Source organism: Amycolatopsis sp. CFH S0740, from assembly GCF_004522315.1.
Lineage (GTDB): Bacteria > Actinomycetota > Actinomycetes > Mycobacteriales > Pseudonocardiaceae > Amycolatopsis > Amycolatopsis nivea.
Map to the genome: position 1 here is coordinate 57,371 of NZ_SDLS01000027.1, position 82,459 is coordinate 139,829.

Below are 82,459 nucleotides of genomic sequence, written 5' to 3' on the forward strand. Positions count from 1 at the left end.
CGGACATCCCGACGATGGACACGCTCAAGCGGATGATGACGCCCGCCGAGCTGGAAACGCTCTGGAAGAACCCGTCCGCGCCGCAGTACCACCGCTCCGAGTCGGAGACCTTCGCCGACCTGAAGATCTTCGGCGACGCGCTGGCCGGCCGCTACGGCAAGCCGACGAGCCTGGACGACTTCGTCCGCAAGGCGCAGCTGGCGCAGTACGAGAACGTCCGCGCGGAGTTCGAATCGCACTCCCGCAACTTCACCGACTCGAAGGACCCGTCGACCGGGCTCATCTACTGGATGCTCAACAGCGGCTGGACGTCGCTGCACTGGCAGCTGTTCGACGCCTACCTCGACCAGAACGGCTCTTACTTCGGGGCCAAGAAGGCGAACGAGCCGCTGCACATCCAGTACTCGTACGACACCAAGTCGGCTGAGGTGGTCAACTCCACCACGAAGAAGGCGTCCGGCCTGACCGCCAGCGTCGAACTGTTCAACACCGACGGCACGAAGAAGTTCTCGAAGACCAAGAAGAACTTCTCGGTCAACGGCGGCGGCGCGCACGCGAAGGCGCTCGACATCGGTTCGGTCAGCGGGCTTTCCTCGACCTACCTGGCGAAGCTGGTGCTCACCGATTCGGCGGGCAAGGAGGTCAGCCGGAACGTGTACTGGCTGTCCACCAAGGACGACAAGCTCAACTGGAGCAAGTCGGACTGGTACTACACGCCGACGTCGTCCTACGCGGACCTGTCCGGGCTGTCGAAGCTGGGCGCGGCGAAGGTGGCCACCGCGGCGACCTCCGCTCCGGGTCCGGACGGCACCACCGTCACCACGGTGAAGCTCACCAACACCTCGTCGGGCAAGACCCCGGCGTTCATGGTGGACACGCACCTGGTGGACAGCACGGGCACGCCGGTGCTCCCGGTGTCCTGGTCGGACAACCAGGTCAGCCTGTGGCCGGGCGAATCGGTGACGCTCACCGCCACCTACCGCACGGCCGACCTGCACGGTTCGGCTCCGTCGGTGCGGGTCGCGGGCTGGAACACCGGCACGCAGACCGTCCACGCGTAAGCGCTGTGGGGCTAGCGGGCCTGGCTCGCTAGCCCCACAGCCGCCGCTGTCCGGAATCCGGATCGGACACGGTCGTGCTCACGTCGTCGAACAATCGGGTCACGCGATCCTCGGGGGTGTAAGCAGCCCAGCCGGGATCGCCGGTCGCCACGAACCGGACCCACGTCCCGAACATCTCCTCCGCCATCGCCCGCAGCCGTTCCGGATCGGGGCGGGCGATGGCGAACAGGAAGCGCCAATTCGGGTTGCGGACGTCGTCGAACACGAACGGCAGGTCCACCCCGTGCGCCGCGCCGAGGCCCTTCCCGCGCGGCGCGATCCGCCAGTCCAGCCGGTACATCCACGCCGTGCCGCCCGCCGCGTGCTGGGTTTCGGCCAGCCGGATCGCCGGCAGCCACCAGTCCCCCGCCGTGCGGACGCGGTTCACCAGCTGGTCCTCCGGCCAGTCCGGCAGCAGCTCGCGGTACGCCTCGGTCATCCGCGCGATCACGTCCGGTTCGAGCATCGTCGATCCGGTGCCGAGCAGTTTCGCGCCGCCGGTTTGCAGCCAGGAGAACAGATCCTGCTCGTCGGCCGTGGTGCCGGTGAGGATCCGGACTTCCCGGGCCGCGCCGTCCGCGACCGCTTCGCCGGGCCGCTGCGGCAGGAGATCTCTGTCCACGACCACCCGGTACGTCACGAGCGTGCCGAGTTGAGCGGTGACCCGTTGCTGCGCGGTCAAAATCTCCGTGACCGGCAGCGTGCGCAGGTCGCCATCGCCCAGTTCGGCCAGCACCGTCTCGCCGACTGCTTCCGCCTCTGCCGGAGTGTGCACGACGGAACCGACCCCGGTGCCGCTCTGCACGATCGCCTGGCTGAACAGCCCTTTCGCGGCCGGAACCGCCAGCAAGGTCCCCACGGTGCGGCCGCCGTTGGACTGCCCGGCGAGGGTGACGCGCCGCGGGTCGCCGCCGAACGCGGCCACGTTGTCGCGGACCCATTCCAGCGCCAGCACTTGGTCGTGCAGCGAGAGATTCCCGTCGGAAACGCCAGGCAGCCGGAGCATGCCGAGCACCCCGAGCCGGTACGCGACGGTCACGACGACCACGCCGCGACGGGCGTACGCGGACGCGTCGAACTGGTGCGGCGCGCCCATCACCCCGCCCCCGCCGTGAATCCACACCAGCACCGGGTACGAACCGGATGCTTCAGGCGCGTAGACATTGACGTACAGGCAGTCCTCGTCGCCGACGAAGCGTTTCCCGGTCACGTCGGGCTGCGGGGCCTTGGCCGCGAATTCCGTCGCGTCGCGCACCCCGGTCCAGGACGCAGCCGGCACCGGCGGGCGGAACCGCAACTCCCCCACCGGCGGCTCCGCGAACGGCACCCCCAGGAACAGCCCGACTCCGTCCCGCACCTCGCCGCGGACGGCACCGGCCCGCGTCTCCACCGTCGTCACGAACCGCAGCCTAACGCTGGCCCCCGCGCGTGCTCCGGGACCGCAGGCGATGATTGTCCGGTGGAAATCGCAGCGGAATTGGTGGCGCTGGTCCTGACGGTTCTCCTGGTGACCGTCGTCGCGCGCCGGATGGACTGGTCGGCTCCGCTGTGCCTGGTCGCGGTCGGCGTCGGGGTGTCGTTCATCCCCGGGGTGCCGCAGTACGAACTGGACCCGGAGATCGTCCTCATCGGGCTGCTGCCGCCGCTGCTGTACTCCGCGTCGATCCAGACGTCGCTCGTCGCGTTCCGCAAGCTGCGCGGGCCGATCGCGCTGCTGTCGGTCGGGCTGGTGGTGTTCACCGCGTTCGGCGTCGGGCTGGTCGCCTGGCTGGTCGTGCCGGGATTGCCGCTGGCCGCCGGGATCGCGCTGGGCGCGGTCGTCGCGCCGCCGGACGCGGTGGCGGCGAGCGTGGTCGCCCGGCGGGTCGGGATGCCGCGCAAGCTCGTCCGGCTGCTGGAGGGCGAAAGCCTCTTCAACGACGCCGCCGCGCTCGTCGCGCTGCGGACCGCGATCGCGGCGATCGCCGGCGCGGTCAGCCTCTGGCAGGTCGGTCTCGACTTCCTCCTCGCCGCGGTCGGCGGGATCGTCGTCGGCTTCCTCGTCGGGCTGATCGTGACGTACGTGCGCGCGAAGCTGGAAGACACGATCACCGACACCGCGCTGTCGTTCGCGGTTCCCTTCGCGGCGTACCTGCTCGCCGAGGCGGTGCACGGATCCGGCGTGCTGGCGGTGGTCGTCACCGGGCTGATCCAGGGGCACCAGACGCCGCGGATCCAGTCCGGTCCGTCGCGGCTGGCCAGCAGGCTGAACTGGGAGACCGTCCAGTTCCTGCTGGAGAACATGGTCTTCCTGCTGATCGGCCTGCAGGTGCGGGGCATCCTGCACGAGGTCGGCAAGAGCGGGCTGTCGGTGTGGCAGCTCGCCGGGATCTGCGCCGCGGTGCTCGCCGCGACGATCCTCACGCGGATGCTCTGGATGGTCGGCATCGGCGTGGTGAAACGGCTCCTGAAAACCTTGGGCCTGGAACGCGGCAAGGTGTGGCCGTGGCGCTATTCGGCGGTGATCGCGTGGGCCGGGATGCGCGGCGTGGTCACGCTCGCCGCCGCGTTCGTGCTGCCCGCGGACACCCCGCAGCGCGCGGTGCTCGTGCTGGCCGCGTTCGTCGTGGTGGCCGGGACGCTCGCGGTGCAGGGCATGACGCTGCCGCCGCTGATCCGCCGCCTGCGGCTGCCTCGGCCGGACCCGGCGGAGGACGCGCTGCAGGAAGCCGCCGTGCTGCACGACATGACCCGCGCCGCGCTCGCGAAGCTGGAGGAACTGCGCCGCCCGGAGGACCCGCCCGAGGTGATCGAGCGGCTGCGCGACCGGTTGCAGGACCGGTCCGACTCCGCGTGGGAACAGCTCGGCAGGCAGAGCACGCTCGCGGAAACCCCCAGCGACGCCTACCGTCGGCTGCGCGTCCAGTTGCTCGAAGCCGAACGCGACGTGTTCCTGAAGGCACGGGACCTGGGCAGTGCCGACGACGCGGTGCTGCGCCGCGTGCTGGCTCACCTCGACATCGAAGAATCCATGCTCGACCGCGACGAGGAGGAACCCCCGGTGGCCGAACGCGAACTCAGCACGCCCGCCGCCACGGCCGGGTCCTGCAAGCACCTCAGCCACGCATGGCCGGACAAGGAGCCCAGCACCCGGGATTCCTGCGCCGAATGCGTCGAGGCCGGGATGACCTGGGTGCACCTGCGGATGTGCCTCAAGTGCGGGCACGTCGCGTGCTGCGACTCGTCGCCGGGCAAGCACGCCTCGCAGCACTTCCACGAAACCCTGCACCCGGTGATGCGCAGCTTCGAGCCGGGCGAGACGTGGCGGTGGTGCTTCGTGGACAAGCAACTCGGGTGAGCCGACCGGTTAGGGTCGGGGCATGAGCACGCCCGAACAGGAAGTCGAGTACCGCCAGCACCGCTTCAGCCCGCCCTCGGGCGCCACCGAGATTTTCCTGGTGCGCCACGGGGAATCGATGCCGCAACGGCTCAGCGAGCCGTTCGATCTCGTCGACGGGCAGGCCGACCCGGACCTCGCGCCGGAAGGCCGCGACCACGCCGCGCGCGTGGGCGAGCGGCTGGCGTCGGAACGCATCGAAGCGCTGTACGTGACCACGTTGCGGCGCACCGTGCAGACCGCCGCGCCGCTGGCGGAAAAGCTCGGCCTCACCCCGTCCGTCGAGCCGGACCTGCGCGAGATCAACCTCGGCGAATGGGAGAACGGGCTGTTCCGCAAGCACACCGCCGAGGGGCATCCGCTCGCGCGGAAGCTGTGGGAAGAACAGCGGTGGGACGTCCTGCCCGGCGCGGAATCCGACGAGGCGTTCGGCCTCCGGATCCGGGCCGCCATCACCCGCATCGCCGCGGCGCACCCGGACCAGCGGGTCGCGGTGTTCACCCACGGCGGCGTGATCGGCGAGGCGTTCGCGCAGGCGAGCCGCGCGCTGGAGCGGTTCGCGTTCCTGGGCGCGGACAACGGCTCGATCTCGCACCTCGTGGTGCACGGCGAGAACTGGCTGATCCGCGGCTTCAACGACCGGTCTCACTTGGCCGCCCCGCTCGGCTGAGCGCGCTCGTCGCGGCGGACGAACCCCGCCGCGACGAGCTGTACCGTCACCAGCACCGCGATCGCCTCCGCGGCCAGCAGCCCGATGAGCACCAGCACCTGCGTCGTCCCGGCTTGGAGCGGGCTCGCCCCGCCCAGCAGGACGCCGACGTACGCGCCCGGCAAGGTCACCAGGCCGACCGTCCGGGTCTGATCGAGCGCCGGGATCAACGCGTGCCCCGCCGACGGACGGCAGATCTCCAACGCGGCGTGCCGGGGCAGAAATCCCAGCGCCAGAGCGGCTTCGTACTCGCCGTGGCGTTGCTTGAGTTCGTCGAGCGCCCGGCGGGCCGCCTGCGAGGTCGCGGTCATCGAGCCGCCGATCACGATCCCCGCGACCGGCACGACGGCGATCGGCTTCGCCGGGACGACGCCGGACCCGAGCACGAGCGCCAGCACCGGAAGCACGCCGGACGCCAGCGAAAGCGCGACCCACCCGATCCGCCGCGGCACCCCGATCCGGCCGGCGGACGTCGCGGCGGCGATGGAGAACATCGCGAGGACGAACAGGCCGGTCAGCCAGCCCGACCGCAGGATCACCGTGATGACCAGCGAAACGAGCGCGAGCTGCCCGACGGCGCGGACAGCCGCGACGAGCACCGCCCTCCCCTGCCCGAGCTGCCCGAACCGGACGACCGCCGCGCCCGCGAGCGCCAGCACCACGAGCACGGCGATCAGCGCGGGCCCGAATCCGATCGCACCGTTCACGGAGGTGATCCTGCCGCAGAGCCGGGTTCGGGGCGGTGAAGCGGGCCGCTTTCGCTGGTTGACGCTGCGGGGCTTCCCGGGCAGGCGCGGCGGAGGTTCGTGAGGACAGCTTGGTGTGCTGGCGAGTGGACGGGCTCGCTATGCCACCTGCGCGGCCCGGCGAGCTTCAAGCCTCCCTGGTCACACGCTTCCGCGAGAACAACTCGGCGCGCTGCAGCCGGGCGGGATCCGTCCCGCCGATGCCAGCGCGGCCCCGGAGAGCTTCGCCCCGCCCCGATCAAGCGCTTCCGCGAGAGCAACTCGGCGTGCCGCAAGCGGGCGGGGTCCGCTCTGCCGATCCCCCGCGGCCTTCCAGCCCGAGTCAGGCGCTGCAGCTGAGCTGCCGCCCCTCCCCGGCCACCGATTTCTCCGCGACCACCTGCCCGTCCACCCGGATCCGGCACAGCAGCGCACCCGTGCTCTGCGCGACCAGGCTGCTGAACACCGGCTGCTCGGCGGGAGTCTTCCGCTGCACGGTCACCGACCAGGGCAGCCGCACCTCGGCCTGTTGTTCGAGGTCGCCGCCGGTCGCGACGTAGGTGAGGTTGTGCGCGACGTCCTCGCCGGCCAGTTCGTAGACGACCGTGCGGGTCACCTCGCGCACGATCGCGGGTTCGACGGTCACCGACGGCACCGACGCGGCCGGTGCGGGCCGGTCCGGGGTCGCTTTCGGCATGACGTACCACGCGACAGTGACCGCGACGGCGATGACGCCGACCACGACCACCGCGCTTCCGAGCGGCCGCAGCCTGCCCGATTCCCCCCGGGCCGCCGTGGGCCGGGTCGCGCCAGGAACACCCATGGAGAGGTCTTCTCTTCTCGAGCGCACTTCCCGCGAGTGCGACGTCTGGTTCTTCGCCAGACCGTTACACGGCGTTAGCCAACCCGAGAAAATCAGCTCCATTTCACCCTGATGGGGGTAGGGCACGTGCGCGTACGAGCACGATCACCACGCACGATGCCGATGACGCTCGCGCATCCCCCGGTTGACGCAGGGTGATCAGTCGACGAGCCCGGCGTCGGCCAGCATCCTCAGCACGCGCTGTCCGGCGGGCGGGCAGGCGGCGGCGTCCGCGGCGCGCAGCCAGGCGGCCTCGGCGATCTCCGCCGACGGCTCCGGTTCGCCGGCGTGGTCGGCGGTGTAGCAGGTCATCCGGACGCGGCGGCCGTCGGCGAATCCGTCCGCCTGCTCGTCGAGCAGCGCGAAGAAACGGAAGCTGAGCGGGTCGAGCGCGACGCCCAGTTCCTCGCGGATCTCCCGGCACAGCCCCTCGACGTCGCCCTCCCCCGGTTCGCGCTTGCCGCCGGGGAGATAGAACTTTTCCTTGCCGGTCGTGCGGACGGACAGCAGCCGCCGGTCCCGCACGTGGACCCAGGCCAGGGCATCGATCGGGGTCATGGGCGCCATTTTGTCGTACCCGCGAGGGATGATCGCGGGGTGTACTCGGAAAGCCCGCCGCCGCACTCGCTGCGCCGCCTCGTGCGGTGCCGCTGGGAGTCGGCCGAGCCCGGCCCGAAGCGGATCGTCCCGGACGGCTGCGTGGACCTGGTCGCCGGCGCCGGCCAGGTGTTCGTGGCCGGGCCGGACACGACTGCGTGGACGTCGGTGTTCCCGCCCGGCACGCGGCTGCGCGGCCTGCGCTTCCGGCCGGGAGCGGCGGCCGCGATGCTCGGCGTGGGCGCGGACGAACTGCGCGACAGCCGCGTCTCGCTGCCGGACCTGTGGAACCGCCGCGGCGCGGCTCTCGCGGACGAAATCCTCAGCGGCCGCGACCTCGCCGACGCGATGGCCGACATCGCGACGGAGCAGGCAGCTGCCGCGGATCCGGTGGTGGAACGGATGCTGGCGCACCTCGCCGCCGAGGCCGCCGGGATTCTGGGCCAAGGCGAAGGAGAAGCCCCCGCCGCGGGGCAATCGACGCACCCGGGCGTGCGACCGTCATCGAAAGCCGACCACTCCGCCTGGCCTCCGGCTCAACCGAGCCGAAGCGAACGGCAGGCACGTCGGCTTTTCACCCTCGCGGTCGGCTACGGACCGGCCACCTACCGGCGCATCCTGCGCCTCCAACGAGCCATCGCACTGGCACCGGCCACCGCGACCCTCGCCGACCTGGCCGTCGCAGCCGGGTACTCCGATCAGCCGCACCTCACCCGCGAATGCCGCGCCCTCACCGGCCTCACGCCGGGCGCTTACTTCGCCGGGCGACTCACTCCGCCGCCAAATCCTGTTGGCGCGCAAGGAAATGCGCCGTATCCACGGTAGCCGGATACAACGCCCGGTAATGCGCGTAAAACTCGTCGTACCGGTCCGCCCGAACCGGATCCGGCTCGATCACCTCGGCAACCGGGTTCCACGCCTCGATATCCGGCTCCAGCCCGATCGCCACCGCCGCCAGGTACGCGTCCCCGAAGCACGCGCCGACAGTTTCCGTCGGAAGATGCTGCGGCGTCCGGGTCACATCGCTGACGATCCCCGTCCACACCCGTCCCTGGGTGCCACCGCCGACCGCCACCAACCGGCGCGCGGGAGCGCCCATCGCGGAAAGGTTGTGCCGCACCCCGTATGCCGTCCCCTCCAACGCCGCGCGGTACAGCTCCGCCCGGCCGTGCGAAGTGGTCAGCCCGGCGATCAGCCCGCGCGCCAACGGATCCGGCACCGGAGTCCGCTCGCCCGCGAAGTACGGCAGCATCAGCAATCCGCGGCTGCCTGCCGGAACTCGACCGGCCGAAGCGACGAGCTCGGCGAAGTCGCCGTCGAAGAGTTCCCGCAGCCAGTCGGTGATCGCGCCGGACGTCGCCATCCCCGCCGCCAGCGAAAAGCTGCCCGGGAAAACCCCGCGCGTCGCCCACAGCCCGGACACCGGACGGGCCTCGGCGACGGCCTGGACGAGGAACATCGTGGTCCCGTACATGACCATCGTGTCGCCGGGGTCGCGCACGCCCGCGCTGGTCGCTTCGGCCCACGCGTCGATCGTGCCGCAGGTGACCGGCAATCCCGCCGGCAACCCGGTCTCGGCGGCCGCCGCCGCAGTGACCGTGCCGACGACCTCGGTCGGCCAGGCGAGCCGCGGCAGGTCGATCCCCGGCGCGACGAGCGCGGACCAGTCCTCCGCCCAGCCGCCCGCGCGCAGGTCGTACATCGGGTCGCACTGGCTGGCCGAATGGTGGTCGAGCACGTATTCGCCGGTCAGCCGCTGCACGAGGTACGAACTCGCCATCAGGAACTGCCGGGCCCGCGCGGCGACGTCGGATTCGTGCCGGTACAGCCACCGCCACTTCGGGCCGACCGCCTGGCTCGACAGGGCGCTCCCGCAGCGTTCCACAATGGACTCTTCGCCGAGTTCGGCGGTCAGCTCGGCGATTTCCGCGCCGGCCCGGGTGTCGACGCCGTAGAGAATCGCCGGGCGCAGCGGGCGGCCGTCGGCGTCCGCGGGCAGCAGTACCGGGCCGATGCCGCTCACCGCGAGCCCGGCGGGTTTCTCGCCGCCGGCCAGCAATTCGCGCACCAGCTCGGCGAACCCGGCCCACCACACGGTTTCGGCGTCGTGCTCGAACCAGCCGGGGCGCGGGCGGGAGGTGCTGTGCGGGCGGGCGGCGCGCGCCAGTACAGTGCCGTCCGCACCCACGAGGACGCCTTTCGAACTGGACGTGCCGATGTCGATGCCGAGCAACGGGCCCGGTTGCATCGCAGCACCCCCGGTAAGCGGACGGTAAACGATTACCGGGACGGTATTCTGCGGTCACCGGGGTGTCAAGGAAGCCAGGACGAGGAGGCTCGGTGGCCACGATCAGCGACGTCGCCGCCAGGGCAGGCGTCTCGACCGCCACGGTGTCGCGGACCCTGAACGGCAAGTCCACAGTGGACCCGGAGCTGGCCGCCCGGGTGCTCGAGGCCGCCGAGGAGCTCGGCTATCACCCGAACGGACTGGCGAGAAACCTGCGCCGCCAGGAAACCGCGGTGCTCGCGCTGATCATCTCCGACGTCGAGAACCCGTTCTTCACCTCGATCGCGCGCGGGGTCGAGGATCTCGCGCAGGTGTCCGGGTATTCCGTCGTGCTCTGCAATTCCGACGAGAACGAGGACAAGGAGCGCCGGTACCTCGACGTCGCGCTGCAGGAACGCGTCGCGGGCGTGCTGCTGTCCCCCACCGGGCCGACGACGAGCGTCACGCGGCTGCGCCGGCTCGGCATCCCGGTGGTCGCGGTCGACCGGCCGCTGCCCGGCACCGACGGCGACCAGGTGCTCGTCGACACCCGCCGCGCCGCCCGGCAGGCGGCCCGGCATCTCGTCGCGAACGGCTACCGGCGGGTGGCGTGCCTGACCGGGCCGTCCGGCGTGCGCACCGCCGACGACCGGCTGTCGGGCTACCTCGACGCGGTCGGCGAGGAGAACGCGGTCTTCCGGCGCGCCGAATACCGCGCGGAAGGCGCGCGCCACGCCGCCGGGGACCTGCTGGACCAGCCGGAGCCGCCGGACGCGCTGCTGGTCGCCAACAGCACGATGGCGATCGGGGTACTGGAGGCGCTCGCGGAGCGGCGCCTGCGGGCCGGGCGCGACATCGGCATCGTCTCGTTCGACGACGCCCCGTGGACCACGCTCATCGATCCGCCGCTCACGGTCGTGGCGCAGCCGGCGTACGAGATCGGCCGGGTCGCCGCGCAATTGCTGCTGGCCCGCATCGCCGACAGCACCCGCGAGCCGGTCACCACGACCCTGGACGCGCAGCTGATCGACCGGCAGAGCTCGCACCGCTGACCGCACTTCCGCGCAACGGCGGCACCCGGCGGGTCCTCGTGCGTGGCAATGCCGGTGAGAACCGGCCTTGCCCCTCACGAGAAGCCGCAGGAGTCCGGAGAACGGGACCGGCGTCCGAGGGCTGCGGACGATCCGGCGAGCCCGGGAAGACCCGCAGCAAGACGTCCGAGGCGAGAGCGCGATCCGGGGGAAACGACGTGCCTGGCGGCCGGGCGGAGGTCCGCCGAGCCGCCAGGCACGCCCCACCCCCTGTCCCCCCAGCGTCCGCCGCGGACGGCGGAGCACGGGCCGCACCCGAGGGCGGGAAACCGATTACTCGTTCGCAACGTAAATCGGCGGTCCGGGAGTGTCAAGCACTCGAAAGCCTGGACAAGCCACCCGGTGCGGGGCAGACTGGCCCGAACTCGCCTACCCATCGTGTTGACTTCTGTGCGATGCGTGTCGATCTTTGGTGAATTCACCCACAAAAAGGCGAGAAACCGCACGAACCCGCACACACGCGCTAGGCTGAGCGTATGTCGATAGCGCTGGAGAACGTTCTCGCAAGAGCCGGCCTCAAAGCCGACGCGAACGAGTTTCTCACGCTCGTGGAGGACGCGGCCCGAAGGCTGTCGCCGCCCAACCCCGACCCCTCGCACTACTTCTCCCCCGACCAGCGCGCCGCGCTGACCGACGCGGGGCTCGACCTGAGCCCGCGCGACGAGGGCGAACCGGACTTCCGCGCGCGCACCGTCGCCGCGCACGCCGTGCTCGCCGATTCCGCGCTTTCGGTCGGCCAGGCCGCCGAGATGCTGAACGTCGACGACAGCCGGATCCGGCACCGCCTCAAGGAAGGCAGGCTCACCGGCTGGAAGGACCAGGGCTGGCGGCTGCCCGCGTGGCAGTTCAACGGCGCGGGCGTGCTGCCCGGCCTCGAAACCGTGCTGCGCGCCGTCCCCGAGGACCAGCCGGCGCTGGTCGTCGCCGCGTTCATGAACACCCCGCAGTCCGACCTGGTGATCAGCGACCGGCCGGCCACGCCGCGGCAGTGGCTGCTCGCCGGCGGCGACCCCGAGCAGGTGGCCCGGCTCGTCGCCACGCTCGGCTCGCCGTTCTGACCCGCTGACCTTCCCCGCCTGCGCGCCGCCCGCCCACCGCGGCGCAGGCCCGCCCCCTGCCCCGACACAGGACGGACGACCTCCCCCGCATGGCCCGGCTCCCCTCGCCTCCGGCGCGGTCTGCTCTGGTCAAGGGGCTGGACCGCAGCCACGACGTGGTTTCGGTGCAGCCCGAGACCCGGCTGGTCCGCATCTTCACCGCGCACGGCAACCATCCGCAGCAGTGGAACACCTTCCGCTACACCGGCCCGCTCCCGCACGGCCGGTTCGACCAGCAGCAGCCCGGCCGCGGCGGCCGTCCGGTCACCGACCCGGGCAACGGCGTGCTGTACTTCGGCCTCACCGTGCGCACGAGCGTCGCCGAGGTGTTCCAGACGACCTCGACGGTCGACCGCACGACGCGCGGCCCGCGGCTGGTCGTGGTGCGCCCGACGCGCGTGCTGCGGCTGCTCGACCTCACCGGGCTGTGGCCCACCCGGGTCGGCGCGTCGCAGGAGATCTCCAGCGGCCCGAAAAAGATCACCCAGGCGTGGGCGCGGGCGATCCGCGGCGCGATGCCGGACCTCGACGGGCTCTGGTACCGCTCGTCGATGGACGCGGGCAAGCCCTCGCTGTGCCTGTGGGACCCGCCCGCGGGCGCGGCGCTGCCGATCGCCCCGGACGTCCTGCTTCCGCTGGACCATCCGGGGCTCGACGTGCCGCTCGGGCGGGTGTGCGAGGAGCTGAACTACACGCTGCTCAGCTGAGGTGCCGGGACCACCAGGCCAGCACCGCCTCGAACCGCTGCACCCGGTGCCGCGGCTTGCCCGAGCGGGTCAGCTCGTGCCCCTCGCCGGGGAACAGCAGGAACTCCGTCTCGACGCCGGCTTGGCGCAGCGCCACGAACTGCCGCTGCGCCTGCTCCAGCGGGCACCGCCAGTCCTGCTCGGAATGCACGACGGCGAACGGGATCCGCACGTCGGCGGCGTAGCTGAGCGGGCTGCGGCGCCGCTGCTCGTCGGGGTCCGCGCCGACGTAGCCCTCGGTGAAGTAGTAGCCGATGTCGGAGCTGCCCGCGAAGGAGTCCCACGCGTTCACCGCGCGCTCGCTCCACGCCGCGCGGAACCGGTCCGGGTGCTTCGCCGCGACCCAGCTCGTCATGAACCCGCCGTAGGAACCGCCCATGATCCCGGTCCGCGACGCGTCGAGGTCCGGCCGCTCCAGCGCCTTGTCGAGCAGGGCGAGCACGTCGTCGACGTCGACGGTGCCCATGTTGTGCACGACCGAAGTACCGTGCGACTGCCCGTATCCGGCCGATCCGCGCGGGTTGCCGAGCACGACCGCGAACCCGGCCGACGCGTACACCTGCGCCTCGTCGAACACCGTCCATTCCTGCTGGGCGAACGGCCCGCCGTGCACCACGCGCAGCACCGGGTGCGGGCCCTCGCCGTCGGGAAGAACGAGCCAGCCGTGCACCGGGTAGCCGTCCGGCGCGGTCGTTTCGAGCTCCACGACCTCGCAAAGACCCTTGTCCCGCAACGGCTTCGAGTAATCGGTGAGCACGCGCGGACCGTCCGAGCCGAGCACCACCAGCTCGCCCGCAGTGTCCAAATCGGCCACTACCGCGACAACCGTGTCGCCGTCCGCGGCGAATCCGTGGACCGCCGAATGCCCGGCGTGCAGCACGCGCAAGTCGTCGAGCTTCGCACCGTCGGCGTCCGTCTGGACCGCGCGCAGTTCCACCGCACCGCGGTTGCGCACCGCGACCAGGACCTCATCGCCGAGCGGAAGCGCCGGGCCGGAGCCGGGCTCGACGTCGACGGTCTCCACATCGGTCAGCCGCCGCGGTTTCCCGTCCGGCACGACTGCGTAGAGCCCGATGTTGGAAGCGACGACGACACCGTCCTCATGGGACGTGCCGAAGAAGTAGAGCGTGCCGTCCGACGCGTACACCGGCTGATCGGCGTACCCGGCGCAAGCGGCCAGCACCTCGGGGGCGCCACCGTCGACCGGGAACGCGACGAGGTCGTGCTCGCGCGTTTCCGTCCGGTCGAAGTCGTGCGGCACGGTCACGACCACCCGCTCGCCGTCCGGCGTCCAGACCGGCTGGTTCACGCTGTAGTCGCGCGGCGTCACCGCTTCCGGCTCGCCCTCTTCGAAGGTGTCGAGCACGTACAGCCGCTTGGGCCGGTCGCGCAGGAAGCCGACGTTGTCGATGCGGTAGTCGAGCCGCGTGATCAGCCGCGGCGCCTCGGCGGCGGGCTCCGGCGTGCGCTCGTCGGCGTCCTCGGTGCCGTAGCGGCCCGGCTCGGCTTCCCGCGCGGTGAACGCGAGCCAGCGCGAATCCGGGGCCCACACCGGCGCGTCCGCACCGAGGTGCAGCGACGTGAGCTTCCGCGATTCGCCGCCGTCGACGGGCATCACGTGCACCTGCGGACTGCCTTCCGCGCCCTTGCCGTCGCCGGCGCGCAGGAACGCGACCCACCGGCCGTCCGGCGAAATGGCCGGCGACGAATCGCGCGGACCTTGCGTCCACGGCGATTCGCCGCCGGACAGCGAGATCCGCCGGATCGCGCTGCGGTACTGATCGGTTTCCAGGTCGGGGCTGCTCACCGCGGCGAGCAGGAGATCACCGCGCAGCGCGGGACGGCCGGGGACGGCGAGGACTTCGATGTCGGCAGGACGCATGCCGACGACCGTACCCGATCCTTAGCAAGGCAAACGACCTATTTCGCCTCTACCGCCCGGCGTTCGTCGCGCTTGGCCTTCGCCAGGCTCAGCACCGTGGTGACGGTGAGGACCACGACGATCACGCCGAGGGACATCCAGTTGTTGATGTCCAGCCAGTCCGGCGCGAGGTGGTACTCGTGCAGCGCGTGGATCACGAGCTTGGCCCCGATGAAGGCGAGGATCACCGCGAGGCCGTAGCTGAGGTACACGAGCTTCGTGACCAGCCCGCCGAGCAGGAAGTACAGCTGCCGCAGGCCCATCAGCGCGAACGCGTTGGCGGTGAAGACCAGGAACGCCTCCTGGGTGATCCCGAAGATCGCCGGGATGGAGTCCACCGCGAACAGCAGGTCGGCCGAGCCGATCGCGACGATCACCAGGAGCATCGGGGTGATCTTCCGCTTGCCGTCTTCCTTCACCAGGTACTTGTGGCCGCGGTAGTCGTCGGTGACCGGGTAGAGCTTGCGCACCCAGCGGGTGAGCGCGTTCTCGTGGTACTCCTCCTCGTCGCCGTTGCCGCGCAGCATGCTGATCGCGGTCCAGACGAGCACCGCGCCGAAGACGAAGAACACCCACACGAACTGGTTGATCAGCGCCGCGCCGACCGCGATGAACACGCTCCGCATGCCCAGCGCGAGCAGGATCCCGACGAGCAGCACGCGGTGCTGGTGGATCGCGGGCACCTTGAACGAGGTCATGATGATCATGAAGATGAACAGGTTGTCCACGCTCAGCGAGTACTCGGTGATGTACCCGGTGAAGAACTGGACGCCGGGGTCGTGCCCGGCGAAGAACCAGATGCCCGCTCCGAACAGGACGGCGCAGGCGATGTAGAAGATCACCCAGCGAGCGGCCTCGCCGGTGGTCACCTCGTGCGGCTTGTGGTCGACGATCACCAGGTCGATGGCGATCAGCGCGAGCAGCCCGCCGACTGTCGCGAACCACAGCCACAGGGGGACAGTCATCTCTGAAACCTCCGGATAGTGCGCAGCAGCAACTAACCGGAGGTCTCTCCCGCCGGTGCGAAACCGGCCGACGGTGCCGGGGACCTCGGCGAATGACTCGCCGGGTGCACCGTGCTGACGACACCGCCGCGAAGGAATACTCCCCTCACAGCGCGTTCAGTCTGCCGGTTACGGGCTGCGAACGCCAGCGGAGGTTGCCCACGTCACCGTATTGATGGCGTGGGCTCCGCCGCCTCGTGCGGGATCGCCTTCAAGCCGATCCCGAGGTGGTGGTTCCCGTGCCGTGAAATCCGTGTGAGGCCGCGTCACCGTTCTCAGCAAAATCGTCATAACGTCGCGTCGTGCCCCGAATCCCGCTTCCCCGCACCCGCGGCTCCCGGCTCGCCGCCGTCGCCGCCGTGGTGCTGGTCGCCGCTGCCGCGGTGACTGTCTGGGCGACTCGCGACCGCGGTCCCGCGCCGGTCCGCACCCAGGACGCCTTCCTCTCGATGCCGGCCGCACCTGGTTCCCCCGACCAGGTGCGGATCGACACCACCACCTATTACCCCGAACACACGCCCGCGCCCGCCGTGCTGCTCGCGCACGGCTTCGGCGGCGACAAGTCCAGTGTGGACCCGCAGGCGCGCGAACTGGCGCAGCGCGGGTTCGTGGTGCTCACCTGGTCCGCGCGCGGATTCGGGCACAGCACCGGCAAAATCGGGCTCAACGACCCCGACGGCGAGGTCGCCGACGCGCGCAGGCTGGTCGACCGGCTGGCGGCGAGCCACGACGTGGCGACCGGCTCCGACGGCGCGCCCGAGATCGGCGTGACCGGGGCGTCGTACGGCGGTTCGCTGTCGTTGCTGCTCGCCGGGACCGACCACCGGGTGCGCGCGCTCGCGCCGGTGATCACCTACAACGACCTCGGCCAGGCCCTCGTTCCGAACGCCGCGGCGGCGACCGCTCCGTCGGCGAAGACCCCGGCGGCGGGCGCGTTCTCGCCGGACGGCGTCTTCAAGAAGAGCTGGGCGGGCATCTTCTTCTCCGCCGGTTCGGGCGCGGCCGCGGCGAGCACACCGTCCGCCGAAGCGCCGGAAGCGGGACAGAAGACCAACGACAACGGCAGCACCGCGGGCAACAGCGGCGGCACCGCGCCGCAAGCCGCCGCGCCACCGGCTGGTGCCCGAGCCGAGCGTCCGTCCGCGGATCCGTGCGGCCGGTTCACCGCGGCGGTGTGCAAGGCGTACGCGGAACTCGCGACCACCGGCAAGGCCAGCCCGGAGACGGTCGCGCTGCTGCACCGCGTCTCCCCCTCGTCGGTCACCGGCAAGATCACCGCGCCGACGCTGCTCGTCCAGGGTGAGAGCGACACGCTCTTCGGGCTCGACCAATCCGACGCCACCGCGCGGCAGATCACCGCGACGGGCGGATCGGTGCGCACGATCTGGTACACCGGCGGGCACGACGGCGGGGTCCCCGGACCGCAGCTGCGCGCGAAGATCGGCGACTTCCTGTGGTCGTCGCTCACCGGCCAGGGCGACCCCGGCCACGGATTCAGCTACGACGTCCAAGGCACGTTGCGCGCCAACGGAACCCCGTCGGTGCGCACGGTCAATGCCGCCGCGTACCCGGGCCTCAGCGGCGCGGGAACCGAGCGGAGGCAGGTTGCGCTCACCGGTCCGGCGCAGCCGATCGTCCGGCCCGCGGGCGCGAATCCGGCCGCGGTGAGCGGAATTCCGGGGCTCAACGGACTCGCGGCGGGCACCTCCCGGCTGGCTCCGCTGTTCAGCAGCGACCCGCCGGGCCAAGCCGCGCAGTTCGGCACCGCGCCGTTCGACAGCCAGGTGCTGCTGTCCGGTTCGAGCACGGTCCGGTTGCAGGTCGCGACCGACCCGGCGCATCCGCAGCCGGAGGCGGTGCTGTTCGCGAAGCTGTACGACGTCGGTCAGGACGGCACCCGCGTGCTGCCCGCGAACGCGGTCGCGCCGTTCCGGGTCACCGGGCTGCCCGCGGACGGCACGCCGGTCGACGTCACGGTGACGCTGCCGGGCGTCGTGCGGCCGATCGACTCGGGGCATTCGCTGCGGCTCGTGGTGGGCACGACGGACCAGGCGTACTCGGTGCCGGCGCAGCCGGGCGTGTTCCGGGTCGGGCTCGCGCCGGGCGCGGCGCTCGCCGTCCCGGTGGTGCCCGGCGCTTCGGTCGGCGCTCCCCTGCCGGTCGGGCAGCTGATCGGCATCGGCGCGACGCTGCTGGTCGCGATCGCGTTCGTCGCGGTCGCGGCGATCCGCCGCCGGCGGGCGCACGACGTCGACCCGGAGCTCGCGGACACGCCGCTGGTGATCAAGGGGCTGCGCAAGCAGTACGCGGGCGGGTTCACCGCGGTGGCGGACCTGTCGTTCCGCGTCGAACCGGGCCAGGTGCTCGGGCTGCTCGGGCCGAACGGCGCGGGCAAGACGACCACGCTGCGGATGCTGATGGGCCTGATCACGCCGACCGCGGGCGAGATCCGCGTGTTCGGCCACCGGATCGCGCCGGGCGCGCCGGTGCTGTCGCGGATCGGGTCGTTCGTCGAGGGCTCGGGATTCCTGCCGCATCTGTCCGGCAAGGCGAACCTGGAGCTGTACTGGGCGGCGACCGGGCGGCCTGCCGAGAAGGCGCATTTCACCGAGGCGCTGGAGATCGCCGGGCTCGGCGACGCGGTGCACCGGCGGGTGAAGACCTACAGCCAGGGCATGCGGCAGCGGCTCGCGATCGCGCAGGCGATGCTCGGGCTGCCGGAGCTGATGGTGCTCGACGAACCGACCAACGGGCTCGACCCGCCGCAGATCCACCAGATGCGCGAAGTCCTGCAGCGCTACGCCGCCACCGGGCGCACCGTCGTCGTCTCGAGCCACCTCCTGGCCGAGGTCGAGCAGACGTGTTCGCACGTCGTGGTCATGCACCGCGGGAGGCTCGTAGCCTCGGGCGAGGTCGGCGAGCTGGCGGCCTCGAGCGGCGAGGCCACGTTCCGGGTGGACGACTCGGCGGCGGCCGCGGCGACGCTCAAGAGCGTCGGCGGGGTGTCGGACATCGAGACCGAAGGCGATCTGGTGCACGCGAACCTCGACGGGATGCCGCGCGCCGACGCGGTCGCGGCGCTCGTGCGCGCCGGGGTCGCGGTCGAGCAGGCCGGGCCGCGCCGCCGGCTCGAAGACGCGTTCCTGCAGCTGGTGGGAGAGGATTCATGAGCGAGGGCAACGGTTCCGGCGGGGTGCACACCGACCCGGCCGCACTGCAGGAACTGAGCGACCTGGCCACCGCGGAACCGGCCGAGGTCGGCCCGGACGGCGCGGTCGCGGGCTACCGGGCCGACCGGACGCTGCGGCTCGGCGTGGAGCTGAAACGGCAGCTGCGCCGCAGGCGGACCCAGCTGGTGCTGGCGTTCGTCGCGGTGCTGCCGTTCATCCTCGTGGTGGCGTTCCAGATCGGGCAGGCGAATCCGAACCGCCGCACCGGCGGGTTCGTGGACCTCGCGACGGCGAGCGCGCCGAACTTCGTGGTGCTCGCGTTCTTCGTGTCCGGCACGTTCCTGCTGCCGATGATCGTCGCGTTGTTCTTCGGCGACACGATCGCGAGCGAATCGTCGTGGTCGAGCCTGAAGTACCTGCTGGCGATCCCGGTGCCGCGGCAGCGGCTGCTGCGGCAGAAGGCCGCGGTGTCCGGGCTGCTGTCCATCGCCGCGCTGGTGCTGCTGCCGGTGGTTTCGCTGCTGGTCGGCATCATCTGGTACGGCGCGGGCGACGCGATCAGCCCCACCGGCGACGCGGTCGGCTTCGGCGACAGCCTGCTGGCGCTGCTGATGTCCACTGTGTACATCGTGGTGCAGCTGGCCTGGGTCGCCGGGCTCGCGCTGCTGCTGAGCGTGTCGACGGAGGCCCCGCTGGGCGCGGTCGGCGGGACCGTGCTGGTGGCGATCCTGTCCCAGATCCTCGACCAGATCACCGCGTTGGAGGGTCTGCGGAACTATCTGCCGACGCATTATTCGTTCGCCTGGATCGACCTGATCTCCACCGACATCGACTGGACGAACCTGGCCAGCGGAGTGCTGTCGTCGGTCATCTACACGACGGTGTTCCTGCTGCTGGCGGGCCGCCGGTTCGCGCGGAAGGACGTCACCAGCTAGGCGGATGTCCGGTACGGTTCGGCGCGTGACGATCCACCTGGAACTCGACGCCGGCGTCGCACTCGTGACCCTCGAACACGGGCGCGGCAACACCCTCGACACCGCCACCTGCAAAGAACTGGTGATCAGACTCGAAGAGGCCGAAGCTGCCGGGGCGCGCGCGGTCGTGCTCACCGGTGCGGGCGACATGTTCTCCGCCGGAGTGGACCTGCTCGCGATCGACGAGGGCGGCGCGCGCTACGTCGGCGATTTCCTGCCCGCGCTGTCGGACGCGTTCCTGGCCGTGTTCGGCTTCCCGCGCCCGGTGGTGGCGGCGGTGAACGGCCACGCGATCGCGGGCGGCATGGTCCTGGCGGCGGCGTGCGACCACCGGATCGCCGCGGACGGCCCCGGCCGCATCGGCGTGACGGAGCTGCTGGTGGGCGTGCCGTTCCCGTTGTCGGCACTGGAAATCCTGCGCTGCACGTACGGCACGACGCCACTGCCGTCCCTGATCTACAGCGGCGCGACGGTCACCATGGCCGACGCGCTCCCCCGCGGCCTGGTCGACGAGATCGTGCCCGCCGACGAGGTGCTTACCCGGGCCCGCGAACTGGCTTCCCGGCTCGGCGAACTGCCCGCGGAGGCCTTCGCACACACGAAGCAGCAGCTGCGGCAGCCGTACCACCAGCGGATCGCGGAGAACCGCGTGTCCGACGACGCGCAGGTAGAGCGTTTGTGGCGGTCCGAACCGGCGCTCGCGGCGGTGAAGGCGTACGTGGAGAAGGTGCTGAAGCACTGACCCTTTCGGCCTTCGTTCGCCGATGCCGACCGCGGACAGGAGACTTTCTTGCCTCGGCTCTGCCCTCGAACCCATTGCTTCGGGCGCATGTTTCTGTGAAAGTCGATACGAGGGTCCGGGAACCGGGGGTGCCTCAGCTTGGAGCGCACCCCCGGCTGGGGGCCCGCCCGGCTGATCGCCGTCAGTTCTCCTCGAGCTTGACCAGCTCCAGGTCGGTCTGCGGGAAATCGTCGCCGATGCAGAGCAGCGGTTCCCCGGCAAGCTTGGCGGTGGCGTAGCTGTAGCAGTCGCCGAGATTCAGCTTTGCCGGATGGCGTCCCTTCCCGAACTGGCCGAAGGCGTCGGTGGCGATCTCGCTGTGTTCCTCGGTGAAAGGGACCACCGCGATGTGGTTCTCCTGCATGAACCTGGCCAGGGCCAGCCTTCCCCGGGAACCGAGCCGCGCCGTCAAGACGACGCTTACCTCCACCAAGGTCGGCGCGCCGATTCTCGGCGCGGTCGCCTCGGCGAGGCGTTCTTCGAGGCGCTCGTGGCCCGGCTCGCGCAGGAGAATCGCCACGATCGCGGAGCTGTCGACGATCACACGCCCTCCGGCCCGAATCCGAGAATGTCTTCTTCCTCCTCCTTGGAGAGCGGCTTTCCCAGCTCCTCGGGCGGGATGAGCGGCCAGATCTCCTCTTCGAGCATCCGGCGCAGCCGCTTCAGCCGCTGTTCGGCGTCCTCGTGTTTGCGCAGCTGGTCCCGGCGCAGCTGAAGAGACTCGCGGACCGCGCCGGTTTTGGTGGTGCCGGTCAGCTCGGCCACCTCCGCGGCCAGGCGCTCCGTTTCCGGATCCTTGATGTTCATCGCCATGGTGTAATGGTACCGGAAACGGTGTAATTACTTGATTCCGGCCGCGTCCATCCCCCGCAGTTCCTTCTTCAGGTCGGAGACCTCGTCGCGCAGCCGGGCGGCCAGTTCGAACTGCAGGTCGCGGGCGGCCTGCATCATCTGGTCGGTCATCTGCTGGATCAGGTCGGCCAGTTCGGCGCGCGGCATCGACCCCACGTTCTTGTCGGTGAGCATGCCCGAGCTGCGGACGCGGTCGCCCTGTTCCGGCTTCTTGCCGCGCGAGGCGTTGCGGCCCGAGCCGCCTACCGCGACCGCCTCGTCGGAGTCTTCCGCTTCGGTGTAGACGCGGTCGAGGATGTCGGCGATCTTCTTGCGCAGCGGCTGCGGGTCGAGGCCGCGTTCCTCGTTGTAGGCGACCTGCTTGGCGCGGCGGCGGTCGGTCTCGTCGATCGCGTACTTCATCGAGTCGGTGATCTTGTCCGCGTACATGTGGACCTCGCCGGACACGTTCCGCGCCGCGCGGCCGATGGTCTGGATCAGCGAGGTTCCGCTGCGCAGGAAGCCTTCCTTGTCCGCGTCGAGGATCGCGACCAGCGACACCTCGGGCAGGTCGAGGCCCTCGCGCAGCAGGTTGATGCCGACCAGGACGTCGTAGTCGCCCGCGCGCAGCTGGCGCAGCAGCTCGACCCGGCGCAGCGTGTCGACCTCCGAGTGCAGGTACCGGACGCGGATGCCCAGCTCCAGCAGGTAGTCCGTGAGGTCCTCGGCCATCTTCTTGGTGAGCGTGGTGACCAGGACGCGCTCGTCCTTGTCCGCGCGCTCGCGGATCTCGTGCACCAGGTCGTCGATCTGCCCCTCGGTGGGCTTCACGACCACCTTCGGGTCGACCAGGCCGGTGGGCCGGATGACCTGCTCGACGAACTCGCCGCCGGTCTGCCCCATCTCGTACGGGCCCGGCGTCGCCGACAGGTACACCGTCTGCCCGATCCGGTCGGAGAACTCCTCCCAGGTGAGCGGCCGGTTGTCGACCGCGCTGGGCAGCCGGAACCCGTAGTCGACGAGGTTGCGCTTGCGGCTCATGTCGCCCTCGTACATGCCGCCGATCTGCGGCACCGTCTGGTGCGATTCGTCGATGACCAGCAGGAAGTCTTCCGGGAAGTAGTCGATGAGCGTGGCGGGCGCGGAACCCGCGCCGCGGCCGTCGATGTGCCGCGAGTAGTTCTCGATGCCGGAGCAGAAGCCGACCTGGCGCATCATCTCGATGTCGTAGGCGGTGCGCATGCGCAGCCGCTGGGCCTCCAGCAGCTTGCCCTGCTTCTCCAGCTCGGCCAGCCGCTCCTCCAGTTCGGCCTCGATGCCGCGGATCGCCTTCTCCATCCGCTCCGGCCCGGCGACGTAGTGCGTGGCCGGGAAGATCCGGACCTCGTCGACCTCGCGCACGATGTCGCCGGTGAGCGGGTGCAGGTAGTACAGCTTGTCGATCTCGTCGCCGAAGAACTCGACGCGGATCGCCAGCTCCTCGTACGCCGGGATGATCTCCACCGTGTCGCCGCGGACGCGGAACGTGCCGCGCGCGAAGGCGATGTCGTTGCGCGAGTACTGCACGTCGACCAGCGCGCGCAGCAGCACGTCGCGCTCCACCGTGCCGCCGACCTCCAGCTTCGTGGACCGGTCGAGGTACGACTGCGGCGTGCCGAGGCCGTAGATGCAGGACACCGACGCGACCACGATGACGTCGCGGCGCGAGAGCAGGTTCATCGTGGCGGAGTGGCGCAGCCGCTCGACGTCGTCGTTGATCGACGAGTCCTTCTCGATGTACGTGTCCGTCTGCGCGATGTACGCCTCGGGCTGGTAGTAGTCGTAGTAGCTGACGAAGTATTCGACCGCGTTGTGCGGGAACAGCTCGCGCAGCTCGTTGGCCAGCTGCGCGGCCAGCGTCTTGTTCGGCGCCATCACCAGGGTGGGCCGCTGGACGCGTTCGATCAGCCACGCGGTGGTGGCCGATTTGCCGGTGCCGGTGGCGCCCAGCAGCACGACGTCTTTCTCGCCCGCCTTGATCCGGCGTTCGAGATCGTCGATGGCCGCGGGCTGGTCGCCCGCGGGCTGGTACTCGCTGACGACCTCGAACCGGCCGCCGGCGCGAGGCACCTCGGAGACGGGGCGGAAGTCGGACTGGGCGAGGACGGGGTGTTCGGTTGCGAAAGCCACGGGAACCAGGGTAGGCCGGGGCACCGACAATTTCCGCGACGGCCCCGCTGAGCTGGGGATCTGTCGTCCTCGCGGGCTCCCCGGACGGCGGTGCGGGGACCCCGCGGACGGCTCAGCAGCTGCAGCAGTCGCACCCGCCGCAGCAATCGCAGTCGCATCCGCCGCAATCGCAGCAGTCGCAGCTGCCGCTGTTCGGTTCGCCGCTCCAGGGGCCCGGGTACGGGTCGCGGCAGCAGAACTGGCAGGAGCAGCACATGTACGTCGCGATCGCGCAGCCCGCGAAGAAGTTCCGGCGTTTCGGCGGGACGGCGAACTTCGGCACCCAGCAGCCGCCGCCCTTGCCGTCCAGCGAATCCCCGCCTTCCGGCGGCTCGGGACCGTCCGGGCCACCGGGCCCACCTGGACCACCCGGGCCGCCAGGACCGCCCGGCCCACCAGGTCCGGGAGGACCGCCGGATCCGGGCATGCCCGCAGGTCCGTACCCAGGCACCGGAGCCCCGTAGCCGGGCGGCGGCCCGTACGCAGGCGTTCCCGGCGGCGGCCCGTACGCGGGCGTCCCCGGCGGCGGCCACGACGCGGGCATCCCCGGCTGCCCGGGCCCCGGTCCGTAAGGCGACTGCTGCGGCGTCGGCCCCGGCCCGATCCACCCGGGCGGCGGCTGCTGGCCGTGCAGGTGGTGATGCCCGAACGCCCGCCGCACCGCCTGCCGCAGCTCGTGCACCAGCAACGCGTGCACCAACGCCGAATCGGTGAACTCGGCCTCGCGCAACGCCAGCTCGACCCCGAGCACCGCGTCCGAGCACAGCCGGTGGGCCTCGTCCAGCGCGGTTCCCGTGGCCAGCAACGGATTCCAGGACCCGGACGCGGCATCCGCGGCCAGGTCCTCCACCGCGTCGAGCAGGTGGGCCACCCGGCCGAACAGCCGTCCGGCCTCGGCGAGAGGTGCGCGGTTGCCCGGGCGTCCGGCGATCACCGCGGTCTGCGCGAACGCCGCGGACGAAGCCAGCTCAGCCGGTTCGGTCGCCAGCAACGGCGAGTCCCCGGCGCGCATCGCGCGTTCCAGCTCGCCCTGGCGGCCGACCGCTTCGGTCAGGACCGCGGTGTCGAAGCCGATGTCCGCACCCGTCCGGCCGCCCTGCGCGGCCCAGCGTCGGGCGACGAGCCGTGCCGCACCGGCGACCGGACGCCGGGCGAAAGCGCCGTCCCGGTCGGCGACGTGGTCGTCCACCTTCGCCGAGGCCAGCACCAGCGACACCGCCGCGGCAAGCCGGGCTCCGTCGCCGACCGCGACCGACGCCGGGCGCATCGACCGCAGCGGGCACGGTCCCGCGGCCCGCCGGGGTCCGCTCGGCGTCTGCGCCTCGACCAGCGCCGACACGATCAGCGCGTCGTAGTTCGTCACGACGCGGGCGAACTGCCCGTGCTGGTCGCGCAGCGCGAGGCAGAGGCCGCACAGGTGCGCCATCCAGTCCGCGTGCAGCCGGCCGGCCAGCCGGTGCCGGCAGGGTCTGATGATCCCGAACAAGTGCGCGTACCCCCAGGAGAACCGAATGACCCGCGAACTTTAGCCCGCCGGCCGGACCCCTGACCCGGGTTCCGGCGATTCTCGCGAAGGGCGCGGGCAAGGCAGGATGGGCGGATGACCGATCTGCACCCGCCCAAGGTCGAGAGGTTCGACCCGGCCGCCCGCGTGAACATCGACAACAAGGGCATCCGCCGCGACGTGGACGAGTTCCGCGAGGAGCCGTTCGGCCTGTACCTGGCGCGCCCGGCGCCGGGGCGGGCGCAGTTCCACTACCTCGAGTCCTGGCTGCTGCCGGGACTCGGGCTGCGGATCACCGACTTCTGGTTCAGCCCCGGCCACGAACGCGACCAGGACTTCTACCTCGACGTCGTGCGCGTGCACCGCGACGGCCCGCGCTGGGTCGCGACCGACCTCTACCTCGACCTCGTGCTCAAGGACAAGATCTCGGTCCGGGTGATCGACACCGACGAACTGCTCGCCGCCGTCGCCGGGAACCTGCTCTCGCAGCAAGACGGCGAGTACGCGCTCGAAGTCGCCTACTCCGCCGTCGAGGGCCTCGCCGCGCACGGATACGACCTCGCCGCCTGGCTGTCCACAAAGGACATGACGCTCGGCTGGCGCAGGCATCCCTAACCGGGAACGGGGGATTCCCCTCCCCCGCCCGGCGGTCAGCCGGATTACCCGGGGCGGCTCGCCCGGCCACGATCAGCGGCATGGAACGAACCGCACACCAGGTGACGCTCGACCTCGTCCGCTCGCTGTACCGCGAACACACCGAAGCGTTGCGTGCCGCGAAGGACGCTCAGCGGGCGCACCGCAACGCGCATCCGGCGATGAAGACGCAACTGGACGACGTCGAGGCGGAGATCACCTACCTGCTCCTGCGGCACCTGCGCCCGGAGAAAGTCGTGGAGATCGGTTCGCTGCACGGGTGGTCGACGAGCTGGATCCTTCGCGCGCTCGCGGACAACGGCACCGGCAAGCTGACCACGATCGACCTCATCGGCAACGCCACCAAGACCGTCCCGCACGCACTGGCGAAGGGCCGCTGGGAGTTCCGCCAGGGCGACGCGCGCACCCTCGCCGGCGCGGTGCTGTCCGATGTGGACTATCTCTTCATCGACGCCGACCACGGCGCGCGCTTCGCGAGGTGGTACCTCTCCGACGTCTTCCCGAAGATCGACGCCGCGGTGAGCGTGCACGACGTGTTCCATCGCGCCACCCCGCTGCCGTTCACCGAAGGCACCGAAGTGGTGCGCTGGCTGGAAAAAACGCAGACCCCGTACTTCACCGCGGCACGCGCCCGCGCGAAACACGCGTACGCTTGCCTCGACGAACTCAGGCGCGAACTCGGCGTCGACAGCACCGTGCACACCGGGCGCGACAACCCGATGATCTACTTCCGCATCCACCGATCGGTGGATGCGCGGCGGACAGCCGGTGGACCGGAAGTCGCGCCGTTCCGCTGATCCGATCGGCCGCTCCGGCCGGGATTCTCGAAGGCAGCAACCGCTGCGATTCGAGAGGGGACTCCCAGGCAATGCCGGTCATCGAGGTGCGGAACCTCCATAAACGCTATCGCGAGAAGACCGCCGTGGAAGACGTTTCGTTCACCGTCGAACAGGGCGAGATCTTCGGGATCCTCGGCCCGAACGGCGCGGGCAAGACCACCACGGTGGAATGCGTCGAGGGCCTGCGCTCCCCCGACGGCGGCACCGTTTCGGTGCTCGGGCTCGACCCGCGGCGCGACGTCCGCGAACTGCGCCAGCGCCTCGGCGTCCAGTTGCAGGAAAGCCGGCTGCCCGACCGGTTGCGCGTCCGCGAGGTGCTCGACCTGTTCGCCGCGATGTACCGCACGCCGGCCGATCCGGCGCGGCTGATGGGGATGCTCGGGCTCACCGAACAGCGGAACACCTTCTACCGCAAGCTTTCCGGCGGCCAGCAGCAGCGCGTGTCGATCGCGCTCGCGCTGATCGGCAGCCCCGAGGTGGTGGTGCTCGACGAACTGACCACCGGTCTCGACCCGCAGGCCCGCCGCGACACCTGGGACCTCGTCGAAGCCGTCCGCGCGGAAGGCGTGACGGTCGTGCTCGTCACGCACTTCATGGAGGAGGCGGAACGGCTGTGCGACCGGATCGCGGTGATCGACGCCGGGCGCGTCGTCGCGACCGACACCCCGGCGGGGCTGGTCGGCCGGGTCGGCGGGGAGCAGCGCATCCGGTTCCGCCCGTCCGCGCCGGTGGACCCGCAGGCGCTGGCCGGGCTGCCGAGCGTGCGGAAGGTCGAGCGGAACGGCGCGCACCTCGTGGTGACCGGAGGCGACGGCGCGCTGCAGGCGGTGACGTCGTTCCTCGCCCGCACCGGCGTCGTCGCGGGGGATCTGCGGGTGGAGCAGGCCAGCCTCGACGACGCGTTCGTCGCGCTGACCGGCCGGAAACTGGACTGAGGGGGACCTGGAAATGCTCTCGAACCTGACTGTCGCCGAGGCGAAGATCTTCCTCCGCGACCCGGGCGCGCCCGCCGCGGTGCTCGGGATCCCGCTGGCGCTGCTGCTGGTGTTCGGGCTGATGCCGGGGTCGCGCGAGCCGAGCGCCCAGTACGGCGGCGAGTCGCCGCTGGCCACGGTGATCGCGCCGATGGCGGTGGCGCTCCTGCTCGGCATGCTCGCGGTGTACATGCTGCCGGCCGCGATGGCCTCGCACCGGGAGAAGGGGGTCCTGAAGCGGCTGGCCGCCAGCCCGATGCCGCCGTCGCGGCTGCTCGCCGCGCAACTGCTGGTGAACCTCGCCAGCGCCGTGGTCGCGATCGTGCTCGTCGTGGGGGTGGGCACGATCGCACTCGGCATGGCCCTGCCGAAGAATCCGGGCGGCTTCCTCGCGGTCACACTGCTCGGCGCGGTGTCGCTGTTCTCGATGGGCACGCTGCTCGCCGCGTTCGTCCCGAGCGCCCGCGCGGCGAACGGGATCGGCGCGGCGGTGTTCTTCCCGATGCTCGCGCTCGGCGGCGTCTGGGTGCCGAAGGAGCAACTGTCCCCGGTGCTGCAGCACATCGCTGACGTCCTGCCGCTCGGGGCGACGCTCGGCAGCCTCCGCGACACCGCCGCCGGACACGCACCGCACTTGCTGCCGATGGTGGCCCTCGCGGTGTTCGCCATCGCGTGCTCGACGCTCGCCGCCCGATTCTTCCGCTGGGAGTGAGCGCGATGACCACGACACAGGAAGAAGCCACGACAGCCCGCTCGGTCGCGCCGTTCGCCCGGATGCCGGTGTTCGGCATCGCCGCGCTGATGGCGGTGCCGATGGCGCTCACCGCGAACAACTACGGCTACTTCGGCGACGAGCTGTACTTCCTCGCCGCCGGACGGCATCTGGCCTGGGGTTACGTGGACCAGCCGCCGCTGCTGCCGCTGCTCGCCCGCGCGATGGACGCGATCGCGCCGGATTCGCTGTTCGTCCTGCGGCTCCCGGCGATGCTGGCGATGCTCGCCGGCGTCGTGTTCGCCGCGCTCATCGCCCGCGAACTCGGCGGGCGCGCCCGCGCGCAGGCGATCACCGCCGCGACCTTCGCCGCCTGCACCCAGTTCGTCGCCAGCGGCCACTACCTGGCGACCTCGACGCTCGACCCGTTCCTCTGGACCGTCCTGCTCTGGCTGCTCGTCCGCTGGATCCGCACCCGGCGCGACGGCCTGCTGCTGTGGGCCGGGATCGTCACCGCGTTCGCGTTGTACGTGAAGTTCCTGATCGGCGGCTTCTGGATCGTCGCCGGGATCGCGTTGCTGATCTGCGGCCCGCGCGACCTGCTGCGCCGCCCGCTGCTGTGGGCCGGGGCGGCGATCGCCGCGCTGGCGCTGGTGCCGACGCTCGTGTGGCAGGCCCAGCACGGCTGGCCGCAGCTGGGCATGGGCGCGGCGATCTCGCACGAGGTCGGCCAGTCCTGGGGTGGGCGGCTGACCTGGATCCCGCAGGTGCTGCTGCTCGCCGGCGTCCCGATCGGGCTCGTGCTGCTCGGCTACGGCCTGTGGCGGCTGCTGCGTTCGCCGCGGCTCCGCTCCTACCGCTTCCTCGCCTGGACGACGCTCGCGCTGGCCGTGGTGTTCATCGCGGTGAACGGCCGTTCGTACTACATCGCGGGCATGTTCGCGCCATGCTGGGCGGTCGCGGCGGTGGAGCTCGAGAACGGGCAGGCGGCGCGGTGGTGGCGCTGGATCCCGACGTGGCCGGTCTTCGTGCTTTCCGCGCTGCTGATGCTGCCCGCCGCGCTGCCGGTGTGGCCGCACTCCTGGGTCGAGAAGAACCCGTCGCTGCCGACGCCCGCCTTCTCCTTCGGTGAGGTCGGCTGGCCGGAAGCCGCGCAGTCGGTCGCCAAGGCGTTCCGCGGCGTGCCCGACCCGGCACACACCGCGATCGTCGGCGAGACCTACTGGACCGCGAGCGCGCTCGACCGCTACGGCCCCGACCTGGGCCTGCCCGAGCCGACCAGCCCGAACCGCGGGTACGCGACACTGGCCGTCCCGCCCGATTCGGCGCGCGACGTCCTGTTCGTCGGGGCCGATCCCCGGCCGTTGCTCGGGCGCTTCGCCCACCTCGAGCCGGCCGGCGCGGTCACGACCGGGAGCGCGAAGCCGAGTGTGCTCGACGGCACCCCGATGTGGCTGGCCACGGCGCGGCTGCGGCCGTGGGCGGAAATCTGGCCCGAGCTGGCGAACACCGGGACTTGACCGGCGGCACCCGCAGTGGGACGGCGGACGGCCTCGCCCGTAGGGTGCGGGCGAGGCCAGCCCCCGATTCGCCGACAGGGAGCAGGATGGATGCCGTGACCACGGCCACCGCACCGAGCACGCCCGGCCGCGCGCTCGCCGGGTTCGCCCGGCGGCCGGTCTTCCTGCTCGCCGCGGGGACCGCCGCCGTACTCCTCGCCACCGCCGGCCGCTACGGCTACTTCGGCGACGAGCTGTACTTCCTCGCCGCGGGCAAGCACCTCGCGTGGGGCTACGCGGACCAGCCGCCCGTGCTGCCGTTCCTCGCCTGGCTGGCGAACTCGGTCGCGCCGGGCTCGCTCGTCGTGTTCCGGATCCCGGCGATCCTGGCGACCGCCGCGGGCGTGGTGTTCACCGCGCTCATCGCCCGCGAAATGGGCGGCGAACGCAAGGCGCAGACCCGCGCCGCCGCGGCGTACGCGATCTGCGGGCAGTTCGTCGGCAGCGGCCACTACCTCGCGACGTCCACTGTGGACCCGCTGCTGTGGACGATCGTGCTGTGGCTGCTGGTGCGCTGGATCCGCACCCGCGACGACAACCTGCTGCTGTGGCTCGGCGTCGCGACGGCGGTCGGGCTGAACGTTAAGTTCCTGATCGGCGGGTTCTGGGCGGTCACCGCGATCACCGCGCTCGTGTTCGGGCCGCGGGACCTGTTGCGCCGCCCCAAACTGTGGGCCGGCGCGGCGATCGCCGCGGTCGCGTGCGTGCCGACCTTGCTGTGGCAAGCCGCGAACGGCTGGCCGCAGCTGGGCATGGGCGACGCGGTCTCGCGCGAGGTCGAGGAAGCGGGCGGCCGGGCGATGTTCGTGCCCGCGCTGCTCGCCGGAGCCGGTCTGGTCGTCGGCGCGCTGGGCGTGCTGTACGGGCTGGCTGTGCTGCTCGGCAGCGCCCGGCTGCGCGCGTACCGGTTCCTCGGCTGGACCGCGCTCGGCGTCTTCGCGATCTTCCTGATCGGCAACGGCCGGTTCTATTACGCCGCGGGCACTTTCGGCATCCTGTGGGCAGGCGCCGCGGTGCACCTGCAGGACCGGCGGCCCGCGTTGTGGTGGCGCTGGGTTCCGACGTGGCCGCTGTTCGTCCTCTCCGCGCTCTACAGCCTGCCCTACGCGCTCCCGGTGTGGCCCGAGCAGTGGCTGGTCGAGCATCCGACCGCGCCGCGCCCGGCGTACGCGATGGAGGAATACGGCTGGCCGGACCTGGCCGCGTCCGTCGCCAAGCAGTACCGCGCGCTGCCGCCGGAGGAACGGACCCGCACCGCGCTCGTCACCGGCGGGTACTGGCAAGCAGGCGCGCTCGGCCGCTACGGGCCCGAGCAGGGCTTGCCCGAGGCGTACAGCGCGAGCCGCGGATTCTGGTACTTCGGCCGCCCGAACGACAACGCCGACACGGTGCTGTTCGTCGGCCGCGAACCGGCGAAGCTGGCCGCGCACTTCCGGTCCGCGCGCGTCGTCGGCGAGGTCGACAACCGGCTCGGCGTCCCGAATTCCAGCCGGCACATGCCGATCTGGCTGCTCGAGGGCCGGATCGGTTCCTGGGCCGGGATCTGGCCGCAGCTGAAGGACCTCAAGGCGTGAGACTCGAAGACCTCCGGGGGGTCAAACTCGACTGGCGGGGCTCGCTGACGCCTCCGGCGGTGGGGTGGAAAGAAAGGACGCCGGTGCGGTGGCACCGGTGGTTCAGCCAGGCCGAGACCGTGCTCGCGTGGCTCCTGCTGGCGGTCTCCGTCCTGCTCACCGTGCTGGGCAGCGGCCGGACGAGCGACTACCGGACGGCCACCCTGCTGATCGCCGCCGGCGCCGCGGTCTGGCTGCTGCTGACGACCGTCGTGCTCAGCCCGAAGCTCCGCGATCACCCGGTGACCGCAGCCGTGGCGTTCGCCGGGGTCGTCACGTTCGGCGCGATCCTCGAAGCGCGCGAAACGTACTTCGTCATCTTCATGATCTACGCGTTCTTCGCCGCCATGCGGATGAAGCCGATGGTGCTGGCCGTGCTCGGCATCGGCGTCACGTCGCTGCTGATCAACACCATGACGCTCGGCGGGCCGATCCACGCGCTGTCGGACTCGCCGGGGATCTGGATCGCGCTGGTGACCGTGCAGACCGCGGCGATCAGCGGCGGCGGCGCGGTCTTCGCCGCCGTGGGCAGGCAGAACGCCGAACGCAAGCGGATGCTCGACCAGCTGGCGGCGGCCGAGGCGGAGAACCGCGGGCTGCAGCGGCAACTGCTCACGCAGGCGCGCGAAGCGGGCGTGCTCGACGAGCGGCAGCGGCTGAGCCAGGAAATCCACGACACGCTCGCGCAGGGATTCACCGGGATCATCACCCAGCTCGAAGCCGCCGCCCAAGCCCGCGGCGACACGGCCGAATGGGAACGCCACCTCGCCGCGGCCACCCAGCTCGCGCGGGAAAACCTCACCGCGGCCCGGCGTTCGGTCGCCGCGCTGCGCCCGGAACCGCTCGAAACCGCGACGCTGCCCGAAGCTCTCGCCGAGGTCGCGCGGCTGTGGAGCGAACGCACCGGCGTGCCCGCGGAATTCTCGACCACCGGGACCGCCGTCCCGCTGCATCCGGAGCTGGAAGCCAGCCTGCTGCGGATCACCCAGGAAGCACTGTCCAATGTGGCCAAACACGCGCGGGCCAGCCGAGCCGGGATCACCCTGTCGTACATGGGCGACGAGGTGACTCTCGACGCGCGCGACGACGGCGTCGGCTTCGATCCCGCGCACCCGCCTGCGCCGCCCTCGGCGGAAGGCGGGCACGGCCTGCCCGGCATGCGGCGGCGCGCCGAACGCCTCGCCGGCACCCTGCACGTCGAGTCCGAACCGGGCGGCGGCACCGCGATCTCGGCGCGCCTGCCCGCGATCCCGGCTGCGACACTGGATCCGACCGAGGGGGCCTCATGACCATCACGCTGCTCATCGCCGACGACCACCCGATCGTCCGGGACGGGCTGCGCGGCATCTTCACCGGCGAGCGCGGCTTCGAGGTGCTGGGCGAGGCTGCGCACGGAGCCGAGGCGGTCACGCTCGCCGAGGCCCTTCGGCCGGACGTCGTGCTGATGGATCTGCGGATGCCCGGAACCGACGGCGTCGCCGCGATCACCGAACTCGCCCGCCTCGGCAACCCGGCGCGCGTGCTCGTGCTGACCACGTACGACACGGATTCCGACGTGCTGCCCGCGATCGAAGCGGGCGCGACCGGCTATCTGCTGAAGGATTCGCCGCGCGAGGAACTGTTCCGCGCCGTCCGCGCCGCCGCCCGCGGCGAGGCAGTCCTCTCCCCCGCGGTCGCGAGCCGGATCATGGGCCAGATGCGCGCACCGGCCCAGGAACCGTTGTCGCAGCGGGAAATCGAGGTGCTGAACCTCGTCGCGCGCGGGTCGACGAACAAGGAAGCGGCGAAGAAGCTGTTCATCAGCGAGGCGACGGTGAAGACGCACCTGCTGCACGCGTACGCGAAGCTCGGCGTGAAGGACCGCGCGGCGGCGGTGGCAGTGGCTTTCGAGCGCGGGTTGATCGGCTCCTAGCCCCACAGGTCGCTGCTGCGGGACGCCACCTGGGCCACCGCCGCAGCCACGAACTCCTTGCCCGGCAACGGATCCAGCTTCCGGCCGTCCCGGAGCCGAGGCGCGATCAGCCCCTCCGCAGCCTCCCGCGGGCCGAGCACCGCCTGGTACGGCACCAGCCGCCGGTCCCGGATCCGGGCGCCCAGGCTCCCCCGGTCCGCCGGAACGACCTCGGCGCGCAATCCGGCGTCCATCGCCTCCTCCGCGACCGCTTCGGCCGCCGGAAGTTCCGCGTCGCCAACCGGAAGCACCGCCACTTGCACCGGTGCCAGCCACGGCGGGAACGCACCGCCGTGTTCCTCGATCAGTTGCGCCAGCACGCGTTCCAGGCTGCCGAGCACGGCGCGGTGCACCAGTACCGGCCGGTGCGCGCGGCCGTCCGGACCGACGTATTCGAGCCCGAACTGCTCCGGCTGGTGCAGGTCGACCTGCACAGTGGACAGGGTCGATTCGCGGCCGGAACTGTCGGCGATCTGGATGTCGATCTTCGGGCCGTAGAACGCGGCTTCGCCCGGACCGCGTTCGTACTCGATGCCGTCGAGCGCGTCGACGAGCACCTCGGCCGCCTGCTCCCACGCCTCGGCCGCACCGGCGTACTTGCCGCGGTTGTCCGGCAAGGAAAGGCGGTAGCGCGCGGGTTTCAAGCCAAGATCCCGGTACACGCGGCGAATCAGCGCGAGCGCACCCCGCACCTCCGCGCCGACCTGCTCGGGAAGGCAGAAAATGTGCGCGTCGTTCAACTGGATCGCCCGCACCCGGCTGAGCCCGCCGAGGACGCCGGACAGTTCGGCGCGGTACATCCCGCCGAGTTCGGCCAGCCGCAGCGGCAGTTCGCGGTGGCTGCGGGCGCGGGAACGGTAGATCAGCGCGTGGTGCGGGCACAGGCTCGGCCGCAGCACGACCTGCTCGCCGCCGAGATCCATCGGCGGGAACATGTCGTCGCGGTAATGCGCCCAGTGGCCGGAAAGCTCGTACAGCTCGCGTTTCCCCAGCACCGGCGACGCCACGTGCCGGTAGCCGGCCCGGCGTTCGATCTCGCGGACGTACTCCTCCAGCACGTGCCGCACGGCGGCGCCGTCGGGCAGCAGATACGGCAGTCCCGCCCCGATCAGCGGGTCGCTGCCGAACAGGCCGAGTTCGCGGCCGAGTTTGCGGTGGTCGGGCATGGCGGTCTCCTCACGGAAGGCGAGGCGAGCGCACGACGAAGCCCGGGGCGCTCGCCCCGGGCTCGAATGGCAGTGTTCAGCGCGCCGGGACGGGATCCGGCGTCGTCGTGGACTGGGCGCGCATCACGGCGCGAACGGTAACCCCGCACCCGGCGGGTCCGCATCCGGTTTTCCGGCTCAGGGCTTCCAGCCGCTTTGCCCGGCCCACTTCTCCGCGCGCACGAACGCCTCGTTGACCCAGCCCTGCTTCTCTTCCGCGTACTGCTCGACCGTGCCGTCCGCGGAGTGCTTGCGCGCCAGTTCTTCCTTCACCTGGGCATAGCTGTCGCGCTCGTCCGGGTGCGCGCGGATCCAGTCGCGGAACAGCAGCGCGAGTCGCCACGCCGGGGTTTCGGTGGACCGGACGTGCAGGTTGACCGGCCGCTTCGGGTCGGCGCTCTGGTGGAACCGCTTGAGCCACTTCCCGTCGCCGCCCTGCGGGTCGTCCCACCATTCGCCTTCGCGGCGCGGGAAACCGGCGTCGGCGAGCGCCTCGGCGAGCGCGTCCGCATCGTCCAAAGAGGACACGGTGAGCTGCAGGTCGAGGACGTCCTTGGCGGGCAGGCCCGGCACCGCGGTGGACCCGATGTGGTCCGCGCGCACCAGCCGCGAACCCGCGATCTGCCGCAGCCGCGCCAGCCGGCGTTCGGCCTGCAGCGGCCAGCTCGAGTCGTACGGCGAGATCACCGGCGAGGCGGGCGGACGCGGTTTGCGCAGCCGGAGGTTCGCCTCGAACGGCACCAGCCGGTCCGCCCACAACGCGTCCACTTCGGCGAGCACGACGTCCGGCGTGCCGCCGTTGTCGAGCCAGACGTCCGCGACGGCGCGCCGCTGTTCCTCCGCGGCCTGCGCCCGGATCCGCGCCCGCGCGTCGGCCTCGGGCATGCCGCGCACCTCGACCAGCCGGCGCACGCGCACCTCCACCGGCGCGTCGACCACCAGCACCAGGTGATACGCGGGCGCGAGGTCGTTCTCCACGAGCAGCGGCACGTCGTGCACCACCACCGCGTCGTCCGCGGCCGCGGCCATCAGCTCGCCGGTGCGCTGCCCGACCAGCGGGTGCACGATCGAGTTCAGCCGCCTGCGCGATTCGTCGTCCGCGAACGCGCGCGCGGCGAGCGCGGGACGGTCCAGCGAACCGTCCTCGGCGAGGATTTCCCCGCCGAACGCCTCGGCCAGCGCGGCAAGCCCGGGCGTGCCCGGCTCGACGACTTCGCGCGCGATGCGGTCGGAGTCGATGACGACGGCCCCGTGTTCAGCCAGCCGGTTCGCCACCGTCGACTTCCCAGCACCGATCCCGCCCGTCAGGCCCACTCGCAGCATGGCCACACCCTACTGTGCCGATTGTCGGCCATCCGACCACCGCCACGGCCGGACGACTTCGCCGCACCGAGGCGTCGCTCCGCTCGCGGCCGGATGCGCAATGAGCCCCGCCGTCACCCGCTCAGGCGACACCGGATGCCCTGCACGTGCAATCGCACACGTACCCGCACACCCTCCGCGCAAACGCAAGCACTTTTTCGGGCGTAGCCGAACTGATGTGGGTGACACGCCGCGTGCTTGCGCTGTTTTCGCGGGTCGAGTGCGTACCGTGCGCGGCGGAAGGGTCGCCCACACGGAGGAACAATGGCGGAGAAGCACGTCGGGAAGCACCGGCTCGGCACCCCGGGTCTGGTGCACTGCGTCTCCTATCGCCAGGTCTCGGACGCACTAGCGGAGTACCGGCGCACGTGGTTCAGCGCGCTGCTCGTGCCCGCGAAGCACAGCCTGGCCGGCCTCCGCCGCCGCGCCCGCGAAGCCGCGCTCGAACACGCTTGGGTCCCCTCGGTTTCGCTGGAACGCGCCTGACCCGCCGCTCTCCACGACAGGTCCGCGACGTACCCACAAAGGACGTCAACGTCGGCGCACTACGGCGAGTGCGTGAGGGGAACCCTGAGGGAATCTGATTCCCTCAGGGTGGCCCTCACGGACGGACCTCACTCAAGCCACCCGCGTCGGCCTGGGCGGACATGCCTCAGTGCGCCCGCAAGGCTTTGCGTGAGTCCCCGGCGTTGGTGCTGAAGGGTCAGACCGCGTGGGTTTCGATCGCGATCTCGTGGCCCAGCGTGCGGTGCACCGGGCATTTGTCCGCGATCTCCAGCAGCCGCGCGCGCTGGGCGTCGTCGAGGTCGCCTTCCAGGGAGATTTCCCGGGTGATCCGGCTGATCAGCCCGACCTCGGTCTCGCAGCGTTCGCAGTCGCGGGCGTGCACGCGGTCGTGCCGGAGCCGGACGGTCGTGCGGGTCAGCGGGATCCCCTTGCGGTCGGCGTACATTCGCAGCGTCATCGAGGTGCAGGTGCCGAGCGCGGACAGCAGCAGGTCGTACGGCGTGGGACCGGCGTCCGCGCCGCCCACGCTCTCCGGTTCGTCGGCGAGGAATTCGTGGCCCGCGGTCGTGACGCGCTGTGTGTAGCGGCCGCTCCCGGCATCGGTGACGACGACAATGCCGGGTTCCGGCTGGGTCATGGGGAGGGATTCCTTCTGCTCGGCACCGCCCGCCCGGTCCGGGCGGTCGCTTGTGGACGGTCCGGGAACGACGTTCCCAAGAAGCCGTGAATATCGTATCTTCTGCTTGCGAGAAGCGGACGCGCTTCCTGCGGAGCACGGGCAAAAGGGGGTGGGAGATGGCCACCCGGCATCTCTCGACACGGCCGGCGGAGCAGCACAACCGCGGCCGGTTCCTCGACGCGGCTTTGACCGTCCTCAGCGAACGAGGCGTCGCCGGATTGACCGTGCGCGCGGTGGCGGAACAGGCCGGGGCGTCCACGATCACGGTGTACACGCGCTTCGGCGGCCGCACCGGCCTGCTGGACGCCTTGTACGAACGGGCTTTCGACCTGCTGGGCGAGGAACTGCGCACCGTTCCGCAGGCCGACGGGATCGCCGAGCTGGTCGAGGTCGCCCTCGCCTACCGCAGGTTCGCACTGGAGAGCCCGGCCCGCTACGGCTTGATGTTCGAGCGCTCGGTGCACGACTACGACCCCGACCCGGCGTTGCGGTCGGGAGTGCTGCGCACGAGTTTCGCCGAGTTCGTGGCGAAAATCGACCGGGTCTGCCCGCCGGACGTCGTCGCGCAGGAATGCGGTTACCTGCTCTGGACCTCGATGCACGGGCTGGTGAGCGTCGAGCTGACGATCCGCTCGCAAAGCCCGCTCGACGACTGGTTCCTCAGCTCGGACGAATCCGCGCACGAAACCATCTACCGCCGGGGAGTCCACGCGACGATCGACGGGCTCGGGCTGCGCAACTGACCCGCACCCGGTGCGTCGAGCCGAGGAGAACGGCTCGGTCCGATGTCCGCGACCCGGGGTTCGAGCGGTGCGCTACAACTTCGGCCCATGCCGCGACGAGGTTTTCTCGGTAGCCCGGTGTGCGGCGGGTTCGCGGCAGCGATGCTTGTCAGGGGCACTGCGGGGCACCGGCCGACGTGGCGCGCCGGACGGTTCCTCTCCCGCCGAGCTCCGTGAAGGGCTCCTTGAGGGAAACAGATTCCCTCAAGGAGCCCTTCACGGACCTTGCCGCCGCGCGGCCGCCCGCTGCCGGAAGAACGAAACTCCGCGGATGTGGTGCGCGCAGCTGCCCTCAGTCGATGAGCGCGGTGGGGCTGGTGCGGATGTCGTGAGGGGAACCCTCATTCCCTCAGGCCCCACAGACGTCGGCTAGTGCGGAGAAGCAACGCCCGTCCATGCCGCGCCTCGCGGCCGCGCTACTGAGAAACCCCGCTCGGGAATGCCGCACACGAGTTTCGCCGAGTTCGGCGCGAGAACCGATGCCCGCCCGACATCATCGCGCAGCACTGCGACCAGCCACCCCGATCGCACCGCCGACCAGCGGGAAAAGACCGGAAAAACAGTTCGGCCCCGGTCCGCCAGGGACCGGGGCCGAACTTGTCAGAGACTCAGCGAGTCAGTCGCTCACGCGCCGCCCGACAGCTTCTCGCGCAGGGCCGCGAGCTGCTCGTCGCTGGCGAGCGTGCCGCCGCTCTTCGCCTCGACCGGGGCGGACGAGGTGTAGCTCTGGTCGCCGCCCTCGATGCCGGTGGCAGCGTCGGCAGCGGCTTCGGCGTCGGCCTCGGCGGCCTTCTTGACCTGGGCCATGTGCGCCTCGTAGCGCGTGTGGGCCTCGGCGTACTGCCGCTCCCACTCCTCGCGCTGCTTGTCGAAGCCTTCCTGCCACTCCTGCGTGTCCGGGTCGAAGCCTTCGGGGTAGATGTAGTTGCCCTCGGCGTCGTACTCGGCGGCCATGCCGTACTGGGTGGGGTCGAACTCGGTCTCCGGCGTGACGCCCTCGTTCGCCTGCTTCAGCGACAGCGAGATGCGGCGGCGCTCGAGGTCGATGTCGATGACCTTGACCATGACGTCGCCGTTGACCTGGACGACCTGCTCCGGGATCTCCACGTGGCGCTCGGCCAGCTCGGAGATGTGCACCAGGCCCTCGATGCCCTCTTCGACGCGCACGAACGCACCGAACGGAACCAGCTTGGTGACCTTGCCCGGCACGATCTGGCCGATCGCGTGGGTGCGGGCGAACTGGCGCCACGGGTCTTCCTGGGTCGCCTTCAGCGACAGCGAGACGCGCTCGCGGTCCATGTCGACGTCCAGGACCTCGACCGTGACCTCCTGGCCGACCTCGACGACCTCGGACGGGTGGTCGATGTGCTTCCAGGACAGCTCGGAGACGTGCACCAGGCCGTCGACGCCGCCCAGGTCCACGAAGGCGCCGAAGTTGACGATGGAGGACACGACGCCCTTGCGGACCTGGCCCTTGGCGAGCGCGTTGAGGAACTCGCTGCGCACCTCGGACTGGGTCTGCTCGAGGTAGGCGCGGCGGGACAGGACCACGTTGTTGCGGTTCTTGTCCAGCTCGATGATCTTCGCCTCGAGCTCGCGGCCCACGTAGGGCTGCAGGTCGCGCACCCGGCGCATCTCGACCAGCGACGCGGGCAGGAAGCCGCGCAGGCCGATGTCCAGGATGAGGCCGCCCTTGACGACCTCGATGACGGTGCCCTTGACGGGCTCGTCCTTCTCCTTGAGCTCCTCGATCGTGCCCCAGGCGCGCTCGTACTGCGCGCGCTTCTTGGACAGGATCAGACGGCCTTCCTTGTCCTCCTTCTGGAGAACGAGGGCTTCGACCTCATCGCCGACGGCGACAACCTCGGCCGGGTCGACATCGTGCTTGATGGACAGCTCGCGCGAGGGGATGACGCCCTCGGTCTTGTACCCGATGTCGAGCAGGACCTCGTCGCGGTCGACCTTGACGATGGTGCCCTCGACGATGTCCCCATCGTTGAAGTACTTGATCGTCTTGTCGATAGCTGCGAGGAAGTCTTCCTCCGACCCGATGTCGTTGATGGCGACCTGCGGGGCCCCGGTCGGGGCGGTCGGGGCGGTGGCGGTGTCGGTGGTCATTAGGCGGGTTGCTCCGGTGGATGGGTGTCGTAGGTGGATGTGAAGTTGGCTACCGGCAGTGCACGCGGCGGGCTCGCAACCGGCATGCGACGACCCTGCTCAAACGTCCGGCGACCAAACGTTCCACCAGTGAACGACCGCGGCATGACCCGCTGACGATGCGCGGCCCCGGTGGGTAGTCACCCAGGCAGCGCGAACCCCACTGCGCTAACACGTATCGTACGCGGGCCTGTCCGGGGGACACAATCAGGGTCGCCCTCGGCTCCCGGTACCTTCCTCGCAACGTTTCCGCCGGTCCGGGCATTCCCCGCGCCCAGCCGGCCGCACCCGGGAGAGGAGACCGGCATGCCCGAGCCCGCCGCGGTCCCGGCGGACCGCCACGCGAGCGCCGAGGAACGGCTCGGCACGGTCGGCGTCGCCCATCGCGAAGTCGCCGGGAACGAGGCGGAAGCGGCGAATCTGGCCTGGTGGGACGCGGATGCCGACGACTACCAGGCGACCCACGGCGGATTCCTCGGCGACGCCGATTTCGTCTGGTGCCCGGAGGGCGTGCGCGAGGAAGACGCGCGGCTGCTCGGCGACGTGCGCGGCAAGCGGGTGCTCGAAGTCGGCTGCGGACAGGCCGCGTGCTCGCGCTGGCTCGCCGCCGCCGGGGCCGAGCCGGTCGCCACCGACCTGTCCGGCGGCATGCTCCGGCACGCCCGCGAAGGGAACGCCCGCACCGGCGCGGCGGTCCCCCTCGTGCAGGCGAACGCCGAGCGGCTTCCGTTCGCCGCGGCGAGTTTCGACATCGCGTGCTCGGCGTTCGGCGCGCTCCCCTTCGTGCCGTCGCTGGAGACCGTGTTCGGCGAAGTGCGCCGGGTGCTGCGCCCCGGCGCGCCGTGGGTGTTCTCGGTGACCCACCCGATGCGGTGGATCTTCCCGGACGATCCCGGGCCGCAGGGGCTCACCGCGACCCAGCCGTACTTCGACCGCACGCCGTACGTCGAGGTGGACGACGACGGCACGGCGACGTACGTCGAATACCACCGCACGCTCGGCGACTACGTGCGCGCGCTCGCCGCGTCGGGCTTCGCGCTGGAGGACCTCGTCGAACCGGAATGGCCGGCGGGCCACACGCGCACCTGGGGCCAGTGGAGCCCGCTGCGCGGCAGGCTGTTCCCCGGCACCGCGATCTTCCGCACGCGCCGCGACTGACCGGCTACGCTGCGGCAGTGAGCTCCGCAGGCCGATTCGCCGAACTCGACCCGCTCCTGCCGCCGCCCGTCCCGCTCGCGGGCGGCGAGCGGCTGCGCGCGGTGACGGCGTCCGGCACGCAGGTTTCCGCGATGCTCCAGCGCTACCGGCACGGTCCGGGCGACGCTCCCCTGCTCTGGTCGGCGGCCGAGGTGTGGCAGCTGTTCCCGGATCCGGAAACCGCGGGCACCGAAGCGTTCGACGCGCTGCTCGGCGCGCTCCGCTCCCAAGTGGACACTGAAGCGCCGGGCGCCGATTCGGCGTGCGTGGTCAACTGGCCGAGCCGCGACGCCGAAGCCATCCGGGCTTTTCTCGATCACGGGCTGGTTCCGTTGGCCGCATTGGCGGTTCGCCCCGCCGTCGCGCCGGAAGAAACCGCCGCGGACGCGTCGATCCGCCTCGCCGGACCCGACGACTATCCGGCGGCGCTGGCGCTGTGCACCGCGACCTTCGACTACACCGGCCTTGTCGCGCACCGGAAACGCGAGCAGACCGCGGAGCTGCTCGGCCCGGCGCTGCGCCGCGCGCTCGGCGAGAAGGCGACCTGGCTCGCCGAGGCCGACGGCGAAGTGGCGGCGCTCGCGCAATGCGACTGGGTGGAATCCGCGCCCGGGAACGAGGCCGCCGAGCTGCTGCCGACCGGGTGCTGGGGGTACGTGAACAACGTCGTCACCGCCCCGGGCAGCCGCGGCCGCGGGATCGGCCGCGCGCTGATGGCCCGCGCGCACCGCGAGCTGCTGAACCAGGGCGCGACCGGCACCTACCTCTATTACAACCCGACCAATCCCCTGTCGTCGGTGTTCTGGCACCGGCAGGGCTACCGGCCGCTGTGGACGTCCTGGGAGGCACACCCAGCGTGGGCCTTGCGCTGAGCCCGCCGCTCTTTGGTGTGACGTCCGGCGAGCCGCCTTGCCGACCTCGCCAGGTCAGGTCTAACTTTTGAACTGACTAGTCAGTTCAAAATCCGTGGAGTGTGTCCTGTGCAGGTCCGTGCCGACCGGGTGTCCCTGAAGGGTCCCCACGGCCCCTTGTTGCCGCCTACCTCGCTCACCGTCGAGGAGGGCTGCCTCACCGTCGTGCACGGCGAACCGGGCGTCGGCATCACCGCGCTGGCGCTCGCGCTGGCCGGGCGGTTGAAGCCGACCACCGGGACCGTGACCGCCGAACCCGAGGGCGACCTGCGGCGGCTCGTGGCCGTCGTGGACTCGCCGGGGGTCAGCGAGCCGGACGAGGCCTTGTCGCTGCGCATCGTCGCCGGCGAAGAACTGGCGCTCGCACACCGTCCTTCCAGCAAGGATGCTGTCACAGCTTGGCTCTCCCAGCACGACGCGGCTCCGTACGCCGACAGCCGGTTCGAGAATCTCGAGCCCGCGCTGCGCATCCGGCTGCTCGCCGCGCTGGCCGCCGAACGCGACGGCGTGCGCGTGCTCGTCCTCGACGCGCCCGACCGGCACACCAGCAACGTCGAGACCTGGGCCGCGGTCGCGAGGGAGCACGCCGCCCGCGGGTTCGCTGTGGCGGTGCTGGCCGCGACGACGCCCGAGTCGGCGCTCCCCTGCCCGCCCGCCAAGGTCGGCGAGGTCGAGCAGCCGGACCCGGTCCGGCTGTACGCCCCGCCGGAACCCGCCGAGGCCGAGCAGACCCGGCAGCTCCCGGACACCGCCGAACTGACCGCCGAAACCGAGAACTCCGAGGGAGACCGGGCATGACCACCCCCCACAAGCGGGCCGGCGGACTGAACGCGTTCCGGATCGCGCGCAACGAGCTGCGCAGGCTGTCCACCGGGACCCTGCCGAAGCTCGCCATGTTCGCGCTCGTGATGGTGCCGCTGCTGTACGCGTCGTTCTACCTCTACGCGAACTACGACCCGTACGGCCGCCTCGACAAGCTGCCGGCCGCGGTGTTCACCGAGGACGCCGGCGCGAAGGACTCCGGCGGGGCCGAGCGCAACGTCGGCCGCGAGGTGACCGACGAACTGGTGAAGTCCGGCACCTTCCAGTGGCACCAAGTGTCCGAAAAGGACGCCCGGGACGGCGTGCGCGACGACAAGTACTCGTTCGCCATCGGCATCCCGCACGACTTCTCGAAGGCGCTGCTGTCGTCCGGCAATTTCGAGCCGGAGCAGGCGACCATCACGCTCACCACCAACGACGCCAACAACTACCTGTCCGGCACCATCGCGAAACAGGTGGCCGACCAGGTCCGCAAGACGATCGCGGAGAAGGTGGGCAGCGAGGCGGCGGACAAGTTCCTCGTCGGCTTCTCCACCATCTACGGCAAGATCTCCGAAGCGACCGACGGGGCCAAGCAGCTGGCCGACGGCGCGGCGAAACTCCAGACCGGGCAACATCAACTGTCCGACGGCGCGGGCCAGCTCGCCACCGGGTCGAGCAGTCTCGCGACCGGGCTGGGCACGCTCAAATCGAGCACCGCGCAGCTGCCGAGCCAGACGCAGAAGCTCGCCGACGGGGCGGGCCAGGTGGCCGACGGCAACCAGAAGGTGGCGAACGCGGGCTCGCTGGCCGCGTCCGCCTCGTCCGACGTGATGGGCCGGATCGACAGCTACCGCAGCCAGCTGGCCGCGAAGCTGCAGGAATCCGGGATGTCGGAGGATCTCAAGAACTCGATCCTGGCCGACTACGACAAGCTGCGCACGGACGCGAACCAGGCGAACGGGAAGATCCAGTCCGCCAACGGCGACCTGCAGAAGCTCTCCAGCGGCGCCCGGCAGGTGTCCGACGGGGCGCACCAGCTCGCGTCGGCCTCGCCGCAGCTGGCCAACGGGATCGCGCAGGCGTCCGACGGCGCGAACCAGCTGCGCGACGGCGCGGCGAAGCTCAACGACGGCGAGAAGACCGCCGTCACCGGCACCGACCAGCTCGCCGACGGTTCGGCGAAGCTGCGCGACGGGCTCGCCGCCGGGCTGAAGCAGATCCCGAACCCGGACGACCCGACCCGGACCGCCACTGCGAACACGATCGCCGACCCGGTCGCGGTCACGTCGAACGGCGTCGCGTCCGCGGGCACCTACGGCGCCGGGCTCGCGCCGTTCTTCATCTCGCTGGCCACCTGGATCGGCGCGTTCGTGCTGTTCCTGCTGATCCGCCCGCTGTCGACGCGCGCACTCACCGCCGGCGCGTCGCCGCTGCGCGTGGCGCTCGGCGGCTGGCTGTCCTCGGCCGTGCTGGGGCTGGGGCAGGTGATCGTGCTGTTCGCCGCGGTGACCTGGCTGGTCGGCATCCACGTGGCGCATCCGCTGGGCGCGATCGGCTTCGCCTGTCTGGTTTCACTGGCCTTCACGTCGATCGTGCACGCGTTGAACGCGCTCTTCGGCGCGGTCGGCAAGTTCCTCGGGCTCGTGCTGCTGGTGCTGCAGCTGGTGAGCGCGGGCGGCACGTTCCCGTGGCAGACCATTCCGGACGCGCTCTATCCGCTGCACATAGTGCTGCCCATGGGCTATGCCATCGACGGGTTCCGGCACTTGCTGTATTCCGGCGCGTCGCTGCAGATCCTCGGTGACGTAGGGGTGCTGGTCGCGTACCTCGTCGGCGGGATCCTGCTGTCCACTCTCGCCGCGCGCAAACACCGGGTGTGGTCGGTCTCGGCGCTCAAGCCCGAGCTGAGCCTGTGAGGGAAACGACCAAACGGAAGCTCTTCGAGGCCACCTTGCGGCTGTCGGCCAGTCGAGGGCTGGTCGGGCTGACTGTGGACGACATCGCGGCGGAGGCCGGGGTCGCCAAGGGGACCGTTTACTACAACTTCGGGTCCAAGGACGGGCTCGTCGACTCGCTGCTCCGGTTCGGCGTGGATCTGCTCGCCGGGCGGTTGCGGGCTGCCGGGTCGGACGACGATCCGTTGGCGGTGATCGAGGCTCAGGTGGATACGACGCTGGAGTTCATCGCGGAGTATCCGGGGTTTTCGCAGATCGTGGTCAGCGAGTTGTGGCATACGCCGGGGCGGTGGCACGACACGTTGGCGTTGCTGCGGGAAGAGTTGATCGCTGTCGTGAAGGCGCAGCTGGAGCGGTTGGACGCGGCTGGGCGGTTGCCGGAGGGGCTGGACATCGCTACGGCCGCGGCCGGGTTGTTCGGGACGATGCTCGTGGTGGCGTTGGATTGGCAGGTTTTTCATCCGGCGCGGGATCGGGCGGATGTGCTGGGGTCGGTGATGTTGCTGATTCGCGGGGTCAAGAGGTGAAGCTCGGGGGGTGGCCTTTCCTGGGCGACGTGGTGGGGCCCGGCGTTCGGTGCCGGGCCCCTGGGGGTTAGTGGCAGTTGGCGCAGCAGCCGCAGCCCTTGCCGGTGCAGGCGGAGCAGCATCCGTGCCGCAGGACGGTCTGGAACAGGCGTTTGATCATTGCTCGGTCCTTCCGGGTTGGTTCTTCCTGCGTGGGTCACGCTAAGTGGGGTCGTGGTTACTGGGGTACCGCTGACTGGGCTTGGGGGCGGGTGAATCCTCCCTCGGGGTGTCTCGGCTCGTCGCCTGGCGGCGACATTGCGCTCTGGCGTGCGTGGGGCACCCCGAAGCTTGATTGTGCTGACGGTCTGAGGGTGCTTGTCAAGGCGGGAAAGATGCCTTGACAAGCACCCTCAGACCGCAGGAGAGCTTCGTATCGGGGTGCGGGGGTGGTGTGGGTGCACCGATTGCTGGGTGCATCGGTGGCGGTTTCGTTCGTGGCGGGGCTAGCGCCCCAATGTGGCATTGGGTGCATGCGACGCACCCAATGTGGCGTTCGTTGCGTCTGACGCACCCAATGCCGCATTGGGGCGCATCGCGGGCGGGTGGGGCGCTGGCGGGTGGGGCGTGAAGGGCTCCTTGAGGGAATCCACGTCCGTGAAGGAGCCCTTCACGGACCGGCGAACGGTCGTGAGGGCCACCCTGGGGGAATCAGAGTCAATGAGGGTTCCCCTCACGGCTTCACTGTCCACAGGGGACGTTGAGCCAGTCTGCGTTCGGGATCCTTTTTCTCGTGTCTTCTAGGCGGGTTAGCAAAGGTTCCAGTTGGGTGGGGTCTGCGGTGTATTCGAGGATTGCTCGGTAGAAGGCGCCGGTCATGGTTTTGGGCATTAGGTCGGAGGCGTCGAAGCAGACGGGTTTTCCTGAGGTGAGGGTGTCGGCGACCTTGCGGCGCACTGGGTCGCGGTAGACGTTCTTCGCGACGGCGGTTCCTGCGGAGAAGGCGGTCGCGTTGGGGTTGTCTGCCCAGATTTGCTGGGCTTCCGGCGAGACCAGGAACTCCAGGAACTGGCGGGCTTGCGGGGTGTCGGCGAACATCGCGGCCAGATCTGCCGAAACCTCCGACGCGCCGGAGCCGGGGAACGGGAAGAAGTCGTAGTCGGTTCCCGGTTGCGGGCGGGGGCCGGCCGGGGTGTGCAGGTGCATGGTTTGGTAGCTGCCCATCGCGAACGAACCCTGGTGTTCCATTCGGCAGCCTGGCGGGTCGGCGAAGAGGGGGCGGGCTGCGTCTCGGAAGTCGGTGAGCAGGGCGGAGGGGGCGCCGCCTTGGATGCCGCCGGGGTGTACTGCCAGGGTGCCCCAGTCTTGGAACGCTTTGCGTACTGGGTCTGAGGTCCACGGGAGAGTTCCGGCGGACCATTGGCGGTAGATCTCCGGGCCTGCGGAGTGCAGCAGGATGTCTTCGATCCAGTCGGTGCCGGGCCAGCCGGAGGTGGGAGGGGCGGCTAAGCCTAGGCACCAAGGGGTGTTCTGGCTGTTCGCCAGGGTTACCAGCTGCGGCCAGGTGGTGGGTTTCGGGCCCGGCAGGGTTGCTGGGCGGTACCAGATCGCGCTTTTGAGGTCGGCCTTCACCGCGACGGAGTAGAGCTTTCCGGTGCCGAGGCGTTGCAGGTTGACCCATTGCCTGCCGTAGAAGGATTCGGCTTGGGGTTCCAGGAAGTCGAGGGGTTTGATTTCCTGGCGGCGGGCGTAGTCGGCCAAGAGGCCGGGGCTGGACAGGACTGCGATGTCGGGGGCGGCGCCTTGCTGGACGTCGGCGGCCAGGACCTGCTCTACCGCGCGCGTGCCTTGATAGTGGACTTCGATGCCGGTCTTCGCTTCGAAGCGTTGCTTGACCTGGTTGAACGCGGCTTCCTCGCCTTCGGTCCAGACGCCGATCACCTGCAGCGTGTTGCTGCCTGCGGCGACTCCGCACGCCGACGAAGCCGTTACCAGCGCGGCGGCGGCCAGCAGGAGCAAGTTCTTCCACAGTGGACGGTTCATGGGCGGTACCGGTATTCGTCGATCCTTCGGTACAAGCCGACGACGGTCAGGGCTCCGGCGAGGATCAGGGCGGCCGGGACCAGCACTGGCAAGCCGCCGGATTCGGTGGCTGCGGTTCCGGCGGACGTCACGGCGCGGGCGGCGGACGTGATGGCGTTCTGCGCTGGAGCGGTGGTCGAGGCGGAGAGGGTTTGGCGGCGGAAATCGTCCACAGTGGACCCGCAGCCGGGTGGGCCGCAGCGTTGGTACAGGAGGGCGGCTAAGCGGGCGTGGCCGTCGGCGTCGGCGGCTTCGATGCTTTTCTCTCGGACGGCGACTGCTTCGTCCACGCTGCTGCGCACGGTATCGAGGCGTCCGGCGAGGGCGGCGGCCAGCAGCAGACCCGCGACGACGCCCAGTCCTAGGGCGGTCGCGCCCAGCAGGGGCAGGTTCAAGCGGCGGCGGAAGCGTTGGCGGAGGAAGACCTGCGTCGACACCAGCAGGGCGAGCAGGACGAGCGGCGGCAGGAGCCAGAGGATCAGCGGGCCCGCGCTCATCCTCGTGCCGGAGATCTGGGTGTCCAGGGCGGCGCGTTCGTCTTTTTGCAGTTTGCCCAGCAGGTCGAGGACGTTGTCGGGGCCGTGCAGCAGCAGCGAGGCATACCAGAGGTCGGCCAGCCCGACCAGTTCCCCGCCGGGTTGCCGGAAGTGCGCGTCCGCTTGGCCCATGGCGCCGGAGTACGACGCGACCAGGCCTTCGACGGTTTGCAGGGTTCCGGTGCCAGGCTCGCCTGCCTGGTTGAACTCCGCGACGCGCGCGAGGCTTTGGCTCGCCGACGCCATCCGGTTTTCGTACTCCTGTCCTGGACCGGCCAGTTTCGCTTCGCCGGAAGCGAAACTGGCGATGGCGGCGGCGTCGGCGGACACGAGGGCGTCCCGCGCGGCCGCGACCTCGAGGATCGCCCGGCTGGTCGCGGACGAGATCTGGTCGGCTGTCCGGACCACGCCGCTCACCGCGAGGTACGACGTGACCAGCGCGAGCACGGTCCCGGCCAGCAGCACTGCCCGGATCCGCACGAGCGCTTGTCGTGTCCGCAGCGTCACGCGGCACCTCCGTCGAACCGTTCGCCGCACTCCTCGCAGAATCGCGCGTCGCACGGGTTCGGGTTTCCGCACTGCAGGCAGATCGCCGGTTCGGCGTCCGGAACGGGCACGGCGCGGGTGTCGCGAGGTTCGCCGCCGACGTTCGAGACCGTGGAGACCAGCAGGTTGAGCAGTTCGCTGCGGGTGACCTCGGGGCGCAGGCGCACGTCGTCGCCGTCCGTTTCGACTACCCGGGCGAGCCGGCGCAGCACCTCCGTGTTGCCGGTCCGCGTGGCGATTTCGACGGCCTGGCCCCATTCCCGCGCCGCTCTGGCGTGGTCGCCCGCGGCGTAGGCCTCGTCGGCGTTGACCAGTGCCTCGCTCAACTCGGCGTGCATGGTGTAGCGGCGCACCTTCGGGTCGACCAGTGTCGGTGCGACCGGGTCGCGGGTCCAGTGCGCCAGAACGGGCACCGCCGAATCCGGTGAGCCGTCGACCTCGACCCAGGCGAGCATCCGGTCGGAGCCGTATTCCGGTGGAGCGTCTGCCGAAACCTCGACCGCGAGCTGGAATTCCCGGGTCTCGCCGGCGCTCCAGGAGCCGAGGGAGAGGACCGTTTTCCGGTCGCCGTCGGGGACGCAGCGCGAGGTCAGGTCGTATTCGCTCGGCCAGACCTGTTTCACGAACCGGAGCGTGGTCTGCTCGGTGACGCCGATCCGCAGCCGCGCCGACGGGATGACCTTGGCGAGCGCCGCGGCCATCAGTGCGCGGAAGTCGTCGACCAGGTCTTCGTCGCGCACCACCGAGTCGACGGAACCGCGCAGCACCCGGCCGATCTCGACCAGCTCGGCGCGTTGCCAGCCGTCGCCGATTCCCCTTGCGTCACAGACGAATTGGCCTTCACAGGCGTCCAGCTCGCGACGCAGTGCCTCCGGAGATTGCGACTGGTTGTTCCCATCGGTCAACAGGATCGCGTGGCGCACTGCATCCGGCACCGAAGCGAACAGGTGCCTTGCGCACTCCAGCCAGGTGCCCATCGCGGTGCCGCCGACCGCGACGAACCGCTCCACTGCGGCGACTGCGGCTGCCCGCGTTTCGTTCGACGCGACCGCGAGACCGAACTCCGCCGGATACGCCAGGTCGGCGCGCTCGGTGCCGCGGACGACGGCGAAAGCGACGCCGTCCGGGAGGGCCCAGATCGCCGCGGCTGCGGCCCGGCGCGCGGCGGCGATCTTCGTGGGCGGGTAGCGCATCGAGGTCGAGCAGTCGACCAGAAGCACTTCCGCGCCCGGCGGACGAAAAGCGGCGTCGCCGTCGGCGCGCGCGGAAACGGTGACCACGGCCTGCATCGCGGTGTCGCCTTCGCCGAGGTAGCGGTTCTGATGGACCTCGACGTCCCAACCCTTGCTCATCCCTCGCCCCTTCGCCGCCTACACCCAGGTCGTCGGCCTCGTCTCGTTCGCGCGGTCGACCAAAGCGTCGTGGTACTCCGCCGAACCCGCCCGGCGCGCGATCCGCCGGTACGACTGCTCCACCAGCAGCCGAAGCCCGTGCTCGTCGAGCCGTTCGCCGAGCACCGGGCCCGGCGGCATCCCGCGCATCCCGGCCAGGTAGCACCGCAGCGCGCTCTCGCGGACCTCTGCGGTGAGCCGATCCGCGGTGTCGCGGTCCACTTCCAGCGCGGACAGCCGGTCGATCGCCTCGGCCAGGTCCTCGATGTCGGGCAGGGCGTCGCCCACCGGCAGGATGCCCGCGCGCACGCGGATTCCGGCGATCCGGGCCGCCTCGTCGTGCCGCGAGTACTCCGGGACCTGGTCCAGCAGTTCCACCGCGGCCGTGCGCTCGTCCAGCTGCAGATGCCCGCGAGCCAGCCCGAAAACGGCGTTGACCTGCAGATGGTCGCGCACCCACAGCGCGTCGTAGTAGCGCGCCGCCTTCTTCGGGCCGCCGCAGTGCTCCGCGCACAGGCCGAGCGCGAGCTTCGGCGTCTCCTCCCCCGGGATGTCGCGGTGGACGCGCTCGAACCAGGTCTGCGCGGTCTCCACGGCACCGGCGGCGAGCGCGACCAGCCCGCGATGCCAGGCGATCCGCCAGTCGTGCTTCGCCCGGGCACCGAGCAGTTTCTCGGCCGCGTCCACTCGTCGCGAGGCTTGCTCCGTGCCGGTTGAGTCCATTTCGGACAGTTCGATCCAGGCCCGGCAGCGGCGCAGCTCGACCTCGACCGTCGAGTCCGCGCGTTCGAGTTTCTTCAGCAGCCGAGCGGGATCCGGTGCGCGAACGGTGCGCAGGAAGGTGACCGCCGGATCGTGCGGATCCTCGTGCGGCACCGGCAATCCGAGCGCGATGTCGAGCGGTGCGGGCAGCGCGCCGAGCGGGCCCGCGGTGCGCCAGGCGCGACGCACCCACTCCCCGACCGGCCGCGGCTGGCCGAGCCCGGCGTCCAGCAGTACCGCCGCCTCGGTGAACAGGGTGGAGATCGACGGGCGGGATTGGCGGTCGCGCAGCGAAAGGATCTCGTGCAGGACGCCGTCGAGTTGCACGAGCATTTCGCCGGTGGTGGCGAACCGGTGCTCGTACGGCCCGGTCGCGCGGTCGAGCACCTGGGTGAAGGATTCGACGCCGAGCGCGATCCGTTTGTCGGCCGGACGCGGCCAGCCGTCGCTGCAGCGGAACAGGTCGCGCAGCGTCGCGCCGACGGTGTGGATGTCCGAGCGCACGGTGAGGCCGTGCTCGTCCAGTTCGGTCGCGCCGATCTGGAACCGCGGGTTGCCGACGATCGGGCTGGTCTGGTCGCCGATCTTGCGGATCGCGCCGAAATCGATCAGCTTGACCCGCTTCTCGCCGTGGATCACGTTCTGCGGGCTCAGATCGCAGTACAGCAGCCCCTGTTCGTGCAGGTAGCCGAGCGCGGTGAGGATCTCCCGGCCGTACGCCACGACGTGTTCGACCAGGAGTTTGCCCTCGGGCCCGTCGAGCATCGCGCGGCCGCGCCGCATCACCTCCGCGAGCGGGAGGCCGTCGACGAACTCCATGACGATGTAGCGCGCGTCCGGCCCGCCGTGCGGATCGGGATGCGTGGCGACGTCGTGGATCCGGACGATGTTCGGGTGGTCGAGCGAGGTCAGCACCTGGCTCTCGGTCTCGGCGATCCGCACCGCGGCTTCGTCGCCGGTGTTGAGCAGGCCTTTCAGCGCGACGTACTGCTTCAGCCGCAGGTCGGTGCCGAGGTAGACGTACCCGAGGCCGCCGCGGGCGATACAGCCGTGCACCTGGTAGCGGCCGTCGACCACGTCGTCCGGAAACAGCTTGGGAGAGAAGGAAAACGGCGTGCCGCACTGTGAACAGAAGCCTTCGGTGCGCGCGGGACGGCCACCCGCCGAGCGGCCGACCGGCGCGCCGCAACCGCGTTTGCCGCAGTACCGTTCGTCCTCGGCGACGTGCGGATCGGCGAGGACGCGCCCGGCGATGTCCGGCAGGACGACCACGGGGAGCGGGATGTAGTCGTCGCCGGTGCCGTGCCCGGCGGTCTGCTGCTCCCGAGTGACGACGGTGTCGGCGATCCGGCTCGCGCCCGGAGCGGGGATGACGAGCGTCGCGTCGGCTTTCGGCGGCGGCTTCTTCGGCTCGGATCCCGGCGCCCAGCCGCATTTCGCGCAGAACCCGGCGCGGCTGATCGTGCCGGAGCAGTCCGGGCGGGCGCAGGCGGTCATCGATTCCCCTTGCGCACCGCGGCACCGAACGCCTCAACGGCCGCCGCGGCCTCCTCCGGATCGCACGCGCCCTCGTACAGCAGATGCCAAGCGTTGGCGTACAACGAATCCAGCAGCGGATCCTCGACCCGGCCGGCTGCGCGGGCACGCTCTCCGTAACCGTCGAGACGAAACCTCAACTCGGTACGGCGGTCATGTGCCGCGTCCAGCCGATCGCGTGCGCTTTTCGCCGCGGCCAGATCGGCGGCCACCACCCCGGCGACCTCCTCGACGTGTCGTTCCGCCCACGCGACCTCACCGAGATCGGCGGCTTCCTGCAACCGGCTCACCGCGCCACGCCGGCGACGCACTCGCGGCGGCGGAATGTCGCTCACCGCGAACCGCGGGGCCAATTCGGAGAGGTGTTCCTCGATCGCGGCGAGTTCGTCGATCTGCTTGTCCAGCGCGGAAATCCGGCGCGCCAACCCGTCCGGGCGCGCTCCGTTCCGGCGCGACCGCAACTCCGTCAGCCCCGGCGACGACTCGCGGCGGAACCCGAGCGCGAGCCGGATCCCCAGCCCCGCGGCGCGGTCCGCGAGCGGCGCGAGCACCTCGCCGATCAGCTGTTCCGGCTCGGCCGCGTCGTCGATCGCGTTCACCACCACCGTGCGGCCGACGCCCGAATGCGTCACCCCGTTGTCCAGCGTGAGGTCAAGCCGCTCGGCGAGCCGCTGCCGCACCTGAGCCGAGGTCTTGCCCGCCGCGTCCACCGCGAGGTCGACGCTTCCCGCCGGCGGCAAGGTTTCCTTGGCCAGGGTGTCGCGCAGTGCGTTCGCCGCCGCCGAACGCTCCCGGTCGGCAAGCACCACCGCGAGATCCAGCGCGGCAGCCTTCGCGGACCCGGCCTCGCCGGTCACGACGATCCACACGCCACGCCCCTCGCCGAACCAGCCCACGACCTCGCGCGCGAACTGCGGGTCGTAGGCGACCCGGTCGAGTTCGCGGCCGAAGGTCTGGTCGACGGCCGGGCTCCCCCGCCCCCACCGGTCCGCGCCGAGGTAGCCGAGAATCGTCTCGACCGGGATCATCCACGCGACCCGCTCGCCCTCGGCCTGGTAGCGGGACACGACCATGCCGACCACGCGGCCGGTCTCCTCGTCGAGCACGGCGGTGCCGCTGAACCCGCCGGTGATCGGCTGGTCGTCGTTCTTCCGGCCCAGCTGCACCCATTCGCATCCGGGCCCGCCCTCGCCGGCGAGCTCGCCGAACGTCCACAGCCCCTCGTCCGCGCCTTCCGGGAACCCGTAGGCGCGCACGGCTTGCCCGTCGGACAACGGCATCCGGTACAACGGCGCGCCTTTGGCTCCCGGCACCCGCTCGGCCAGCCGCAGCACGGCGATGTCGCCGCGCTCGTCCGGCCCCGGCGGCACCCACGCCCCCGGCACGACGCGGCCGGAACCGACCGGGGTGCCGGGCAGCCCGACGAAATCGACCAGGACGTCCGCGTCCGGCCCGCCCGCCCGCTCGACGACGTGCGCGCAGGTGAGCACATGGTCCTCGTCGAGCATGGTGCCTGCCCCGCGGATCCCGCCGGTGCGGTCGCGCAGGCGAACCCGCCAGCGTCGACGCTCGGCCTGGTACCCCACGAGGGGACCCTACGCCGCGCGATCGGCGGCCCGGGCGGCGTTCGCGGAAAGTGGCCCACGCTGGAGCAGCAAGCTCACCCGTTCAGCGGCGTGCAGACACTTCTCGTGGGTGACACCGGTTTCGGGGAGTCGCATCGTGTTGGCGGGCAGTCAGATCGTCGCGACGGTGGTGGCGATCTTGCTTGGGTTGGCATGCAAGGGTTTCGGGCCTTCCGAGCCGGGTTCGACGCGGGTTGGCCGAGGCGAACGGCGGATCTGCGGAGGCTGCTGATTCGGGTTTGCTCGGCTGGGTTCGCTACCGATTCCGTTGCCCGTGCGGGCTTGCTCGGTTGGGTTCGCTACCGATTCCGTTGCCCGCGCCGGTGTTCGCCTTCGGCGCAGAGCTGTCGCCGGTGCCGCCGATTCGCGCGCTTGCCCGGAGGTGCCGCCGATTGCCTTGCCCACGGCGAAGATCCGGGAATCCCCGCCCGTGCTCGTCCGAACGGGCGAGCCGCCGATTTCTTCTGTCCACGCCGACGAACCGCGACCGCCGACCGGACTCCCTCGCCCGCACAGCCGACTCGTGCCTGCCCGCTCGGACTCGCCGAGTCCGTTCCAGCCTCGCTGTGCCTGAGTGCCCGGGGCCAGTCGCCGACCGGCCCCGGGCGTGCCTCAGCTCAGTGCGCGGCCTCGTTCCACGAGCGTCCGTATCCGACCGAAACCTCCAGCGGCACGGTGAGTTCCGCGGCCGAGCCCATGCCCTCGCGGACCAGTTTCTCGACGTCCGCACGCTCGCCGTCGGCGATTTCCAGGACCAGTTCGTCGTGGACCTGGAGCAGCACGCGGCTGCGCGAGCCCGCTTCGGCGAGGGCGCGGTGCACGTTCAGCATCGCCACCTTGATGATGTCGGCCGCGCTGCCCTGGATCGGGGCGTTGAGCGCCATCCGCTCGGCCATTTCGCGGCGCTGCCGGTTGTCGCTGTTCAGGTCCGGCAGGTAGCGGCGGCGGCCGAAGATCGTCTCGGTGTACCCGCGCTTCGCGGCCTCCCCGACGACCGACTGCAGGTAGTCGCGCACCCCGCCGAACCGCGAGAAGTACGCCTCCATCTGCTCTTTCGCGTCTTCCGTCGAGATCTTCAGCTGCTGCGACAGGCCGTACGCCGACAGGCCGTACGCCAATCCGTACGACATCGCCTTGACGCGGTAGCGCTGTTCCGCCGTGATTTCCGCGGCGGGCACGGAAAACGCGCGCGACGCGACGAACGTGTGCAGGTCCTCGCCGCTGTTGAAGGCTTCGATGAGGCCCTCGTCCTTCGACAGGTGCGCCATGATCCGCATTTCGATCTGGCTGTAGTCCGCGGTCATCAGCTCGACGTAGCCGTCGCCGACCACGAACGCGTCGCGGATGCGCCTGCCTTCCTCGGTGCGCACCGGGATGTTCTGCAGGTTCGGCTCGATCGACGACAGCCGTCCGGTGGCCGCGATCGTCTGCTGCAGCGTGGTGTGGATGCGCCCGTCGTCGGCGACCGATTTGATCAGGCCCTCGACCGTGGTGCGCAGCCGCGTCGCGTCGCGGTGTTCCAGCATGTGCTGCAGGAACGGGTGCTCGGTCTTCTCGAACAGCGACTGCAGCGCGTCCGCGTCGGTGGTGTAGCCGGTCTTGGTGCGCTTGGTCTTCGGCATGCCCAGCTCGTCGAACAGCACCACCTGCAGCTGCTTCGGCGAACCGAGGTTGATCTGCTTGCCGATCACCTCGTACGCGGATTCCGCGGCCTGCGTGACCCGGCTGAGGTAGTGCGCCTCCAGCTCGGTGAGCTGGTCGACGTCGACCGCGATGCCCGCCGCTTCCAGTTCGGTGATCACTTCCAGCAGCGGGAGTTCCAGCTCGGCCAGCAGCCTCGCGCCGCCGAGCTCCTCCAGTTCGGTGGTGAGCGCGCCGGCCAGCTCGAAGACCGCGCGGGCCTTCACCAGCTCGGCGGAGATTTCCTTCTGCTCCAGCTCGTCCGCGCCGCCGTCGAGCAGCGACAGCTGGCCGTCGCCGTCCCCCGCTTCCGAGCGCAGCTCGCGGTGCAGGTAGCGCAGGGCCAGGTCGTCGAGCCCGAACGTGCGCTGCCCCGGCCGCGCGAGGTACGCGGCGAGCGCGGTGTCCATGCTGAGCCCGCCGAACGTCCAGCCGCGGGAGCGCACCGCGTGCAGCGGCACCTTCAGGTCGTGGCCGATCTTGCGGATCTTCGGGTCCGCCAGCCACGCCGACAGCGCCCGGTCGTCCGCCTCGTCCATCGCCGTGACGTCGACGTACGCACCCTCGCCGTCAGCCGTGGCGAAGGCGACCGCCTTGAGGTCGGAACGAACCGACGAACCCGTGGTGCGGAACGACAGCGCGACCGGCTCGGCCGCTCCGGCGTGCGCTTCGAGCCACGCGCCGAGCGCACCCGGCGCGAGCGCGGAGCCGGACACCTCGAAGCCTTCCTCGGCCTCCGGTTCGGCGCTGCTCAGCGTCTCGAACAGCCGGTCGCGCAGGACGCGGAACTCCAGCTCGTCGAAGAGCCGGTGCACTGCCTCGCGGTCCCACGGGCGCAGCTCCAGCTGGTCCGGCACGGACTCCAGCGGCACGTCGCGGACCAGCTCGGTGAGCTGCCGGTTGAGCTGGACCGAGGACAGGTGCTCGCGCAGCGCGTTGCCGACCTTGCCCTTGACCTCGTCGACCCGGTCGATCAGGTCGGCCAGGCTGCCGAACTGCCGGATCCACTTGGCCGCGGTCTTCTCCCCGACCCCGGGGATGCCGGGCAGGTTGTCCGACGGGTCGCCGCGCAGCGCAGCGAAGTCCGGGTACTGGGTCGGCGTGAGGCCGTATTTCTCTTCCACCGCGTCCGGCGTGAACCGCACGAGGTCTGAGACGCCCCGCTTCGGGTACAAAACCGTCACCCGATCGGTGACGAGCTGCAACGCGTCGCGATCGCCGGTGCAGATGAGGACGTCGTAGTCCTCGCCCGCCTGCGTGGTGAGCGTGGCGATGACGTCGTCGGCCTCGTAGTTCTCCTTCGTGAGCGAAGGGATGCCGAGCACGTCGAGCACCTCTTTGACCAGGTCGACCTGGCCGCGGAACTCGTCCGGCGTGGCGCTGCGGTTGGCCTTGTAGCCGGCGTACGTCTCCGACCGGAAGGTCTTGCGCGAGAGGTCGAAGGCGACCGCGAGGTGGGTCGGCTTCTCGTCGCGCAGCAGGTTGATGAGCATCGAGGTGAAGCCGAAGACCGCGTTGGTGACCTGCCCGGTCTTCGTGCGGAAATTCTCCGCGGGCAGGGCGAAGAAGGCGCGGTAGGCCATCGAATGGCCGTCGATCAGCAGCAGCCGGGGTCGTTCCTGCGCACCGGCGGCGCCTGTGGTCTTGGCAACGGTTCGGTTCTCACTCGGGCTCACGGGGGCGAGTCTAGGGTGAGGGTCTGACACTCTTGCGTGTCGCATAGGTTGAGGAGCAGAGAGTGACCGAGCAGACGGCGGAAATCACGCCGGGCCAGTTCGCGGGCATGGACCCCGCGGCCGCGGACCAGCAGCTGAACGACAAGATCGGGCTGAAGCTCGTGGAGCTGACCCCCGAGCGGGTCGTCGGCACGATCCCCGTCGAAGGCAACCTCCAGCCCTACGGCCTCCTGCACGGCGGCGCGAACGCCACCGTCGCCGAAGCCCTGGGCTCGGTGCTGGCCGCACTGAACGCAGGCCCGGAACGCGCCGCGATGGGCCTTGAGCTGTCCTGCACCCACCACCGCGCAGTCCGCTCCGGCACCGTCACCGGAGTCGCGACCCCCCTGCACGTCGGACGGGGCACCATCACGTCGGAAATCGTGCTCACCGACGACGAAGGCCGCCGCACCTGCACCGCCAGGCTCACCTGCGTGGTCCGGGACCGCCCGCCAGGCGCCTAATCCCACGGACAGGTGTCGTGAGGGGAACCCCGAGGAACTCTGATTCCCTCAGGGTTCCCCTCACGACCGTCCGCGCCAGGAGCGACACACCCGCGCCCGCTGCTGAGAAAGCCCCAATGCCACATTGGGTGCATCCCACGCACCCAATGCGGCATTCGTTGCGTCACATGCACCCAATGCCACATTGGGGCGCTAGCCCCACCACCCACCAACCCGCAGCCAGCGCACCCGCCGAACCAGGCAGCCACACCTCCCCCACCCCCGATACGACGCCCAAAACACGGCGCGGGGGTGCTTGTCAAGGCATCTTTCCCGCCTTGACAAGCACCCCCGCGCCGTAGTCACACTGAAAATTCGGGGTGCCCACGCAACAAAGGGCANGAAAATTCGGGGTGCCCACGCAACAAAGGGCAATGTCGCCGCCAGGCGACGAGCCGATCACCCCACCCCGAGATAAGCCTCCTTGATACTGGTGTCAGCCAACAACTCCTGCCCAGTACCAGTCTTGGTAATCTGCCCAGTCTCCAGCACATAAGCCCGATGCGCCCGAGACAACGCCTGCTGCGCATTCTGCTCAACCAGCAGCACCGTAGTCCCCTGCCGATTGATCTCCGTAATAATCCGGAAAATCTGCTGAATGAACTGCGGCGCCAACCCCATAGAAGGCTCGTCCAGCAACAACAACCGAGGCTTAGCCATCAACGCCCGCCCAATAGCAAGCATCTGCTGCTCACCCCCGGACATAGTCCCGCCGACCTGAGTCTTCCGCTCAGCCAACCGCGGAAACAACTCGAAAACCCGGTCGAAATCAGGCTGCAGATTCTTCCGGTCCTTGCGCGCATAAGCGCCCATGTCCAGATTCTCCAGCACCGTCATGCCAGGGAAAATCCCCCGCCCCTCCGGCGCCTGAGAAATCCCGCGAACCACACGCAAATCCCCGCGCAGCCGCGAAATATCCTCGCCGTCGAACCGAATAGCACCGCCGGAGATCGGCCGGATACCGGAAATCGCCCGCATCGTAGTGGACTTGCCGGCACCGTTGGCCCCGATGAGGGTGACGATCTCGCCCTCGTTGACCGTGATGGACAGCCCGGACACGGCCTGGATCCGTCCGTAGTGGACGGAAACCTCGGTTAGCTCAAGCAACGTCATCGTCGGGAACTCCCAGGTAAGCGGCGATCACGGCGGGGTTCTCCCGGATTTCGGAAGGCAGCCCGTCGGCGATCTTCTTGCCGAACTCCAGCACCACGATCCGGTCGGTGACGCCCATGACGAGCTTCATGTCGTGTTCGATCAGCAGGACGGTGTAGCCGTCGTCGCGGATCGTCCGGATCAGCCCCATGAGCTCTTCCTTCTCCGCCGGGTTGAACCCGGCGGCAGGCTCGTCGAGGCACAGCAGCTTCGGCTCGGTGGCGAGCGCCCGCGCGATCTCCAGCCGGCGCTGATAGCCGTACGGCAGGTTCTTCGCCCGGTCCGCGGCGCGGTCGGCGATGCCGACGAATTCCAGCAGCGCCATGGCCTTCTCGATCGCCTGCTTCTCCTCGCGGTGGTGCCGCGGGACTCGCAGGAGGGCGCCGAGCAGGCTCGTCTTGTGCCGGGCGTCGGTGCCGACGACCACGTTCTCCAGCGCGGTCATCTCGGAGAACAACCGGATGTTCTGGAACGTCCGCGCGATGCCGAGCTGGGTGATCCCGTGCCGCGACGTCTTGCCGAGCGGCTGGTCCTCGAGCAGCACCTGCCCCGAGGACGGCCGGTAGACGCCGGTCATCGCGTTGAAGCAGGTGGTCTTGCCCGCGCCGTTCGGCCCGATCAGGCCCAGGATCTCGCCGCGCCGGATCTCGAAGGACACCGAGTCCAGCGCCACCAGCCCGCCGAAGCGGACGGTGACGTCGTCGACCTTGAGCAGCGTCTGCCCGTAGCCGGCCTGGATCTCCCGGTCCGGCGCGACGACCTCGGCGACCTCGGCCTCGTGCTCGGCGAGCTCGTCGGCGGTCATGTTCGCGACCTCGGCCACGAGGCCGCCCTCGGCCGGGACCTCGGGCCCGGTTCCGTTGCCAGGGACCGTCATGCCTTCTCCCCCGGGTTGTCGGTGACCAGCGAACCGTCGCTGCTGACCTGTTCGCCCTTGCCGAGCAGCCGCTGGTACGCCTGCCTGCCGTAGGCGAGCAGCCGCTGCCGCGCGCCGAGCAGGCCCTGCGGGCGAAAGATCATCAGGACGATCAGCGCCAGCCCGAAGATCAGGTACTTGTACTCCGCGATCTGCTGGAACCGCAGCGGCACGTACGCCACCACGATCGCGCCCAGCAGCACGCCGACCTTGTTGCCCGCGCCGCCGAGAATGACCGCGGCCAGGAACAGCATCGACGTGACCACGTCGAACTTCTGGTTGTTCACGAAGCCCAACTGCCCCGCGTACAGCGCGCCGGAGAGGCCGCCGACCGCCGCGCCGCCGACGAACGCCCAGATCTTGAACTTGAACGTCGGCACGCCCATGATCTCGGCCGCGTCCTCGTCGTCGCGGATCGCGACCCACGCACGGCCGACGCGGCTGCGCTCCAGGTTCCCGACCACGAACAGGATCACGATGATGATCGTGACGCAGAGCCAGTACCACGGGATGCCGTCGGTGTTGTTGAAGAGCGGGTTGCCGTCCGCCTTCACGCCCGGCGGGTGCCCGACGCCCTGGAAGCCGCGGTTGCCGCGCAGCGGGTCGATGTTGTCGGCCAGCAGCCGCACGATCTCGCCGAAGCCCAGCGTGACGATCGCCAGGTAGTCGCCGCGCAACCGCAGCGTCGGCGTCCCCAGGATCACCCCGAAGATCATCGTGACCACCATCGCGATCGGCAGCACGACGAGGAACGGCAGCTTCGCGAGCGACGAGTCCGGGCTCGTGAAGAGCGCCATCACGTAGGCGCCGATCGCGAAGAACCCGACGTAGCCGAGGTCGAGCAGACCCGCTTGGCCGACCACGATGTTGAGCCCGATGGCGACCAGCGCGTAGCGGGCCACCTCGAACATCGCGATCGGGAAGTCGTACCCGGGCTGGGTGGTGATCAGCGGCGGGTTCAGCACCGGCAGCAGGTAGACCAGCGCCACCAGCGGAATGAGCACCCCCCACTGCTGGACCCGGGACAGCCTGTTCCACCAGTCCGAGAGCGGACGGCGGCGCGCCTTCGCCGGAGCGGCGGGCGGCGTCGTAGTCGTCGTCATACCCGTGCCTTTCCGAGCGATTCGCCGAGAATGCCGGTCGGGCGGAACATGAGGATCAGCACCAGCAGGGCGAACGCGACGACGTCGCGCCAGGCGCCGCCGAACAGCGACTGCCCGTAGTTCTCAACGACCCCGAGCAGCAGGCCGCCCAGCAGCGCGCCGCGCAGGTTGCCGATGCCGCCGAGCACCGCGGCGGTGAACGCCTTGATGCCGAGGATGAAGCCGCCCTGGTACGAGGCGCCCTGCGGGATCTTCATCATGTAGAACAGCGCCGCCGCGCCGGCCAGCAGGCCGCCGATGAGGAACGTCAGGGTGATGACGCGTTCCTTGTTGACGCCCATCAGCGTCGCGGTGTCCGGGTCCTGCGCGACCGCGCGGATGCCGCGGCCGAACTTGGTGCGGTTGACGAACATGTCCGTGCCGACCATCAGCAGGATCGACGCCACCACGGTGATGATGGTGACGATCGTGACGCTGCCGCCGAAGATCGTGAACACCTCGTCGTTGCGCAGCAGCCGGATGCTGTTCTCCGGGTTGCCGCCGCGCCAGATGAACAGGATCTGCTGCAGCACGAAGGAAGCGCCGATCGCGGTGATCAGGAAGACCAGCCGGGGGGCCTTGCGTTTGCGCAGCGGCCGGTAGGCCACGCGTTCCAGCACGACCGCGGTGCCGCCGGACACCGCCATCGACGCGATGAGCGCGAGCAGCAGGAAGCCGATCAGCTCGAAGATCGGCAGATCCGGGGTCGCGCCGGGACGGAAACCCAAGCCGTAGAAGGTGAACCACGTCGCGAAGGCGCCGTAGATGAACACCTCGGAGTGGGCGAAGTTGATGAGTTTGAGCACGCCGTAGACGAGGGTGTAGCCCAGCGCTACGAGCGCGTAGATGCTGCCGTAGGAAAGACCGTCGATCGTGTTGTCCCAGAACTGGTTCAGGAACGAATTCACGTCGAAGGTGATCCAGCTTCCGCCGCCCTGCGCGAGGACGAGCGAACTGAGGTCAGGGGTCATCGACACACTAGTTCTCCATGTGGGTCCGGGGTGCGGGCCCGGCGGGATCTCGCCGCCTGGCCCGCACCCCGGTACTGGAACCGAAAGCGGTGAGCTACTTGATCTCGGTGTTGCGGACGATCTTCCCGTTCTCCACCTTGTAGGTCCACACGGTGGTCGCGGCGAGCTCGCCGTGGTCGTCCCACTTGAAGTGCTTCGTGATGCCCTGGCCGTCGTAGGTCTTCACGAAGTCCAGCAGGCCGGCGCGGTCCTTCTTGCCCGCGTCGATGCCCTTCAGCAGGATCGTCGCGACGTCGTAGGCCTCGGGCGAGTAGGTGCCCGGGTCGACGCCGGTCGCCGCCTTGTAGGCGTCGGTGAACTTGGTGAACTGGTCGGCGGGCACGCAGGGGCAGGTGAAGTACGCGTTGGCCGCGGCGTCGCCGGCGCCCTTCACGAACAGGTCGTCCTTCACGCCGTCCGGGCCGACGAACTTGGCCTTGACGCCCGCGTCGTTCAGCTGCTGCGCGAACGGAGCGGCTTCCTGGTAGTAGCCCGAGTAGAAGATCGCGTCCGGCTTCTCGTTCTTGATCTTGTTGACCACGGCGGAGAAGTCGGTCTGCTTCGTCTTGACCTTGTCCTGGCAGCTCGCCTTGTCGCCGAGCGCCTTGACGGTCGAGGCGGCGAGACCGGTGCCGTACTCGGAGTCGTCCTCGATCACGCAGACCTTGTTGGCCTTGAGCTCGCCGGTGATGAACTTCGCGGCGGCCGGGCCCTGCGCGTTGTCGTTGCCCAGTGCGCGGAAGAAGGTCTTCCAGCCGTTCTGGGCGAGCGACGGGTTGGTCGCGGACGGGGTCACGGCGACGAGGCCCGCGGAGTTGAAGATGTTGCCCGCGGCCTTCGACTCGCCCGAGAACGGGAGGCCGATGACGCCGATGATGCCCGGGGTGTTGACGATCTGGGTCACGATGCCCGGCGCCTTGTCCGGGGTGCCCTCGGTGTCGAACTCCGCGAGCTTGACCTGGCAGCCCGGGTTCGCCTTGTTGTGCTGGTCGACCGCCAGCTTCGCGCCCTTGAGGATGTTCTGGCCCAGGGCCGCGTTCGCGCCGTTGATCGTGCCGGCGTAGGCGATCGAGGTCGGCGCGCACTGCGCCTTGCCGTCTCCCGCCGGGTCCGCCGCGTTCGCCGCCGCCGACGGGGCCGCGGCCTGCGGCGCGCCGCTGTCGCCACCCGAGTCACCGCCGGTCCGCGCCGAGCAGGCGCCAAGGGAGATGACTCCCGCCGCGGCCAGCACGATGACCTTAGTGAGTCGTGCTCTCTGCACTCGTTCCTCCAAATGCCACCCGCCACGCTCCTGCGGAACGGCGGGTCCCTGCGTGGGACTTCGACTGGGCGCTGAACGTAGCCGCCGGGTGAGGTGTTGCACAGAGTCACAGCGAGTCTTGTATCCACATCGTGACGGTCGTCACGAGAATTAACGGACGATTTACACTCGATCGTCTGATTGCAACGACCGAGTGAATGACTCTTCGTGTCCGAGCACCCCTCGAACGGACCTAGACCTGGCGTCCGATCGATGGAGGCAGTGTAGGAACATCCCCTCTGTCACCGTGACCGACACCACGATCCCCCGGCCTCCAAGGTAGCAACCTTGCCCTTTCGCGCAGGGCAGATCAACCCGCACGGGTGGGTCGCGAACCGGTGCCGCAGAAGGGTTTTCGCTGGTCGGCACCCAGGTTTCGGCGCGACACCGCGGGCCGGGACGGATGCGGCGAACCGGACGGCAGTCCCGCTGGGCGGGAGCGCGCTCCGGGGCCGGTCGGTGACTCTCCGGAACGGTTTGCGGCGTTTCCGAAGTGCCGGGCCACGAAAAAGCGGGCGCGACCCCCTGGTCACGCCCGCTTCCCCGGGTGCTTGCCGGTTGCTCAGCCGATGCTTTCCACGACCGCCTCGGCGACGGCCTTCATCGTGGTGCGCCGGTCCATCGCGGTGCGCTGGATCCAGCGGAACGCGTCGGGTTCGGTGAGCCCCTGGCGGCTCATCAGCAGGCCCTTCGCCCGGTCGATGACCTTGCGGGTCTCGAGCCGGTCGGTGAGCCCGGCGACCTCGGCCTCGAGGGCCTGCAGCTCGGAGAACCGGCTGACGGCCAGCTCGATCGCGGGCACGAGGTCGCGTTTGGCGAACGGTTTCACCAGGTACGCCATGGTGCCCGCGTCGCGGGCCCGTTCGACGAGGTCGCGCTGGCTGAACGCGGTGAGAATGACGACCGGCGCGATCCGGTCGCCGGTGATCCGCGCGGCCGCCTCGATGCCGTCGAGCTTCGGCATCTTGACGTCGAGGATCACGAGGTCCGGCTTGAGATCGGTGGCCAGCGCGATGGCCTCCTCGCCGTCGCCGGCCTCGCCGACCACCTCGTAGCCCTCTTCGCGCAGCATCTCCACCAGGTCGAGCCGGATGAGCGCCTCGTCTTCCGCGACGAGCACCCGTCGCTGCGGCACGCCGGCGGCGGCGCCGTTCGACTCGGCAGCCTGTTCGGTCACCGGTGTCCTCCTGAAGGCTCGGCGGGACGTCTTCGACACGCGGTCACCCGCGAGAGCCCAGCGTACCGGGACCGATCCAGATCCCACGATGGCGTTCACCACGAAGTGGCGGGCGACACCCAGCCCCGGCCCCAAGTCGATCACCGCCGATCCCCGTCGATCACCGGACCCGATCACCGGACCCGGTCGCCGGAGGGGAGGACGGGTCCCGTAAAGTTTCCGGCACTGCGCCCCCGTAGCCCAACTGGCAGAGGCAACGGATTCAAAACCCGTCCAGTGTGAGTTCGAATCTCACCGGGGGCACCGTCGAAAACCCACCGGATGCGGCCAAGCCGGTCTTGTTTCTCTTCGCCTCGGTTATCTTCTCCGCCATCGGATTCCCTCGGTAACACGCACCCCGCCCTGTGCGACTGCTCCAGAACAGTCCGAACGACTGGAGCACGACATGACCACTACCCGCCTCGTCGCCGGTGCCGGTGCATTGGTGTTCGCCCTCGCGGCCACCGCGACCATCACGTACTTCGCCACGCGACCCTCGAGCATGTCGCTCGGGATCCCGTCGTCGTTGACCGCGCCGCCAGCGAAGACGTTCGTGCTGACCGGTGTCCTCACCATCGAAAGCGACCTGTCCGGCGTGCGGACGGACGGCACCGGAACGACGGACAGCGCCTGCCAAGGAACCGGCGGGTACTCCGACCTCACACCAGGCACAGCCGTCAAAGTGTCCGACGGCGCCGGCCACGTCATCGCAACCGGCTCGATCACCAGCGGAACCGCGCAAACCAGCTACCTCTACGGCCAAAATGTTGTCACTGGATGCCAACTCGGATTCACCGTCAACGACGTCCCCGACGGACTCCCCTCCTACGTGCTCACCATCTCCCACCGCGGAGACCAATTCCTCCCTGCCGACCGGGCACACGCACCGATCACGCTCACCATCGGCGGCTGAACAGGCACCTCGACCAGATGCGGGGCAGGTGACTGCAGCAGCCTGGATAACAACGGCTCCGCTGCTCAGAGTCGCTCGGCGGCACGACTCCCGCGGCGGCGCAAGCGGTTGCCGTCCAGGGTGGTTCGGCGGCCCAGCTGGCGGGGCGTCAGGGTTCGTGGGCGGTTCCGCACTGTCCATTGTGGTCGTTGACGGGTCGAGGCAAGTCCGAGGCTTCCGGCAGCGGCTTGTCGGAGGTGTCAAGCGTTCGATCAGCCTTGTATGTCCGGAAAGCCGGGAATAACCTTCCAAGATGAAACGCTGGGGGACGAAACGTAAGCGCGGACCGCGGCCCTGGGCCGACCTGGACGAGTGGGAATTGCGGGAAGCCGTCGACGGTCCGGATCCGCATGACGCGGCCCATGCCATGACCGTCCTTGGTTACCGCTGTGAGGGCAGGGGCGAGTTGGCTGATGCCGAACAGTGGTACCGGCGGGCGCTGGCCACCGAGGATTCGGTCCATGCTCCGATGGCGATGTTGCGGCTCGGCGGGATCCGTGAGCGGCAAGGTCGTCAGGACGAGGCTGCGCACTGGTTTCGGTTAGCTGTCGCGAGCGGTGAACCCGAGGTGGGGCCTGGTGCCGCGCTGCGACTCGGTCTCGTTCTGGAGGGTCGCGGCGAAGACGAGGAAGCTGCGGAGTGGCTTCGCCGGGCCCTCGAGTCCGGCCAGCCGGGGACGGTCCCCGAAGCGTTGTTCTGGCTGGGGTCGCTGGCCCACAAGAACCACGACCTTGACACCGCCGAGCACTGGTTGCGGCAGGCCGCGGACTCCGCCGCCCCGTCCGCAGTGAGCCGAGCGATGCACGAACTCGGCCGCATCGCCGACGAACGCGGCGAGCAGGGGGAAGCCACGCGCTGGCATCTCCAGGTGGTCGAGCACGGCGAGTTCGCGGCTCCGGACAGCATGCTCTGGCTGGCCGCCGACCAGCTGAAGCGAGGCGAACGCACCGAGGCGGTCGTATGGCTCCGCCGGGCGGCTGCAACCGACAATCCCCGAGTCGCCAAGGCTGCGCGGGCACTTCTGGAGAAGTTCTCAGACCTCCTCGGCGAATGAGACACGTCCGTCTCGATCAGGCGGCGCGGCAGAGATCTCGCGCAGCGCGAACTTAGTGTCCACTATGGACAGTGGTTACGCGTCCACGGAGATCGCGGCTCCGGGGCAGACGGTGGCGGCTTCGCGGACGGTCGCGTGCAGTTCTTCGCCGGGGTGTTCGTCGAGCAGGAGCACGATGCCGTCGTCCTCGCGTTGGTCGAACACTTCCGGCGCGAGCAGCACGCAGGTGCCCGCGCCGCAGCACTTCGCTTCGTCCACGGTGACCTTCATCGGCGTTTCTTCCTTTCGTTCGGCGACGCGGTGACCGGTGCCTGCCACAGGCCGATCAGCGCGTCGATCAGGCCGGTGGCGGCGTCGTTCCAGTCGGATCGCGGGGTGGCGGTCTTCTCGGCGAGGGCGCGTTCGCGTTCGGCGGTCAGGTGGACCAAGAGAGTCCGGGTCATGTCGCTGCGTTCGGCGGCCGCTTCGGGCGGGAGGTCGGGCAGTCGTTGTTGCAGGCCCTCGACGATGCGCGCCAGCGACGGGGAGGACAGGGACTCCTCCACGACGATCGGGCGCAGCGTCGGATCTGCCATGGCCTGTTCGGCGAACCGGGCGTACCAGGTCGGGCTGCCCAGTGCGGCCAGATGCTCGGCCAGCGGACGCACCAGGCAGTCGAGCCAGTCCCGCAGGTCGGCGCTGTCGCCGATCTCGGCCAGCCGACGCTGCCGACGTTCCTCGATCGCGGCGGAGTGTTTGCGCGCGATCGCCCGGACCAGATCGGTCTTGGTGCCGAAGTGGTAGCCGACTGCGGTGTTGTTGCCCTGTCCGGCTGCTTCGCTGACCTGGCGGTTGGACACCGCGAGAATCCCGTGCTCGGCGAACAGTCGCTCGGCAGCGGTCAGGATCAGCTCCCGGGTCGCGTGCGCCCGAACCGGCGCGTCCCGGTCGGCGGCGTTGTTCCTCATGACTGTCACCATCGCACGGGCAGTTCCCGCAACCCGCCCACGGCCAGGCCCTCGATCCGGCGGAGTTCGGCCGCCGGGACGTCGAGTTCGAGCGACGGCAGCATTCGCAGCAGTACTTCGAGGGCTACCTGGAGTTCGGTGCGCGCGAGCGGCTGTCCCAGGCAGGCGTGCGCTCCGGCGCCGAACGCCAGGTGCGGGTTCGGGCCGCGGTGCAGGTCCATGACGGCGGCATCGGCGAAGGCGGTCTCGTCGCGGTTGGCCGCGGCCATGCTGCACATCGCGGTGGTACCGCTGGGAAGCACGGTTCCGGCGACTTCGAAATCCTCGGTGAGATACCGCGACATACCCACGCCCGCGTTCGCGTCCAGCCGCAGCGTTTCCTCGACCGCGGTGCGCACTAGCGACGGATCGGCGAGCAGTTCCTCCCACCGCGTGCGGTCGGACAGCAGCATCGCGACCATCTTCGCGATCATGTTCGCCGTCGTCTCGTGTCCCGCGATCAACAATCCAATGCCGGTCGCAGTGAGCAGTGCGTCCGACCAGTGCTGCCCGTCCGCGTCGGTGTCGGTGATCAGCGCGCTGAGCAGATCCTCCCCCGGCTCTGCGCGTTTCGCCGCGATGTGCGCGCCCATGTACCGGCCGAAATCCGCTTGCGCGGCGTCGAATTCCTCCTGGGTGTAGCGGGTCATGCTGAGCATGACGTCCGACCAGTGCGCGAACCGGTCGCGGTCGGCGTCCGGGACGCCGAGCATGTCGCAGATGACCCACACCGGCAGCGGAAACGCCAGCCCCGCCTTCAGATCCGCCGGACCGCCCTTCGCGACCATCTCCCCGATCAGCTGCTCCGCCATCGCCGCGATCCCCGGCCGCAACGCGTTCATCCGCTTCGCCGTGAACCACTTCCCGATCATCCGCCGCCAGTTCAGATGTTCCGGACCGTGCTGCGGGATCACCGTCGCCATCTCGCTGTTGAACACCCCGCCGCTTTCGGTGTCCGCGACCCGCGCCGCGTCGTCGGCCGGGGTCGGACGGGTGAACCGCCGGTCCGAGAGCACGGTTTTCACATCGGCGTACCGGGTGATCAGCACCGCCTCGTCCCCGCTCGCCAACGCGACCCGCGCGACCGGGCATCCCGCGCGCAGCTCCGCCCACTCAGCCGGAGGCTCCAACGCCCCCGGCTGCTCGAAGGGAAACCGCGGCAACTGCTCCACGTCGCTTTCGGGCATCGCAACCTCCTGCTCGCAACCGGCAACCGGCACGATCATGGCGAACCCGAGTTGTTAAGTCAATCAGCTGACTTAATCGGGGCCGCGGCAGGTCGCGACCCCCTACTCAGAACCAGTTCTTGACGTGCTCGAACCACTCGGGCTGCGCGGTGGCCAGGACCACCAGCAAGACCCCGACGGCGATCGCGATGAACACCAGCGAGAACAGGAATCCCACCAGCCCGCGGGCCAGTCCGCCCGAACCGCGCCGGCGGTTGAGCTGGGCGTGGTAGGCGGCGTTGCGGGCGAAGGTGGTGCTGTTCTGCTGCACCTGCCGCTGGTAGTTCTGCTGGGCGTTCCGTCCGGCGGGCGTGGTCATGGTGGCTCCCCTTCGTCGATGTCGGCGTCGCGGTCCGCGGCGGCCTGCGACCAAGGTGTCAGCGGCGCGCCCCGTGCGAATCCGTGCTGATACTGAAATCCGGTACGGAAACCCGGGTCAGGAGCGCTGGGCGGACCAGGCGGCGATCTGGGTGCGGTTGGCCAGGCCCAGTTTGCCCAGGATGTGCTGGACGTGGCTTTCCGCCGTGCGCTCGGAAATGTGCATCAGCGCGGCGATCTGCTTGTTCGTCAGCCCTTGCGCGACCTGCGCCGCGACCTCGGCTTCGCGCGGCGTCAGCCCGGCGGGTGCGTCGCCGCGGAGGGTCGCCGCCAGTTCGTCGGCACGGCGTCGCAGCGGTGCCATCCCGAGCCGTGCGGCCGACACCGTCGCGGTCGCACACAGCGCGGCGGCTTCCTCGACGTCGCCCGGACGACGGCGGCGCGCCAGCACCTGGGCCAGCTCGAACCGGGCGAGGGCGGCGTGCGGCGCTATGCCGGCCGTGTCGTTGGCGGTGATCCCGAGCCGGATCTCGCGGACGACCTCGTCCAGTCGCCCGCAAGTCGCCTCCGCGATTCCCAAGTAGGTCCGTACGGAGCCGACGTTCGTCACGGTCCCGGCGCCTCCGGTGACGAACAGGTCGGCGGCGGGCCGCAGGCGGGCGGCCAGGTCTGCCGCGACCTCCGGCTCGCCGAACATCGCCGCCAGTTCGGCCCTCGTCGCGAGCGACGGGAGCAGTGCGGGCTGCGGAAAAGCGTCGGGGCCGGCGGAGCGGCGCACGATGCGCCGGGCACGCTCGAAATCGCCCCGCTGCGCCAAATAAAGCGCGTAGACCGGCGAGGCGAACGCGGGCGTGTAGCGGTCGAACAGCTCGAACTCCTCGGCGGTGAGCAGGTCGCCGCGGCCGACGAGACCGTCGATCATGAGCAGCACGAACAGCGAAACGCCGCGCACCGAGTCGTGCGTGCGGCCTTCGATCAGCCGCACGCACTTCCGGACCGTCTCGACGGCGTCGTCGAACCGGCCCCGGGCGACCTCGACGGCGGCCACCGCGCGCAGGTACTGCCATTGGGCAAGCGGCCTCCGCAACCGGTCGGTCAGCAGCCGCATCGGCCCCAGCGCCGCCTCCGCGTCGTCGACCCGGCCGAGCATCATGTACCCGTCGAACCGCCAGAGCCAGCCCCACAGCGTGGTCTCGTCGTCCTGTTCGGACTGGCCGAGCGCGTGCATGCGCTCGGCCAGCTCGAGCCGTTCGTGCACGCCGTCCGGGCCCGAGCGCGCCATCTGCCGGGACCGCAGCGCCGAGCGGAGCACCTGGGTGTCGCCGAGCCGTTCCGCCATCGCGAGCGCCTCGCCGGACACGCGTTCCGGGTCGACGCCGCCGACGAATCCGGCCTCGCCCGCCAGCAACGCGAGAAGCCGGGCGCGCATCGGGCTGTCCTCGTCGGGCAGCTGGGCCAGTGCCTCGGCGGCCAGCCGGTCGCCGCGGAAGCCGCCCCACGGATCGGAAAGCCCTTCCATGGCAAGGGAAACCGACCCGAGCGCGTACGGGTCGCCCGCTTCGCGCGCGGCGTCCGCCGCCCGCGCGAGGATCGCTCCGGCGGGCTGGATGTCGCCGTTGCGGGTCAACGCGGTGGCCTGCCGCAGCAACAACCGTCCCCGGTCGCCGGGCGACAGCGGCGCGCCGGCGTCCAGCGCCTGCTGGTAAAGATCGGCGGCCTGCTCCCAGGCGAGGCGGTCCAGCGCCAGGTCGCCCGCGCGCTCCGCCCACGCGACGGCCTCGCCCGGCTCCCCCACCGGCAACGACGCCAGCCAGTGGTGCGCGATTTCCGCGGCCCGTTCGGCGGCGTCGGGACGAGCGGCCAGCCAAGTCGCCATCCGAGCGTGCGCGCCAGCGCTGGTCGCCGTCGGCAGGTCGGCTCGCGCGGCCTCCCGGATCAGGTCGTGGCGAAAACGCCAGCCGTCGCCGCGGACGAGCAGGCCCGCGGCACCTGCCTCGTCGAGCGCGCCGAGCACGGCCTCGACCGGACGGTCGGTCACCGCGGCCAGTTCCGGCGCCGCCGGCTCGCTGCCCAGCGCGGCGGCGATGGCGATCAGCTCTCGGCAGCAGCCGGTGAGCCGGGCCAGCCGCGCGCGGACGGTGTCGAGCACGCCGTCGGGGAGCGTGTCGCTTTCGAGCAGCGGGGCCAGTTCGTTGACGAAGAACGGATTGCCTCCGGTGCGGCGGCTGACGACGGCGGCCACGTCCGGGCGCACTGCCTCGCCGGTCGCGAGTTCGAGCTGGCGCTGGACATCCGCAGGCGGGAGGCCGACCAGGCGGACGCGGGACTGTCCGGCTTCGTGAGCCAGCGCCGCCAGCGCCGAGATCAACGCCTCGCGGCCGCCGGTCTCGGTGTCGCGGTAGGTGGCCACGAGCAGCAGCCTCGACCGCGACATCCCGCGCGCGGCGTGCACCAGCAATGCCAGCGACGCCGCGTCGGCCCACTGCAGGTCGTCGAGCACCACAAGCAGCCCGTCCGGCTCGGCGGCGTCGCGCAACTGGCCGGCGACAGCCTCGAACGCCTCGAAGCGAGCAGTCGCCGAGTCGGCCGACGGGTCGCCTTCGGCGAGCGCGGCGGGCAGTGTGCCGCCCAAATCGCGCACGAGCTGCCGGAAGATCCAGTACGGCGGGCTGCCTTCGTCGTCGCTGGCCCGGCCCCAGGCGACCCGGACGCCCAGCGCCGCGGCCCGCGCGGCGGTCTCCTGGGCCAGGCGGGTCTTGCCGATCCCGGGCTCGCCGGTGATCAGGACGAGCTGGCCGCGCCCGGACCGCGCCTCGTCGAACCGGGCGGCGAGCAGTTCGGCCTCGCGGGCCCTCCCGACGAACTCGCCTGTCATGCCCAGAACCATAAGGTTCGCCCTGCTGGTCCGCCTAGGCGTGGGAAAGCACTTTCCCGCCCCGGGCGTACACGGCGACGACCCGCCGCAGCGCCGCCGGATCGGCCAGCGGGTCGCCGTCGACGGCAAGGAGGTCCGCGTCGAATCCCGGCGCGACGCGGCCCTTGCGATGCCCGAGCCCGCACACCCCGGCCGCCACGGACGTCATCACGCGCAGCGTTTCGGCCGGGCCGAGCCCGATGCCGCGCAGCATCACCGGCGCGGTCGCGAGGACACCGTGCGGCTTGACCGGCGCGATGCCCGCGTCGGTGCCGGCGACGAACGGCGCGCCCAGCTCGTGCAGCCGCCGCAGGTTGCGCGTCAGGGCGGGCAGCCGGCTCGCGATCTCCGGCGGCGGCGCGATGCCGGGCACCGGCTCCATGCCGACCGTCGCCCCGACGACGACGCGCCGCGCGGCGATGCCGGCCATCAGGTCCTCGCGCACGTCGACGCCGGCCGCGGACCAGAACGTCACGTGCTCCATGCCGTCGACCCCGGCGGCCAGCGCGTCCGCGATCGCCGGGGTTCCGTGCGCGTGCGCGGTGACCGGCAGGCCGTGGCGGTGCGCCTCGTCGACCGCCGCGCGCAGCACCTCGACGTCGAACTGGGCGCACTCCTGGCGCGTGCCGGGGGTCATCGTGCCGCCGCTGGCCATGATCTTGACGACGTCCACCCCGTGCTCGACGTGCTCGCGCACGGCCTTGCGGACGCCGAACTCGGTCGGCTCGGCGACCCCGCCGAGGAAGTGGCAGTGCCCGGACGGCGTGGTGATCGGCGGTCCGGCGGCGACAATCGTCGGCAGATCCGGCCGGCCGCGCAGCCGCAGGGACAGGTAGTTGCGGTCGCCAAGGTCGCGAACGGTCGTCACGCCCGCCCGCAGCGAGGCCCGGCCCGCCTCCGCCATCGCGGCCAGCGCCTCGTCGTCGGAGCGGGCCGCGAGCGCGCCCACGGCGTCGGCGCTGGCATCGAACGCCAAGTGGACATGGGTGTCGATCAGCCCGGGCAGCAACGTCGCCCCGCCGAGATCGACGACGGGCACTCCCGCGGGCGGCGCCGCACCGGCCTCGACCGAGCGGATCACCGGCCCGTCCAGCACCACGAGCGGGTCGGCGAGCAACCGGGATCCGGTGCCGTCGAAAAGCCACGCGGCGCGTATCGCGGTGAGCTCGCGCCGCTCGGTGACAATCAATCGGGTCATGCGGACGACAGTCGCGGGTCGGCCGCGCGGGCGCGTCCGCAGTAGTACGGAAATCCGCTACGCAATTGAACGCCGTGACTCACGCCGGAAACAGCAGACTCGCCAGCAAAACGTGCACCGCAGTACCGCCGACGATGCTCAGCACCGCGTTGCGGCGCCACAGATGCAGGGCGATCGTCACCGCCAGCGCGATGGTCGGGGCGAGGGCGCTCGGGGACGTCCATGCCACGTCGCGCAGGCAGTAGATCAGCAGGATCACCATGACGCCCGCTGGCATGCGGGTGCTCAGGTACTGCACGGTCCGGCTGGCGCGCAGCGGGGCCAGGACGGCGAACGGGAGCGCGCGCAGGCCCCACGTGACCGCGGCGGATACCGCGACCGCGGCGAGGAGGTAGGCGGGGTCAGGCATTGCTCACGCTCCGTTCGGCGACGAGGCCGCGGACGATCAGGCCTCCGACGAACAGCACGAACGCCGCCAGCAGCATCTGCCCGGGGAAGACCACGCGGGCGACGACCGCGCTCAGTGCGGCGAGGACGGGGGTCGGGAGGTCGCCCTTGCGGTCGCGGACGGCGTCCAGCGCGAGGACGACGAACAAGGCGGTCATGGCGAAGTCCAGGCCGACGACGCCGCTCGGGATCAGCGCGCCGAGCAGGCCGCCTGCGGTGGCTCCGCCGACCCAGAACAGGTGCAGGAACAGTTGCAGCCACAGGATTCGCGCGCCGTTCCATTCGCGGGCGGCGTCCGTTGTGGACAGTGCGTAGGCCTCGTCGGTGAGGGCGAACGTGCTGTACGCGCGCGCTCCGCGGCCGCGTACGCGGTGCAGCGGGAAGGACAGCGCGTAGAAGACGTGCCGGACGTTGACCAGGAACGCCGAGAGCCCGATCGACGCCAGCGGAGCCGCCGTCGCGGCCAGGCCGATGAGCAGGAACTCGAACGAGCCCGCGTAGATGAACGTGGTGAAGACGGTCGCCCACCACCAGGCGAGGCCCGAATGCGTAAGGAACGCGCCGAACGCGAGTCCGAGCGGGACCAGGCCGATCCCGACGGACCCGCAGTCCTTCAGCGCGGCCAGCGCGGGCGAGCGATCACGAACAGCCAGGTCGGAGACGGTTTCCACGCTTGGAACACTACGTCAGCCCGCAGCTAATTTGGTGTCCGATCATGGCGCTAGAATGGGTCGGTGAGCAATGTAGTTAGGCTGGATGCGCTGGATCGGGATATTTTGTTTCACCTGCGTCAGGACGGCAGGCTGACCAACGTCGAACTCGCCAAACGCGTCGGGCTCACTCCTCCCCCTTGCCTGCGCCGGGTCAAGCGCCTCGAAGACGCGGGGGTGATCGCCGGCTACCGCGCGGTGATCGACCCGGCCACCGTCGGCCGCGGGCTGGAAACGCTCATCGACCTCGAGGTCTACGCGACCGACCGGGCGACGATCGAGGCGCTCGAGGACACCATCGCCTCCTACGAGGAGGTCATCGAGTTCCGCCGCCTCTTCGGCCGCCCCGACTACTTCATCCGCGTCGCGGTCGCCGACCACGCCGCGTACGAGGAGTTTCAGACCCGGAAGCTTTCCGGCCTGCCGGGCGTCCTGCGGGTCACGTCGCACCTGACGATGAAGAAGATCAAGGGCGACGCCTGAGTCCGGTGGCACGATCTCCGCGGTGCCGTCCGGCGTTGAACCGGTGAGGCGCGACGGCACGAACCGGATGCCCACTCGGAGCGGGGCCCGCGGCAGGGCCCCGTTTGCTGTGTCAGGGGCCGGAAATCCCTCCCTCTGAGACAGGTGAGTGATTCGAGGTGGGCACCATGGACGAAAACCTGGCCTGGCAGATCGCGCTGGCACTGCTCCGGGTCGCGATCTCGTGGGTGGCGCAGCAGACGAGGCCGATGCCGGCGATTCCCCGGCTCGGGCGTCGCGCTGCGCCGAGAAAGACCCGCTGAATTCCCCGGTGCCGGGTCGGGCGTCGATGCCCGACCCGGTGCTCGGTTCTTCCAGGAGTTCCGCGTCAGTCCATCCGCAAAACGACTTTGCCGAGCTTGCCCGGCGAACCCAGCCGGGCATAAGCGTCACGCGCCTGCTCCAGGGGATAAACACTGTCCACCGGCACCGTGAGCCGCCCCGCCGCGAGTGCGCCCAGGAGTCCTTCCCGCATCCGGCTCGCGAGGACCGCCTTCTCGACCGTGCTGCGGGCGCGGATCGTCGACCCGAGCACCCGGCCGCGAGCGCGCATCAGATCGAACAGGCGCAGGGACGCCTCCTCGCCCGCGCCGACTCCGATGACCAGGATCCGGCCGTACGGCTTGAGCCACCGCACGCGGCGCAGGCAATCCTTGCCACCAACCAGTTCCACGACGATGTCGTACGGGCCGTGTTCCTCTTCTTGCTCCGGCGTCACCACCGTCGCGTCGGGAGCCAAGGCCTGGACAGCGGCGTGCGTCTCCGGGCGGCGCACGCTCGCGACGACATCAGCCCCGGCGAGGGCTGCGACCTGGAGCATTGCGGTGCCGACTCCGCCGGCCGCGCCGGTGATCAGGACTCGGTCGCCGGGGCGGACGTCGGCCTGGTCGACCAGGCCGTCCCAGGCGGTGCTGAACGCTTCGGGGAAACCGGCCGCGTGGACGTCGTCGACCGAGTCCGGGATCGGCAGCAGCAGGCTCGCCGGGACCGCGATGCGTTCGGCGTGGGCACCGCCGCCCACTACGGCCATGACGCGGTCTCCGGCGGACCAGACGGCCGTGGCCGATTTTTCGACCACCCCGGCGATTTCGAGTCCGGGGATGTCCTCCGGCCAGCCCGGCGGGGCGGGGTAGGCGCCTCGGGCCTGCTGCAGGTCCGCCGCGTTCAAACCGGCCGCGCGGATCCGGACCACGACCTGGTCGCCGTCCGCGGCCGGATCGGGCGCCTCGCCGAGTTCGAACTCGCCGTTCCTGATTTTCACCGCGCGCATGCGTGTTCCCCTCGCCCGAATAGCTCCCGCCACTGCGGGAAATCACGCCACGACGTTAGCGCTCCGGCTTCCCGGCACGGCCGAGCGAGCCAGCGCCTGTCCCAGCCACTCGTTGATCACCCGCGTCGATTCGTGCCCCGGCTGGTCGGTCAGCGGGACCGGCCGGTGTTCGGGCCAGCTCGCGGCCAGCGTTGCCGGATCGGGTATCGGGCCCAGTGCGGTCAGCAGGGCGGGCAGGGTCGGGTGGAAGCGGGCCGGGCGGCCGGCTGATCGGAGGGACCAGCCGGCCGGTCCGGCGGTGACGCGGACGCCGGGGCGCAGCGTCGACAGCCGAGCCGCGACAACGGTGCGGGCGTAGCTTCCCGACAGCACGCCGGTGAGCCAGTCCGTTCTGACGGTTCCGCAGCTGCCGCACATCAGGGCATCACGTCGCCGCTGTTCGGGCCGAGTACCTGGCCGACATACAGGTTGCCGCCGGGGTTGGAGGCGAGCAGGACGGCGGTCGGCGCGATTTCCTCGACCCTGCCGAACCGGCCGAGCGGCAGTTCCGCGGCTTTCGCCGAGCGCCAGTTGTCGCTGATGCCCGCCAGCAGCGGCGTTTCCACCGGGCCGGGAGCGATGGCGTTGACCAGCACGCCTCGGCTCGCTGCTTCCAGGGCGATCGACTTGGTCATCGCGATCACCCCGGCCTTCGCGGCGGCGTAGTGCGCGAGACCGACGCCACCCTTGATGCCCAGCTGCGAAGCGACGTTGATGATCCGGCCGTCGCCGCGTTCGAGCATCGGGCCCAGCACTGCACGGTTGAGCAGGAAAACACTGGTCAGGTCGATGTCGATGGTCTGCTGCCAGGTCTCGAGCGGCATCGTGTCGGCGGGAGCCTCGGTCAGCAACCCGTGCGAGGTCACCAGGACGTCGATCCGGCCGAGCAGACGGGTCGCCTCGGCGACGCCGTCCGCGACCGCTTGTTCGTCGGACGCGTCCATGACCACGGCACCGGTCGCGCCGAGTTCCGCCGCGCGTTCGGTGACCTGCGGCTGGACGTCGGCCAGCACGACGGTCGCTCCGCCGGCGACGAAGTGCTCGGCGATCGCGCGGCCGATGCCGCTCGCCGCGCCGGTGACCAGCGCGGTCCGGCCGGCGAGCGGACTGGGGTCGATCATGGGCGGAATCCTTCCGGTTTCTGTGGTGCGCAAGCGATCACGGGCTCAATCCCGCATCGCGACGGTGAGCGCGCCGTCGACCGTGATCGCCTGGCCGCTGACATACGAAGCCGACTCCGAGCTGAGGAACTCGATGACGCTGGCGATCTCCTCCGGCTTGCCGACCCGGCCCCACGGGATCGTGGCACCGGCCCGGCGAAGTCCTTCGGGGCCAAGGGAATTGGCCGCGTCCAGCGACTGCGGCGTCTCGATCAGGCCCGGGACGATCGCGTTCGCCCGGATTCCGCGCGGGCCGAACTCGACCGCGAGGCTGCGGATCAACCCGAGCACGCCTGCCTTCGCGGTGGCGTAGTGCGCGTGCTCCGCCCAGCCGTACACCCCGCCGGCGATCGACGAAATGGCCACGATCGAACCGCCCTCGCGCAGGTGCGGTGCCGCCGCCCGGGCCAGCCGCATCACGCCGTGCAGGTCGACTTGCAGGACTTCGTCCCACTGGTCGTCCGTCATCGTGTCGAAGGCGGCGCGGCGCAGGATTCCCGCGTTGGCGATCACGTGGTCGACCCGGCCGAAGGCGTCCAGGGCCGCGGCCACGAAGGCTTGCGCCGACGCGGTCTGGCTGACGTCGAGTTCGACGATCAGTCCGGTGCCACCCGCCTGCTCGACCCCGGCCAGCGTTTCCTCCGGATCGTGCGGGTCGCCGGGGAAACTGCCGATCACGACCCGGTCGCCGCGCGCTGCCAGGCGGATCGCGGCGGCCCGGCCGATGCCCGACGCCGCGCCGCTGATGACCGAAACCGCCGTCATGCCGCTTCCGCTTTCGTTCCGGCCGGGCGCACCGCGGCCCCGGCGTCGGGAGTCACTGTCTTGGTGCCCAGCATGATCAGGCCGGACGCGAACGTCCCGAGCGCGCCGACCAGCAAGGCGGCCGTGGAGAACGACATCGCGTCCGCGACCAGTCCGGTCAGGATCAGGCCGCCGACGATCGCGCCGGGCTGGCTCATCGCGCCGATGAACGTGCTTCCGGTCGCGCGGCAGTCGGTGTCGTAGCACTCGGCCTGGAAGAACATGATCGCGGCGTACGGGCCGAGCAGGAAGAACAGCCCCAGCATGTACGTGACCAGCACGTAGGCCGGGTTCTCCGGGCCGACCAGCATCGCGGCGAAGAAAACGCCCGCCAGCAGCCAGCCGGTCACGATCACCTTCTTGCGGCCGAACCGGTCGCCCAGCCAGCCGTGCGTGAGGTAGCCGAGCGCGCCGACCAGGTTCGACACCACGACCAGCACCAGCGCGTTGCCCGCCGAGATGTGCTTGCCGGATTCCAGCACCGTCGTGCCGAGCACCGAGAAGGTCTGGATGCCGAACCAGTTCACCAGCCAGGCCAGCGACAGCATGATCGTGTTCCGCAGGTGCTTGCCGGAGAAGATCCTCTTGAACGGAGCCGCGTGCTGCTCCTCGAGCCCGACCCGCGCGGCGAAGGCCGACGCCTCGTCGCCGCGGCCCTCCTTGCGCAGCCGCCGCAGGGTCTGCTGGGCGATGAACTGCGGGCTTTCCTTCAGCCGCAGGCACAACAGCGCCACCACGAACGCCGGGATCGTCGCCAGCAGGAACGCGATGCGCCAGCTGCCGGGTCCGAAGACCGCGGTGATCAGGCCGACGAACGCGGCCGCCAGCAGCGCGCCCAGCGGCCAGCCGGTCTGCACGATCGAATAGACGAAACCCTGATGGCGCTTGATCTTCCGGTCCTCGGTCAGCGCGTAGAGCTCGTTGAGGTAGGTCGCGTTCACCGACTGCTCGGCGAGCCCGAGGCCGCTGATCCCGCGGACGCCGACCAGGCTCGCGGCGCCCGCGGTCGCGGCCGTCGCGGCCGAGGACAACGCGGTGCCGCCGACCGAGATGATCATGCCCTTGCGCCTGCCGAGCCGGTCGACCAGCGGGCCGACCGCCAGCACCACGACGAAGGTGCCGACACTGACCAAAGTGGACACCAGCAGCGCGAAACTCGCGTCCCAGTGGAAACTGTCGGAGATCCGGGGCAGCAGCGTGCCGAACATGATGAAGTCGTAGACCGCGACGGCCCAGGCGAAAAAGGCGATCTTGGTCGCCCGTCTGGTCTCCTTGACCGAGACGGCGGGCAGCCCGCTCCCGGGTGCTGGGGTGGTCATCTGGACGCTCCTGTCGTGAGCCGGGTCAGGCGGTGCGCGGGAAACGCGCCTGGAAGTCCTGGGCGATCTGGTCGAAGGTCGCCCAGCGGACGCCCTCGTGCCCGTTGATGTGCTCGATCAGCCGCTCCAGCATCAGCAGCACCTGCGGGCGGCCGGACACGTCCGGGTGCACGGTGAAGGTGAAGACCGCGTAGTCGAGTTCGCGGTAGACCCAGTCGAACTGGTCGCGCCAGATCTCTTCGAGGTGGCGGGGGTTGACGAACCCGTGGCTGTTCGGGCTGGACTTGACGAACATCATCGGCGGCAGGTCGTCGAGGTACCAGCTGGCCGGGATCTCGACCAGGTCGGTCTCGGCGCCGCGGACCAGCGGCTTCATCCAGGTCGAGGCCGGCTTGTCGTAGTCGATCTTGCTCCAGGAGTCGCCGACCCGGACGTAGTACGGCGTGAAGTCGCGGTGCATCAGCGAGTGGTCGTAGCGGATCTTGCGCTCCACCAGCAGTTCGTTGGTGACCGGCGAGAACTCCCACCACGGCGCGACGTACCCGGTCGGCCGCGTGCCGGTGCGCGCCTGGATCAGCTCCAGGCAGTAGTCGAGGATCTCCGATTCCTGCGCGCGGGTCATCGCGATCGGGTTCTCGTGGCTGTAGCCGTGCAGGCCGATCTCGTGGCCCGCCGCGACCACCTGCTCGAACTGCTCGGGGAAGGTTTCGATCGAGTGGCCGGGCCAGAACCAGGTCGCCGGGAGGCCGTAGCGGGCGAGCAGCTGGTTCAGCCGCGGCACGCCGACCTCGCCGGCGAAGATGCCGCGCGAGATGTCGCCCGGCGAGTCCTCGCCGCCGTACGACCCGAGCCAGCCCCCGACGGCGTCCACGTCGATGCCGAAGGCGACGAAAATTTCCTTGGCCATGCTCAGATTCCTTTCTCACGGTTCGCGCGGCGCCGCAGCCGGTCGGCGGCGGCGTCGGCGGGAAAACGGGACAGCAGCAGCGCGAGCAGGATCCGCGTCTGCGTGAACGGGAGGGCGGTCGCCGGGACCGCGCCGGCGGCGATCGCGTCGACCGCGCCGCCGCTGCCGTAGATGGCGGCGCCCGGTCCGAACGGGACCCGGCTCGACAGCGCCACGACGGTCCCGGCGTCGACGGCCGCGCGCAGCGAGCGCAGGTAGCCGCGGTTGAGGTTCCCGGAACCGGTCCCGGCCAGCACGATCCCGGGCGTCCGCTGCTCGACGAGGTGGTCGAGCAGTTCCGGGGTCGCGCCAGGCGAGAGGGTCAGCGTTTCGACGCGGAGCGAGCCGAATCCGGGGCCGGGCAACGGAAGCGGCGCGGACCGGACCGGCCGGGCGGTGATCAGCGGGCCGTCGTCGAGCACCTGCCCGATCGGTCCGCCGGACTGCGCGGCGAACGGCTGCGGCAGCAGGGTGTGCGCCTTTCGCAGGCCCCGCGCGGCGAAAAGCGCGCCGGCGAACGAGACCAGCACGCCGAGCCCGCGGGCCTCGGGCGCGGCCGCGACGGCGATCGCCTGCCGCAGGTTGCGGGGCCCGTCGGAGCCGTCGCGGTCGGGCGCGATCTGCGCGCCGGTGAGCACCACCGGCCGGTCGTCGTCGTGGACCAGGTCCAGCAGGAACGCCGTCTCCTCGATCGTGTCGGTGCCGTGGGTGAGGACGATGCCGTCCACCTCGGGGCGGGTCAGCTGGGCGCGCACCGCTTCGGCGATCGAGGCCAGGTCTTCCAGGGTCAGGTTGAACGAGTTCTCCCGCAGCACGTCGACCGGTTCGACCTTGACCGAGGGGTCTTGCCCGGCCGCCGCGAGCAGCGCGCCGGCTCCGTCGGCGGCGACCGAGGCCCCGCCGGGACCCGTGCGGGAGGCGATGGTGCCCCCGGTGGCCAGGACCACGATGTGCGTCATGGGCGTTGAGTGTGAGCTACACAAACGTTTGAGTCAATCGTTTGTGTCAATCGTTTGTGGCGAGGTGCGCGCGGGCCGGGCATACTGAAGCCCGACGACAGGAGGCAGATGCCCGCGACCGTGCGGCCCTTCACCCAGCGGATGATCGCCGAGGACGTGGGCGTCAGCGTGACGACGGTGTCCCGGGTGCTCAATCCGGCGGAAGAGCATCCGGAGCGCTGGGCGTCGCCGGAGAAGGTCGCGGCGATCCTCGACTCGGCCGAGCGCAACGGCTACCGCCGCAATCCGCACGCCGCGAGCCTGCGCACCGCCCGGTCGAACGTGATCGGCGTGCTGGTCCCCCGGCTGCAGGACTTCGTGCTGGCGACGATCTACGAGGGCATCGACGAGGCCGCGACCGAGGCCGGGATCTCGACCTACGTCACGAACTCGCTCGACAACCCGGAACTGCAGCGCCAGCGCACCCAGCAGATGCTGGACCGCCGGGTGGACGGGCTGATCTTCGGCGACGCGCACTCCGACGACACGTTCCTCGACGGCCTCGCCGAAACCGGCGTCCCGTTCGTGCTGACCTCGCGCAGGCTGGGCAGGCACGTCTCGATCACCTGCGACGACCCGGCGGGCGGGCGGCTGATCGCCGACCATCTGCTGGAGACCGGCCGGCGGGACGTCGCGATCGTCGCCGGGCTCCCGTTCGCGTCGACCGCGCAGGAACGGACCCAGGGGCTGGTCGACCGCTTCGCCGAGGCCGGGATCGAAATCCCCGCGCACCGCATCGTCTACAACGGATTCGACGCGGCGGCCGGACGCGAGGCCGCCGATCAGCTGCTGGCGCGCAAGCCCTATCCGGACGCGATCTTCGCGACCAACGACTTCGCCGCGATCGGCGCGATGGGTTCCTTGCGGGACAAGGGACTCCAGATCCCCGAGGATGTCGCGCTGGTCGGCTACAACGACACTCCCCTCGCCGCGTCGATCTCCATCCCGCTCACGACGATCCGGTCGCCGATGCACGAGATGGGACGCCGGGCGCTGGCGACGCTGCTGCGCAAGCTGGCCGGGCAAGAGGTGGAATCGGAGCGGCTGCAGCCGGAGCTGATCGTGCGGGCGTCGACGGTCGGCTGAGTTCCGCAGAAGTCCGTGAGGGGAACCCTGACGGAATCTGATTCTGAACTGGCCCCCGAAAGTTGGACT

At 70.5% G+C, this 82,459-nt stretch carries 73 protein-coding genes and 1 tRNA gene (1 of these 74 only partly in view); 32 read left to right on the forward strand and 42 right to left on the reverse strand.

Going from position 1 to position 82,459, the window contains the following annotated elements; all coding sequences use genetic code 11:
* Positions 1 to 1,061 carry the 3' portion of an exo-beta-D-glucosaminidase gene (locus tag EIZ45_RS34475; RefSeq protein ID WP_134668026.1) on the forward strand. Its footprint begins 1,579 nt before the window's first position, so 1,061 of the gene's 2,640 nt are visible here — the last part of the coding sequence; the start codon falls outside the window, past its left edge; its stop codon occupies positions 1,059 to 1,061.
* Between the two features lie 28 nt (positions 1,062 to 1,089).
* Here the strand turns inward: EIZ45_RS34475 and EIZ45_RS34480 are convergent, their stop codons facing one another.
* Positions 1,090 to 2,499 carry a carboxylesterase/lipase family protein gene (locus tag EIZ45_RS34480; protein ID WP_134667983.1) on the reverse strand — a complete coding sequence of 470 codons (1,410 nt, stop codon included), beginning with the start codon at positions 2,497 to 2,499 and terminating at the stop codon, positions 1,090 to 1,092.
* Positions 2,500 to 2,559: 60 nt separating this feature from the next.
* Here EIZ45_RS34480 and EIZ45_RS34485 point away from each other — a divergent pair, with 60 nt between their 5' ends.
* Together EIZ45_RS34485 and EIZ45_RS34490 are read left to right on the forward strand one after the other, a co-directional pair.
* On the forward strand, positions 2,560 to 4,437 hold the full coding sequence (locus EIZ45_RS34485; RefSeq protein ID WP_240690872.1) for a Na+/H+ antiporter: 1,878 nt from the start codon (positions 2,560 to 2,562) through the stop codon (positions 4,435 to 4,437).
* A 22-nt stretch (positions 4,438 to 4,459) separates the two neighbouring features.
* Positions 4,460 to 5,146, forward strand: a complete 687-nt coding sequence (locus EIZ45_RS34490) for a histidine phosphatase family protein (RefSeq protein WP_134667984.1) — start codon at positions 4,460 to 4,462, stop codon at positions 5,144 to 5,146.
* Here EIZ45_RS34490 and EIZ45_RS34495 read toward each other — a convergent pair.
* The 3 genes from EIZ45_RS34495 to EIZ45_RS34505 form a co-directional block, all read right to left on the reverse strand.
* Entirely contained in the window at positions 5,122 to 5,892 is a 771-nt protein-coding gene (locus EIZ45_RS34495) for an ABC transporter permease (RefSeq protein ID WP_037818132.1), read from the reverse strand. The genes EIZ45_RS34490 and EIZ45_RS34495 overlap by 25 nt on opposite strands.
* A 361-nt stretch (positions 5,893 to 6,253) precedes the next feature.
* Positions 6,254 to 6,733 (reverse strand): MmpS family transport accessory protein, encoded by a 480-nt coding sequence (locus tag EIZ45_RS34500; RefSeq protein WP_167756639.1) that lies wholly within the window; start codon positions 6,731 to 6,733, stop codon positions 6,254 to 6,256.
* A gap of 198 nt (positions 6,734 to 6,931) precedes the next feature.
* Positions 6,932 to 7,330 (reverse strand): NUDIX domain-containing protein, encoded by a 399-nt coding sequence (locus EIZ45_RS34505; RefSeq protein WP_037818130.1) that lies wholly within the window; start codon positions 7,328 to 7,330, stop codon positions 6,932 to 6,934.
* Between the two features lie 39 nt (positions 7,331 to 7,369).
* Here EIZ45_RS34505 and EIZ45_RS34510 point away from each other — a divergent pair, with 39 nt between their 5' ends.
* A complete protein-coding gene (locus tag EIZ45_RS34510; protein ID WP_134667986.1) occupies positions 7,370 to 8,194 on the forward strand; it encodes a helix-turn-helix domain-containing protein in 825 nt (274 codons plus the stop codon).
* Here EIZ45_RS34510 and EIZ45_RS34515 read toward each other — a convergent pair.
* Positions 8,139 to 9,617: an FGGY-family carbohydrate kinase gene (locus tag EIZ45_RS34515; RefSeq protein WP_134667987.1), complete on the reverse strand. Its 1,479-nt coding sequence runs from the start codon at positions 9,615 to 9,617 to the stop codon at positions 8,139 to 8,141. The genes EIZ45_RS34510 and EIZ45_RS34515 overlap by 56 nt on opposite strands.
* 92 nt (positions 9,618 to 9,709) lie before the next feature.
* Here EIZ45_RS34515 and EIZ45_RS34520 point away from each other — a divergent pair, with 92 nt between their 5' ends.
* From EIZ45_RS34520 to EIZ45_RS34530, 3 genes are all read left to right on the forward strand, one after another.
* Positions 9,710 to 10,687, forward strand: a complete 978-nt coding sequence (locus EIZ45_RS34520; protein WP_134667988.1) for a LacI family DNA-binding transcriptional regulator — start codon at positions 9,710 to 9,712, stop codon at positions 10,685 to 10,687.
* 515 nt (positions 10,688 to 11,202) lie between these two features.
* On the forward strand, positions 11,203 to 11,784 hold the full coding sequence (locus tag EIZ45_RS34525) for a hypothetical protein (protein ID WP_037818127.1): 582 nt from the start codon (positions 11,203 to 11,205) through the stop codon (positions 11,782 to 11,784).
* Between the two features lie 89 nt (positions 11,785 to 11,873).
* Positions 11,874 to 12,530, forward strand: a complete 657-nt coding sequence (locus EIZ45_RS34530) for an RES family NAD+ phosphorylase (protein WP_037818125.1) — start codon at positions 11,874 to 11,876, stop codon at positions 12,528 to 12,530.
* On the opposite strand, the gene EIZ45_RS34535 is transcribed toward EIZ45_RS34530, so the two are convergent.
* Both EIZ45_RS34535 and EIZ45_RS34540 read right to left on the reverse strand, forming a co-directional pair.
* Positions 12,523 to 14,451, reverse strand: coding sequence for a S9 family peptidase (locus EIZ45_RS34535; protein ID WP_134667989.1), 1,929 nt, complete (start codon positions 14,449 to 14,451; stop codon positions 12,523 to 12,525). The genes EIZ45_RS34530 and EIZ45_RS34535 overlap by 8 nt on opposite strands.
* Before the next feature lie 38 nt (positions 14,452 to 14,489).
* Positions 14,490 to 15,455, reverse strand: a complete 966-nt coding sequence (locus tag EIZ45_RS34540) for a TerC family protein (RefSeq protein ID WP_037818122.1) — start codon at positions 15,453 to 15,455, stop codon at positions 14,490 to 14,492.
* Positions 15,456 to 15,796: 341 nt separating this feature from the next.
* Here EIZ45_RS34540 and EIZ45_RS34545 point away from each other — a divergent pair, with 341 nt between their 5' ends.
* From EIZ45_RS34545 to EIZ45_RS34555, 3 genes are read left to right on the forward strand one after another with little or no spacing between them, the layout of a single operon-like run.
* The gene (locus EIZ45_RS34545; protein WP_134667990.1) at positions 15,797 to 18,664 is read left to right on the forward strand and encodes an alpha/beta fold hydrolase; all 2,868 of its coding nucleotides are present in this window, start codon (positions 15,797 to 15,799) and stop codon (positions 18,662 to 18,664) included.
* Positions 18,661 to 19,599 carry an ABC transporter permease gene (locus EIZ45_RS34550; protein ID WP_037818120.1) on the forward strand — a complete coding sequence of 313 codons (939 nt, stop codon included), beginning with the start codon at positions 18,661 to 18,663 and terminating at the stop codon, positions 19,597 to 19,599. Before EIZ45_RS34545 ends, EIZ45_RS34550 begins: the two co-directional genes overlap by 4 nt.
* Before the next feature lie 25 nt (positions 19,600 to 19,624).
* The gene (locus tag EIZ45_RS34555; protein ID WP_370318223.1) at positions 19,625 to 20,380 is read left to right on the forward strand and encodes an enoyl-CoA hydratase/isomerase family protein; all 756 of its coding nucleotides are present in this window, start codon (positions 19,625 to 19,627) and stop codon (positions 20,378 to 20,380) included.
* 181 nt (positions 20,381 to 20,561) lie between these two features.
* Here the strand turns inward: EIZ45_RS34555 and EIZ45_RS34560 are convergent, their stop codons facing one another.
* The 4 genes from EIZ45_RS34560 to EIZ45_RS34575 form a co-directional block, all read right to left on the reverse strand.
* The gene (locus tag EIZ45_RS34560; protein WP_134667992.1) at positions 20,562 to 20,963 is read right to left on the reverse strand and encodes a type II toxin-antitoxin system VapC family toxin; all 402 of its coding nucleotides are present in this window, start codon (positions 20,961 to 20,963) and stop codon (positions 20,562 to 20,564) included.
* Positions 20,960 to 21,232 (reverse strand): type II toxin-antitoxin system VapB family antitoxin, encoded by a 273-nt coding sequence (locus EIZ45_RS34565; protein ID WP_037818117.1) that lies wholly within the window; start codon positions 21,230 to 21,232, stop codon positions 20,960 to 20,962. The genes EIZ45_RS34560 and EIZ45_RS34565 overlap by 4 nt, the downstream gene beginning before the upstream one ends.
* Before the next feature lie 27 nt (positions 21,233 to 21,259).
* The gene (gene uvrB / locus EIZ45_RS34570; RefSeq protein WP_037818116.1) at positions 21,260 to 23,419 is read right to left on the reverse strand and encodes an excinuclease ABC subunit UvrB; all 2,160 of its coding nucleotides are present in this window, start codon (positions 23,417 to 23,419) and stop codon (positions 21,260 to 21,262) included.
* 112 nt (positions 23,420 to 23,531) lie between these two features.
* The gene (locus tag EIZ45_RS34575) at positions 23,532 to 24,944 is read right to left on the reverse strand and encodes a DUF5685 family protein (RefSeq protein ID WP_134667993.1); all 1,413 of its coding nucleotides are present in this window, start codon (positions 24,942 to 24,944) and stop codon (positions 23,532 to 23,534) included.
* A gap of 114 nt (positions 24,945 to 25,058) precedes the next feature.
* On the opposite strand from EIZ45_RS34575, the gene EIZ45_RS34580 reads away from it, so the two are divergent.
* From EIZ45_RS34580 to EIZ45_RS34615, 8 genes are all read left to right on the forward strand, one after another.
* On the forward strand, positions 25,059 to 25,577 hold the full coding sequence (locus EIZ45_RS34580) for a DUF402 domain-containing protein (RefSeq protein ID WP_134667994.1): 519 nt from the start codon (positions 25,059 to 25,061) through the stop codon (positions 25,575 to 25,577).
* 80 nt (positions 25,578 to 25,657) lie between these two features.
* Positions 25,658 to 26,413, forward strand: coding sequence for a class I SAM-dependent methyltransferase (locus EIZ45_RS34585; RefSeq protein WP_134667995.1), 756 nt, complete (start codon positions 25,658 to 25,660; stop codon positions 26,411 to 26,413).
* A 71-nt stretch (positions 26,414 to 26,484) separates the two neighbouring features.
* The gene (locus EIZ45_RS34590; RefSeq protein ID WP_037818111.1) at positions 26,485 to 27,390 is read left to right on the forward strand and encodes an ABC transporter ATP-binding protein; all 906 of its coding nucleotides are present in this window, start codon (positions 26,485 to 26,487) and stop codon (positions 27,388 to 27,390) included.
* Between the two features lie 13 nt (positions 27,391 to 27,403).
* Positions 27,404 to 28,141, forward strand: coding sequence for an ABC transporter permease (locus EIZ45_RS34595; protein ID WP_134667996.1), 738 nt, complete (start codon positions 27,404 to 27,406; stop codon positions 28,139 to 28,141).
* A 5-nt stretch (positions 28,142 to 28,146) separates the two neighbouring features.
* Positions 28,147 to 29,661, forward strand: coding sequence for a glycosyltransferase family 39 protein (locus EIZ45_RS34600; RefSeq protein WP_167756640.1), 1,515 nt, complete (start codon positions 28,147 to 28,149; stop codon positions 29,659 to 29,661).
* Positions 29,662 to 29,756: 95 nt separating this feature from the next.
* Positions 29,757 to 31,274 (forward strand): ArnT family glycosyltransferase, encoded by a 1,518-nt coding sequence (locus EIZ45_RS34605; RefSeq protein WP_370318224.1) that lies wholly within the window; start codon positions 29,757 to 29,759, stop codon positions 31,272 to 31,274.
* Between the two features lie 83 nt (positions 31,275 to 31,357).
* Positions 31,358 to 32,602, forward strand: a complete 1,245-nt coding sequence (locus tag EIZ45_RS34610; RefSeq protein WP_037818107.1) for a sensor histidine kinase — start codon at positions 31,358 to 31,360, stop codon at positions 32,600 to 32,602.
* Positions 32,599 to 33,225 carry a response regulator transcription factor gene (locus EIZ45_RS34615; protein ID WP_037818105.1) on the forward strand — a complete coding sequence of 209 codons (627 nt, stop codon included), beginning with the start codon at positions 32,599 to 32,601 and terminating at the stop codon, positions 33,223 to 33,225. The genes EIZ45_RS34610 and EIZ45_RS34615 overlap by 4 nt, the downstream gene beginning before the upstream one ends.
* Here EIZ45_RS34615 and thrS read toward each other — a convergent pair.
* The gene (gene thrS, locus EIZ45_RS34620; RefSeq protein WP_134667999.1) at positions 33,222 to 34,430 is read right to left on the reverse strand and encodes a threonine--tRNA ligase; all 1,209 of its coding nucleotides are present in this window, start codon (positions 34,428 to 34,430) and stop codon (positions 33,222 to 33,224) included. The two genes, EIZ45_RS34615 and thrS, sit on opposite strands and share 4 nt — an antisense overlap.
* A 177-nt stretch (positions 34,431 to 34,607) precedes the next feature.
* Complete coding sequence (gene coaE, locus EIZ45_RS34625) at positions 34,608 to 35,792, reverse strand: dephospho-CoA kinase (RefSeq protein ID WP_037818103.1); 1,185 nt, start codon at positions 35,790 to 35,792, stop codon at positions 34,608 to 34,610.
* Positions 35,793 to 36,095: 303 nt separating this feature from the next.
* On the opposite strand from coaE, the gene EIZ45_RS34630 reads away from it, so the two are divergent.
* Positions 36,096 to 36,317: a hypothetical protein gene (locus EIZ45_RS34630; RefSeq protein WP_037369167.1), complete on the forward strand. Its 222-nt coding sequence runs from the start codon at positions 36,096 to 36,098 to the stop codon at positions 36,315 to 36,317.
* A gap of 217 nt (positions 36,318 to 36,534) precedes the next feature.
* On the opposite strand, the gene EIZ45_RS34635 is transcribed toward EIZ45_RS34630, so the two are convergent.
* Entirely contained in the window at positions 36,535 to 36,975 is a 441-nt protein-coding gene (locus tag EIZ45_RS34635) for an OsmC family protein (protein ID WP_043828561.1), read from the reverse strand.
* Positions 36,976 to 37,133: 158 nt separating this feature from the next.
* Here EIZ45_RS34635 and EIZ45_RS34640 point away from each other — a divergent pair, with 158 nt between their 5' ends.
* Complete coding sequence (locus EIZ45_RS34640) at positions 37,134 to 37,760, forward strand: TetR/AcrR family transcriptional regulator (RefSeq protein ID WP_134668000.1); 627 nt, start codon at positions 37,134 to 37,136, stop codon at positions 37,758 to 37,760.
* Between the two features lie 663 nt (positions 37,761 to 38,423).
* On the opposite strand, the gene rpsA is transcribed toward EIZ45_RS34640, so the two are convergent.
* Positions 38,424 to 39,917: a 30S ribosomal protein S1 gene (gene rpsA / locus EIZ45_RS34645; RefSeq protein WP_037818097.1), complete on the reverse strand. Its 1,494-nt coding sequence runs from the start codon at positions 39,915 to 39,917 to the stop codon at positions 38,424 to 38,426.
* A gap of 345 nt (positions 39,918 to 40,262) precedes the next feature.
* Between rpsA and EIZ45_RS34650 the strand changes: the two genes are divergently transcribed.
* The 5 genes from EIZ45_RS34650 (at position 40,263) to EIZ45_RS34670 (ending at position 45,350) form a co-directional block, all read left to right on the forward strand.
* Positions 40,263 to 41,114, forward strand: a complete 852-nt coding sequence (locus EIZ45_RS34650) for a class I SAM-dependent methyltransferase (RefSeq protein WP_134668001.1) — start codon at positions 40,263 to 40,265, stop codon at positions 41,112 to 41,114.
* Positions 41,051 to 42,025: a GNAT family N-acetyltransferase gene (locus EIZ45_RS34655; protein WP_370318225.1), complete on the forward strand. Its 975-nt coding sequence runs from the start codon at positions 41,051 to 41,053 to the stop codon at positions 42,023 to 42,025. The genes EIZ45_RS34650 and EIZ45_RS34655 overlap by 64 nt, the downstream gene beginning before the upstream one ends.
* Before the next feature lie 108 nt (positions 42,026 to 42,133).
* Positions 42,134 to 42,862: an ABC transporter ATP-binding protein gene (locus tag EIZ45_RS34660; protein ID WP_037818095.1), complete on the forward strand. Its 729-nt coding sequence runs from the start codon at positions 42,134 to 42,136 to the stop codon at positions 42,860 to 42,862.
* 26 nt (positions 42,863 to 42,888) lie between these two features.
* Positions 42,889 to 44,784, forward strand: a complete 1,896-nt coding sequence (locus EIZ45_RS34665) for a YhgE/Pip domain-containing protein (protein ID WP_134668029.1) — start codon at positions 42,889 to 42,891, stop codon at positions 44,782 to 44,784.
* On the forward strand, positions 44,781 to 45,350 hold the full coding sequence (locus EIZ45_RS34670; protein ID WP_037818094.1) for a TetR/AcrR family transcriptional regulator: 570 nt from the start codon (positions 44,781 to 44,783) through the stop codon (positions 45,348 to 45,350). Before EIZ45_RS34665 ends, EIZ45_RS34670 begins: the two co-directional genes overlap by 4 nt.
* A 720-nt stretch (positions 45,351 to 46,070) precedes the next feature.
* On the opposite strand, the gene EIZ45_RS34675 is transcribed toward EIZ45_RS34670, so the two are convergent.
* The 6 genes from EIZ45_RS34675 to polA all read right to left on the reverse strand — a co-directional run bounded on the left by EIZ45_RS34675 (position 46,071) and on the right by polA (position 57,163).
* Positions 46,071 to 47,372 carry an ABC transporter substrate-binding protein gene (locus EIZ45_RS34675; protein ID WP_134668002.1) on the reverse strand — a complete coding sequence of 434 codons (1,302 nt, stop codon included), beginning with the start codon at positions 47,370 to 47,372 and terminating at the stop codon, positions 46,071 to 46,073.
* Positions 47,369 to 48,454 (reverse strand): hypothetical protein, encoded by a 1,086-nt coding sequence (locus EIZ45_RS34680; RefSeq protein WP_240690874.1) that lies wholly within the window; start codon positions 48,452 to 48,454, stop codon positions 47,369 to 47,371. The genes EIZ45_RS34675 and EIZ45_RS34680 overlap by 4 nt, the downstream gene beginning before the upstream one ends.
* On the reverse strand, positions 48,451 to 49,845 hold the full coding sequence (locus EIZ45_RS34685; RefSeq protein WP_134668003.1) for a VWA domain-containing protein: 1,395 nt from the start codon (positions 49,843 to 49,845) through the stop codon (positions 48,451 to 48,453). Before EIZ45_RS34685 ends, EIZ45_RS34680 begins: the two co-directional genes overlap by 4 nt.
* A gap of 18 nt (positions 49,846 to 49,863) precedes the next feature.
* Positions 49,864 to 52,143, reverse strand: a complete 2,280-nt coding sequence (locus tag EIZ45_RS34690) for a serine/threonine-protein kinase (RefSeq protein WP_134668004.1) — start codon at positions 52,141 to 52,143, stop codon at positions 49,864 to 49,866.
* Positions 52,140 to 53,768 carry a serine protease gene (locus tag EIZ45_RS34695; protein ID WP_134668005.1) on the reverse strand — a complete coding sequence of 543 codons (1,629 nt, stop codon included), beginning with the start codon at positions 53,766 to 53,768 and terminating at the stop codon, positions 52,140 to 52,142. Before EIZ45_RS34695 ends, EIZ45_RS34690 begins: the two co-directional genes overlap by 4 nt.
* A gap of 656 nt (positions 53,769 to 54,424) precedes the next feature.
* The gene (gene polA, locus EIZ45_RS34700; RefSeq protein ID WP_134668006.1) at positions 54,425 to 57,163 is read right to left on the reverse strand and encodes a DNA polymerase I; all 2,739 of its coding nucleotides are present in this window, start codon (positions 57,161 to 57,163) and stop codon (positions 54,425 to 54,427) included.
* A 107-nt stretch (positions 57,164 to 57,270) separates the two neighbouring features.
* Between polA and EIZ45_RS34705 the strand changes: the two genes are divergently transcribed.
* Positions 57,271 to 57,666, forward strand: coding sequence for a hotdog fold thioesterase (locus EIZ45_RS34705; RefSeq protein ID WP_162836026.1), 396 nt, complete (start codon positions 57,271 to 57,273; stop codon positions 57,664 to 57,666).
* A gap of 438 nt (positions 57,667 to 58,104) precedes the next feature.
* On the opposite strand, the gene EIZ45_RS34710 is transcribed toward EIZ45_RS34705, so the two are convergent.
* From EIZ45_RS34710 to EIZ45_RS34735, 6 genes are all read right to left on the reverse strand, one after another.
* Positions 58,105 to 58,818 (reverse strand): ABC transporter ATP-binding protein, encoded by a 714-nt coding sequence (locus EIZ45_RS34710; RefSeq protein WP_037818087.1) that lies wholly within the window; start codon positions 58,816 to 58,818, stop codon positions 58,105 to 58,107.
* Entirely contained in the window at positions 58,805 to 59,734 is a 930-nt protein-coding gene (locus EIZ45_RS34715) for an ABC transporter ATP-binding protein (RefSeq protein WP_037818086.1), read from the reverse strand. The genes EIZ45_RS34710 and EIZ45_RS34715 overlap by 14 nt, the downstream gene beginning before the upstream one ends.
* The gene (locus tag EIZ45_RS34720; protein ID WP_037818085.1) at positions 59,731 to 60,876 is read right to left on the reverse strand and encodes a branched-chain amino acid ABC transporter permease; all 1,146 of its coding nucleotides are present in this window, start codon (positions 60,874 to 60,876) and stop codon (positions 59,731 to 59,733) included. The genes EIZ45_RS34715 and EIZ45_RS34720 overlap by 4 nt, the downstream gene beginning before the upstream one ends.
* Positions 60,873 to 61,886 carry a branched-chain amino acid ABC transporter permease gene (locus EIZ45_RS34725; RefSeq protein ID WP_037818218.1) on the reverse strand — a complete coding sequence of 338 codons (1,014 nt, stop codon included), beginning with the start codon at positions 61,884 to 61,886 and terminating at the stop codon, positions 60,873 to 60,875. The genes EIZ45_RS34720 and EIZ45_RS34725 overlap by 4 nt, the downstream gene beginning before the upstream one ends.
* Before the next feature lie 94 nt (positions 61,887 to 61,980).
* Positions 61,981 to 63,156 (reverse strand): branched-chain amino acid ABC transporter substrate-binding protein, encoded by a 1,176-nt coding sequence (locus tag EIZ45_RS34730; RefSeq protein ID WP_037818084.1) that lies wholly within the window; start codon positions 63,154 to 63,156, stop codon positions 61,981 to 61,983.
* Positions 63,157 to 63,787: 631 nt separating this feature from the next.
* A complete protein-coding gene (locus tag EIZ45_RS34735) occupies positions 63,788 to 64,402 on the reverse strand; it encodes an ANTAR domain-containing response regulator (protein ID WP_009079762.1) in 615 nt (204 codons plus the stop codon).
* Between the two features lie 229 nt (positions 64,403 to 64,631).
* Here EIZ45_RS34735 and EIZ45_RS34740 point away from each other — a divergent pair.
* The 3 genes from EIZ45_RS34740 (at position 64,632) to EIZ45_RS34750 (ending at position 66,447) form a co-directional block, all read left to right on the forward strand.
* Positions 64,632 to 64,705: transfer RNA gene (locus EIZ45_RS34740), tRNA-Leu, on the forward strand.
* Positions 64,706 to 64,847: 142 nt separating this feature from the next.
* Positions 64,848 to 65,354 (forward strand): hypothetical protein, encoded by a 507-nt coding sequence (locus EIZ45_RS34745; RefSeq protein ID WP_134668008.1) that lies wholly within the window; start codon positions 64,848 to 64,850, stop codon positions 65,352 to 65,354.
* Between the two features lie 292 nt (positions 65,355 to 65,646).
* Positions 65,647 to 66,447: a lipopolysaccharide assembly protein LapB gene (locus EIZ45_RS34750; RefSeq protein WP_134668009.1), complete on the forward strand. Its 801-nt coding sequence runs from the start codon at positions 65,647 to 65,649 to the stop codon at positions 66,445 to 66,447.
* A gap of 75 nt (positions 66,448 to 66,522) precedes the next feature.
* On the opposite strand, the gene EIZ45_RS34755 is transcribed toward EIZ45_RS34750, so the two are convergent.
* The 8 genes from EIZ45_RS34755 to EIZ45_RS34790 form a co-directional block, all read right to left on the reverse strand.
* Positions 66,523 to 66,717 carry a ferredoxin gene (locus EIZ45_RS34755; protein WP_134668010.1) on the reverse strand — a complete coding sequence of 65 codons (195 nt, stop codon included), beginning with the start codon at positions 66,715 to 66,717 and terminating at the stop codon, positions 66,523 to 66,525.
* Entirely contained in the window at positions 66,714 to 67,394 is a 681-nt protein-coding gene (locus tag EIZ45_RS34760) for a TetR/AcrR family transcriptional regulator (protein ID WP_134668011.1), read from the reverse strand. Before EIZ45_RS34760 ends, EIZ45_RS34755 begins: the two co-directional genes overlap by 4 nt.
* Positions 67,395 to 67,399: 5 nt before the next feature.
* Positions 67,400 to 68,620, reverse strand: coding sequence for a cytochrome P450 (locus EIZ45_RS34765; RefSeq protein ID WP_134668012.1), 1,221 nt, complete (start codon positions 68,618 to 68,620; stop codon positions 67,400 to 67,402).
* A gap of 106 nt (positions 68,621 to 68,726) precedes the next feature.
* Complete coding sequence (locus EIZ45_RS34770) at positions 68,727 to 68,978, reverse strand: hypothetical protein (protein ID WP_134668013.1); 252 nt, start codon at positions 68,976 to 68,978, stop codon at positions 68,727 to 68,729.
* Positions 68,979 to 69,095: 117 nt separating this feature from the next.
* A complete protein-coding gene (locus tag EIZ45_RS34775; RefSeq protein WP_167756641.1) occupies positions 69,096 to 71,852 on the reverse strand; it encodes an AAA family ATPase in 2,757 nt (918 codons plus the stop codon).
* Positions 71,853 to 71,886: 34 nt separating this feature from the next.
* On the reverse strand, positions 71,887 to 73,089 hold the full coding sequence (locus EIZ45_RS34780; protein ID WP_134668015.1) for an amidohydrolase family protein: 1,203 nt from the start codon (positions 73,087 to 73,089) through the stop codon (positions 71,887 to 71,889).
* A gap of 79 nt (positions 73,090 to 73,168) precedes the next feature.
* Positions 73,169 to 73,498: a branched-chain amino acid transporter permease gene (locus EIZ45_RS34785; protein WP_134668016.1), complete on the reverse strand. Its 330-nt coding sequence runs from the start codon at positions 73,496 to 73,498 to the stop codon at positions 73,169 to 73,171.
* Positions 73,491 to 74,207: an AzlC family ABC transporter permease gene (locus EIZ45_RS34790; RefSeq protein WP_134668017.1), complete on the reverse strand. Its 717-nt coding sequence runs from the start codon at positions 74,205 to 74,207 to the stop codon at positions 73,491 to 73,493. Before EIZ45_RS34790 ends, EIZ45_RS34785 begins: the two co-directional genes overlap by 8 nt.
* 63 nt (positions 74,208 to 74,270) lie before the next feature.
* Here EIZ45_RS34790 and EIZ45_RS34795 point away from each other — a divergent pair, with 63 nt between their 5' ends.
* Both EIZ45_RS34795 and EIZ45_RS47455 read left to right on the forward strand, forming a co-directional pair.
* Positions 74,271 to 74,729, forward strand: coding sequence for an Lrp/AsnC family transcriptional regulator (locus tag EIZ45_RS34795; RefSeq protein ID WP_037810799.1), 459 nt, complete (start codon positions 74,271 to 74,273; stop codon positions 74,727 to 74,729).
* A gap of 167 nt (positions 74,730 to 74,896) precedes the next feature.
* On the forward strand, positions 74,897 to 75,031 hold the full coding sequence (locus EIZ45_RS47455) for a hypothetical protein (RefSeq protein WP_255443643.1): 135 nt from the start codon (positions 74,897 to 74,899) through the stop codon (positions 75,029 to 75,031).
* A gap of 65 nt (positions 75,032 to 75,096) precedes the next feature.
* Here the strand turns inward: EIZ45_RS47455 and EIZ45_RS34800 are convergent, their stop codons facing one another.
* The 7 genes from EIZ45_RS34800 to EIZ45_RS34830 are packed head-to-tail and all read right to left on the reverse strand — an operon-like array spanning position 75,097 to position 81,265.
* Positions 75,097 to 76,038 (reverse strand): zinc-binding dehydrogenase, encoded by a 942-nt coding sequence (locus EIZ45_RS34800; protein WP_134668018.1) that lies wholly within the window; start codon positions 76,036 to 76,038, stop codon positions 75,097 to 75,099.
* A gap of 42 nt (positions 76,039 to 76,080) precedes the next feature.
* Positions 76,081 to 76,410, reverse strand: coding sequence for a hypothetical protein (locus tag EIZ45_RS34805; RefSeq protein WP_134668019.1), 330 nt, complete (start codon positions 76,408 to 76,410; stop codon positions 76,081 to 76,083).
* Positions 76,411 to 76,454: 44 nt separating this feature from the next.
* Positions 76,455 to 77,198 carry an SDR family NAD(P)-dependent oxidoreductase gene (locus EIZ45_RS34810; RefSeq protein WP_134668020.1) on the reverse strand — a complete coding sequence of 248 codons (744 nt, stop codon included), beginning with the start codon at positions 77,196 to 77,198 and terminating at the stop codon, positions 76,455 to 76,457.
* 45 nt (positions 77,199 to 77,243) lie between these two features.
* Positions 77,244 to 78,002 carry an SDR family NAD(P)-dependent oxidoreductase gene (locus EIZ45_RS34815; protein WP_134668021.1) on the reverse strand — a complete coding sequence of 253 codons (759 nt, stop codon included), beginning with the start codon at positions 78,000 to 78,002 and terminating at the stop codon, positions 77,244 to 77,246.
* Positions 77,999 to 79,360 carry an MFS transporter gene (locus EIZ45_RS34820; protein WP_134668022.1) on the reverse strand — a complete coding sequence of 454 codons (1,362 nt, stop codon included), beginning with the start codon at positions 79,358 to 79,360 and terminating at the stop codon, positions 77,999 to 78,001. Before EIZ45_RS34820 ends, EIZ45_RS34815 begins: the two co-directional genes overlap by 4 nt.
* 25 nt (positions 79,361 to 79,385) lie before the next feature.
* Positions 79,386 to 80,267 carry a polysaccharide deacetylase gene (locus EIZ45_RS34825; protein ID WP_043839932.1) on the reverse strand — a complete coding sequence of 294 codons (882 nt, stop codon included), beginning with the start codon at positions 80,265 to 80,267 and terminating at the stop codon, positions 79,386 to 79,388.
* Positions 80,268 to 80,269: 2 nt separating this feature from the next.
* A complete protein-coding gene (locus EIZ45_RS34830) occupies positions 80,270 to 81,265 on the reverse strand; it encodes an asparaginase (RefSeq protein ID WP_134668023.1) in 996 nt (331 codons plus the stop codon).
* Between the two features lie 108 nt (positions 81,266 to 81,373).
* Here EIZ45_RS34830 and EIZ45_RS34835 point away from each other — a divergent pair, with 108 nt between their 5' ends.
* Positions 81,374 to 82,390 (forward strand): LacI family DNA-binding transcriptional regulator, encoded by a 1,017-nt coding sequence (locus EIZ45_RS34835; protein WP_037810787.1) that lies wholly within the window; start codon positions 81,374 to 81,376, stop codon positions 82,388 to 82,390.
* Positions 82,391 to 82,459: the final 69 nt, after the last annotated feature.

Bases quoted from the DNA above. Each gene is read 5' to 3' on its own strand.
- EIZ45_RS34515 (WP_134667987.1), bottom strand. From the start codon at position 9,617: ATGCAACCGGGCCCGTTGCTCGGCATCGACATCGGCACGTCCAGTTCG.
- thrS (WP_134667999.1), bottom strand. From the start codon at position 34,430: ATGCCCGACCACCGCAAACTCGGCCGCGAACTCGGCCTGTTCGGCAGC.
- EIZ45_RS34635 (WP_043828561.1), bottom strand. From the start codon at position 36,975: ATGACCCAGCCGGAACCCGGCATTGTCGTCGTCACCGATGCCGGGAGC.
- EIZ45_RS34715 (WP_037818086.1), bottom strand. From the start codon at position 59,734: ATGACGGTCCCTGGCAACGGAACCGGGCCCGAGGTCCCGGCCGAGGGC.
- EIZ45_RS34800 (WP_134668018.1), bottom strand. From the start codon at position 76,038: ATGCGCGCGGTGAAAATCAGGAACGGCGAGTTCGAACTCGGCGAGGCG.
- EIZ45_RS34535 (WP_134667989.1), bottom strand. From the start codon at position 14,451: ATGCGTCCTGCCGACATCGAAGTCCTCGCCGTCCCCGGCCGTCCCGCG.
- EIZ45_RS34580 (WP_134667994.1), top strand. From the start codon at position 25,059: ATGACCGATCTGCACCCGCCCAAGGTCGAGAGGTTCGACCCGGCCGCC.
- EIZ45_RS34770 (WP_134668013.1), bottom strand. From the start codon at position 68,978: ATGACCACGCCCGCCGGACGGAACGCCCAGCAGAACTACCAGCGGCAG.
- EIZ45_RS34750 (WP_134668009.1), top strand. From the start codon at position 65,647: ATGAAACGCTGGGGGACGAAACGTAAGCGCGGACCGCGGCCCTGGGCC.
- EIZ45_RS34760 (WP_134668011.1), bottom strand. From the start codon at position 67,394: ATGAGGAACAACGCCGCCGACCGGGACGCGCCGGTTCGGGCGCACGCG.
- EIZ45_RS34615 (WP_037818105.1), top strand. From the start codon at position 32,599: ATGACCATCACGCTGCTCATCGCCGACGACCACCCGATCGTCCGGGAC.
- EIZ45_RS47455 (WP_255443643.1), top strand. From the start codon at position 74,897: ATGGACGAAAACCTGGCCTGGCAGATCGCGCTGGCACTGCTCCGGGTC.
- EIZ45_RS34525 (WP_037818127.1), top strand. From the start codon at position 11,203: ATGTCGATAGCGCTGGAGAACGTTCTCGCAAGAGCCGGCCTCAAAGCC.
- EIZ45_RS34640 (WP_134668000.1), top strand. From the start codon at position 37,134: ATGGCCACCCGGCATCTCTCGACACGGCCGGCGGAGCAGCACAACCGC.
- EIZ45_RS34565 (WP_037818117.1), bottom strand. From the start codon at position 21,232: ATGGCGATGAACATCAAGGATCCGGAAACGGAGCGCCTGGCCGCGGAG.
- EIZ45_RS34720 (WP_037818085.1), bottom strand. From the start codon at position 60,876: ATGACGACGACTACGACGCCGCCCGCCGCTCCGGCGAAGGCGCGCCGC.
- EIZ45_RS34630 (WP_037369167.1), top strand. From the start codon at position 36,096: ATGGCGGAGAAGCACGTCGGGAAGCACCGGCTCGGCACCCCGGGTCTG.
- EIZ45_RS34675 (WP_134668002.1), bottom strand. From the start codon at position 47,372: ATGAACCGTCCACTGTGGAAGAACTTGCTCCTGCTGGCCGCCGCCGCG.
- EIZ45_RS34705 (WP_162836026.1), top strand. From the start codon at position 57,271: ATGGACCCCGCGGCCGCGGACCAGCAGCTGAACGACAAGATCGGGCTG.
- EIZ45_RS34775 (WP_167756641.1), bottom strand. From the start codon at position 71,852: ATGACAGGCGAGTTCGTCGGGAGGGCCCGCGAGGCCGAACTGCTCGCC.
- coaE (WP_037818103.1), bottom strand. From the start codon at position 35,792: ATGCTGCGAGTGGGCCTGACGGGCGGGATCGGTGCTGGGAAGTCGACG.
- EIZ45_RS34490 (WP_134667984.1), top strand. From the start codon at position 4,460: ATGAGCACGCCCGAACAGGAAGTCGAGTACCGCCAGCACCGCTTCAGC.
- EIZ45_RS34650 (WP_134668001.1), top strand. From the start codon at position 40,263: ATGCCCGAGCCCGCCGCGGTCCCGGCGGACCGCCACGCGAGCGCCGAG.
- EIZ45_RS34765 (WP_134668012.1), bottom strand. From the start codon at position 68,620: ATGCCCGAAAGCGACGTGGAGCAGTTGCCGCGGTTTCCCTTCGAGCAG.
- EIZ45_RS34590 (WP_037818111.1), top strand. From the start codon at position 26,485: ATGCCGGTCATCGAGGTGCGGAACCTCCATAAACGCTATCGCGAGAAG.
- EIZ45_RS34500 (WP_167756639.1), bottom strand. From the start codon at position 6,733: ATGGGTGTTCCTGGCGCGACCCGGCCCACGGCGGCCCGGGGGGAATCG.
- EIZ45_RS34825 (WP_043839932.1), bottom strand. From the start codon at position 80,267: ATGGCCAAGGAAATTTTCGTCGCCTTCGGCATCGACGTGGACGCCGTC.
- EIZ45_RS34550 (WP_037818120.1), top strand. From the start codon at position 18,661: ATGAGCGAGGGCAACGGTTCCGGCGGGGTGCACACCGACCCGGCCGCA.
- EIZ45_RS34780 (WP_134668015.1), bottom strand. From the start codon at position 73,089: ATGACCCGATTGATTGTCACCGAGCGGCGCGAGCTCACCGCGATACGC.
- EIZ45_RS34785 (WP_134668016.1), bottom strand. From the start codon at position 73,498: ATGCCTGACCCCGCCTACCTCCTCGCCGCGGTCGCGGTATCCGCCGCG.
- EIZ45_RS34685 (WP_134668003.1), bottom strand. From the start codon at position 49,845: ATGAGCAAGGGTTGGGACGTCGAGGTCCATCAGAACCGCTACCTCGGC.
- EIZ45_RS34505 (WP_037818130.1), bottom strand. From the start codon at position 7,330: ATGACCCCGATCGATGCCCTGGCCTGGGTCCACGTGCGGGACCGGCGG.
- EIZ45_RS34600 (WP_167756640.1), top strand. From the start codon at position 28,147: ATGACCACGACACAGGAAGAAGCCACGACAGCCCGCTCGGTCGCGCCG.
- rpsA (WP_037818097.1), bottom strand. From the start codon at position 39,917: ATGACCACCGACACCGCCACCGCCCCGACCGCCCCGACCGGGGCCCCG.
- EIZ45_RS34815 (WP_134668021.1), bottom strand. From the start codon at position 78,002: ATGACGGCGGTTTCGGTCATCAGCGGCGCGGCGTCGGGCATCGGCCGG.
- EIZ45_RS34820 (WP_134668022.1), bottom strand. From the start codon at position 79,360: ATGACCACCCCAGCACCCGGGAGCGGGCTGCCCGCCGTCTCGGTCAAG.
- EIZ45_RS34585 (WP_134667995.1), top strand. From the start codon at position 25,658: ATGGAACGAACCGCACACCAGGTGACGCTCGACCTCGTCCGCTCGCTG.
- EIZ45_RS34725 (WP_037818218.1), bottom strand. From the start codon at position 61,886: ATGACCCCTGACCTCAGTTCGCTCGTCCTCGCGCAGGGCGGCGGAAGC.
- EIZ45_RS34745 (WP_134668008.1), top strand. From the start codon at position 64,848: ATGACCACTACCCGCCTCGTCGCCGGTGCCGGTGCATTGGTGTTCGCC.
- EIZ45_RS34755 (WP_134668010.1), bottom strand. From the start codon at position 66,717: ATGAAGGTCACCGTGGACGAAGCGAAGTGCTGCGGCGCGGGCACCTGC.
- EIZ45_RS34595 (WP_134667996.1), top strand. From the start codon at position 27,404: ATGCTCTCGAACCTGACTGTCGCCGAGGCGAAGATCTTCCTCCGCGAC.
- EIZ45_RS34810 (WP_134668020.1), bottom strand. From the start codon at position 77,198: ATGATCGACCCCAGTCCGCTCGCCGGCCGGACCGCGCTGGTCACCGGC.
- EIZ45_RS34690 (WP_134668004.1), bottom strand. From the start codon at position 52,143: ATGACCGCCTGCGCCCGCCCGGACTGCTCCGGCACGATCAGCCGCGCC.
- EIZ45_RS34835 (WP_037810787.1), top strand. From the start codon at position 81,374: ATGCCCGCGACCGTGCGGCCCTTCACCCAGCGGATGATCGCCGAGGAC.
- EIZ45_RS34530 (WP_037818125.1), top strand. From the start codon at position 11,874: ATGGCCCGGCTCCCCTCGCCTCCGGCGCGGTCTGCTCTGGTCAAGGGG.
- EIZ45_RS34540 (WP_037818122.1), bottom strand. From the start codon at position 15,455: ATGACTGTCCCCCTGTGGCTGTGGTTCGCGACAGTCGGCGGGCTGCTC.
- EIZ45_RS34710 (WP_037818087.1), bottom strand. From the start codon at position 58,818: ATGACGTTGCTTGAGCTAACCGAGGTTTCCGTCCACTACGGACGGATC.
- EIZ45_RS34830 (WP_134668023.1), bottom strand. From the start codon at position 81,265: ATGACGCACATCGTGGTCCTGGCCACCGGGGGCACCATCGCCTCCCGC.